General features: G+C 35.6%; 80 protein-coding genes (1 of these 80 cut by a window edge). 47 read left to right on the top strand and 33 right to left on the bottom strand.

The features are described 5' to 3' along the window. Nucleotides 1-155 precede the first annotated feature (155 nt). The 22 genes from MWU65_RS02115 (at nucleotide 156) to MWU65_RS17785 (ending at nucleotide 22066) form a co-directional block, all read left to right on the top strand. Complete coding sequence (locus tag MWU65_RS02115) at nucleotides 156-500, top strand: HEAT repeat domain-containing protein (RefSeq protein ID WP_247075374.1); 345 nt, start codon at nucleotides 156-158, stop codon at nucleotides 498-500. A 91-nt stretch (nucleotides 501-591) separates the two neighbouring features. Next, nucleotides 592-759 (top strand): hypothetical protein, encoded by a 168-nt coding sequence (locus MWU65_RS02110; RefSeq protein ID WP_247075373.1) that lies wholly within the window; start codon nucleotides 592-594, stop codon nucleotides 757-759. A gap of 2 nt (nucleotides 760-761) precedes the next feature. Further along, entirely contained in the window at nucleotides 762-1142 is a 381-nt protein-coding gene (locus MWU65_RS02105; protein WP_247075372.1) for a hypothetical protein, read from the top strand. A gap of 68 nt (nucleotides 1143-1210) precedes the next feature. Then, entirely contained in the window at nucleotides 1211-1426 is a 216-nt protein-coding gene (locus tag MWU65_RS02100) for a hypothetical protein (RefSeq protein ID WP_247075370.1), read from the top strand. A gap of 284 nt (nucleotides 1427-1710) precedes the next feature. After that, entirely contained in the window at nucleotides 1711-4266 is a 2556-nt protein-coding gene (locus MWU65_RS02095) for a hypothetical protein (RefSeq protein WP_247075368.1), read from the top strand. A gap of 4 nt (nucleotides 4267-4270) precedes the next feature. Continuing rightward, nucleotides 4271-4693 (top strand): polymer-forming cytoskeletal protein, encoded by a 423-nt coding sequence (locus MWU65_RS02090; protein WP_247075366.1) that lies wholly within the window; start codon nucleotides 4271-4273, stop codon nucleotides 4691-4693. Beyond that, nucleotides 4671-4907, top strand: coding sequence for an AtpZ/AtpI family protein (locus MWU65_RS02085; RefSeq protein WP_247075364.1), 237 nt, complete (start codon nucleotides 4671-4673; stop codon nucleotides 4905-4907). The genes MWU65_RS02090 and MWU65_RS02085 overlap by 23 nt, the downstream gene beginning before the upstream one ends. 2 nt (nucleotides 4908-4909) lie before the next feature. Next, nucleotides 4910-5299, top strand: a complete 390-nt coding sequence (locus MWU65_RS02080; RefSeq protein WP_247075363.1) for a DUF6168 family protein — start codon at nucleotides 4910-4912, stop codon at nucleotides 5297-5299. Nucleotides 5300-5417: 118 nt separating this feature from the next. Further along, nucleotides 5418-6596, top strand: a complete 1179-nt coding sequence (atpB, locus tag MWU65_RS02075) for a F0F1 ATP synthase subunit A (RefSeq protein WP_247075362.1) — start codon at nucleotides 5418-5420, stop codon at nucleotides 6594-6596. A 38-nt stretch (nucleotides 6597-6634) separates the two neighbouring features. Beyond that, nucleotides 6635-6835, top strand: a complete 201-nt coding sequence (gene atpE, locus MWU65_RS02070; RefSeq protein ID WP_092465958.1) for an ATP synthase F0 subunit C — start codon at nucleotides 6635-6637, stop codon at nucleotides 6833-6835. An 85-nt stretch (nucleotides 6836-6920) separates the two neighbouring features. Next, nucleotides 6921-7421, top strand: a complete 501-nt coding sequence (locus MWU65_RS02065; RefSeq protein ID WP_247075361.1) for a F0F1 ATP synthase subunit B — start codon at nucleotides 6921-6923, stop codon at nucleotides 7419-7421. Nucleotides 7422-7434: 13 nt separating this feature from the next. After that, entirely contained in the window at nucleotides 7435-7974 is a 540-nt protein-coding gene (atpH, locus tag MWU65_RS02060) for an ATP synthase F1 subunit delta (RefSeq protein ID WP_247075360.1), read from the top strand. Nucleotides 7975-8019: 45 nt separating this feature from the next. Beyond that, the gene (atpA, locus tag MWU65_RS02055; protein WP_247075355.1) at nucleotides 8020-9600 is read left to right on the top strand and encodes a F0F1 ATP synthase subunit alpha; all 1581 of its coding nucleotides are present in this window, start codon (nucleotides 8020-8022) and stop codon (nucleotides 9598-9600) included. A gap of 72 nt (nucleotides 9601-9672) precedes the next feature. Next, nucleotides 9673-10533, top strand: coding sequence for an ATP synthase F1 subunit gamma (gene atpG, locus MWU65_RS02050; RefSeq protein ID WP_247075353.1), 861 nt, complete (start codon nucleotides 9673-9675; stop codon nucleotides 10531-10533). A 274-nt stretch (nucleotides 10534-10807) separates the two neighbouring features. Then, entirely contained in the window at nucleotides 10808-12223 is a 1416-nt protein-coding gene (locus MWU65_RS02045; protein WP_247075351.1) for a glycogen/starch synthase, read from the top strand. Next, the gene (locus MWU65_RS02040) at nucleotides 12217-13485 is read left to right on the top strand and encodes a glucose-1-phosphate adenylyltransferase (RefSeq protein WP_247075393.1); all 1269 of its coding nucleotides are present in this window, start codon (nucleotides 12217-12219) and stop codon (nucleotides 13483-13485) included. The genes MWU65_RS02045 and MWU65_RS02040 overlap by 7 nt, the downstream gene beginning before the upstream one ends. A gap of 1 nt (nucleotide 13486) precedes the next feature. Then, complete coding sequence (gene glgB, locus MWU65_RS02035) at nucleotides 13487-15397, top strand: 1,4-alpha-glucan branching protein GlgB (protein WP_247075350.1); 1911 nt, start codon at nucleotides 13487-13489, stop codon at nucleotides 15395-15397. A gap of 147 nt (nucleotides 15398-15544) precedes the next feature. Beyond that, nucleotides 15545-17950 carry a glycoside hydrolase family 31 protein gene (locus tag MWU65_RS02030; RefSeq protein ID WP_247075349.1) on the top strand — a complete coding sequence of 802 codons (2406 nt, stop codon included), beginning with the start codon at nucleotides 15545-15547 and terminating at the stop codon, nucleotides 17948-17950. A gap of 137 nt (nucleotides 17951-18087) precedes the next feature. Continuing rightward, a complete protein-coding gene (locus MWU65_RS02025; RefSeq protein WP_247075348.1) occupies nucleotides 18088-18597 on the top strand; it encodes a hypothetical protein in 510 nt (169 codons plus the stop codon). A 51-nt stretch (nucleotides 18598-18648) separates the two neighbouring features. Then, the gene (locus MWU65_RS02020) at nucleotides 18649-20109 is read left to right on the top strand and encodes an oligosaccharide flippase family protein (RefSeq protein ID WP_247075347.1); all 1461 of its coding nucleotides are present in this window, start codon (nucleotides 18649-18651) and stop codon (nucleotides 20107-20109) included. Then, nucleotides 20106-20540, top strand: coding sequence for a dUTP diphosphatase (dut, locus tag MWU65_RS02015; protein WP_247075343.1), 435 nt, complete (start codon nucleotides 20106-20108; stop codon nucleotides 20538-20540). The genes MWU65_RS02020 and dut overlap by 4 nt, the downstream gene beginning before the upstream one ends. A gap of 467 nt (nucleotides 20541-21007) precedes the next feature. Continuing rightward, a complete protein-coding gene (locus tag MWU65_RS17785; RefSeq protein ID WP_247075342.1) occupies nucleotides 21008-22066 on the top strand; it encodes an OmpA family protein in 1059 nt (352 codons plus the stop codon). 465 nt (nucleotides 22067-22531) lie between these two features. Here MWU65_RS17785 and MWU65_RS02005 read toward each other — a convergent pair whose 3' ends face one another. Then, nucleotides 22532-23824: an aminopeptidase P N-terminal domain-containing protein gene (locus tag MWU65_RS02005; RefSeq protein ID WP_247075341.1), complete on the bottom strand. Its 1293-nt coding sequence runs from the start codon at nucleotides 23822-23824 to the stop codon at nucleotides 22532-22534. A 476-nt stretch (nucleotides 23825-24300) separates the two neighbouring features. Between MWU65_RS02005 and MWU65_RS02000 the strand changes: the two genes are divergently transcribed. From MWU65_RS02000 to MWU65_RS01985, 4 genes are all read left to right on the top strand, one after another. After that, nucleotides 24301-27144 carry a sialidase family protein gene (locus MWU65_RS02000; protein WP_247075340.1) on the top strand — a complete coding sequence of 948 codons (2844 nt, stop codon included), beginning with the start codon at nucleotides 24301-24303 and terminating at the stop codon, nucleotides 27142-27144. A gap of 2 nt (nucleotides 27145-27146) precedes the next feature. Beyond that, on the top strand, nucleotides 27147-29672 hold the full coding sequence (locus MWU65_RS01995) for a c-type cytochrome (RefSeq protein WP_247075339.1): 2526 nt from the start codon (nucleotides 27147-27149) through the stop codon (nucleotides 29670-29672). A gap of 73 nt (nucleotides 29673-29745) precedes the next feature. After that, nucleotides 29746-30492 (top strand): hypothetical protein, encoded by a 747-nt coding sequence (locus MWU65_RS01990; protein WP_247075337.1) that lies wholly within the window; start codon nucleotides 29746-29748, stop codon nucleotides 30490-30492. A gap of 111 nt (nucleotides 30493-30603) precedes the next feature. Further along, on the top strand, nucleotides 30604-31347 hold the full coding sequence (locus tag MWU65_RS01985) for a DJ-1/PfpI family protein (RefSeq protein ID WP_247075335.1): 744 nt from the start codon (nucleotides 30604-30606) through the stop codon (nucleotides 31345-31347). Between the two features lie 44 nt (nucleotides 31348-31391). Here the strand turns inward: MWU65_RS01985 and MWU65_RS01980 are convergent, their stop codons facing one another. Both MWU65_RS01980 and MWU65_RS01975 read right to left on the bottom strand, forming a co-directional pair. Next, nucleotides 31392-32369, bottom strand: a complete 978-nt coding sequence (locus MWU65_RS01980; protein WP_247075334.1) for a succinylglutamate desuccinylase/aspartoacylase family protein — start codon at nucleotides 32367-32369, stop codon at nucleotides 31392-31394. Further along, nucleotides 32347-33237, bottom strand: coding sequence for a RimK family alpha-L-glutamate ligase (locus tag MWU65_RS01975; protein WP_247075333.1), 891 nt, complete (start codon nucleotides 33235-33237; stop codon nucleotides 32347-32349). The genes MWU65_RS01980 and MWU65_RS01975 overlap by 23 nt, the downstream gene beginning before the upstream one ends. Nucleotides 33238-33402: 165 nt before the next feature. Between MWU65_RS01975 and MWU65_RS01970 the strand changes: the two genes are divergently transcribed. Genes MWU65_RS01970 through MWU65_RS01960 form a run of 3 tightly spaced genes read left to right on the top strand, consistent with a single transcriptional unit; the run spans nucleotide 33403 to nucleotide 36867 of the window. Further along, the gene (locus MWU65_RS01970; RefSeq protein WP_247075332.1) at nucleotides 33403-34080 is read left to right on the top strand and encodes a succinate dehydrogenase cytochrome b subunit; all 678 of its coding nucleotides are present in this window, start codon (nucleotides 33403-33405) and stop codon (nucleotides 34078-34080) included. Nucleotides 34081-34094: 14 nt separating this feature from the next. Beyond that, a complete protein-coding gene (locus MWU65_RS01965; RefSeq protein ID WP_247075331.1) occupies nucleotides 34095-36110 on the top strand; it encodes a fumarate reductase/succinate dehydrogenase flavoprotein subunit in 2016 nt (671 codons plus the stop codon). 10 nt (nucleotides 36111-36120) lie between these two features. Then, entirely contained in the window at nucleotides 36121-36867 is a 747-nt protein-coding gene (locus MWU65_RS01960) for a succinate dehydrogenase/fumarate reductase iron-sulfur subunit (protein ID WP_247075330.1), read from the top strand. Nucleotides 36868-36938: 71 nt separating this feature from the next. Here MWU65_RS01960 and MWU65_RS01955 read toward each other — a convergent pair whose 3' ends face one another. The 3 genes from MWU65_RS01955 to MWU65_RS01945 all read right to left on the bottom strand — a co-directional run bounded on the left by MWU65_RS01955 (nucleotide 36939) and on the right by MWU65_RS01945 (nucleotide 41574). Next, nucleotides 36939-37952, bottom strand: a complete 1014-nt coding sequence (locus MWU65_RS01955) for a phytase (RefSeq protein WP_247075325.1) — start codon at nucleotides 37950-37952, stop codon at nucleotides 36939-36941. 12 nt (nucleotides 37953-37964) lie between these two features. Then, nucleotides 37965-40805 carry a TonB-dependent receptor gene (locus MWU65_RS01950; protein WP_247075322.1) on the bottom strand — a complete coding sequence of 947 codons (2841 nt, stop codon included), beginning with the start codon at nucleotides 40803-40805 and terminating at the stop codon, nucleotides 37965-37967. 211 nt (nucleotides 40806-41016) lie between these two features. Next, nucleotides 41017-41574, bottom strand: a complete 558-nt coding sequence (locus MWU65_RS01945) for a thioredoxin family protein (RefSeq protein ID WP_247075316.1) — start codon at nucleotides 41572-41574, stop codon at nucleotides 41017-41019. A 215-nt stretch (nucleotides 41575-41789) separates the two neighbouring features. Here MWU65_RS01945 and MWU65_RS01940 point away from each other — a divergent pair, with 215 nt between their 5' ends. The 3 genes from MWU65_RS01940 to MWU65_RS01930 all read left to right on the top strand — a co-directional run bounded on the left by MWU65_RS01940 (nucleotide 41790) and on the right by MWU65_RS01930 (nucleotide 46356). Continuing rightward, entirely contained in the window at nucleotides 41790-42761 is a 972-nt protein-coding gene (locus MWU65_RS01940; RefSeq protein ID WP_247075314.1) for a sensor histidine kinase, read from the top strand. Beyond that, nucleotides 42758-43441 (top strand): LytTR family DNA-binding domain-containing protein, encoded by a 684-nt coding sequence (locus MWU65_RS01935; protein WP_247075312.1) that lies wholly within the window; start codon nucleotides 42758-42760, stop codon nucleotides 43439-43441. The genes MWU65_RS01940 and MWU65_RS01935 overlap by 4 nt, the downstream gene beginning before the upstream one ends. A gap of 167 nt (nucleotides 43442-43608) precedes the next feature. After that, nucleotides 43609-46356, top strand: a complete 2748-nt coding sequence (locus tag MWU65_RS01930) for an outer membrane beta-barrel protein (RefSeq protein WP_247075310.1) — start codon at nucleotides 43609-43611, stop codon at nucleotides 46354-46356. A gap of 367 nt (nucleotides 46357-46723) precedes the next feature. On the opposite strand, the gene MWU65_RS01925 is transcribed toward MWU65_RS01930, so the two are convergent. The 6 genes from MWU65_RS01925 to MWU65_RS01900 form a co-directional block, all read right to left on the bottom strand. Then, on the bottom strand, nucleotides 46724-47377 hold the full coding sequence (locus MWU65_RS01925) for a 3-oxoacid CoA-transferase subunit B (protein ID WP_247075309.1): 654 nt from the start codon (nucleotides 47375-47377) through the stop codon (nucleotides 46724-46726). 17 nt (nucleotides 47378-47394) lie between these two features. Then, nucleotides 47395-48096 (bottom strand): CoA transferase subunit A, encoded by a 702-nt coding sequence (locus MWU65_RS01920; protein ID WP_247075307.1) that lies wholly within the window; start codon nucleotides 48094-48096, stop codon nucleotides 47395-47397. 12 nt (nucleotides 48097-48108) lie between these two features. After that, the gene (locus MWU65_RS01915) at nucleotides 48109-50457 is read right to left on the bottom strand and encodes a transglycosylase domain-containing protein (RefSeq protein ID WP_247075305.1); all 2349 of its coding nucleotides are present in this window, start codon (nucleotides 50455-50457) and stop codon (nucleotides 48109-48111) included. A gap of 8 nt (nucleotides 50458-50465) precedes the next feature. After that, nucleotides 50466-50945 carry a gliding motility lipoprotein GldH gene (locus MWU65_RS01910; RefSeq protein ID WP_247075301.1) on the bottom strand — a complete coding sequence of 160 codons (480 nt, stop codon included), beginning with the start codon at nucleotides 50943-50945 and terminating at the stop codon, nucleotides 50466-50468. Next, nucleotides 50932-52101 carry a regulatory iron-sulfur-containing complex subunit RicT gene (ricT, locus tag MWU65_RS01905; protein WP_247075300.1) on the bottom strand — a complete coding sequence of 390 codons (1170 nt, stop codon included), beginning with the start codon at nucleotides 52099-52101 and terminating at the stop codon, nucleotides 50932-50934. The genes MWU65_RS01910 and ricT overlap by 14 nt, the downstream gene beginning before the upstream one ends. 168 nt (nucleotides 52102-52269) lie before the next feature. Then, nucleotides 52270-53301, bottom strand: a complete 1032-nt coding sequence (locus MWU65_RS01900; protein WP_247075299.1) for a rhodanese-related sulfurtransferase — start codon at nucleotides 53299-53301, stop codon at nucleotides 52270-52272. 286 nt (nucleotides 53302-53587) lie between these two features. Between MWU65_RS01900 and recA the strand changes: the two genes are divergently transcribed. From recA to MWU65_RS01880, 4 genes are all read left to right on the top strand, one after another. Then, nucleotides 53588-54595 (top strand): recombinase RecA, encoded by a 1008-nt coding sequence (gene recA / locus MWU65_RS01895; protein WP_247075298.1) that lies wholly within the window; start codon nucleotides 53588-53590, stop codon nucleotides 54593-54595. Between the two features lie 136 nt (nucleotides 54596-54731). Beyond that, nucleotides 54732-55151, top strand: a complete 420-nt coding sequence (locus MWU65_RS01890) for a hypothetical protein (protein WP_247075296.1) — start codon at nucleotides 54732-54734, stop codon at nucleotides 55149-55151. Between the two features lie 43 nt (nucleotides 55152-55194). Then, a complete protein-coding gene (locus MWU65_RS01885; RefSeq protein ID WP_247075295.1) occupies nucleotides 55195-55752 on the top strand; it encodes a sigma-70 family RNA polymerase sigma factor in 558 nt (185 codons plus the stop codon). A gap of 42 nt (nucleotides 55753-55794) precedes the next feature. Continuing rightward, on the top strand, nucleotides 55795-57264 hold the full coding sequence (locus tag MWU65_RS01880) for an outer membrane beta-barrel protein (RefSeq protein WP_247075294.1): 1470 nt from the start codon (nucleotides 55795-55797) through the stop codon (nucleotides 57262-57264). A 5-nt stretch (nucleotides 57265-57269) separates the two neighbouring features. On the opposite strand, the gene MWU65_RS01875 is transcribed toward MWU65_RS01880, so the two are convergent. Then, a complete protein-coding gene (locus MWU65_RS01875) occupies nucleotides 57270-58007 on the bottom strand; it encodes a lysophospholipid acyltransferase family protein (protein ID WP_247075391.1) in 738 nt (245 codons plus the stop codon). A 272-nt stretch (nucleotides 58008-58279) separates the two neighbouring features. On the opposite strand from MWU65_RS01875, the gene trpS reads away from it, so the two are divergent. Beyond that, a complete protein-coding gene (gene trpS, locus MWU65_RS01870) occupies nucleotides 58280-59248 on the top strand; it encodes a tryptophan--tRNA ligase (protein WP_247075293.1) in 969 nt (322 codons plus the stop codon). Between the two features lie 160 nt (nucleotides 59249-59408). Here trpS and dprA read toward each other — a convergent pair whose 3' ends face one another. Next, nucleotides 59409-60512 (bottom strand): DNA-processing protein DprA, encoded by a 1104-nt coding sequence (gene dprA, locus MWU65_RS01865; RefSeq protein WP_247075292.1) that lies wholly within the window; start codon nucleotides 60510-60512, stop codon nucleotides 59409-59411. Between the two features lie 104 nt (nucleotides 60513-60616). On the opposite strand from dprA, the gene MWU65_RS01860 reads away from it, so the two are divergent. Together MWU65_RS01860 and MWU65_RS01855 are read left to right on the top strand one after the other, a co-directional pair. Continuing rightward, on the top strand, nucleotides 60617-61564 hold the full coding sequence (locus MWU65_RS01860; protein ID WP_247075291.1) for an SPOR domain-containing protein: 948 nt from the start codon (nucleotides 60617-60619) through the stop codon (nucleotides 61562-61564). A 58-nt stretch (nucleotides 61565-61622) separates the two neighbouring features. Then, nucleotides 61623-62135: an acyl-CoA thioesterase gene (locus tag MWU65_RS01855; RefSeq protein WP_247075282.1), complete on the top strand. Its 513-nt coding sequence runs from the start codon at nucleotides 61623-61625 to the stop codon at nucleotides 62133-62135. 21 nt (nucleotides 62136-62156) lie between these two features. Here the strand turns inward: MWU65_RS01855 and corA are convergent, their stop codons facing one another. Both corA and MWU65_RS01845 read right to left on the bottom strand, forming a co-directional pair. Beyond that, on the bottom strand, nucleotides 62157-63251 hold the full coding sequence (gene corA / locus MWU65_RS01850; protein ID WP_247075280.1) for a magnesium/cobalt transporter CorA: 1095 nt from the start codon (nucleotides 63249-63251) through the stop codon (nucleotides 62157-62159). Continuing rightward, nucleotides 63206-63739 (bottom strand): GNAT family N-acetyltransferase, encoded by a 534-nt coding sequence (locus MWU65_RS01845; RefSeq protein WP_247075278.1) that lies wholly within the window; start codon nucleotides 63737-63739, stop codon nucleotides 63206-63208. Before MWU65_RS01845 ends, corA begins: the two co-directional genes overlap by 46 nt. A 525-nt stretch (nucleotides 63740-64264) precedes the next feature. On the opposite strand from MWU65_RS01845, the gene MWU65_RS01840 reads away from it, so the two are divergent. After that, on the top strand, nucleotides 64265-64561 hold the full coding sequence (locus MWU65_RS01840; protein ID WP_247075276.1) for a hypothetical protein: 297 nt from the start codon (nucleotides 64265-64267) through the stop codon (nucleotides 64559-64561). A 26-nt stretch (nucleotides 64562-64587) separates the two neighbouring features. On the opposite strand, the gene MWU65_RS01835 is transcribed toward MWU65_RS01840, so the two are convergent. Next, complete coding sequence (locus tag MWU65_RS01835; protein WP_247075275.1) at nucleotides 64588-65526, bottom strand: NAD-dependent epimerase/dehydratase family protein; 939 nt, start codon at nucleotides 65524-65526, stop codon at nucleotides 64588-64590. Between the two features lie 153 nt (nucleotides 65527-65679). On the opposite strand from MWU65_RS01835, the gene MWU65_RS01830 reads away from it, so the two are divergent. Continuing rightward, nucleotides 65680-66180 carry a hypothetical protein gene (locus MWU65_RS01830; RefSeq protein WP_247075273.1) on the top strand — a complete coding sequence of 167 codons (501 nt, stop codon included), beginning with the start codon at nucleotides 65680-65682 and terminating at the stop codon, nucleotides 66178-66180. Continuing rightward, a complete protein-coding gene (locus tag MWU65_RS01825; RefSeq protein WP_247075269.1) occupies nucleotides 66173-66664 on the top strand; it encodes a nuclear transport factor 2 family protein in 492 nt (163 codons plus the stop codon). Before MWU65_RS01830 ends, MWU65_RS01825 begins: the two co-directional genes overlap by 8 nt. Before the next feature lie 43 nt (nucleotides 66665-66707). On the opposite strand, the gene MWU65_RS01820 is transcribed toward MWU65_RS01825, so the two are convergent. After that, nucleotides 66708-67415, bottom strand: a complete 708-nt coding sequence (locus MWU65_RS01820) for a hypothetical protein (protein ID WP_247075266.1) — start codon at nucleotides 67413-67415, stop codon at nucleotides 66708-66710. Nucleotides 67416-67778: 363 nt separating this feature from the next. After that, on the bottom strand, nucleotides 67779-68990 hold the full coding sequence (gene hflX, locus MWU65_RS01815; RefSeq protein ID WP_247075264.1) for a GTPase HflX: 1212 nt from the start codon (nucleotides 68988-68990) through the stop codon (nucleotides 67779-67781). Nucleotides 68991-69067: 77 nt separating this feature from the next. Between hflX and MWU65_RS01810 the strand changes: the two genes are divergently transcribed. Next, the gene (locus MWU65_RS01810; protein WP_247075262.1) at nucleotides 69068-70042 is read left to right on the top strand and encodes an endonuclease; all 975 of its coding nucleotides are present in this window, start codon (nucleotides 69068-69070) and stop codon (nucleotides 70040-70042) included. A gap of 14 nt (nucleotides 70043-70056) precedes the next feature. On the opposite strand, the gene MWU65_RS01805 is transcribed toward MWU65_RS01810, so the two are convergent. The 5 genes from MWU65_RS01805 to hemB all read right to left on the bottom strand — a co-directional run bounded on the left by MWU65_RS01805 (nucleotide 70057) and on the right by hemB (nucleotide 74842). After that, entirely contained in the window at nucleotides 70057-70770 is a 714-nt protein-coding gene (locus tag MWU65_RS01805) for a 3'-5' exonuclease (protein WP_247075260.1), read from the bottom strand. 74 nt (nucleotides 70771-70844) lie between these two features. Then, nucleotides 70845-71318 (bottom strand): methylated-DNA--[protein]-cysteine S-methyltransferase, encoded by a 474-nt coding sequence (locus MWU65_RS01800; RefSeq protein ID WP_247075257.1) that lies wholly within the window; start codon nucleotides 71316-71318, stop codon nucleotides 70845-70847. Further along, nucleotides 71318-72451 (bottom strand): hemolysin family protein, encoded by a 1134-nt coding sequence (locus MWU65_RS01795; RefSeq protein ID WP_247075256.1) that lies wholly within the window; start codon nucleotides 72449-72451, stop codon nucleotides 71318-71320. The genes MWU65_RS01800 and MWU65_RS01795 overlap by 1 nt, the downstream gene beginning before the upstream one ends. 87 nt (nucleotides 72452-72538) lie before the next feature. Next, nucleotides 72539-73840 carry a serine hydrolase gene (locus MWU65_RS01790; protein ID WP_247075254.1) on the bottom strand — a complete coding sequence of 434 codons (1302 nt, stop codon included), beginning with the start codon at nucleotides 73838-73840 and terminating at the stop codon, nucleotides 72539-72541. A 12-nt stretch (nucleotides 73841-73852) separates the two neighbouring features. Beyond that, complete coding sequence (hemB, locus tag MWU65_RS01785) at nucleotides 73853-74842, bottom strand: porphobilinogen synthase (RefSeq protein ID WP_247075252.1); 990 nt, start codon at nucleotides 74840-74842, stop codon at nucleotides 73853-73855. 72 nt (nucleotides 74843-74914) lie between these two features. On the opposite strand from hemB, the gene MWU65_RS01780 reads away from it, so the two are divergent. The 3 genes from MWU65_RS01780 (at nucleotide 74915) to MWU65_RS01770 (ending at nucleotide 82153) form a co-directional block, all read left to right on the top strand. Further along, nucleotides 74915-77560 (top strand): DEAD/DEAH box helicase family protein, encoded by a 2646-nt coding sequence (locus tag MWU65_RS01780; protein WP_247075251.1) that lies wholly within the window; start codon nucleotides 74915-74917, stop codon nucleotides 77558-77560. Between the two features lie 103 nt (nucleotides 77561-77663). Continuing rightward, on the top strand, nucleotides 77664-78545 hold the full coding sequence (locus MWU65_RS01775; RefSeq protein WP_247075249.1) for an ABC transporter ATP-binding protein: 882 nt from the start codon (nucleotides 77664-77666) through the stop codon (nucleotides 78543-78545). Nucleotides 78546-78547: 2 nt separating this feature from the next. Further along, nucleotides 78548-82153 carry a M1 family aminopeptidase gene (locus tag MWU65_RS01770; RefSeq protein WP_247075247.1) on the top strand — a complete coding sequence of 1202 codons (3606 nt, stop codon included), beginning with the start codon at nucleotides 78548-78550 and terminating at the stop codon, nucleotides 82151-82153. A 331-nt stretch (nucleotides 82154-82484) separates the two neighbouring features. Here MWU65_RS01770 and hemF read toward each other — a convergent pair whose 3' ends face one another. Genes hemF through hemA form a run of 7 tightly spaced genes read right to left on the bottom strand, consistent with a single transcriptional unit; the run spans nucleotide 82485 to nucleotide 89173 of the window. Continuing rightward, nucleotides 82485-83390: an oxygen-dependent coproporphyrinogen oxidase gene (gene hemF, locus MWU65_RS01765; RefSeq protein ID WP_247075245.1), complete on the bottom strand. Its 906-nt coding sequence runs from the start codon at nucleotides 83388-83390 to the stop codon at nucleotides 82485-82487. Nucleotides 83391-83435: 45 nt separating this feature from the next. Then, the gene (locus MWU65_RS01760) at nucleotides 83436-84005 is read right to left on the bottom strand and encodes a GNAT family protein (RefSeq protein ID WP_247075243.1); all 570 of its coding nucleotides are present in this window, start codon (nucleotides 84003-84005) and stop codon (nucleotides 83436-83438) included. After that, complete coding sequence (locus MWU65_RS01755) at nucleotides 83995-84771, bottom strand: EI24 domain-containing protein (protein ID WP_247075238.1); 777 nt, start codon at nucleotides 84769-84771, stop codon at nucleotides 83995-83997. The genes MWU65_RS01760 and MWU65_RS01755 overlap by 11 nt, the downstream gene beginning before the upstream one ends. Nucleotides 84772-84791: 20 nt before the next feature. Further along, nucleotides 84792-85280, bottom strand: a complete 489-nt coding sequence (locus MWU65_RS01750) for a hypothetical protein (RefSeq protein WP_247075236.1) — start codon at nucleotides 85278-85280, stop codon at nucleotides 84792-84794. Further along, complete coding sequence (gene hemE / locus MWU65_RS01745) at nucleotides 85280-86308, bottom strand: uroporphyrinogen decarboxylase (protein WP_247075235.1); 1029 nt, start codon at nucleotides 86306-86308, stop codon at nucleotides 85280-85282. The genes MWU65_RS01750 and hemE overlap by 1 nt, the downstream gene beginning before the upstream one ends. Nucleotides 86309-86342: 34 nt before the next feature. Next, entirely contained in the window at nucleotides 86343-87920 is a 1578-nt protein-coding gene (gene hemC / locus MWU65_RS01740; RefSeq protein ID WP_247075233.1) for a hydroxymethylbilane synthase, read from the bottom strand. Further along, on the bottom strand, nucleotides 87917-89173 hold the full coding sequence (hemA, locus tag MWU65_RS01735) for a glutamyl-tRNA reductase (protein ID WP_247075230.1): 1257 nt from the start codon (nucleotides 89171-89173) through the stop codon (nucleotides 87917-87919). The genes hemC and hemA overlap by 4 nt, the downstream gene beginning before the upstream one ends. A gap of 205 nt (nucleotides 89174-89378) precedes the next feature. Between hemA and MWU65_RS01730 the strand changes: the two genes are divergently transcribed. Beyond that, nucleotides 89379-90269 (top strand): AraC family transcriptional regulator, encoded by an 891-nt coding sequence (locus MWU65_RS01730; RefSeq protein WP_247075228.1) that lies wholly within the window; start codon nucleotides 89379-89381, stop codon nucleotides 90267-90269. Between the two features lie 2 nt (nucleotides 90270-90271). Here MWU65_RS01730 and MWU65_RS01725 read toward each other — a convergent pair whose 3' ends face one another. Both MWU65_RS01725 and MWU65_RS01720 read right to left on the bottom strand, forming a co-directional pair. Further along, complete coding sequence (locus MWU65_RS01725) at nucleotides 90272-91117, bottom strand: N-acetylmuramoyl-L-alanine amidase-like domain-containing protein (protein ID WP_247075227.1); 846 nt, start codon at nucleotides 91115-91117, stop codon at nucleotides 90272-90274. 58 nt (nucleotides 91118-91175) lie between these two features. Next, nucleotides 91176-92347: the 3' portion of a TraB/GumN family protein gene (locus tag MWU65_RS01720; protein ID WP_247075226.1), read on the bottom strand. The gene runs 2344 nt beyond the window's last position; 1172 of the gene's 3516 nt are visible here — the last part of the coding sequence; its start codon lies off the right edge, out of view; its stop codon occupies nucleotides 91176-91178.

Below are 92347 nucleotides of genomic sequence, written 5' to 3'. Positions count from 1 at the left end.
CATATTAACTATCCATACAAGAATTTACTGATGGGAAAATATTTAGGGAATGGGTAAAGGATAAATCTTTTCAAGAACAATATGATTGGGGTGTTAAAATCTTAAAACAAGAAGGTTGAGATGCAATCTATGGAATAATTAAGTAAATTTATAAGATGAAATATTTAGCTGTAAAAGATGCAATTAATGGGTTTATTGGTTATGCTACAATCCACGGAATGACAACAGGTGAGATTCCAGATTCTAAAATCGCAAACCTATCATATAAAGGTATAGTAGAAGCCTTTGAATATATAAAAAATGAAAATGCATTTACAGAAATGAAAGCATTATTGTCACACGAAAACTTTAAAGTAAGGTCTTGGTCTGCAAGGTATCTTTTAAATGTTTATGAAAAAGAGGCGTTAAAAGTTTTAGAAGATATAGCCAATGGAGAAACAAATTCTTTTAATGCTAAAATGATCATTAAAGAATGGAAAGAAGGTAATTTAACTTTCTAGTATTTTACACCAACTCTGGAAAGTTACTGATATAACAATCACATAAACCATAACAGCCAGGTTACACCTACCTAGCTTTAAATTGTAACTTATGAAACAGCTCTTTTACCTATTTTTCTTTGTAGCAATCCCTTTTTTGTACGGTCAAGACAAAGGCACGGTTCCGAAATACGGGAAAATGATTTTTTCGGTTGAGAAAAATGTATTCAGCAATCAAAAATTAGATTCGTCCATACAACTTAAAAACCAGTTGTCGTAAACATGTTCAAAGACATGTTTAAAGAAATCACCTTAGCACAGGGGGTGGCTCATGATACCGTGGCGCTAAACAAGCATATAGAAAATAGAATTTTACCGGCACTAGACATTATGCTAGACCCGCGAAAAATTGTGCGGTCGCCACAAAAACATAGTTATACGTTTGAAGATTCCATAATTAATCACCAAATAAAACGTCATCCATTGGATGAAAACAGAGAGGTAACGGTAATTAACAGAAGTACCGGCAAGCAAAGAAATTATACCCTACAAGATTCCATTTTGGTCCTTGACGAATTTACATTCAGTGTCCCAATAAAAGATAGCAATGAAGACCTTAAAATATATGAGTACAGGGAAATTAGAAAAAACATTATGGGTTAGACTGTTTTAAGGTGGTGATCACTAAAACAGATCCTTTTTTTAAATCCCTAAACTTGTTTGAAATTGAGATGTCTTCAGAATTTAAAGAAAAATATAAGGAATTCCTAGGGCCTACTTCAACCCAAGTACTTTATGTTACGGAAGAAATTAAGTGCAAATACCATCCATTCACAAACCTATCTGAAATTCTAGATCACTATTATCCCTTAGAGATAACCGCTAATGATGGTTTTATAAATGGTGTGGAAAAAAAATGTACCGTAGAGGAGTTGTCCTTGGAGTAACTGGCTGCTTTGTATTTTACAAATGAGATGTTTAAAATACCCCTATTTTAAAAAATTGGTATCTTTATCCTAAATAATTAAGCTGGTAATAGGACCATAAAAAGTTATTTCTATTGTGCTTTTTTTATGCTCGAAAAAGTTTCCATCAGAACAGATAATGTACAAGCTTTTCGTTTCTATTTCTGTATGATAGCTGCAAATAAAAATAAATACAAAAATTAACGACCTTAAACATAATAATACCCTTGTTTTTCTGTTTTGTTTAGGTAAGAATAGATACAATTTTGAAGCTTCAAACAAAAATATTGGGAACGGTAGTATTAGGAACATTGTTTTTTAATGCTTGTTCTACTAAAAAAGACGCCCTAGTTAATAGAGAGTGGCACGCATTAAACACAAAGTTTAATGTGCTGTACAATGGTAATATTTCTTTTGAAAAAGGCAGGGAAGAACTCAATGCCAATTACAAAGATAATTATTGGGATATTCTGCCAGTTGAACGCCTAGAAGTTACAGATGATGTAAAATTAGATTCTGAAAACAACAATCCTAATTTTGTAATTGCCGAAGAAAAAGCAACCAAAGCCATACAAAAACACAGTATGGTGATAAAAGATAGGGAGCGCAATCCACAGACAGATGAAGCTTTTTTGCTGCTGGGAAAGGCGCGTTATTTTGACCAACGCTTTATTCCTGCGCTAGAAGCTTTTAATTATGTGCTTAAAAATTACGAGCAGAGTGATAAATTTAACGAAGCCCGTATTTGGAGAGAGAAAACCAATATCCGATTAGAAAACGAAGAGCTTGCCTTAAAAAATCTAAAGGATCTTTTTAAATATGATAAGCTTACGGATCAAGAGTATGCAGATGCCAGAGCAATTATGGCGCAGGCATATATCAACCTAAATGCTCCAGATACTGCTATTCAGCAATTAAAAAGAGCATCGGCCTATACTAATAAACCAGAAGAAAAAGGAAGGTTTTATTTTATCATTGGACAGTTGTACAATCAATTAAATAAGAAAGATAGTGCCAATTACGCCTTTCATAAAATTATAGACCTCAATAGAAAGTCGCCCCGTGTTTACCTTATCAATGCGCATTTGCAGAAGATCATGAATACGGAAATTACGGCAAGCAATACAGAAGAAATCATTGAATACCTTACAGATTTAGAAGAAGACCGGGAAAATCGCCCGTTTTTAGATAAAATTTATAGGCAAATTGCCCAGTTTCATTTGGAGAAAAAGAACGATAGTTTATCTATAGTCTATTTTAATAAATCCATACAAGCCACAACTAATGACGCTAGGTTGAATGCCCTCAACTATGAAAACCTAGGTGAGTTCTATTTTGATAATAACAATTACAAAGATGCAGGAGCCTATTTTGATAGTACATTAACCAACCTTGTGGATACTAGTAAAAAATACAGGGCTATTAAAAAGAAATTAGACAACTTAGAAGATGTCATCAAATATGAAGACATTGTACAGTATACAGACAGTGTCATTACCGTATACAATATGCCAAAAGCGGAGCAAATCTCCTATTTTGAGAATTATATAACAAGCCTAAAAGCAAAAGAAGAAGCTGCGGCCAAAAAAGAAAAAGAACGTCAAAATTCTGGAATTGCAGCATTTGCGGCTTCAAAAGCCGGCAAACAAAGCAAAGGCAATTTTTATTTTTACAATGTAACGAGTTTGGGCTATGGTAAAACAGACTTTAGAACGGCTTGGGGCACTCGGAAGTTAGAAGATAACTGGAGGTGGTCTAATAAGAGTATTGTAATGCCAGCGGCAATAGACGAAGGCACAGGAATTACAGATATAACAGCAACGAATACGGAGGCAGCGGAAGATCAAAAATATACGGTTGAGTTTTATACTGATAGAATTCCAACCAATGTAAGGGTTGTAGATAGCCTGAGAACAGAACGGAATTTCGCAAATTACCAACTGGGATTAATTTATAAAGAGAAGTTTAAAGAGAATATGTTGGCCGCTGCTAAACTGGAAAATGTTTTGCAGTCTAATCCTGAAGAGCGTTTACTATTGCCCTCTAAATACAATCTGTATAAAATCTATGAGGAGTCTGGAAGTAATTTGACAATTGCTATGAAGGATGATATTATTAAAAATCATAAAGGCTCTAGATATGCAGAATTACTACTAAACCCACAGGCAATTATAGAAAGCAATAATGATACGCCAGAAGGCAGGTATACACTCCTGTATAAAATGTATGAAAACCAGGAGTATTTAAAGGTTATTACGGCTGCAGAAGAAAACATAAACAGGTATACAGGTGATGAAATTGCACCTAAATTTGAAATGTTAAAGGCTATGGCCACGGGCAGAATACAAGGTTTTGAGGCATTTAAAGAAGCGTTAAACTATGTGGCCTTGAATTATCCCAACAACCCTGAAGGAAAACGTGCGCAAGAAATGGTAGCCAACCAAATTCCACAATTGGCACAAAAAGAGTTTACAAATGAAGAGGAATCCTCTAAAGGAAGTTGGAAAGTTGTTTTTCCTTTTAAAAGCACTAATGATGGCAAGGCAAAGGAGCTAATAGCTTTGTTGAATAAATCTATTGATGATTTAAAATATAGAAATAGTGTCTCTAAAGACGTATACAATTTAGAAACTCAGTTTGTAGTAGTGCATGGCTTTGCATCCAAAGATTACGCCTTAGGGTATGCTGAATTATTAAAAAACAATAAAGATTATAAGGTTCATAACGAGAATTTTGTAATTTTATCCAACAACTATAAAGTAATACAAGTTCACAAAAATATTGGTGAGTACAAAAGAATACAATTAACCCCAAAACCGTAACAAAATGTTTTCAGACAAGAGCAAACCCAGAGATGTGGTAGATATGGGCGGACAGCCTAACAGAATAGGAAAAAACACAAAAATTAAAGGAGATATTATCTCTGAAGCCGATTTTAGAATTGATGGAAAATTAGAAGGCAATGTAAAAACTTCTGGTAAAGTAGTCATTGGTAAAGAGGGCTTTATTCACGGTAAGGTAGAATGCGTTAATGCTGACATAGAAGGCGGTTTTAATGGCGAATTGTTAGTTGCAGAATTATTATCATTAAAAGCCTCTGCTGTAATTGAAGGTACCGTGTCTGTTACCAAACTTGCCGTAGAACCAGGTGCCACCTTTAATGCCTCATGTGTTATGAAGGGTAAAAATAACGTTGCTCCTAATGCACCTAAACAGCCTGTTAGTAATGGAAATACCAAAGCCTCCTAAGAAGAATAAACCAAGTCAATTAAAGAATGCAGCAATGCTGTCTGGGATTGCTTTTCAAATGGGAGCCATCATTTATTTTGCCAATAAAGGCGGATTATGGCTGGATTCCTATTTCAAAACTACCAACGAAATTTTTATGATAATTGCTACGCTTTTAGGTGTGGCAATTTCTATTTGGGTTGTTGTTTTGCAATTAAAAAAAATTAAATATTAAGAATGAAGCACAAGTTGCTAGTTTCCTTTTTGGCTACCATTACCCTAGTTACAATTGTTGTTTTTGGATTGCATGTATTGGTGTTAGATATGTTAAAGGAACCTTTGTTTGCAAATAAGATAGTGCTGTCTTATAGCTTAAATGCTATTTTAGCTACTGTAATTTTTGCTTTGGTCTATGTTTTGCAAAATCGGTATAAAAATCAATTGGGATTTTTCTTTATAGGGGGTAGTTTTTTAAAATTTTTATTCTTTTTTGTGTTTTTTTATGCTGATTTTAAGGCAGATGGAAACATAAATGCGCTAGAATTCGCATCTTTTTTTGTCCCGTATGCCATCTGTTTGGGGATAGAAACCTACTTTATGGCTAAAGTGCTTCATAAATTAGACTAAATTTAGTTTGTCTATACTTTCTGCATAGCTTTAAAATAAACGCAAAAATGCTTTTTTCTTTTTGGGATAAAAGCGTACATTTGCACCGATTTTTAGAGACCGATATTTTTAAAGCAATATGCGAAATACATTTTTCAAGAAAATTCTTATAGTAGTTGCCCTAGTATTTGGAGCCCATTCATTTGCCCAAGAAAAAGAGCATCAAAGTAACGATTCACAGATAAGTGGAGATAAGGAAGTTGCAGATTATATTTTGCACCATATTAAAGATTCTCACGATTTTCATTTTTTCTCCTATACCAATGATGCAAACGAACGTAAGCACATCGGTTTTCCGCTTCCGGTAATTCTTTGGACAAGTAATGGTGTAACCGCCTTTATGTCTTCTGAATTTCATCACAATGATGACGGCCATGTTGTTGTAGAGAAAAACGGATTAAAATTCGCTAAAATTCACAGTAAGATATATGAGTTAGAGGCAGGAGCAACTAAAGTTAGCTTTGATGAAGCCCACCACGCAACCAATGCGAGTAAAGTTTTAGATTTTTCTATTACTAAAAGTGTCTTTGGTATTTTGTTAGTGGGTCTTTTAATGTTATTTGGTTTTTCTTCATTGGCTAGACAATATAAAAACAATACCATTCCAAAGGGATTGGGTAGAGTTTTAGAGCCTTTGGTAATCTATGTTAGAGATGAGATTGCCAGACCTAATATTGGAGAAAAGAAATACAGAAAATTTACAGGCTACCTATTAACCGTATTCTTTTTTATCTGGATTTTAAATCTATTGGGTTTAACACCTTTAGGTTTTAACGTAACAGGACAAATTGCGGTAACTGCAGCTTTGGCTATTTTTACCTTAGTGATCTACACCTTTAGTGGTAATAAGGATTATTGGATGCACATGTTGTGGATGCCAGGAGTGCCTTATTTAATACGTCCAGTATTGGCAATCATAGAGCTTGCAGGTGCTTTTTTAATAAAGCCTTTCTCGCTTTTAGTTCGACTTTTTGCAAACATTTCAGCAGGGCATATTGTAGTGATGAGCCTTATTGCGATAATGGTAACCATGAAAGAATCAATGGGGGCAGTAGGCTCAACAGCATTGTCTTTTGGGTTGTCATTTTTTATAACCTTGATTGAGATTTTGGTTGCCTTTTTGCAAGCCTATATATTTACAATGCTTTCTGCTTTGTTTATTGGTATGGCTGTAGCAGAGCATGACCACGAGCATACACATGATGAGAAAGGACATGATGTTCCGGATGCAGAAGATGTACGAGGGGATTTTATTTAATTCGAGTTTTTTTAATTTAACTATATATATCAATTTTTATGGAACCAGTAACTTACAATTTAATTGGAGCAGGATTAATCGTAATCGGAGCAGGTATTGGACTAGGTCAAATCGGTGGAAAAGCAATGGAAGGTATTGCTCGTCAACCAGAAGCAACTGGTAAAATCCAAACAGCAATGATTATTATCGCTGCACTTTTAGAAGGTTTAGCATTTGGAGCTTTATTCTTAGGAAAATAAGAACCAAACAAATGTTCAAAGACACAAACCTGTAACGGTTGGTTGCAGGCTGTGTCTTTAAAAATTAAACAAAACAAAACATATAATGGAAACATTACTTAACGATTTTTCTCCAGGCCTATTTATAATGCAAACCATACTATTGTTGGTATTGATTGCTTTAATGGTGAAATTTGCATGGAAACCAATAATGAATGCTATTGAGGACCGCGAAAGTGGTATTCAAGACGCTTTATCTGCTGCTGAGAACGCAAAGAAAGAAATGCAAAATGTTACCGCAGATAGCGAACGTTTGTTGCAGGAAGCACGTTCAGAAAGAGAAGCGATGCTTAAGGAAGCACGTGAGATAAAAGATAAAATTGTAGCAGATGCAAAAGAAATCTCTAAGGTTGAAGGTGATAAGTTAATTGCTCAAGCACAGGCAACGATAGAAAGTGAAAAGAAAGCTGCAGTTGCAGATATTAAAAACCAAGTGGCTAATTTATCTGTAGAAATTGCAGAGAAGGTTATTAAAGAACAATTGTCTAACAAAGACAAGCAGTTAAAGTTGGTTGAAGATATGTTAGGAGATATTAAATTAAACTAACAATAGAAGAGCAATGAACGAGTCTAGAGCAGCCATAAGATACGCCAAAGCTATTTTAAGCCAAGCGGTTGAAAATAAAGCTACAGAAGCAGTTGATAAAGACATGCGTTCTGTAGTACAAACAATATCTGACAGTAAAGAACTTCAGGATTTATTGGGTAGTCCAGTAGTGAAAGGAGAAGTGAAAAAGTCGGCTCTATTAGCAGTTTTTTCAGGGTTTAATACGATATCAGAAGAACTTATATCGCTACTAGTTGATAATAAAAGAGTGTCACTTTTAAAAGAAGTTGCAGAAAAATTTATCATCCTTAATGAAAAATTAAAGGGACAAGGAGTTGCTTATGTTACAACTGTTGTACCTTTAACTTCTGAGTTAGAAGCAAAAATTTTGACAAAATTAAAGACAATAACTGCTGATACTATTACTATAGAAAATACTATAGACGAAAACATTATTGGTGGTTTTGTACTGAGATATGGCGATTTGCAGTTTGATGCTAGTATCGCTCATAAATTAAATGGTTTAAAAAGAGAATTTACAAACAGTCTATAGTTTCTAAGGATTTACTTAGGAACTTTGCAATATAATTAAAACAACATGGCAGGAGTAAAAGCCGCTGAAGTATCAGCAATTTTAAAGCAACAATTATCTGGATTTGACACAAGTGCATCTTTGGATGAAGTAGGGTCAGTATTACAAGTAGGTGATGGTATTGTACGCGCCTACGGATTAGCTAACGCTCAATACGGAGAATTAGTTGAATTCGAAGGTGGTTTAGAAGGTATTGTACTTAACCTAGAAGAAGATAACGTTGGTATTGTATTATTAGGAGCTTCAATAGGAGTTAAAGAAGGTTCTACTGTAAAACGTACAAACCGTATCGCATCTGTAAATGTAGGTGAAGGTATTGTTGGTCGTGTTGTAGATACATTGGGAAATCCTATTGATGGTAAAGGACCAATTGCAGGTAAAACCTATGAAATGCCATTAGAGCGTAAAGCTCCTGGGGTTATTTATAGAGAACCGGTAACGGAACCATTGCAAACAGGTATTAAGGCTATTGATGCTATGATTCCTGTAGGTAGAGGGCAACGTGAGTTGGTAATTGGTGACAGACAAACGGGTAAAACTACGGTTTGTATTGATGCCATCTTAAATCAAAAAGAATTTTATGACGCAGGTAACCCTGTGTATTGTATCTATGTTGCTGTTGGACAAAAAGCGTCAACAGTAGCTTTAATCGCTAAAACTCTTGAGGAAAAAGGAGCATTGGCTTACACTACTATAGTTGCTGCAAATGCATCAGATCCTGCTGCAATGCAAGTATATGCACCTTTTACAGGAGCATCTATTGGAGAGTATTTTAGAGATACTGGTAGACCCGCTTTAATTGTTTTTGATGATTTGTCAAAACAAGCAGTAGCTTACCGTGAGGTTTCTTTATTATTACGTCGTCCTCCAGGACGTGAGGCGTACCCAGGTGATGTTTTCTACCTACACTCTAGATTGTTAGAGCGTTCTGCAAAAGTGATCAATGATGATGATATTGCAAAGGAAATGAACGATCTTCCAGATTCGTTAAAACCAATCGTAAAAGGGGGTGGTTCTTTAACAGCCTTGCCAATTATTGAAACCCAAGCAGGTGATGTATCTGCCTATATTCCTACAAACGTAATTTCAATTACGGATGGGCAAATTTTCTTAGATGGTGATTTGTTTAACTCTGGTGTTCGTCCGGCAATTAACGTAGGTATTTCTGTATCTCGTGTGGGTGGTAACGCTCAGATTAAATCGATGAAGAAAGTATCTGGAACTTTAAAGTTAGATCAAGCGCAATATCGTGAACTAGAAGCATTTGCTAAGTTTGGTTCTGATTTGGATGCCTCTACATTAAACGTTATTGAAAAAGGAAAGCGAAATGTGGAAATCTTGAAACAAGCACAAAACGATCCGTTTACTGTGGAAGATCAAGTAGCTATCATTTATGCTGGATCTAAAAACTTATTAAAGAACGTTCCGGTTGATAAAATAAAAGAATTTGAAGCTGATTATATTGAATTCTTAAACGCTAAGCATAGAGATGTTTTAGATTCTTTAAAAGCTGGTAAATTAACGGATGAGGTAACAGATACATTATTTAATGTATGTAAAGACCTTTCAGCAAAATATAAAGCATAACACAGATTTTTAGTATTGAGTAGTGTGATCCTTAGATCCCACTACTTAATTCTCAATACTACGGACTAAAATATGGCAAACTTAAAAGAAATACGGAACAGAATAGCATCAGTATCTTCAACGATGCAGATTACAAGTGCCATGAAAATGGTATCTGCCGCTAAGTTGAAGAAAGCACAAGATGCAATTACTGCAATGCGGCCTTATTCTGATAAATTAACGGAGCTTTTACAAAGCTTAAGTGCTAATTTAGATGCGGATTCTAGTAGTAAATATGCAGAAGAACGAGAAGTTAAAAAAGTGTTGATTGTTTCCATTACATCAAACCGTGGTTTGTGTGGTGCTTTTAATTCCAACATTCTAAAGCAAAGTGTTTCTTTAGCACAAAACAACTATGCCGGAAAAGAGGTAGATTATCTTGTTATCGGCAAAAAAGCAAACGACTTTCTTGGAAAGAACAATACTGTTGTAGCAAACCATAGTGAAGTGTTTGATGACTTAACCTTTGATAATGTTGCCGCCATTGCTGAGGACCTTATGGAGCAATTTAGTAGTGGATCTTACGATAGAATTGATGTAGTCTACAATAAGTTTAAAAATGCTGCTACACAAATTGTAATGACAGAGCAATTTTTACCAATTGCCCCTATTGAAGGAGAAATTGCAACGAGCACAGATTATATCTTCGATCCTTCGGAAAGTGAGATTGTTGAACAATTAATACCAAAATCCCTAAAAACACAATTGTATAAAAGTGTTAGGGACTCTTTTGCAAGTGAACATGGCGCACGTATGACAGCCATGCACAAAGCAACAGATAATGCAACTGAGTTAAGAGATCAGCTTAAACTTAAATACAACAAGGCAAGACAAGCTTCAATTACAAATGAAATCTTAGAAATTGTTGGTGGTGCAGAAGCACTTAATAATTAAAAGAGCGTCATTCAGGTATTAATCTGAAGCGTTGATTCGCAATAGATTAGCTTTAAAATTTATATTGATTTAAAACCTCACTTTCTAGTGAGGTTTTTTTATGCACTAAAGTATTTTTATTTTTTTTCAACTTATTATCTCAATATCTTAAAATTTATGCCTAAATTTTAGGATGTATTAGCAAAGTGGGTTAAGTGAGTGCGTATTTATCATTATTTCTAAAGTTAAATTCCAAAACAAAACAAGGGTTTTTTAAATTATCTAATATCTATATATGCAAATTATTCATATAAGTGCAGAATGTTATCCAGTAGCCAAAGTTGGAGGATTGGCAGATGTTGTTGGATCCCTCCCAAAATACCAAAACAAACTTGGTTATACTAGTGCGGTAATTATGCCGTATTACAAGAATAAGTTTGTAGAGCAAAACTCCTTTAAAACCATATATGAATCTACTGTAGCTCTTGGGGTTTATAAATTAAACTTTAGCATACGAATGCTTGCCAATAACCCCCTAGATTTTGATGTCTATTTTGTAGATGTTCCAGAGCTATTGTATAAAGACTATGTATATTCTGCAAATGACACAGATCGGTTTATAGCTTTCCAAATAGCCGCCTTAGATTGGATACTAACCCTAGACAAAAAACCAGAAATTATTCATTGTCATGACCATCATACAGGGCTTATTCCTTTTATGTTACAAGAGTGCCATAACTATAAAAGTTTAAATAAAATTCCGGTTGTAACCACAATTCACAATGCCCAATATCAGGGATGGTTTTCACATGAAAAAGTAGATCTTATTCCAGAGTTTGATTTTCATAATGTAGGCCTATTAGACTGGGGAAGTTCTATAAACCCACTTGCTGCAGCTATAAAATGCGCTTGGAGCGTAACTACCGTTTCCCCGAGCTATATGGAAGAATTGCAATTAGAGGCAAATGGTTTGGAAGGTTTATTAAGTGCTGAAAGAAGTAAGAGCGTTGGCATACTAAATGGTATTGATGCCAAGGTATGGAATCCAGAAACAGATACCTATATCGTTCAAAACTATACAGAAAAAACTGTTGCGGCAGGCCGTCAGGCAAATAAGGCTTGGCTTTGTAAGGAATTTAATCTAGATATAGAAAAACCATTATTTGCATTTATAGGAAGATTAGTAGGTGAAAAAGGGGCAGACTTATTGCCAGAGGCCATATTCAAGGCGTTAAAAAGTAACGAAATAAATGTGCTCGTATTAGGCTCTGGACAGTCAGAGATAGAATCGGCACTGTTTGGATTAATAGAGCTGTATCCGGGAGCCTATAACGCCTTTATAGGATACGATGAAAAACTATCGCATATTATCTATGCGGGAGCAGATTTTCTATTAATGCCATCGCGGGTAGAGCCTTGTGGGTTAAACCAAATGTATGCCCTGCGATATGGAACTATCCCCATTGTAAGGAGTATAGGAGGTTTAAAAGATACTATTACCGATATAACGGAAGCAGACGGATTTGGAATTTGTCACCAGGAAGTTAATGTGGACGAAATGATCAATGCGATAGAGCGGGGTACAGCACTCTATAAAACCAAGACAAAATTTATAAAAATAAGAAGGTATATTATGGGAATTGACCACTCATGGGATGCCTCTGCACTTCAATATATTAATTTGTATAAAGCACTAAATAACCAATTATGAACGAGAAAGTATTATCCATTATCTTAGGTGGAGGCCAAGGCTCCAGATTGTATCCATTAACGGCAGCAAGATCTAAACCAGCGGTACCAATTGCTGGAAAATATAGATTGGTAGACATACCAATATCGAATTGTATAAATTCTAATATTAAAAGAATGTTTGTGTTAACACAGTTTAATTCAGCATCTTTAAATAAGCATATCAAAAACACCTATCACTTTAGTTTTTTTAGCGCTGCTTTTGTAGATGTTTTGGCTGCAGAACAAACCCCAGATAACGAAACTTGGTTTCAAGGAACTGCAGATGCAGTGCGTCAAAGCATGCACCATTTCTTACTGCATGATTTTGAATATGCGCTGATATTATCCGGAGATCAATTGTATCATATGAATTATAATGATATGGTACAAAAGCATATAGATAGTAAGGCCGATATTACTATAGGAACGGTTCCAGTAAAAGCCAAGGAAGCTCCTGCTTTTGGAATTTTAAAAACCGATGATGAAGATAATATTACATCCTTCATTGAAAAACCAAGCGCAGATCTGTTGCCAGAATGGACCTCTCCAGTAAGTGAAGAGATGAAATCAGAAGGCCGAAATCATTTGGGATCTATGGGGATCTATGTGTTTAATAGAGAACTGTTAATTGAACTAATGAAAGATGAGTCTACTGTAGATTTTGGTAAGGAAATAATACCACAGTCAATAGGAAAGCGTAAAGTGACAAGTTATCAGTTTGAGGGCTATTGGACAGATATTGGTAATATAGAATCATTTTTTGAAGCCAATATTGGACTTACTGATGATATCCCAAAATTTAACCTGTATGATATGAATCAAAGGGTGTATACCAATGCAAGGATTTTACCTACTTCCAAAATATCAGAGACTGAGTTTAAAAAAACTGTAATTGCTGAGGGATGTATTATTCATGCAAAAAAAATTGAATCATCTGTTATAGGTGTTCGGTCTAGAATTGGTAAGGGTTCTGTGGTGACAAACACATATATGATGGGAAATGATTACTATGAATCTTTGGAAGAAATAGAAAAGAATAAAATCGAAATTTTGGCGGGTATTGGAGAGAATTGCATCATTAATAAAGTTATAATTGACAAGAATTGTAGGGTTGGAGATAATGTAACCATAAACGGAGGAAACCATTTAGAGGATACAGAAACAGACACCTATGTTATAAAAGAAGGCATTGTAGTTATTAAAAAAGGCGCAGTAATTCCTAGCGGATACGTAATTGAATAGTATGACAAAAACAATACCTTATAGTTTGTTTACAGACTTTGATATCGATTTATTTAAAAGTGGAAAGCACTATCAACTTTATAAAAAATTAGGGTCACACCTTGTAACTGTAGACGGGCAAAAAGGCACTTATTTTGCTGTATGGGCACCATCAGCAAAAGCTGTATCTGTTATTGGCGATTTTAATTTTTGGGTAGAGGGCGATAACCAATTAGATGTGCGATGGGACAGTTCTGGTATCTGGGAAGGGTTTATTCCAGGTGTAGGACAAGGAGAAAAGTACAAATATAAAATACAGAGCAACCACAACAATATTACTACAGAAAAAGCAGATCCCTATGCTTTGAGTTGTGAACATCCACCAAACACAGCTTCCATTGTATGGGATTTAAAATACAAATGGAAAGATACGGCTTGGATGAAAAATAGAAAGGATGTAAATGCTTTAGATAAGCCGTATTCTGTATATGAAGTACATTTGGGTTCATGGAGACGCAATGCCGAAGAAGATAGGCCATTAACCTATCTAGAGCTGGCAGATGAACTGGTAAATTATTTAAAAGAAACTCAATTTACACACGTAGAATTTATGCCCATTATGGAGTATCCCTATGATCCTTCTTGGGGGTATCAGGTAACGGGTTATTTTGCACCAACATCTAGATTTGGCAAGCCAGAAGATTTTATGTTGCTTGTAGATACATTACACCAAAATAATATTGGAGTCCTTCTAGATTGGGTGCCTTCGCATTTTCCTGAAGATGCGCACGGCCTTGGTTTCTTTGATGGTACTTGCGTATACGAACATCCAGACCGAAAAAAAGGGTATCATAACGACTGGAAAAGCCTGATATTTAATTACGGGCGCAATGAAGTAAAATCCTTTTTAATAAGTAATGCTTTATTTTGGTTAGAGCAATACCATGCAGATGGTTTAAGGGTAGATGCTGTTGCTTCCATGTTGTATTTGGATTATTCCAGAGAAGATGGGGAGTGGGACCCTAACATCTATGGAGGAAATGAGAATTTAGAAGCAATAGCCTTTATTAAAGAATTAAATGAAGCCGTCTATAAAAATTTCCCTGACGTACAAACCATTGCAGAAGAATCTACCAATTTTCCAATGGTTTCTAAGCCCATTTATTCCGGAGGCTTAGGCTTTGGAATGAAATGGATGATGGGATGGATGCATGATACCTTAGAATATTTTAAAAAAGAAAGTATCTATAGAAAACACCATCAAAACGATTTAACCTTTAGCATGACTTATGCATTTACGGAGAACTTTATGCTCCCCTTTTCGCATGATGAGGTGGTGTACGGTAAAAAATCCATTCGTGGAAGAATGACAGGTGATGAATGGCAGCAATTTGCCAACCTAAGACTGCTGTATGGTTATATGTTTACGCACCCAGGAACAAATTTAATGTTCATGGGGAGCGAATTTGGACAAAGTGAGGAATGGAATTTTCAAGGGAGCCTAGATTGGCATTTGTTAGCCTATGATTTTCACAAAGGAATTAAAGATTTGGTAACAGATTTAAATATCCTTTACAGGAACAACCCGGCATTGTATGAAAAACAGTTTAGCAATGAAGGCTTCGAATGGATTGATTATGGTGATGCAGAAAATTCTGTTATTTCCTTTATTAGAAAAGGAAACAATTCAGAAGAGGACCTAGTGGTTGTTTGCAACATGACACCCGTAGTGCGAGAAAAATATCAAATTGGAATTCCAAGGAAAGGTTCTTTAAAACCAATTTTTAATACAGACAATAAAAAATACAACGGTAGTGGCATTGTAAGTAACAGAAAAGTAAGTGTTAAGAAGGCAAAATGGCAAAATATGCCTTTCTCAGCAGTCATCACTTTACCTTCATTAGCCGTTATGGTGTATAAACTAGAACAATAGACGCTATAGAATTCACAATGAAAGCAGACCAATTTTCCATTTAAACAATTAAAATCAACGTTAATCGTATAGATACTAAATCTTTGCAAGATAATTTTTAATGTTGCCGGAAAGCTGTTCATTTGTACTGACAAATAAAAACTAACTATGATTACCAATACAGAACTAGAATATAAAGGAAACCTTTTTCCTGGAAAGATAATTACCTATGAAAAGAATGTAGACACTTTAGTATTTGAGGCAGATAACGGAATTTTGTTACAGCTAACTGTACTCAGAGATAGTGTATTACGTTTCAGGTATTCTACGGCCCATAATTTAGATCAGGATTTTTCGTATGCCATTACAAAATATGCGAGTAGGGGATACAATCATCTAACAATACAGGAAGAAGATGACCGGTATATCATTACTACTGCCAAACTGATTTGTAATATCTATAAGGCAGATATGAGAAAATCTATCTATGATGCAGCAGATAAGACGCTTATTAGTGAAGATGAATTGGGGTTTCATTGGGAAGAAAGTTACGAGTTTGGAGGTGATGTAGTAAAAATGAGTAAGGTTTGTGAAGACGGAGAAAGCTTTTATGGTTTAGGCGATAAGCCAGTTCATCTTAACTTAAAAGGAAAACGTTTTGAAAATTGGGTAACAGATTCCTATGCCTATGGTAAAGGAACAGACCCCATTTATAAGACCATTCCTTTTTATACAGCCCTTCACAATGGAAAGTCGTACGGAATATTTTTTGATAATACCTTTAGATCATTTTTCGATTTTTCACACGAGAGAAGAAATGTAACAAGTTTTTGGGCTCAAGGTGGTGAAATGAATTACTACTTTATTTACGGTCCAAAAATGACAGACGTTGTGGCTAATTATACAGACCTTACAGGTAAACCACACCAATTACCTCCGCTTTGGGCCTTAGGGTACCACCAATGTAAATGGAGCTATTACCCAGAATCTAAAGTAAAGGAGGTAACTAATAAATTTAGGGAACTTAAAATACCATGTGATGCCATTTATTTGGATATCGATTATATGGAAGGTTTTCGATGTTTTACCTGGAATAAAAAGTATTTCCCAGATCCGAAACGAATGGTGAAGGAGTTAGAAGACGATGGTTTTAAAACAGTTGTTATCATAGATCCAGGAATTAAGATTGATATGGAATATGATGTCTTTAAGGAAGGTTTAGAGAACGATTATTTTTGTAAGCGTGCAGACGGGCCTTATATGAAAGGGAAAGTATGGCCTGGAGAGTGTTATTTTCCAGATTTCACCAACCCCAAGGTAAGAGAATGGTGGTCTGGTCTTTTTAAAGAATTAATAGAAGAAATAGGCGTTAGAGGTGTTTGGAATGATATGAATGAGCCAGCCGTTATGGAAGTTCCTAACAAATCATTCCCCAACGATGTGCGTCATGATTATGATGGAAACCCATGTAGCCATAGAAAAGCGCATAACATATACGGAATGCAAATGGCAAGGGCTACATACCAAGGGCTAAAGAAGTACGCTTATCCGCAGCGGCCTTTTGTAATAACCCGTTCAGCCTACTCAGGTACACAAAGATATACGTCTACCTGGACAGGTGATAATATTGCTTCTTGGGAGCATTTATGGATTGCAAACATTCAAGCACAACGCATGTGTATGTCTGGATTTTCCTTTGCAGGGTCAGACATTGGTGGATTTGCAGAACAACCTAACGGTGAATTATACGCAAGGTGGATTCAATTAGGTGTTTTTCACCCGTTTTGTAGAACCCACTCATCAGGAGATCACGGTGAGCAAGAACCTTGGACCTTTGGCGATGAAATTACAGATGTTGTACGAAAGTTTATAGAAATAAGGTACCAACTTTTGCCGTATTTGTACAGTACATTTTGGCAATATGCTAATGAGGGAACTCCAATGCTAAAATCATTAGTACTTTTTGATCAAGAAGATGTTCAAACACACTTTAGAACAGATGAATTTCTCTTTGGAGATCATATTTTAGCATGTCCAATTATAGAGCCTAATGCCAAAGGGCGTAGAATGTATGTGCCTAGAGGGAATTGGTACAATTACTGGAATGATGAGGTGGTAGTTGGTGGCAAGGAACGTTGGGTAGATGCAGATTTAGATAGTATGCCATTATTTGTAAAAGAAGGTGCTATTATACCAAAATATCCTGTGCAGCAGTATGTAGGGGAGTTGGTTATTGAACAACTTACTTTAGATACGTATTATAAAGTAGGAAGTGAAAAATCTATGGTATATGAAGATGCAAATGACGGCTATGACTATATCAAAGGACGGTATAGCTTGCGTAATTTTAAATTAACAGGGAAAGAGAACCAACTTATTATTCAACAACACAAGTCTGGTAAGTTTATTACAACCTATGATACGTTTAAAATTAAATTACATGGATTGCCATTTACCATTGCAAAAATTGAAGTAGATAATGAAGAAATTCTATTTGCAGATTTAGAATTAAATGAAGGCAATACCTTTGTAGTGAGCAAGGATTTTAATGAGCTCCATATCATTGGTGAATAAATAGTATGGTTACGAATATAAATCTCACTACTTGGTAGTGAGATTTTTTGCTTTATAGAAAGTCAGTATTTTATTCACGTTTATACGTGGCATCAATTTTGTCATTGTATCTTTATAGACATAGAAAACATAAACAAATGAAAAATACGATATATAGTTTTTTGGTAGTAACCGTGCTCGTAACTAGTTGTTCTTCTCAGAAAAATTTGGTAAACAGTGCCCCTTTTCAAATAGGAGAAGGGTATTCTCAAGAATGGATTGGCGGAAAAGAAGCAACTGGTAGCGGATTATTAGTGAAAATTCCTGTTTCGGAAATTGAAGGATATACGCTAAACACACTTTTTTTTAGGGGACAACAGGCCTATGTTAAAATAGAGACAGAAGAAGGGCAAAAGTTTGTTGTAGCCAAGTTTGATAAAGAAAGGAAAGTTGCGCCTCACGATATAGTAGCCCATGCAGACCCTAGAGAAGAATTTGGAAATAAACCAATTAAAAATGAGGCGAAGGAAGAATTAGAATTTCCATTTACCTTGGCAGACGATGAAGCGGTATTGAGTTATATTCAAAAAAGTACCATCAATTATGTGAAAGTAAAGGGAGTTAAAGACAAACCTGCTTTAATCTATTCTTCTAAACCAAGAGAATGACTTTGTTTACTAGAGGATTAATACCTACTTTTAAACACTAATTAAACAGCATTGAATCCGTTAAAAAAACTCTTTAAACAAACTTTTGTTTACGGCTTGGCAACTGTATTGCCTAGGATGCTAACATTTCTGTTACTTCCGCTGTATACCTACGTTTTTAAGACAGAAGGATATGGAGAGTTTTCAATTATCTACGCCTATATCGCAATCTTCAATGTTTTTTTAGCCTATGGTATGGAAACTGCATTTTTTAGATTTTATACCAATGCAAAGGATAAAAACACCGTTATTTCAACTTCATTGTTGTCTATTTTGGGAAGCAGCCTGCTTTTTTTGGTGCTTGCCTATAGTTTCAGGAACAGCATAGCAAGTGTTATTAGCATTGATGTTGCCTATGTAAAATACGCCATATGGATCTTAACTTTAGATGCGTTGGTGATTGTGCCATTTTCCTGGCTTAGAGCTACGGAAAAGCCCATGAAATACGCGGTGGTTAAGTTAATTAATGTGGCCATTAATACGGGTATTACTGCAATTTTCTTATATGTTATCCCAGAAATATTGGTAAAAAGTCCAGATTCCATTTTAAAAAGCATTTACATACCCAATTTTGAGTTTTCCTACCTCCTTATAGCTAATCTTTTGGCTAGTTTGGTAACCCTATTTTTATTAATTCCGTTGTATTTTAAAACGAAATATATATTTGATGTAGTGCTTTGGCGGCAAATGATGAAATATGCCACACCTATTTTGGTGGCGGGTATAGCTTTTTCTATCAATGAAGTTTTTGATCGTATTTTATTAGAAAATTTACTGCCGGAAGACATCGCTAAAAGTGAAATAGGAAAGTATTCTGCCTGTTATAAGCTCGCCTTGTTTATGACCCTGTTTGCCACAGCATTTCGCATGGGAGTAGAGCCATTCTTTTTTAGTCATTCTACATCAGAAAATCCACAGAAAACCTATGCGCAAATAACCAATTATTTTGTGATTATAGGGAGTGTTATTTTCTTAGCGGTCATTGTATTTATAGATGTTATTAAAGAAATATTTATTACTAAAGAGGCGTATTGGGAAGCCATGCCTATAGTGCCTATTGTGCTGTTGGCTGCTTTCTTTCTAGGGATCTATCACAACCTTTCAGTTTGGTATAAGGTTACGGATAAGACAAGGTATGGCGCATTTATTTCGTTAATTGGGGCAGGGTTAACTATAGTAATTAACTTTTTATTCATTCCGAAAATTGGGTATGTTGCCTCTGCTTTAGCCACCTTAGCTGCCTATGGCTCTATGATGGTGCTGTCCTATTACTTTGGAAAAAAGAATTATCCAATTCCGTACAACATGCGTAAAATAGCATTTTATTTTTCCATCTCGGTACTGTTGTCTATCATTTCCTTTTATGTTTTTGATCGGAATTTGTGGATCGGTTGCATCTTACTATTTTTGTTTTTAGGGTTGGTTTATAAAATGGAAAACGAAGTATTAAAAAAAATAATCAGTAAAAAATGACAATTAAATTACTAAATAAATCGGCACATCCCACTCCAAAATACGAAACGCTTGCTTCTGCAGGGATGGATCTTAGAGCTAATATATCTACACCTATTACCTTAGAGCCTTTGCAAAGAGCTATTATCACTACCGGACTTTTTATAGAATTACCGGTAGGCTATGAAGCACAGGTACGTCCTAGAAGCGGATTGGCCGCTAAAAAGGGAATAACAGTCTTAAATGCTCCAGGTACCGTAGATGCGGATTATAGAGGGGAAATAGGTGTTATATTGGTTAACCTATCTCAGGACAATTTTACGGTTGAAGACGGAGAACGTATTGCGCAATTGGTCATTGCAAAACACGAAAGGGCAGAATGGGTTGAAGTAGATAAATTATCAGAAACCTCACGAGGTGAAGGTGGTTTTGGAAGTACCGGGACCAAATAATAGAAACTGCTAGCGGTTGAATCGGATTCTCAGGGAGCAATTGTTTTTGACGATGCCTTGCTTGGCAAAGGGTGTATTTGTATGTTTAATGATTAGGTGATTTGTATTGGAGATTACCGTGTTTTGGAAGTAGAGATTCTTGCCTTTTGCCTCTTAACAGACTACAAAAAAACAACAGACAGATGGTGTGTTGTAAGAAAAAACCTACTGTATATCATTGATTTACAATTATTTACGTAAATAAAGATGCTTATGTCCTTTTGATTTTAGGCCCTTTCGACTTACTTTTTTAGACGTTCACAGACAACAACCTATTGTTTCACAACATAGCGCTGTAAAAATTGCAATAAACATAAAGGTTCAAGGTTACTATAAAACGGGAGTACCAACTTAAAACCAATAGCCTTATGTCTCACTTCTTTCTTTATTTTCGTCGATATCTTTGCTTTGTTGCAGGATTCACTTTCGTGTTTTTAGGAAAACTCAATGCTCAAAATTTAATCCAAAATCCAAGTTTTGAATCGTCGCAAAAATGCTCTAACAAAGTAGGTAATTTTAATGAAGATGTTACAGATTGGTTCAATCCATCCCAAGGAACTTCCGATTATTTTAATGATTGTAGTGAAGAAATGCATACCTCACAAAATTTTATTGGTAGGCAAACGGTGCATGACGGAAAGGCCTTTGCCGGTTTTTATATGTACGGTCCTGATAATTATCGGGAATATATTACCGCATCAATTTTGGAGCCTTTAGAACAGGGAAAGCGCTATAAAATTTCATTTATGGTTAGTTTGGCAGAGAAATCTGGACTCTCAGTAGACCAGTTTGAAATTCTTTTTACAGAAAACAATCCAAAATGGGAAACCAACAAAAACATAGAAATTGAAAATTTAAAAGAAGAAAATCATTTAAATTTTGTGCGTTCTAGTAATCCTGTTTTTTATTCCAATAAAACAGAATGGATTCGTGTTTCTGCAGATTTTGTAGCCAATGGAACGGAGAAGTTTATGACTTTAGGTAATTTTAAAAGGAACCTGGCTACCAAAACAGAGGAAACAGGTCAGCATCAGAGAAAGGCAGCCTATTATTATTTTGATATGGTGTCGCTTACAAAAGATACCTATCAGTTTAATTTAGATGAAATCTATGTTGTAAAGGACTTCTTGTTTACTCCTGATAGTTTTGAGATTCATAAGGGGTCAAAAAGTCAACTAAAAGCACTTTTAACCCACCTTAAGCGTAACCCAGAGTTAAACCTTACCATTTATGGGCATTCTGACGGGAAAGGAAATAAGAATTACAATAAAGAACTTTCTGAAAAAAGAGCAAAAGCGGTAGGAGAGTTTTTGTTAGATAACGGTTTAGGTTTTGATCGAATTTCTTGGAGGGGTTATGGAGATAAAATTCCACTAACAACAAACCATACTAAAACAAAAAATTTGCAAAATAAACGACTTGAGTTTGTAGTTTCTAAAGGAAAACAAAATGGGTATGCAAATAGTATGTTTGAAGATCAAGAATAACAATATAGTAGAAATTGTAAAAAAAGGCTGAGGTGAACTAATTCATCTTAGCTTTTTCCATTACACAAAGCATCCGATTTGAATTTAAAATGCTTATAATTATTTATAAAATTCTCATAAGATTATAAATTAATTGCCTTACCTTTAAACAACATACCAATAGTTATTTTTATTCGTTTGTCAACTTTTTTAAGTTTACATATTATTAAACAATTAGTGTATATAATTTGTGTAATTATCACAAAACATTTTAGTTACATAATTTTATATGAACATTATAGTGAAAGAAGTAAGGAAGTATTCACTAATTATTTTATTGCATTTCTGAATGGTTTAAAAAGTTGAATATTTACTTATGGCTCAAAGATTACCAACAAATGAAGAAGTGAATAGAATACAAAAACCACCCTTAAAATACTCATTGGTATTTTAAGGGTGGCTTATTATAAAGACATTTATTTGGTCTTAAGACTGCATTAAAGCTTCAATCTCATCGGCTTCAATAGGTATGTTTGCCATTAAATTAAATGGTGCTCCTTTGGCTTGAATAACAACATCATCTTCTAGTCGGATGCCCATATTTTCTTCAGGAATATAAATACCAGGCTCAACGGTAAAAACCATATTGGCTTTCATTGGAGCCTTTAGGTCTCCATAATCGTGCGTGTTTAGTCCAATATGATGACTAGTACCATGCATGAAATACTTTTTATAGGCTGGCCAGTTTTTATCTTCATTTTGCACATCTGCCTTGTCCAGTAAACCAAGACCTAGCAGTTCGCTGGTCATTAGATGGCCAACTTCTTTGTGGAATTCTGCCCAGAAAGTACCAGGAACCAACATATTGGTGGCTTCATTTTTTACGCGTAAAACAGCATTGTACACTTCTTTTTGACGTTTTGTAAACCTTCCGTTTACAGGAATAGTACGGGTTAAGTCACTAGAATAATTGGCGTATTCTGCAGCAACATCCATCAACAGCATATCGCCATCCTTACATTGTTGGTTGTTTTCTACATAATGCAAGACATTGGCATTGTTTCCAGAGGCTATTATGGGTGTATACGCAAAACCTTTTGAGCGGTTACGTATAAATTCGTGCAATAATTCGGCTTCAATTTCATATTCCCATACCCCGGGTTTTACAAAGCTTAACAAACGTCTAAAACCTTTTTCGGTAATATTACAGGCGTTTTGTAGCAAGGCTATTTCTTCAGGTTCTTTTACACCTCTAATGGCATGTAGAATAGGGTTGCTTTTTGCCCATGAATGCGCAGGGTAATCTGCCTTGCATTTTTTTATAAAGCGATCTTCCCTAGTTTCAGTTTCAACCGCTTGGCGGTAATGCTCATTGGTGTTAAAATATACGGTATCGGTTTCTGTCATCAAATCAAAAAAGACTTTGTCAAAATCCGTCAACCAATATACAGTAGCAATCCCTGAGACTGCTGTTGCGCGCTCTTTGGTAAGTTTTTCACCTTCCCAAACGGCAATATGAGCATTTGTTTCACGTACAAATAACACTTCTCTATGTTTTGGATCTAGAGCATCGGGAAAAAGTAACAGTATCGTTTCTTCTTGGTCTGCTCCAGTAAGGTAAAAAATATCCCGATGCTGCTCAAAGGGCATAGTGCTATCTGCACCAATAGGATAAACATCATTAGAATTAAAAACAGCAATACTTTTTGGCTTCATAAGTGCCATAAATTTTTCGCGATTTTTTATAAATAATTTGGAATCAATAGGGTTGTATTTCATGTCTTAGAATTTCGTTTTTAATTATAGGTGTCTAACCTCGTAGTACAAAATTGAGGTATTACTAAAAGCTTTTGTCAAAAGTAAGGAATTTCAATTTTGGCACATACAAAAAGAAGTTAAAAAGGTACTTTCAAATTCCTAGAACAGCTCTAAATAAAAACTTGTCCCTTTTTATTTTATGGTCTACAAGACACCACGGTCAAAACCACCAGTTAAGGCATCGGCCAACTCCTAATCTATCAAAATTATGCGGCCAAATCTGTCTATAGCATCAGATTTAAGCAGCATCACTAAAGGGAAATACACTGTTATTTTTTTGACTAAAAAAGGAATTTAATTGGATTTAGGGTTGATATGAAATATAATTTTGTTGTAATACGCTTTATTTTATAACTTCACTTTTTTAAAAAAATAATGAAGATACCTGTCCATACTTGATTTGTACGGAACTTTTCATAGAAACCAAACACCTTAGAATGAAAAAATTTTTAGTGTTCTCTTTTTTACTTACGTCTGTAATGATTTGGGGGCAACAGCCAGAAGCAACATCAAAAAATCTGGTTAAAGAGGCTTTAAAAGCAAAAAAAGAAATGGAAGCTTCTTCCATCGTTAAAAATATTCCTTTTACAAATATTGGCCCTACAGTAATGAGTGGTCGTGTGGCAGATTTGGATGTTAACCCAAGCGATCCTTCAGAATTTTATGTGGGTTATGCATCGGGCGGGTTGTGGTATACCAACAATAATGGCATCACTTTTACTCCAGTTATGGATAATGCACCAACTCAAAATATTGGTGATATTGCAGTGAACTGGAACAACGGAACCTTATGGGTGGGTACAGGAGAAAATAATTCTTCTCGGTCATCTTATGCTGGAATTGGAATTCTAAAATCTACAGATAAAGGAAAAACCTGGGAAAATATGGGATTGATGGATGCTCACCATATTGGTAGAATCCTAATAAATCCTTCCAATCCAGATGAGGTTGTGGTAGGTTCCATTGGTCATTTGTACTCTCCTAACGAGGAGCGTGGAATTTACAAGACTACAGATGGTGGCAAAACATGGAAGCAAACCCTATTTATAAACAAGGATACGGGTGTTATTGATATTGCCATAGCACCTAACAATTTTAAGGTCATGTATGCTGCCTCTTGGGAAAGAGAGCGTAAGGCTTGGAATTTTGTGGGAAGTGGTACCAACTCTGCTATTTATAAGAGTATAGATGGGGGGGAAACATGGAAGAACATCTCGGGTAACGGATTTCCTGTTGGTAGCGGTGTTGGTAGAATTGGACTGGCTGTTTTTGATGAAAATACGGTTTATGCCTTGCATGATAGTCAGTTTGAGTTTCCAGAAGAAAAAAATAAAGAAAAGAAAGGCGCTACCGATATGGCCTTTTACAATGAAATCTTTAACAATAGTACAGGTGAAGAATTTGTAGACCTCGATGATAAAGAAATAGACACCTATTTAAAATCGTATGGTTTTCATGAAAAGTATAGAGCTTTAAATATTAAAAACTTTATACAATCTAAGGCGTTAACACCTGGGGAAATACCTGGTTTTTTGCAAAGTAATCAGGCGATTCCTGCCTATGCCGTAACTGGTGCAGAGGTCTATTTGTCTATAAATGGAGGTACAACTTGGACGAAAAAAAACAAAGAAAAAATAAGTTTTTATTCGTCTTATGGTTATTACTTTGGTGAAATAAGGGTAGATCCACAAGATAAAAATGGTATTTATATTTTAGGCATTTCCTTGCTGAAATCTAAAGATGGGGGAGAAACTTATTCGTCTATTAGCCAAGAAAATGTACATGCAGATCATCAGGCATTTTGGGTAAACCCCAACCGCTCTGGGCATTTAATTAATGGCAATGACGGTGGATTAAACATGAGTTATGATGACGGTGAGAGTTGGTCTAAATTAAATTATGCGCCCGTAGGTCAGTTTTATTATGTTTTCGCTGACAATCAAAAACCGTACAATGTATATGGCGGTTTACAAGATAATGGGGTGTGGTATGGTCCAAACAATGCCAGAATAGACAAACGATGGGAACAAACAGGTCAAAATCCATACAAGTCCATTATGGGTGGAGATGGGATGCAAGTACAAGTAGATACTAGAGACCATAATATTGTTTATACAGGGTCTCAATTTGGAAGTTATTACCGTATAAATTTAGCAGACGGAAAACGTACAAGCATTACACCTAAAAGCAAAGAGAAAGAAGAAACTTTTCGTTATAACTGGCAAACACCAATTTTACTATCACCTCACAACCAAGATATTTTATATTTTGGAAGTAATATATTACATCGTTCTTTTAATCAAGGAGACGATTGGGAGGCTATCTCTGACGACTTAACCTTAGGAGGAAAAAAAGGGAACGTTGCGTATGGCACCCTCACAACCATTAGTGAAAGTCCATTTCAATTTGGTTTAATCTATGTGGGCTCAGATGATGGGTTAATTCAGCTCACAAAAAATGGAGGAGCATCTTGGCAAAATATTTCAGCGAGCTTACCTAAAAATATGTGGGTTAGTAGAGTTGTAGCATCAGCCCATAAAAAAGAAAGAGTCTATGCAACCTTAAACGGATACCGCTGGGATAATTTCACTGCTCAGGTGTATGTGTCTGATAATTATGGAGTAAGTTGGAAAAATATTGGTACTACTATTCCTGGAGCAGCCGTAAATGTCATTAAGGAAGACCCGGAAAATCCAAATGTTCTCTATGTAGGCTCAGATAACGGACTGTATGTTACTTTTAATAGCGGAGAAACCTGGAACTCTTTTATAAACGGAATCCCTAGTGTGGCAATACATGATTTAGTTATACAAGCAGAAGCCAAAGAAATGATCGTCGCAACCCATGGCAGAAGTCTATACAAGGCCAACATTGCCCTAATACAGCAGATGACACCAACGGTTTTAGAAAAGAAGTTGCACCTCTTTAAGGTTGAAGATCTTCAACATTCTGAACGATGGGGAACAGCTAGATATGGAAGGCCAAATACGCCAGGAATAGACATTCACTTTTATGCTGCCAAGGCAGGAGACTTTTCCGCTAAAATCTTAACTATGAATAATACAGAGGTTAGCGCTGTAGGGGTTACAGGAGAAAAAGGATTTAACGTACTTTCGTATGATGTCGCTTTTTCTAAAAAAGGCAAATCGAGCTACTTACAGAAAAACAAAGTAAAATTGGTTACGGCTAATGATGGTAAAACCTATTTGCCAAAAGGAAAATATAAAATACAGCTATCTGGAAACGGTAACTCTGAAGAAATTGAATTTGAAATAAACTAAGAATGTATAAAATTTTAATAGTAGTAACATTAGTCGTATTAAGTAGTTGTTCAGAACCCTTGGTGAGTGACCCTTCCATACAGGTGAAAGACGGATTTGTTGTTGAAAAACTCTATAGCCCAACTGCTAAAGAAAACGGCTCATGGGTGTCCATAACTAAGGATGACAAGGGTAGATTGATAACCTCAGACCAATATGGAAGCTTGTATTATGTAGATGCACCAAAAATTGGATCTAAAGACTCCGTTGTCGTGACCCCTTTTCCACTAGAAATGGGCAATGCACACGGACTGTTGTGGGCGTATAATAGTTTGTACGTTATGAAAAATGCCAATAATGGTAAAGAAAGTGGCTTGTATCGTATTACCGATAGCAATAATGATGGTGAATTGGATAAAATATCCTTTTTACATCAATTTATAGGGCAGGGAGAACACGGACCTCATGGCATTGTGTTGGGTCCTGATGGCTTGTTGTACATGTCTGGTGGTAACCATACCTCACTACCTGAAACTTTTAACTCCGTTCAGAAACCCATATGGGATGAAGACCAGTTATTGGGTTTAATAAAAGATCCTCGTGGGCATGCTAATAACGTAAAAGCACCGGGTGGTTGGGTGGCTAGAGCGGAGAAAGATGGAAGTAATTTTACCGTGATTGCAACGGGATTTAGAAATGCATACGACTTGGTTTTTAATGCCGAAGGGGAGTTATTTACGTTCGATTCTGATATGGAATGGGATATGGGTTCGCCTTGGTATAGGCCAATTAGAGTGTGTCATATTACACAGGGGTCAGAATTTGGATGGCGTACAGGTTCAGGAAAATGGCCCAGTTACTACCCAGATAATGTAGGTAGTGTAGTAGATATAGGTCAAGGCTCACCAACAGGTATGGTTTCCGGAAATGATTTAAACTTTCCAGAACCTTATAAGAGCGGAATGTTTGTGTTCGACTGGAGTTTTGGGACCATGTATTTCGTAAGTATGAAAGAAGAAGGGGCAAGTTATACCGGAACCTCTGAAGAATTTTTATCAGGGGCACCCCTACCGTTAACAGACGGTGTAGCGGGTGACGATGGGGCACTATATTTTGTTACCGGAGGACGAAGGCTAGAATCTGGATTGTATAGAGTGTCTCATAGAGATGCTTCTGCCTCTACAAAGGTAGCTGGTACTATTTCTGAGGCACAAGAAAGGCGTAAGAAACTAGAATCTTATGCTATAGGAGAAAAAGCAGATATGGATTTTCTTTGGAAATCCTTAGGAGATCAAGATAGTCGCATTAGCTATGCAGCTCGTGTTTCCTTGGAATATCAAGATGAGCAATTAGTAGTAGATAGATTTGCAGCCGAAAAAAATGTGGATATTTTAATCCAAACGGGCATTGCATTGGCAAGAACAGGGGAACAAGACAATAAGGCTATTGTTTTAGATAAGCTGATGACACTGTCGTTTGATACCATGAATACCCAGCAACAGATAAATTACATACGTGCAATAGATCTGCTGTTTATTCGTGGCGATTTTGATGCTCAAAGTAAAAAAGTAGTTTCTGAGAAATTGGGAGAAAGTTACCCTTCAAAAGACAATACCATAAATAGAGAATTGGTGCAATTGTTGGTGTATGTTGATGATCCCATGGTTGTAGATAAAACCCTTGGCTTGATCACCAATTTAAATACGACAAACAAAGCACCTGTTCTTAATAGTGAGGTAACCGGAAGAAGTGACCAGTATGGTAAAACGGTAGAGCAGATGAAGAAAAACACGCCGCCTTCTGAGCTTATGCATTATGTAAATGCCCTAAGTAAAGCAAAGGCCGGATGGAATGCTAGTAATAGGGAAGTGTATTTTAAAAAGTTTGCTACGCTCTTTGCTGCCAATGGCGGTGAAAGTTATGGTGGGTTTTTATTGAAAATGAGAGAAGCTGCTTTGGTCAATGTTCCTAAAGCAATACAAGATGAATTAATAGCCTTGTCTGGCGAGGAACTGGCGCAGGTAAATGCTTCAGATTTAAGTAATTTACCAAAACCCAAAGGACCTGGAAAGAATTGGAAAGTAGCAGAAGTACTAGCTATTGATGGTATTGGGGAGACTGGAAACCTTGAAAATGGCCAAAAAATGTACCAATCGGTTTTATGTGCTACTTGTCACACTGTAAATAACGAAGGTGGAAGCATTGGACCCAACTTAACACAGGTGGCAACCCGTTTTTCAGTGAAAGATATTGCAACAGCAATTATCAATCCAGATGCTGTGGTCTCGGATCAATATGAGGCGGTAGAAATAACCCTAAATAACGATAGGCAACATTGGGGAAGAATTGTATCTGAAAATGAAAACGAAGTGTTTTTAAACACAAACCCCCTCTCTGCAAAACAACAACTAAAAATTGCCAAAAAGGACATAAAAGACCAAAAGGTATCTCAACGATCTATCATGATGCCAAGCCTTATCAACAGGTTAAATGAAGCTGAGGTGAAAGATTTGTTTTACTTTTTAGCACAGCAGGCAAAATCAAAATAGATGAGTCTAAGTGTAACTGAGTTCCAATACAATTAGGATGTTTTTGTGGTCTATGAGAAATAAAGCCATTTTTATGAAACAAACCACAGTCATCCTAATTGTATATTTTACACTTTTGTCATTCCAAGGGAACGCACAATTAACCGTTGATGGCTATACAAATTATGAACTTTCTGGTTTTAATGTATTGGTGCAAAACACAGCCTTAGCTGCACATGCAGACCGTGCCAAGGAGGCCATTGGGCTTTTAGAAATGAAATTAATTGAGATTGCGCAGCTACCAATGGAAGCAGTGAAGATAGATGCCTTAAAAGCAGTACCAATTTTTATGGATTGGAATACTACCGCTGGAGCAGCTCAATATCACCCTAGTAAATCCTGGTTGGTTGCGAATGGCTATATTCCTGAAAAAGCAAAAGGTGTCGAAATTTCAAACATTGAAAATTTTATCAATTGGACAAAGCAGAATCAACCCTATATGGTTTTGCACGAATTGGCACATGCGTATCAGCATAGGGTGTTAAAAAACAATAGTACTTTGATTACTAATGCATACAAGAATGCGGTATCTGCTAATTTATACACCAATATTTTGTATCATAAAGGAGGAGGGGAACAGCGTGTAAAAGCATCGGCCTATGCCCTAACCAACGAAAAAGAATATTTCGCAGAGCTTACAGAAGCCTATTTTGGGATAAACGATTATTTTCCATTCCATAAAATGGAGTTAAGGAAGTATGATACTATTGGTTTTAAAGCGGTTGTTGCCATATGGGGCAATCATACCAATGCTAAACCTCTTCAAAAAAAGAAACAGTGAAGGCTCTAATTAATATATCAATTTCTTTATATCGGTATAATTAAACGGGATATCTTTGAATAGGTGTATCACAATTATTCTTGTATTTTACAACATTTTAAAAGGAGATAAATGAAAACATATAGCGTGCTAGCGATCCTGATTTTTGCAATACTATTCAGTAGTTGTAATTCTGAAAAATCCAATGCTAAAGTGATTAACCACACTAAAAAGAAGACTGCCACCTCAACAAAATATATAAAGCCTTTTAACCCCCAATTGCCAACCGTTGGACTTTTAATGTATGATGGAGTTTTGCAAAGTGAAGTTATAGCAACCTCAGACGTTTTTGCAAAACCAAATGTAGACGGGAAACAACTCTTTAATGTTATTACCATTGCAGAAACTGAAAATCCGATTACAACGGAAGAGGGAATTAGAATTTTACCAGATTATACATTTAATAACTGCCCACAGTTAAAAGTATTGTGTGTTCCTAGTGCGTATGATATGTACGCACAAATTCACAATGATAAAATTGTAAGTTTTATAAAAGAGAAAAATAAAGAAACTAAATACACTGTGAGTAATTGTGCTGGAGCACAACTAATAGGAAAATCTGGAATTGCAGATGGCCATAAAATTGTTACATGGATTGGTGGTGGAGTGCAATTGCAAAAAGACTATCCAAATTTAAAAGTACAGAATGATAGTTTGGTGACTTTTGTTGAAGACGGAAAATTCAGTTCTTCCAACGGAAATTTAGCGAGTTATATTTCTGCATTGCATTTGTTGGAGAAAATGACCAGTACTGAACATAGAAATTTTATTGAAAGTTATTTGTATCTGGATCGACTTAAAAATTGGAGTGAATAAGGGAAGATGGCAACAAGCTTGTAAAAAAGTGATCTTCCGACAACTTAAGGTTTTTCGGTCTGTGCACCCAAATGAAACAGGGCTTCACCTTGGTTTACAATCGCTTGATGGTTCACGCAAAAAACATATCCATTAAAAGGTGCTTTTACTTCTTTAATACGGCTAGAAAATGCATCCGTTACAACCCCTAATGTAGCACCCTTTTCAACTGCGCTTCCATTTTTTATTTTGGGTAAAAACATGCCGGCAGTTGGGGCACGCAACCATTTCCTATTGGTGATATAGATTGTTTCTGCTTTGGGTATGGGCATAGTGCTATCCGCTAACATCTTAAAATGGGCTAGAATATTTAAGACGCCTTGTACGCCTTGTTCTATTGCATACTCATTAAAACGCATACTTTCTCCACCTTCATAAACAATAGTGGGTATGCCTTTACTGTAGGCCGATTTTCGAAAGGATTTTGCAATTAAATTTGACGAAAAGGTGAAGGGTGCATTAAAAATAGTTGCCAATGCTGCACTTTCCTTGTCGGTAGCAGTATAGCGAGCCTGAGGATAGTTAGACCTTCTAGCGCCACCGGTATGTAAATCGACCGCAAAATCTATTTGCGGAAAAATTTCTTTTGTAAAATGATAGGCTATTCTGCTTGCCATTGAGCCCGATTTAGATCCAGGGAAGCTTCTGTTTACATCTTTTCCATCTGGTAAATCTCTTGAGAAATGAATAAACCCTAAAATATTTAGGATAGGAACGGCTATAACAGCGCCTTTGGTAACCTTAAAATGTTTTTCGGCTAGCATTCTCCGAACTATCTCAATGCCGTTAACCTCGTCGCCATGTAAACCCGCTTGAACAAGAATTGTTGGTCCCGGTTTTTTGGAATTGAATACATAGACTGGTATATCTATAAGCGTGCCCGTAGGTAAGCGGTCTATTTGAATGTGAACAAGCTTTTCCTTGCCTGGTAAAATGGCTTCGTTCCCGAGATGTATGCTCTTATTTTTTTCTTCTAAATGCATTTTTTTCTACGTATGCTATAATTTGTTGTGCAATATTTACGCCAGTGGCCTTTTCTATTCCTTCTAATCCTGGCGAGGCATTTACCTCCAGTAGCAGGGGTCCGTTCTTAGAACGTATCAAATCTACACCAGCAACTCCTAATTCTAAATATTTAACAGCTTTAAGTGCAATTTTACATTCTTTTTCAGTGGGCACTATTGCTGTGGTGCTGCCACCCCTATGAACATTAGCTCTAAATTCGCCTGCCTCGCTAGAACGTTTCATACTGCCTACAATTTTGTTGCCCACCACAAAGATTCGGATATCTTCTCCATTAGATTCTTGAATGTATTTTTGAAGTAAGATGCTTGTATCCATCTTATAAAATGTATCGATAATAGATTTTGCCGATTTTTTAGTTTCTGCTAATATAACACCCAGCCCTTGGGTGCCTTCCTGTAGTTTAATGATAACAGGAGGGCCACCTAAAAGTGCTATTTGTGTTTCTATATTGTCTGGATTAATAGAAAAAAGGGTTTCTGGAATAGGTATTCCCTTTAAATCCAATAACTGAAGTGTTCTTACCTTATTCCGGGCTCTTATGATGCCAATAGATTTCGCAGTGCTAAAAATACCGTTCAATTCAAATTGTTTAACAATAGAAGCGCCGTGTTTTGTGACGTTAGATCCTATTCTAGGTATAATTGCATCAAATTCGTTCGTAACATCTTCTTCCCTTAGGTAAATTTTTGGTGGGCCAGAACCCAATTTCACAGAACATTTAGTATGGTCTATTAGTTCTATATAATGACCTCTTTTTACAGCTTCTTCGGCAATTCTCTTGGTAGAATAAACTCCCATACTCACTGATAGCAGGCCAATATCCATTTTAGGTGTCTTTTTAAGTTAGTTTGTAATATCCTTCAAAAATAACAATTAGGGTGTTCCCCTAAAAATGATTCTTTAAAATTAGTCTAAATACGGTACATTATACTAGCAAAGTTTGTTGTTAACTGGTAGGTGTCGTAAATTTGTAATCAAAACTAACAACAAATGAGCGGATTTTTTAAATCTTCGATTGGCAGAAAGTATGCGATGGCCCTTTCTGCATTATTTTTAATGTTCTTTCTTTTGCAACATTTTGCCATCAATATTTTATCAGTTTTCAGTCCAAATGCTTTTAATGAAGCATCTCACTTTATGGGAACATTTTGGGCAGTGCAGTATTTATTACAACCCGTGTTGATTTTTGGGGTAATCTACCATTTTATAATGGGTTTTATTTTAGAAATAAAAAACAGAAATGCAAGGGTTGTTAAATACGCGAAAAACAATGGAGCTGCAAATTCTAGCTGGATGAGTAGAAATATGATCTATAGCGGTTTGGCGATATTGGCTTTCTTAGTTCTTCATTTTATTGATTTTTGGTTGCCAGAAATAAATACAAAATATATTCAAGGCGATATGTCTGGGTTATTAGCGGATGGTGAAAGTTTTCGTTACTACGAAGAACTAACGCATAAATTTGTTGACCCATTAAGAGTAGGCGCCTATGTATTGGCGTTTGTGTTTTTATCATTACACCTTATGCACGGATTTAGTTCTGCGTTTCAATCTTCTGGGGTTAGCTCTATGAGAAAACAAAAGCTGCAAGCTTTTGGTAAGGGGTATGCTATACTGATTCCTTTAGGATTTATTTTTATAGCCCTATTTCATTATTTTAATCATTAATAATATAGTATCATATGTCTGTATTAGATTCTAAAGTACCAAAAGGAACACTTAAAGATAAGTGGACCGATTATAAAAACCATATCGATTTAGTAAACCCTGCGAACAAACGTAATATAGATGTTATTGTTGTTGGTACTGGTTTGGCTGGTGGTTCTGCCGCTGCGACTTTAGCGGAATTAGGGTATAATGTAAAAGCATTTTGCTACCAAGATTCTCCGCGTAGAGCACACTCTATTGCTGCGCAAGGAGGTATAAACGCTGCAAAAAACTACCAAGGTGATGGAGATTCTACCTATCGTTTGTTTTACGATACTGTAAAGGGTGGTGATTACCGTTCTCGGGAGGCTAACGTATATCGTTTGGCTGAAGTTTCGGCCAATATTATAGATCAATGTGTGGCTCAAGGTGTTCCTTTTGCCCGTGATTACGGCGGATTATTAGATAACCGTTCTTTTGGTGGTGTATTGGTCTCTCGTACCTTTTATGCCAAAGGACAAACAGGACAACAATTATTATTGGGTGCCTATTCTGCTATGAACAGACAAATTGCACGTGGTAAAATTACGATGCACAATCGTCATGAGATGTTAGATGTTGTTAAAGTAGATGGAAAAGCCCGTGGTATTATTGCCCGTAACCTTATAACAGGAGAAATTGAACGTCATTCAGCGCATGCCGTAGTAATTGCTTCTGGTGGGTATGGTAATGTTTATTTCTTATCTACCAATGCAATGGGTTCTAATGCAACGGCCGCTTGGAAAATACATAAAAAAGGAGCCTTCTTTGCAAATCCTTGTTATACTCAAATTCACCCAACCTGTATTCCACGTTCTGGAGATTATCAGTCAAAATTAACATTGATGTCAGAATCCCTACGTAACGATGGTCGTATTTGGGTGCCTAAAAATATGGAAGATGTAATGGCGATTCGTGAAGGCAAGAAAAAGCCAACGGATTTGTCGGAAGAGGAAAGAGATTACTATTTAGAAAGAAGATATCCTGCCTTTGGAAACTTGGTACCACGTGATGTTGCTTCTAGGGCAGCGAAAGAACGTTGTGATGCTGGTTACGGTGTTAATGCAACGGGTGAGGCTGTCTATTTAGATTTTAAATCTGCCATAGAACGTTATGGTGTTGAGCAAGCAAAGATTCATAATATAGCGAATGCTTCTGCTGAAAAAATATACGAATTAGGGGCGGCTATTGTGAAAGCAAAATACGGTAACCTTTTTCAAATGTATGAGAAAATTGTAGACCAAGATCCGTACAAAACACCCATGATGATATATCCTGCAGTACACTATACAATGGGTGGTGTTTGGGTAGATTATAACCTAATGACCACCGTAGATGGTTTGTACTGTATTGGTGAGGCTAACTTCTCTGATCACGGGGCAAATAGACTAGGGGCTTCTGCATTAATGCAAGGTTTAGCTGATGGCTATTTTGTATTGCCATATACTATTGGGAATTACTTATCAAATGAAATTAGAACCGGAAAAATCCCAACAGATACTCCGGAATTCGATGCTGTTGAAAAAGAAGTAACAGATAAGATAGATTTCTTTGTAAATAATAAAGGGTCACACTCGGTTGATTATTACCATAAAAAATTAGGTAAGATCATGTGGGATAAATGTGGAATGTCTCGGAACGCAGCCGGATTAAAAGAGGCTATGGTTGAAATCAAAGCACTGCGTGAAGACTTTTACAAAAACGTTAGTGTTCCTGGTACTGCAAATGAATTAAATAGCGAACTTGAAAAAGCAGGTCGTGTTGCAGATTTCTTAGAGTTGGGAGAACTTTTTGCTAAAGATGCACTAGAAAGAGAAGAGTCTTGTGGAGGTCACTTTAGAGAAGAATCTGTTGAGTTAGATGGAGAGCAAGAAGGAGAAGCTAAACGTAATGATAAGGATTTTGCTTATGTTTCTGCTTGGGAATATACAGGAGAACCTAGCAATGCTATTTTACATAAAGAGCAGTTAGAGTTTAAAGAAATTGAATTAAAACAACGGTCATACAAATAACAAAGGCATTATGAATTTAACACTTAAAATTTGGCGTCAAAAGGATGCTCAGTCGAAGGGTAAAATGGTCGATTATAAAGTGACTGAGATATCAGAACACATGTCTTTCTTAGAAATGATGGATGTTTTAAATGAACAGTTAATCAATACTGGCGAAGAGCCAGTAGCTTTTGATCATGATTGTCGTGAAGGTATATGCGGAATGTGCTCTATGTTTATCAATGGTGAGGCTCACGGTCCAGATAGGGGCGTAACTACTTGCCAATTGCACATGCGTATGTTTAAAGATGGTGACACCATTACTATAGAACCATTTAGAGCAAAGGCATTTCCTGTACTTAAAGATTTAGTTGTAGACCGTAGTTCTTTTGATCGTATACAACATGCGGGTGGTTATATTTCTGTGAATACTTCGGGTAATACACAAGATGCAAATGCGATCCCTATTTCTAAACACGCGGCAGATGAAGCAATGGATTCTGCAACTTGTATTGGTTGTGGAGCTTGTGTAGCAAGTTGTAAAAATTCCTCAGCGATGCTGTTTGTGGGTGCTAAAGTATCTCAATATGCATTATTGCCACAAGGGCAGGTTGAAGCGACAGACCGTGTTAAAAATATGGTTGCACAAATGGATTTGGAAGGTTTTGGGAATTGTACCAATACCGGTGCTTGTGAAGTAGAATGTCCTAAAGGAATTTCTTTAGAAAACATTGCACGTATGAACCGCGAATTCTTAAGCGCAAACCTAAAGAGCTAATCTCTAAAAATATAGATAAAAAGCCCAAACGTTATATAACGTTTGGGCTTTTTTAGTAGAATTGCAGTAAGTTATTTTGCAATTTTAAGCGAATCTAGTGCATGAAAAAAGAAATCTTGCTCATCATTCATAGAAACAAACAAACCGTTAGGATATTTGCTCCCTAGGGCTTCAGTGGTAACATCACAACCATCGGTCTCTAAAGTGCCTAGGTTTAATTTTTTTACAAAACTATTAGTACTTCTTGAAAAGAAATTAAAACTATGATCTTGTTGATCAGATACAATTAGAAATCCTCGATCTCCTTGGTAAGTAGCAATGGCTATACCTTCTATATCTCTTTTAAAATGTTCCCCTCCAAAAATTGAAATTTCAGCATTCCCCTTTTTAGGGCTTGCATGATACTTTCTAATACCAACGCTTTCATCACTATAATAGACAAACCCTAATGCGTCATCCACAACAATGGCTTCTATTTCTTTTTCGCCACTAAATTTTCCAAATTTTCGAATCAAATTAGAATGTACACCTAGCGAGTCCGACACAAAAGCATATTGATATAAATAACCATCGGACGGACCTGATTTTCTGCTTACAATGGCAGAAATATTTCCGTTTTCAGGATTTTTATAAATAGAAACGCCCATAGGCCGTTTCATTTCAACATTATTTTCATCTTCAAAAACCTGAAAACCTCCCTTATCTAATGGTTTCATATCCGGGATGGAGTAAACTCGTATTTGGTGTTTTTCTCTTTCCGTAAACACCAAAATATCGGTAGTTGTAGAATCGTTTAAAACAAAACCATATTCGACATCTACGTTGTTTGGATAACTTACCTTGGTTAAACTTTTTTCTAAGATGATTTTTCCATCTAGATCAAAGGCGTAAACACCACCATTAACTTCATCTTTATCTGTCCCAAAAATTATGCTTTCTTCAGGGTTTTTCTTATTTATCCAAATGGCAGGGTCGTCTGTATCATGTGGTGTTTTTTCGGTAACCAGAGTTGGTTTTATTTCTTCTAAATTTGATTTACATGCAACTATTGTTACCAGTAAAAATACAGTATAAATGTACTTCATTATTCTTCAGTTTTATTTTTTGAATATATCGTATTTAACACCAAAGGTTAAGCGTGTTTTATAGTATTCCATTTGCATTGTTCTGTTGCTTACACCTTGAAAATAGCGCAATGGCTGATTTGTGATATTGTTAACGTCTAAATAGAAACTTAGGTTTTTATTGAGGTTAACGCTTGCATTAAAGTCCAAGAAAAATTGTTTGTCGTAATACCTGTCCTCAAAAGCACGACCTCCAATTTCATCTACATAGGAGTCTGAAAAGTTACCAGACAAACGGAAACTCATTTTCTTGTTAGCATACCCCAATGAAGCGTTAAACATATTTGGCGCCGTATTTGGCAAGTCCAAATCGGTACGCTCCTCACCATCTTCATTACGTATTCCATTTGCGTTAGATGTTAAATACGTATAGTTAAGATAAATGCTGAAATTTTTGGCAAAACCAGGTAAAAAGTCCAATTGACGTTGTAAGGCAAATTCCACACCGAGAATTGAAGCGTCATCACCATTAAATGGCTGGTAAACTTCGTAATCATTTTCATCTTCATATTGATAAACGTACGTAAAGTCTTGAATGCTTTTTTGGAAGACACCAGCTGATAGTATACCAACAGATTTAAAATAGTGCTCTCCCATAAGGTCAAAATTCATTGAAGTAGCAGGTTTTAAGTCGGAATTACCCAAAATAATTTCTTCATCCTCATTGTTCACTTCCCTAAAAGGAACCAAATCCACATAGTTTGGTCTAGCAATGGTATTTGTCCATGCAAAACGTAAAACGGTGTTATCATTAACATTGTACTTAAAATGAATACCAGGCAAAACATTTGTATACGTGTTTTCTGCCATTACCTCATTGGTCCCGGCGTAATCCCCATCTTCATCGAAAATAATTTCGTTACCGGTACTGTTAATCTTGGTATGTTCTAATCGGATACCAACCAAAACACTTAAATTTTCCGTGATGTTTTGGTTGGTCATTGCATAACCTGCATATACGTTTTCATCCACGTCAAAATTGGCCGTTAAGTACTCTTCAGGTATATCTTCTGCTTCAAAAAGATTGGAGTCGGCTAGGTTTAAGCTTCCTAAAAACTCCGGATTGGCAAAACTGCCAATAGCATATTGTTTTCCTGCTCCAAAACTTGTATCAGAATAACTACGAGTAGGGATCCCTCCAAGAAATTCAAATTCTGAACCTTCAGGGCTGTATTCCACGAAATTATTTTTACGGTTTTTGTTTTTTAATCTTCCACGAGCACCAAACTTTACATTTCCGTCTTCGTTATCAAATAAATTAAGTGGCAATTGAAAGTTTACAAAAGCATTCATATCTTTTTCTTCCGTATATTGATTTTCTTCAGTTAACTCACTTATCTCAAAATTGTTATAGGCCGAGTCATTGGCATCTAAAGCTGTAAATAGTGGCTTGTTATCATTGTTTGTGAATGCAACGCCATATTCGCTTTCATATTCCAAATAGCGTTCGTTAAGTCGTTCTTCTGACGCCTTAGAAAAAGAAGCCATCCAATTTATTTGCAAATTGTTGGCCAAGTGGTTACCGCCTAAACTATAGTTTTGCATTCGTTGGTCTTCCAAACGTGTGTTTTGACTTCTACTGTTGTCAATTCCTCCTTTGCTTTGTCTTTTTGCTTCAACAGGAAAAGATGTTAGGTTTCCATTGGCATCAACAGTGAAATCTCCTGGGGCTATGTCTTCACCATCTAAAATTTCATTTTCTAAACGGAACCTATTTTCACGATCGTCTCTCCAGTTGTAGATGGATTTTAAATAAATGCTGTTGTTTTCATCCAAGTTGTAATCCAAATTAGCAGAAAAACTCCTCCGTACACGTTGCACCAAGTACTCTCTAATTTCGAATACTTTTGCATATGGATTTACAGCAACTTCTTCCAAATTATCTTCGTCATCATTGGCGTTGTATTCAAATTTATCTTCCCATTCAGCTTCAACATTATCACTACCAAAGTCGTTATCATTTATGGATGCTGAAACCACCCAACCGAACTTGTTGTCTTTGGAGCGGTCACCTACTAAAAAGGATCCGTTTAATATTCTTTTGTTTGTGATAAAGTTTAACCCAGAACCTGCTGTGGCCGATAAACGAAACCCTTGCGGAGATGTCCTAGTAATTAAGTTAACAGAACCTCCCAATGCATCTGCTTCCATATCTGGGGTAACCGCTTTGTTAACCTCAATGGTCTGAATCATATCAGCCGGAATTAAATCCATTTGTACGTTTCTGTTGTCACCTTCGGCAGAAGGAATTCTGCTACCGTTTAAAGTAACTGAGTTTAGTTGAGGAGACAAACCACGAACAATAATGTTACGGGCTTCGCCCTGGTCTACCTGCATAGTTATACCGGGAATACGTTTTACAGCATCTCCAATATTGGCATCTGGAAATTTACCTATTTGATCTGTAGAAACAATATTGGATATGTTCTGTTTGTTTTTTTGAGTATTTAAAGCTCTCGCCTGGCTACCTAGAGCAAATCCATATACCTCCACCTCATTTAGTTTGGTGCTTTTTGAGGCAAGGATTATGTTAGCCGTTGTTGTTTTTGAAGCTGTCACAATAACTTCTTGTTCAAAGTCCGCATAGCCTAAGTACTGGAATACTAGTGTGTAAGTGCCTTCGGGTACATCTACTATGGTAAACTTTCCGTTAAAGTCAGTTATAGCACCTTTTTTTAGTTGTTCTATTACAATTGTGGCTCCAGGAACTGTGATTCCATTGTCATCTGTAATAACACCTTGGATGTTTCCAGATTGCGCTAAAGTGTTTACTGTGAATGATATCAATAGTAAAACAGCAAAATAATATTTCATAAATTAGTGGTTGTTTTTAGTTACCGCAAATCAATGAATTATTATTTTTTTATAGTTTAAGGTAGTTTGAAGGTTACATTAAGAAATACAAGGGAAAAGAGAAATATTACATTTAGAAAATAAGTAATTAACTTTATGGTAAAGGTAAATAGCTGCATATAGGATCATATATAATATTCTGTTAAGCTGTTCATATTCTAAGAAGGACAGTCTATTTTAGAGGAAAATTTGGTACATATTCTCCACCTTGAATAATGACCGCTAGATCCTTTTCTAAACTCACCACGGGCGATTCAATAATCCTGTTTATTTCTTTGTTATCCTTGTAAATGATAAAGGTGGGCACACGTATTATATGTAGTCCCTTTTCTTCCCCGTTTGGGCTTTTTTTGTAGTTGTCTTTGGAATTGTCTACAGCAACTAATGAAAAGTGAGACATTGGATAGTTCACTGTTTCTAAAATTTTGTAAAAACGAGGAATTTCTCTTTTACTATCACCACACCAAGTCCCAATAAAGGCGACAATTTTGTAGTCTTTAAGGTGGGTTTTTAGAGTGTTTAAAATGGTGGTGTCTATCTCATAAGCATTGTATTTGGGGGTAAACCAAGGGGCAAAAGTGGGATTGGTGAGCCCCACCTTATTAATTTTTCCTACCAAAATTTCTCTGTTGTTGTAATCCTTAATTACCCTATTAACTATTTGTGCTGATCCAAGAAGAGGGCTAATAAATACGAGTGAGGCAAGAATAAGTTGTGTGTGATTTTTCATGTTATTCCGTTTTTTTTGAATGGAACTTAACGGTCTAAACCCATTATTTAAAATTAGTTTTACCAACGACAAGCTTAATTATGCAAACCACTTTGGAGACCTTCTACAACGTTTTCGCTACGGAAATGTGTTGTTGATACCTTCAAAGCTTTTGTTTGTATATAAAAATTGAAAATGGAATGTATTATTAGTATTTTACTTGTTAAATAGTTTCAATGAAAATTTTGGGCAAGCACTTTTCTAAGATATTAATACACCTACTTTTTTGGGCTTTGTTTGTATTTATATCACTTTTTGTATTTTCCGATTTTTATTGGAAAGAAAATCCCTTTGTACAGTATTTGTTTATTTTGTTAGTGATTGTCTATGCCAACCATCTGTTTTTGTTGCCTTTTTTTATAAAAAAACGGTGGTACCTCATTTATGCCATAGCTATTACAACAATTGCTGTTTTGGCAACCGAACTGTATTGCAATTATTTTGCCCAATGCGGGTGTAGTGTAGTAAAATGTTTGTCAGATTATTTATGGCAAACGCTAGTTCCTATTATTTTCTTTTCATTTGTTTGGATGTTGTTTCGGTATATTGAGAAACACGAAGAAATGGAGCACATTAAAATGGAAAATACAGAAATGGAACTACAGTACTTAAGATCACAAATAAATCCGCATGTATTGTTTAATAACCTAAATACAGTCTATGCCTTTTCATTGGAGAAGCCTAAGGAAACCCCAGAAATGATTTTAATGCTTTCTAACAACCTAAAACATGTATTGTACGGCAGTAATACAACTATGGTTTCTCTGCAGAAGGAAATGGATTATATTGATAACTATATCGCGTTTCAAAAAATTAGGACCGCGAAAGTTAAAGAAATCGATTATCTGACGGACATAGATAGTTATTGCTATAAAATAGCACCTCTTTTATTAATTACTCTAATAGAGAATGCATTTAAGCATAGTGCTGCTAACAGCAAGGTTACAATAGAAATAAGGGTTGTTAAAGGCGTTTTATGGTGTTGCTGTACCAATGTAATAAAAACCATTAAAATTGAAAGCGAGGCCAATCCTATCGGATTAATAAACATACGGAAGCGACTGCATTTAATTTACAAAGACAAACATAGGTTAGAGATTGTTAAGAGTGATATGTATAGCGTAAAATTAAGGATAGAATTAATATGAGGTGTATTATTCTAGAAGATGAAATTCCTGCCCAAATGGTGTTGCAAAATTATATTGCAAAACTACAGGGATATGACCTTTTAGCATCTTTTCAAACTGCCTTGGAGGCAAACTGTTTTTTAAGGCAGAACAGTGTTGACGTCCTATTTCTAGATATTAATCTGCCTGATATTTCGGGAATGGATTTTATAAAAACGCTGTACAATCCTCCCAAAATAATAATGACAACTGCCTATCCAAATTATGCGGCAGAAAGCTTTGAAGAAACTGCTATTAAAGATTATTTGGTCAAACCCTTCTCTTTTGAGCGGTTTTTAAAGGCTCTAAATAAATTAGAAGATGTACCTGCAATAAATACAAGTGCAGCTATTGAACCTTCTGTATTTATAAATGTTGACAAAACACAACACCGCGTCTATTTTAAGGATATTCTATATCTGCAATCCGATCGTAATTATATAACAATAGTAACAAAAAGCACAAAACTTACCTATATAGGATCCTTAAAGGATTGGTTGCTTATCTTACCAAATGCGTCCTTTCTTCAAATCCATAAATCCTTCCTTGTTAATTTTCATGCAATTCATAAACTTGTGGGAAACACTGCCTTTGTTGGCAACGAAAAACTCCCGATAGGGAGGGTGTACAAAAACAATCTTTTAACGATTTTAAACGCCTAAGCGCATCTAAAAAAGAAGAATCTCTAGGTTTTATGATGCTATTAAAATAATATAACATTTTACTGCTAAAATGTTTTTAAACCTTTTCAGTTTTCTTGGGTCTAACTTCTTTACAATGGATTTTTGAGTTAACCACTTAAAAACAAACTTCATTTTAACTTAGAATTATGCTTAAAAAATCAATTTTTGTGCTGTTTTTAGTGGCTTCCACAACCCTCTTTTCTCAAAAGTTCTCCTTAGATGGGGTTGTAAAGGATGAAGATGCCAATACTCTAGAAGGCGCAACTGTTTTTGTGTTGAATATTCAAGATTCAATTGCTATAGCTTATGCGATTACAAATAAAAACGGATTATTTTCACTAAAAGTAAATGCGGAAGATCAACCCAAAGTAATTTTTAAAATTGCCTATTTAGGCTATAAAACCTATAGCCAAGATCTAAATGTTCCTAAAGCGAACGAATTAAATATGGGAACTGTTACCCTTTCGGAGCAATCAGAAGAATTAGAGGAAATTGCCTTAGTGGGGAAAGCACCCCCAATTTTAATAAAAAAAGACACTATAGAATATAACGCAGATAGCTTTAAGACGTTGCCAAACGCCAAGGTGGAAGATTTATTAAAGAAATTACCAGGAATAGAAATTGATGACGACGGAGTAATTACCTCTAATGGAGTTGTCGTTGAAGCTGTTAATGTAGACGGGATGCGTTTTTTTGGCGAGAAAACTGGAGATATTGCCCTTAAGAATTTACCAAGCAATGTTGTAGATAAAATACAGGTAACAGATTATAAGTCTAATCTGCAAAAGTTTACTGGAGAAGAATCTGACTCCGGGACAAAAGAATTAAATATTAAAATTAAAAAAGGAAAAAACCATGCTTTTTTTGGTGATTTAAGAGGGGGTTATAGTTTGGATGATAAGTACCTGGCAAGTGCCAATTTATTTAAGCTTATCGATGGAAAACAAATTGGATTAATTTCTGGGGCGAATAATATAAATATGTCCAGAGGCTTTAATTCGTTACCAGACACCGAATCTAGTAATGGGTATATTGAATCTAATTATATTGGTACAAATTATACCAAAGGGAAATGGAATGAAAATAGAGTCAATGGAAATTATAGATACAGTTCGCAAAGTAGGGAATTTGATCAAAAGAGTAGACGAGAAAACTATTTACCTAACTTAAATTATATTACAAATTCTGAAAGTAGTAGTATAAATGATTCTGACAGCCACAGAGGGGGTGCAGATCTTAAATTTATAATAAAGCCAAAGTCTAGAAATAAGGTAGAAATATCTAATGAGGTCGACTTTAGTGTTTCTAATAATGATTCTTATTCTCAAAGTGAAACGCAATCTACCTATGATAATGGAGATTTAGTGAGTGATTATACTTCTAATAATGCTACCAGTAGTTCTAACTATCAAATAAATAATAAATTTAGAGTTACTCCTGTATTAGGGAGTAGTAGGGATTATTTTAACATGAGTTTAGATACTGATTTCAGTAAGGGTATGAATGATGGTCAAAAATATTCAGAAAACGTATTACACAATAAAAACACCACTATTGTACAAGACCAATTAAGCGATACGGATGATGTAGATACCGGTATTTCGTTAAATACGGTTTGGAGCAAACAGCTTTCAGAAAACTTTAGGTTAATTCCAAGTTATAACGTGCGGATAAATCATAGTAAGAATACTAAAAATGTTTATGATTTTAACGACACCAATGCGTTGTATGATGATTTTAACGAAGATATTAGCTCCAATAATACCTATATAACATCAACACTTACGCCTTCGCTTAGATTGAGGTATGAGCTAGGTAATTTTCGTTATGAGGCAGAAGGGGCCTATACAAATACCTATAGAAATTATAATGATAAATTAATTGAAGCTAGAAACTTTAAAACAGATTTTAAATATTTAACCTATTCGGGAAGAATTAGATATAGAGATGAAAAGGGGTATAAAAATATTAATTTAAACTATAGACAGAATGTTGGTCTACCCTCTATTTCTCAATTACAGCCCGTGCCAGACGTTAGTAATCAGCTAAATATTCGCACAGGTAATCCAAACTTAAAACCATCATTGAACCACAGGATTGATTTTCAATATCAGAATAATATCGCCTTTAATAATATTAGTATTAATGGGGGGCTTGGAGCTCAATTTATGGATGATAAAATTATTAATTCTACCATAACAGATGAAGATTTAATTAAAACGACAACCTATGATAATATAGATGGGGATTATTCATTAAATGGAAATGTGAATTTTGCCAAATCGTATTATAGTAATAAGAATAGAATAAATTTTAATTTAAGTTTCAATGGAAATTTCGACAATGATATAACGATTCAAAACGGTTTGCAGTTTATTACGCAGAAAACGAATCTGAGACCAAGAGTTGGTTTTAAATATTCGTTTGATGACAAAATAGATTTTGGTACTAGTTATAGTTACTCATTGGTGAAAAACGCTTATGATACCGATGTTTATGACGATTTGGATTACTTTGTACAGAACGTACAATTTGATTCTTCCATATATTTTTTCAAAAACATATTTTTCTCCAACAAGGTATCTTATAGGTATAATAGTAGGGTTGGCGATGATTTTGATGGGGACGTGGTTTTTTGGAATGCTTCATTAGGTGCCCAACTATGGAATAAAAAGGCTACCATAACGCTTGTTGGTTATGACATGCTAGGCAAAAACAATGGGTACAGAAGAACAGTTGCGGAAACCTATGTTGAGGATGCCGAAAGCCGAATTTTGGAACAATACTTTATGCTGACATTTGACTATAAATTTGGACGTTTTGCAGGGCAGAATATGAAATCTGGCTTCAATCCTGAAAGAGGAGGAGGTAATCGTAGTAGAAGAGGAAGGTAGTAATTAACGTTGAAGAGTTGCTAGAACTTCTAGGTAGATGACACAAAATTAAAGGAGCCCTATTGTTTAATAGGGCTCCTTTAATTTTTTACATTAAACTTATTTATGAAAACATAAATAGCTTTTTAGTTAAGGTAATAACACCAAAAAGAAAGTTCTTTTTATAAATTACTTTTTCAGATGTTTGATAGATTTGGGTGTTCATAATTGAAGGTTGTTAAAGTTAAATTTGGGGTTGAACTTTTTGTCTATCGTAAAGCTAAGGACAAATGCTTTAAGATTTTAATTAATGTTGTGAACCGTTAGAAAAATGTTGTAAAAAAAGGAGTCTGTTGTTTGTGATCGATGAAACGTAAGTAATATACGATTAAATGCTCATTTCTGGAATCTCACCACGAACGATTAAGGTGCCTTTAGTAGCCTTTTTTATTTCCTCTACGGAAACTCCCGGTGCCCGTTCCAAAAGTAAAAAACCATCCTTTGTTACTTCCAAAACCGCTAGATTGGTTACAATTTTTTTAACACAGCTAACTCCTGTTAGAGGTAAAGTACATTTGTCTAAGATTTTAGACTCGCCAGCTCTATTGGTATGCATCATAGCTACTATAATGTTTTCAGCCGAGGCAACCAGGTCCATTGCGCCTCCCATTCCTTTTACCATTTTACCTGGAATTTTCCAATTGGCAATATCACCGGTTTCTGAAACTTCCATAGCACCGAGAATAGTAAGGTCTACGTGTTTGCCTCGAATCATTCCAAAACTGAGGACAGAATCAAAAAAGGAGGCCCCGGGTAAGGTGGTTATGGTCTGTTTGCCAGCATTTATAATATCAGCATCTTCTTCGCCCTCAAAAGGAAAAGGGCCCATTCCTAGTACGCCGTTTTCACTTTGGAACTCCACATGAATAGCAGTGTTTACAAAATTAGCTACCAAGGTAGGTATGCCTATGCCAAGGTTAACATAATAACCGTCTTGGATCTCCTTAGCAATTCTTTTCGCTATTCCGTTTTTATCGAGCATGGGTTATAATTTGATACTTATTCTTTAGTCCTAACAGTGCGTTGTTCTATTCTTTTTTCATAATCCTTACCTTGGAAAATACGTTGTACAAAAATTCCAGGAATATGAATCTCATTGGGGTTTAAGCTACCAGCGGGCAATAATTCTTCAACTTCTGCAACGGTTATTTTTGCTGCACCGCTCATAGCGGCATTAAAGTTACGGGCAGTGCCTTTAAAAATTAAGTTACCAGCTTCATCTCCTTTCCAAGCTTTAACAAATGCAAAATCTGCCTGAGCAGCTTCTTCCAAGACATACATTTTTCCATTAAACTCTCGGGTTTCTTTTCCTTCAGCTACCTCTGTGCCGTAACCTGCTGGTGTGTAAAAAGCTGGAAAACCACATTGGGCTGCTCTACATTTCTCTGCTAGTGTGCCTTGAGGCGTTAATTCCACCTCTAATTCGCCACTGAGCATTTGTCGTTCAAACTCATCATTTTCACCAACATAAGAAGACACCATCTTCTTTATTTGCTTTTTTTGCAAAAGAAGGCCAAGACCAAAATCGTCTACACCCGCATTGTTAGAAATACAAGTAATCCCTTTTACATTTAGTTGTACCAATTCGGCGATTGCATTTTCGGGGATACCACAAAGGCCAAAACCTCCCACCATAAAAGTCATATTGTCTTTTACACCTTGTAACGCTTCCTTAACATCTGCAACCGTTTTTCGAATCATTTTAAATAGGTTTTAAAAATCTAGATCGTCCAAATCATCTTCAGGAGTACCTTGATCTAGCATATCTTGTTTCACTTTTTCACAATCTACGTTAATAGACATATCTTCTGGCTTGTCAAAAGCCGCTTCAGAAATGCCTAAATCTTTATTCGCATAATTAGACTTCATATAAAGGCCCCAAATAGGAAGGGCCATAGCAGCACCTTGACCGTACGTAATAGTTTTAAAGTGTGTGGCTCTATCTTCACCACCAACCCAAACACCAGTTACGAGGTTGGGTACCATTCCCATAAACCATCCATCACTTTGGTTTTGTGTAGTTCCAGTTTTGCCTGCAATAGGATTTTCAAGTTCATAGGGGTAACCGGTCATAATTTCTTTGTAATCGGTTCTGTTAACCCCAAAGTTATGTCTTAGACGAGCTCCTGAGGCTCCTCCATGGGTAACACCTTCCATTAGGTTAACCATAGCATAGGCAACGTCTTTACTCATTACATCTCTTGTTTCTGGAACATATTCGTAAAGTACGGTTCCATTTTTGTCTTCAATCCGTGTCACCATAACTGGTTTCACATAGACCCCTTGATTTACAAAAGCGCCATAAGCACCAACCATTTCATATACACTTACATCTTGTGTGCCCAAGGCTAGTGATGGTACTGGAAGAATATCTCCTGTGATGCCCAACTTACTAGCTATAGCAGCTACGGGGGCCGGGCCTACTTCATCTATTAATTTGGCAGTAATAGAGTTAACAGAGTGTGCTAATGCGTATTTTAAGGTCATCATTTCTCCAGAATACTTGCCATTTGAGTTTTTAGGACACCAAGCTTCCATATTTCCGTGTTTCCCTGCAGCGATACAATGCTGCGTATCAATTAAAGAATCGCAAGGAGTTCTGCGAAGTTGATCTATGGCAGCAGCATAAACAAACGGTTTAAAAGTAGAACCCGCCTGATTTCTTCCTCTATATACATTATCATATTGAAAATGGGTATAATTTATACCGCCTACCCAGGCTTTAACATGGCCTGTTTGTGGTTCCATAGACATCATTGCTGTTCTTAAAATAGCTTTGTGATAGCGTATAGAATCTATCGGAGACATAATGGTGTCTTTCCCTTTGGTTTCGCTTTTCCAATCAAAAATTGTCATTTGAGTGGGTTTCATAAAAGAAGCTCTAATGACTTTTTCTGACTTGCCTTGCTTTTTCATTTCTCGCCAACGATCTGAATTTTTCATTGCCCGATCCATGATTCTATCAATCTCTTCTTTATCTAAATCCAAAAAAGGAGCGGTCTTATTGCGTTCTGCTGTGTTTTGAACAAAAAATTCTGCTTGCAATTTTGTCATGTGCTGCTCCACGGCATCTTCGGCATTTTTTTGCATCCTAGAATCTATAGTTGTATAGATTTTTAAGCCATCTAAAAATAAATTCCATTTATCGCGTTCTCCATCTAAAGCAGGTTTTGGGTTTTTCTTTGCCCAATCGTTCATAAACCCTTGTAAATACATTCTAAAATAGGTGGCCAAGCCTTCCCTGTGGTTTTCTGGAGAAAATTGTAAACTTAAGGGGATCTCATACAAAGAATCCTTTTCTTTTTGGGTGATATAACCGTATTTGGCCATTTGTGCCAATACCACATTCCTACGGTTTAATGTCCCTTCAGGATTTCTATGTGGTGTAGGGTTGTATAAAGACGAGTTTTTAAACATACCTACCAACATTGCAGATTCCTTAACATCTAATGCCCTAGGCTCTTTTCCAAAATAAATTCGGGATGCTGATCGTATTCCATCTGCATTGTTTCCAAAATCATAGATATTAAAATACATCGCAATGATTTCTTCCTTGGTGTATTGGCGCTCTAGACGAGTTGCAATAACCCATTCTTTGATTTTTTGAGTGTACCTTTCCCATCCTCTGGCTGCAGGACCCGTAAACAACTGTTTTGCCAATTGTTGTGATATGGTACTGGCGCCCCCTTTACTGCCCAGATAGATAAAGGCTCGTAATGTTCCGCGGGCATCGATACCCGAATGTTCAAAATGACGAACATCTTCTGTGGCAACAAGAGCATCGACAAGATGTGTAGGTAATTCCTCAAAGGCAACGTCTGTTCTGTTGTCGTCTAAATAATATTTTCCTAATAATTCACCATCAGAAGATATAATCTGACTTGCCAAATTGGTTTGCGGATTTTCCAGACGTTCAAAATCAGGTAAATCTCCAAAAACGCCCCATGAGGCCAATAAAAATATCAATATTCCGGCAAATACACCGGTTGCAAACAAAATCCAAAACCATTTGATTAGTTTAAAAAAGGATTTATTTTCTTTTTTCTTTACAGCTTTTGCCATTGGGATTCTTAATTTTTTTCTATTTGAAATCCAACATCAGTGATGCCTTCTAAGTTTATAACCCCATCTACGCTGCCATTTTTACGCATGGCTTGTGATAGTTGTAAGGTATATACGCCGCTTTCGGGAAAAACGATGTTTTCTTTGTACCAAAGTTTATTTTCTTTAATACTACCATTCCCCTTTCCCAACCATTTTCCATCGGGCATAGCCATTTCGTATTCCAAGGTGTCTTTAATGGTTGTTCCGTTAGGGAAACTTAGCTCTGATATTAAAAACAAGTTGCTGTACGGAAAGGTATTATCGTTTCTTAGATTGATAAAAATGTTGTGCCTGTTTAAAGTGTCGGGCGCAGAGAAAGAAAAATTTATAACGTTATCCTTGCTCCAAACACCGTTTTTAGTGGCTTTGTATTTAGACTCTACTATCGTAGAATTACAAGCACTTAACAGCACAACTAAACATAGGGCTAAACTATTTTTTAGCATTTTTAACGGGTCTTTTGGTATTCCTTTTTTTATTTTTTGTATTCTTTCGTTTGTTGTTCTTGGGTTTGTCAAATCGAGTTAAACTGTCTTGACCAACAACATTTTCAAAAACCATTGGTTTGTCTTCTATTATATTATCAACAGCATACTCTTCCAGACTGGCAATACTCTCTTTCTTTTTATTACGAGAAATAAGAATGTTTACCTGTTCTTTAGTAAGCATGTGCCAATTAGCGGCATCGTCTTTATAGGAAAACCAAAGCATTTGTTTAAAAATATCAATCTTCTGGCAAAAAGCCAATCCCTTCTCTGTAAAAATTCGAGTGTCCTGTGAAGGAAAGTCTTGAAGCGCGTCTAAATAAACATCTAGTTCATAATTTAAACAGCATTTTAATTTTCCACACTGGCCCGCTAACTTCTGCGGATTTAAGGATAATTGTTGGTAACGTGCTGCTGATGTACTCACGGATCTAAAATCTGTCAACCAGGTAGAACAACACAATTCCCTTCCGCAAGATCCAATACCTCCAAGGCGCTGTGCTTCTTGCCGGTATCCAATTTGACGCATTTCTATACGGATAGAAAATGCCCTTCCCATATCCTTGATAAGTTGCCTAAAATCTACCCGATCTTCGGCCGTATAATAAAAAGTAGCTTTAGAACCATCTCCTTGGAATTCTACATCTGAAATTTTCATTTGAAGTTTCAGAACAATGGCCATTTCTCGCGATCGTTTTTTAATTTCTTCCTCGCGATCCCTGCATTTTTGCCATGTATCTATGTCTTTCTGAGCCGCTTTTCTGTAGAGTTTAAGAACTTCTTCATCATCAACCCCAACTTTTTTCTTTTTCATTTGAACTTTTACAAGTTCTCCTGTTAGTGTTACCATACCCACATCATGACCAGATTTGGCCTCTGTTACAACGATATCACCAATAGAAAGCGAGATTTTGTCACTGTTTTTGAAAAATTCTTTTCTACTATTTTTAAAACGGACTTCCACACAATTAAACGGTTCGCTACCATTGGGCAACGACATATTGGAAAGCCAATCAAATACTGTTAATTTATTACAGCCATCCGTTCCGCAAGTACCATTGTTCTTGCATCCCTTAGGTTGGCCGTCTTTACCAGTTGAACAACTGCTACAACCCATATTTTATATATTGATTTGATAAAAAAACAAAGCGAGCTTTTATCAAAAAAGGTTCATATTAATTTACTTAACCGTAAAGATACTATTTTTATGTTGATTGTAGAAAGTAAACGGTTAGGCTGATTAATTTTTAAAAAAATCAAATAAAATGGAGCTAAAAAATGGAGCTTATTTTTTAAATTTCAGCACTTCAGATCGGCCTTTTTTAAAGATTTTATTGCTTACGGTTTTACCGCGCCTCAATTTTTTTTGTTCTTCAAAAGGTAGGGCATGTATTTCTTTACATGCTGTTGAACAACAATTATCCATAGCTTCAGCACAACTGTTGCATTGAATAAAAAGGAGGTGACAAGCTTCATTAGCACAATTTACATGCTCATCACAAGCTTCGCCACATTGGTGACAATTAGAAATAACATCGTCGGTAATTCGCTCGCCTCGCCTATGGTCAAATACAAAATTTTTGCCAATAAATTTATTTTCTAGGTTTTGTGTGTTTACCTGTCTTGTGTATTCTATAATTCCACCTTCTAGTTGGTATACATTTTTAAAACCCTTGTGCTTGTAATAGGCACTGGCTTTTTCACAACGGATTCCCCCCGTGCAATACATGACTAATTTTTTGTCATCCTTATGGTCCTTTAGGTCATTTTCAATAATATCTAAAGAGTCTCTAAACGTGTCTACGTCTGGGGTAATGGCATTTTTAAAATGACCAATTTCACTTTCGTAATGGTTACGCATATCTACCAAAACGGTAGTTGGATCTTCAATAAGCTCATTAAATTTTTCTGCTGTTACATGTATGCCCTTATTCGTAACATCAAAAGCGTTGTCGTTTAAACCATCGGCAACAATTTTATGACGCACCTTAACCTTTAGTTTTAAAAAAGACATATTGTCTTGTTCAATGGCAATGTTTAATCGCACATTTTTTAAAAAGGAAATACTGTCGAGGTGTTTTTTAAAGGCCTTAAAGTTTTCTGCTGGCACGGACAATTGTGCATTAATACCTTCTTTAGCCACATAAATGCGGCCTAAGACTTCTAATGTGTCCCAATTAATAAATAAATGATCTCTAAAAATAGAGGTGTTGCCTATATGCGCGTATTGATAGAAAGAAATAGTAAGGCGTTCCTTGCCAGCTTCCTCTATGAGGGCTGCTCTTTCTTTTGCGCTTAATGTATTGTACAGTTGCATGCTATACTAATGGTATTAAGTTAAAGAATAGCTGCAAAATTAAGTAATATGTTACTTATGACCAACAAAAAAGGGCCTTAACAATTAAGAAGACCCCTTTACATTTTTTTTCCCTGCTTAACCAACAAAGCGGAAAAATAAACCAACCCCAAAATTGCGGAAATATGGGGTCCCTCCATTTAAGGAGGTGAACACTAAGGTATAGATGCAGGTTTTGCAAAAAGGTTGCGTCGGCATTGTATTTTGACAAAAGAAATGGTAATTTAGCGGTACAAATATTATTAAAATGAGCAGCGAAAAAGAAGCAAAATTAAAAGCGTTAAAATTAACTTTAGACAAGCTAGATAAGACTTACGGTAAAGGAGCTGTAATGAAAATGGGAGATAAAGTTATAGAAGATGTGGCCGTTATCCCATCGGGTTCCCTAGGTTTAGATATAGCTTTAGGCGTAGGTGGTTATCCACGTGGAAGGGTGATAGAAATTTATGGTCCAGAATCATCGGGTAAGACAACCTTAACTTTACATGCTATTGCTGAGGCTCAAAAAGCAGGTGGAATTGCTGCTTTTATTGATGCGGAACATGCTTTTGATCGGTTTTATGCTGAAAAATTAGGAGTAGATATTGATAATTTAATTATTTCTCAGCCAGATCACGGAGAACAGGGGTTAGAAATAGCGGATAATTTAATTAGATCAGGAGCAATTGATATTATAGTTATTGATTCCGTGGCAGCTTTAACTCCAAAAAGTGAGATTGAAGGTGAAATGGGGGATTCTAAAATGGGATTGCATGCGCGTTTAATGTCGCAAGCCCTACGGAAACTAACAGGGTCTATTAGTAAGACCAATTGTACGGTAATATTTATTAACCAATTGCGTGAAAAAATTGGGGTGATGTTTGGTAATCCAGAAACAACAACAGGTGGTAATGCCTTAAAGTTTTACGCATCTGTACGTTTGGATATAAGAAGGTCTACACAAATTAAAAATACAGATGGAGGTGTTTTAGGAAACAAAACCCGTGTTAAAGTTGTAAAAAATAAAGTAGCTCCGCCATTTAGAACAACCGAGTTTGATATTATGTATGGGGAAGGGATTTCTAAAATAGGGGAAATATTAGACCTTGGGGTTGAATATGAAATAATTAAAAAGAGCGGTTCTTGGTTTAGTTATGGTGATACTAAATTAGGACAGGGAAGAGATGCTGTGAAGAGTTTGTTGCAAGATAACCCTGAATTAACTGAAGAATTGGATAAAAAAATTAGGGATGCGATAAGTACACTATTAGGCTAATTCTTTTTAAAACACATCGCTTTAGCGAATTAGAACGAGCAATTTCTTCAAAATCCCGATTTTTTCGGGATTTTGTCGTTTTCTACGCAACCCTCATTAGCTATTTACATCTTAGTAAAAAATAATTTTAATTACTATGAAAAGAGTTTTAAGCATTTTATTGCTTTTTGCAGCTGGCCTATCTTTTACGGCTTGCTCGTTAAATGATGATGGCACTAATTTTAAATACGTAAATTTAAAAGTTGTGAGTGCGGAGGTTCCTCAATCCTTTGAATTGGGACAGCGTTATGATATAAAAGTTACCTACTTAAGTCCTAACTCATGTACTTATTTTGAAGGTTTTGATATTCACAAGCATGAAATTACTGAAAGAGAAATATACCCTATTGGAGCAGAACTAGTAGATCGAGATAATTGTGAAGAAAGTGCAGCTGAGGTAGAGGTTACTTTAAAATTTGAAGTAATTTACGAGGATGATTATTTATTTAAGTTTTGGACTGGACAAAATGCTGATGGAGAAGATGAATATCTAGAGGTTGCAGTACCGGTTAATTAAATAAAAAAGATGGGGAGTGAACATTATATAAACCAACATATAATTGGATCTAAATGAAATTATACATAAATGTGTTAAAGGCAGTAGGGTGGCTCAAGGGCAGCTCTACTGCAAGTATTCGCCTGTGCTTTATGGTATTTGTTTAAAATACAGTAAAAGTAAGGCCGAAGCAGAAGACAATTTGCACGATAGCTTCATGACTATTTTCACTAAAATTGAACAATTTCAGTTTAAAGGTTCTTTTGAAGGTTGGATAAAACGAATCACCGTAAATACCATCATGCAAAAATTTAGAAAAGAGGAGTATGTGCCTCTGGTTACTGAAGATATTGAAGAAGTTACAGAAGTTGAAATTGAAAATGAAACTGTTGCTTTAGGAATCTTACTAAATTATATACAAGAATTGCCAGATAAATATAGAACTACCTTTAATTTATATGTGTTGGATGGTTATACGCATAAAGAAATAGGGGAGCTGTTAGGAACAACGGCTGGGACATCTAAGTCTAACCTAGCAAGGGCTAGGCAAATATTAAAAGAGAAAATTGATAAGTCAAAACTAAAAATAGTGGTAGGTATACTGCTTTTTTATAGGCAGTAAATATAGCTGTGGCTTAAGGAAGAAATAGAAGAAGCGAAGAGCATGGGGAAGAAAAACATAGACAAGTTGTTTCAAGAGAAGTTTCAAGACTTCAGTCAGCTTCCAGACCAAAAAGTTTGGGAAAGACTAGAAACATCTTTGGATGAGAAGAAAAAGGACCGAAAGTTAATACCTATTTGGTGGAAACTGGGTGGGGTAGCAGCTGTATTGGCAATCGTATTTTTTGCAGTGAACCCATTTGAAAAAACCACGGATATTCCTTCAGTTACTGATACTGAGGGTGTCACTCCTAAAATCAAGGTAGTTCCTGTAACAGAGCTAGACCTCCAAAATAAGGATGGCCGTTTCGATAAAGGAGAGGGAGCACTCACGGATACGGATGCTAATAAAAGTGATGGGGAGGATGCCGTTAAACCGCCTTCTAGTGAAGATGTCAATTCCGAACGAATTCAAACGAAACAAAAAACCGCAACTGGGATTGTTTCCAGCCAAAATAAGGGCAAAAATTTAAATACAGCAGAGTTATTGGTGCAAGGTAGTAAATCTACCCAAGAAGAAACTGCAATTGCCTCTGGTTCTACTGTAATTGAGGAGGGTGCAAACCAAGCCAATTCTACAGTGAAAAAGGAATCAAAATTTTTAAATAACAATTTGGCTAACTCTAATAAAAAAGCTCTGGAAGACCACAAAGAAGAGGCTTTAGCAACTGCAGATACAGTGCATAAAAAGTCTATTTACGACGAAATAGAAGCATCCAAGGAAGCAGATGCAATAGCTACAAATAGATCAAATAAATGGTCGGTTGGAGCAAGCGTTGCGCCTGTTTATTTTAACTCTTTAAATAACGGTTCTCCTATTGATGAGAATTTTATTTCCAATTCCAAAACGGGAAATGTAAATTTGAGCTATGGTGTATCAGTGGCATACAATGTGGGTAAAAAGCTTAGTATTCGTTCTGGTTTGCATAAGGTAGATTACGGGTATAATACCAACGATGTTGTTTTTAAATCTGTTTTTAATCCGGAAACCAATAGTATAATAAACTCAATAGATTACGACTCTAATTCAGAAAGTGTAGTTGTAGAAAACAAAAAGTCATCCTCTTTAAGCGATCCAGGTAGTACAGAATTTTCAGCAAAAAGTACATCTAGAGAAGGGAAAATGGTGCAGCAATTTGGTTATATAGAAATGCCATTAGAAGTTAATTACGCACTAACTGATGGTAAATTTGGTGTCAATTTAATAGGTGGAGTTAGTTCGTTGTTTTTATTGGATAATTCCATCTCTTTGGAAGCAGATAATTTAAAAACAGAATTAGGTGAGTCTAATAATATTAACAGTCTTAATTTTAGCACCAATGTAGGTGTTGGACTTAACTACAAGTTTACGCCCAAGGTGCAACTAAATATAGAGCCTATGTTTAAGTACCAATTAAATACCTTCTCTAACACTTCTGGTGATTTTCAGCCGTTTACAATGGGAGTGTATAGCGGACTTAGTTTTAAGTTTTAATGCATTCAATGCGCCTGTAACTCCTTTAAAATAACCGCACGCACATCTTCTCGGAGGGAGGCTTTGTGGTTTTCATCCAAATCTTTGGTTTCAAAAAACGAATGAATTGTTACTCTTAGTAATCCTGGCCCTCCGCGATAAAACGTAAATGGAAACCTTTTTTTACAATCTAAAAATGTTAGTGGCACTACAGGAATTTTATGGTTTATAGCCATTCTAAATGCACCATCTTTAAATTCATCCAAGACCACATGTTCTTCTGGAACACCGCCTTCTGGAAAAATACAAATACTTAGCCCTTGTTTTAAACGTCTTTGTGCACGCATATAAACGGCAGTTCTGCTTTTGGTGTCATTCCTATCGACCATAATACACACACGCTTGTAGAAAAAACCAAAGACAGGTATTTTTACCAATTCTTTTTTGCCTACAAATACAAAAGGATTTCTACTAGAACGAAGCATCAACATAATATCAAACATACTGGTATGATTCGCTACAAGCATGTAGCTTTTTCCTTTGCGTAACTTTTGATCCCTCTTTATACGTTGTGGACAACCCATACCTAGCAATATGGGTCTGGCCCAAAAGTTACGCGCTACCCAAAAGAAATACGGATACCATTTTTCTTTAACACTAAGTAAAAGTAGAAGTGGAAAAAAGATGATTATAGGTACCGCTACAAGGATGTAAAACCAAATACGGTATACTAAATGTCCAATATTCTTAAAAAAAGTAAGCATAACGCCAAAAATAGGAATTATAAAAGAGAGCAACAGAAAAAGTTTAACTTATAAATAATGGTAGCTTTTATGTTCTGTTGTTGTCCTCTCCTAGGATACAAACCTTTACATCTGAAAGTTTTTTATGGAAATGTTTTTTTGTTGTTTCGTTTTTTATATTTCTATTGATTTCAGTTTTAACCAGTACATACTGCCAAACACCTACGCTATTTAACGCTTGCCTATTCTTCTATTTAGATTACCTTTGTTTTTTTGATTGATTTTAGATACCAATGGCAAGAATTTTAACAGGAATACAGAGTACAGGAACCCCTCATATGGGGAATATTTTAGGAGCAATTATACCGGCTATTGCAATGGCAAATAACCCTGAGAATGAGTCCTTTCTTTTTATTGCGGATATGCATTCGCTTACACAAATAAAAAATGGGGAAGAGTTACGCCACAATACCTATGCGGTTGCAGCTACTTGGCTTGCCTTTGGATTGGATATAGAAAAAACTATTTTTTACAGACAGAGTGATGTTCCACAAACTACGGAATTGTCTTGGTATTTAAGCTGTTTTTTTCCGTACCAAAGATTAACCTTAGCCCACTCTTTTAAAGATAAGGCAGATCGCTTAGATGATGTAAACGCAGGTTTATTTTCGTATCCTATGCTTATGGCAGCGGATATTTTACTGTATGATGCTGAGATTGTACCCGTAGGTAAAGATCAGATGCAGCATATAGAAATGACCAGAGACGTTGCTTCTAGATTTCATGCGCAATTGGGCGAAACATTTGTTATGCCACAAGGGAAGGTGCAAGAAGAAACCATGTATGTTCCAGGTACGGATGGTGCTAAAATGAGTAAGAGCAAAGGAAATCTTATTAATTTGTTTCAACCAGATAAGAAGCTGCGGAAACAAATTATGGGGATTCAAACAGATAGTACTCCCATGGAAGACCCAAAGGAGCCTGAGGGTGATAATGTGTTTGAACTTTACAAAATAGTTGCTTCAACAGATCAAATTGAAGAAATGCGTGCCAATTACAAGGCAGGTAATTACGGGTATGGACATGCAAAGCAAGCCCTGTATGAAGTTATTCTTGAAAAGTTTGGGGAAGCACGGAAAAAGTACGATTATTATATAAATAACACGGAGGAGATAGATGCTGCTTTGGCTATAGGTGCTGCTAAAGCGCAGAAAGAGGCAGACAAGGTGTTAGCGCGTGTACGTGCTAAAATTGGCTATTAAATCGGTGTAAAAGACTAGTTGGTTTGTGTGGAAACTGATTTTAATTTTTTTAAAAAATTAAAATCAGTTTTTTTATGCTTTTTCATCTGTAAACGGCAATTTTTTGGTTGGTTTGGGATAAATTTGCACCAACAACAAACCGCATAGTTTGTGGAAGATCTTAAATAGCTTCGTACAATTTTCCAGGTAAGGGGCGTATGGCGCCTTTCATTTCCATATGCAATAAGGTTGATGATGTTTTAAAGATGGGAAGCTTGCAAGAAAGTGCAATAGTATCTAACAACTGCTTGCCTTCTACTTGCAAAAAATCGTAAATTTGTTGTTCAATTTCGGTGAATTCTATAAACAATTGCTTTTGGGTTGCTTGTGGTAATTTTTGGGTTGTTTGCCAGTCTAAAAGATAAATTAAATCGGCTGCGGAAGTCAACATGTGTGCCTTTTGTTGTTTTATCAAATTATTACATCCAATACTGTATTTATCTTGAGCCCTTCCGGGAACAGCAAAAACATCTCTGTTGTAGCTATTGGCAATATCTGCTGTGACCAAACTTCCCCCTTTTTCGGCCGATTCTATGACGACCGTAGCCTCACTTAAACCCGCAATAATCCTATTCCTTTTTAGAAAATTTTCGCGTTCTGGCGTACTGCTACTCCAGAACTCCGTAAAAAAACCTCCATTTTTTTCTACATCCACAATGTATTTGCTATGGGTCTTAGGGTATATTTGATTCAGGCCATGTGCCAAACAGCCTATCGTTTGAAGGCCGTGTTTTATGGCTTCCTTTTGGATACAGATATCTACCCCGTAAGCAAAACCGCTAACAATTATAGGATTTAAAGGGGCTATATCTTCTATGAATTTTTCACAAAAGGCCGTTCCGTAACTCGTAATTTTTCGTGTTCCTACAACACTTATTATTTTTCGTCCTTCGAGGTTTATATTCCCGCGCTTAAACAATAGAATAGGCGCATCAATTGCGTGTTTTAAATAATTGGGGTATCCCGGGTCCATAAAATAGACCGTTTCAATATTGTGATTTACAATAAATTCATATTCTGCTTGAGCAGCCTCTAAATGTGCCCCATCGTACAAGTTTTTTAGTTTTAGGAAGCCAATCCCATCAATTTTAAGCAACTGTGCTCTTTTAAGTTCAAAAATTGCAGCTGAACTACCACAATGTGCAATTAGTTTTTTAGCAGTTACACTACCAATATTTGGAATGTTTTGTAACCTAAGCGTTGCAATGATTTCAGTTGTAGTCATTTATAAGGTGCAAGTAGTTGTTTACAAAATACAACAAATAAAATGTTAATAAAAAGTTCGCCTAAAGGTTTTACACTCCCTGATTTTTTTCAATATTTGTATCAATGCGAACAGAACAATATATAGAAGAGTTATTATATAGATACAATTGTGTAATACTGCCAGGTTTTGGTGCTTTTTTAACCCAAAAAATATCGGCTGAACTTCAAAAAAATAGCAATACTTTTTCTCCTCCTTCTAAACTAGTTTCTTTTAATCAGCAACTTCAATCTAACGATGGTTTGCTGGTTAATTATATGGCTACAGCAGAAAAGTATTCTTATGAAGAAGCATTAGCTGCTATAATTACAGAAACGCAGCATTGGAGTAGAATGCTAAGCCTTGGTCAGCGCGTTAAATTTGCGAACATTGGGGAATTGTTTTTAAACGCAGAACAAAAAATTCAATTTACACCAGTAAGTCAAATTAATTATTTAACCACATCATTTGGGTTGTCACCGGTGGTGTCTACACCAATCCTTAGAGAGGTGTTAAAAGAAGAGATTGTAGCCTTAGAGGAAGAGATTCCTTTTATTATTACACCTGAGCAAAGAAAAAAATCTGTTTTCAGACCATTTTTAAAATATGCAGCCGTAGCATTGTTAGCTGTTTCTACGGGTTTAACAGGATTGCGTTATTATAATGCTACAAAAAACAATGAACAAATAGTACGTCAAGAAGTGCAAGAACAAGTGTCTAAGCATATACAAGAAGCCACTTTTTTTTATACGTCCCCTTTAGAGTTGCCTTCACTTTCTTTGGAAATTATAGCCAAGAAGGAACAAAGTATACATTATATTATAGCTGGTGCATTTAGAGTACAGGAAAATGCGACAAAAAAAATAGACGAACTAAAGGAAAGAGGGTATAATGCTTCTTATGTTGGAGTTAATAAATACGGTCTTCATCAAGTGTCTTATGATAGCTTTACAGATGTAAAAGAAGGGCTAAAATACTTAAAAGAAATAAAAAGTACAGAGTCTTCAGACGCTTGGATGCTATCTCCTAAATAATCTATTTTCTTGTTTTAATAACTTAAGAAGGGGCGTATCTTTGCCCAAAATTTAAGTTATGGACTTTAGAACCCCTAAAAGTAGTAGAACGGTTATGACAGATTTGGTACTCCCTAGTGAGACCAATCCTCTAAATAATTTGTTTGGTGGTGAGTTGTTGGCGCGTATGGATAGAGCAGCTAGCATTGCTGCGCGTAGGCATAGCAGACGTATCGTGGTTACCGCTTCTGTAAATCATGTTGCCTTTAACAGATCGGTGCCCGTAGGAAGTGTTGTAACTGTACAGGCATCTGTTTCTAGAGCTTTTAAGACATCCATGGAAATATTTATTGATGTTTGGATGGAAGATAGGTTTAGTGGTGAGAAAACCAAGGCTAATGAAGCTATATACACTTTTGTAGCTGTAGACGATACGGGGAAACCAACAGAGGTTCCAGAATTAAAACCAGAGACCAAATTAGAAATAGAACGTTTTGAGGCTGCTTTGCGCAGAAAACAATTGAGCTTACTGTTAGCTGGTAAAATTAAACCCAATGAAGCTACAGAGCTTAAGGCTTTGTTTGATGAATAACTACAATACTGTTCTGCCGGTTTAAAGCCACTTTTTTTTCTTAAAATAAAATAGCATAACAATAACTATAATTACAAAAACTCCCCACATTATAAAGTAGCTGTATTTATAATGAAGTTCTGGAACAACATCAAAATTTGTCCCATAAATTCCTGCAATAAAGGTTAGTGGAATAAATATGACAGAGAAGACGGTTAAGAACTTCATGATGTCATTTAGTTTAGAACTGATTGTGGTGTGGTAAATGTTTAATTGATCTGAAAGAATTTCTCGCAGGTTGTCTGTAGATTCAACGGCATGGTTTATATTGTCTATGAGTTCTTTATAATGAACTTCTGTTTTCTTTTTAATTAGATTCGTTTCTGTTTTGGTAAGCGAAAATATCATCTCCTTGGCTGGATTTATATTTTTTCGAAGAAAATTTAATTCCTTTTTAAAGGTGTTTATTTCTTCAACAATACTTTGATCTGGGTTCGAAATTAGCTTGTCTTCAATAGATTCTATTTTTTCTGCAAACTCGCTTATGATATAAATGTAGTTGTCTACTACAATGTCTAACAATGCAAAAGCTAGATAATCTGTTCCAGAATTCCTAATTCGCGGTTTCTGCGTTCTAATACGCTCTCGGACAGGTTCAAAAACATCGCCTTTAGACTCCTGAAAAGTAATTAACATGCTGTTTGTGAGTATCAAGCTTAAATTTTCTACAACAACCTGATTATTTGGATGTTCCAATCTCATCATTTTCAAAGAAATAAAAATTGAGCCATCAAAATCTTGAAATTTTGGGCGTGAAGCTGTATCCATTACATTTGCTAAGAGTAAGGTGTCTAAATTAAAATTAGCGGCAATTTTTTCAATAATAGCTTCATTGTGTAACCCGTCTATATTTAGCCAAGTAACAGAATTTTTGTCGTTGTAATGAATGGCTTCTTCTACTTTTTCTATGGTGCTTTCTTGTAGATTGGAAGCGTCAAAATCTATAAGGCGTAAGAGTACGTGATCTATTTTTTGTTCACCTCTAAAAAAGATGGCATCTGGAGGTAAGCCAATTTCTTTTTTACTTTTTTTTATATATTTTGCAATCCTTTGTGGCTTTCTTTTGTAAGTTCCCAATGCTCAAATTTTTGTTGTATGGTGAATGTGTCTGTATTCGTTGTAAGGTGTTGAAACCCTATTTTTTCCAATACTCTTATGGAGTACTCGTTATCTTTCATTGCTCTGCCAACGATACGCTGGATTTTGTATTTTTCAAAACCAATCATCAAACAGGCTCTGGCAGATTCAGTGGCATATCCTTTGTTCCAGTACCGTTTAAAAAACCGAAAGCCTAGGTCAATTTCGGTTAAACTTTTGGTGTATTTTAAACCGCACCATCCCAAAAAGTCATGATTTTTTCTCGCGATTACAGCCCATCGGCCATATCCGTATTTTTTATAATGATCATAGTTTTCAAGAAATTGCATTGCACTTTCAATTGTTTCAAAGGGTTTGTCTCCCGTGTATTTTAACACTTCCGGGTCTAGATTTAAATGGTAAAAATACTCGGCGTCTGTCCTTTTTAATTCCCGCAAATAAAGTCGGTCGGTTGCAACTATTTCCATTGTATCTTTTTATGAAACCTTTAAATTTAGTTCTTTTTGAATTATCAGAAAAAAGTTGTAGCCTTTATTGATGAAATAAATAAAGTTTAAGGTTAATTTTCCTGACCTTTATCCAAAATGATTTTAATTGCCAATCTAGGTTTACCTATAGGTTGGTGCTTTTCTTTGATCAGCGGGCATTATGTTTTTAATTTTTTCTTAAGTTGTTTAGGTGATAAAGGCCAAAAGAATAGGTAACATTGAAATGTTATGTGTATAATAGTATATAATTGTAGTGCAATTTGTACTGCATTTTTTCTTTTTATATGCCTTCCTATGATCCATAAAATCCATTGCAAGGAAATCTTTTTAGAAGATGTTGGAAGCTACTGGCGACAAGGTTTCGAAGGCCTATTGGAATTAGTTTGACCCCTAAAAAAAGATCTGGTTTTGAATTGAGATTCTTATTTTTTTGCCATTCAATGAAAAAGACCTAATTTTAGTAGTAAGCGTAATTATGCGTCACAATGCTCTAAATGTTTTGATATGGATAATCTTAAACGGGTAATTGTCGATTTTAAAAAGCTGGCCCCAGATGTATTAAAGTTACTTGTAGAACGGTATCCTGCCGGTTATGGAGACCGGGATATTATTAGTTTTAAGAATTCAAAACGAGAAACTATTGAAGCAGTTGAAGTCATAACAAAGGACACCAAATACTTGGTAAAAATCAGTGCGAAATTAGAGTATACAATGGCTAATTACGATGAAGATGATTACGAAGACTTTAATGATGATGATCCTGAAGCCATACCAGACATAGACTTAGAGGAGGCTGACTAAGTCGTACAAAAACAAGAACGAGTTGCTTAAGATAAATTCTTAAGCATTGTTTTGGTAGTCTTTTCCAAGTCAAATTCAGCTTTCCAACCCCAATCTTCTGTTGCTTTTGAAGCATCGATGCTCTGTGGCCAGGAATCTGCTATTTCTTGTCTAAAATCCACTTGGTAGTCAATTTTAAACTCAGGAATATGCTTTTGAATGCTGGCTGCAATTTCAGTTGGTGTAAAGCTCATTGCTGCCAAATTATAGGAAGAACGCTCTTTTATACTTGCCGCATCTTTTTCCATAATATCCATTGTGGCTCTTATAGCGTCATCCATAAACATCATGGGTAATTTGGTATTTTCATTTAAGAAACAAGTATACGCCTTGTCTTCTAAGGCTTTGTGGTAAATTTCTACTGCGTAATCTGTAGTGCCACCTCCGGGTTGTGTTTTCCAACTAATTAATCCAGGATAACGTAGACTACGGACATCTACACCGTATTTGTTATGATAATAAGAACACCAACGTTCTCCAGATTGCTTGCTAATCCCATACACAGTACTTGGCTCCATAATGGTGTTTTGCGGTGTGTTCTCTTTGGGTGTATTTGGCCCAAAAACGGCAATACTAGAAGGCCAAAATATTTTACTTATTTTTTTATCTTTGGCTAAGTTTAGAATATTGAAAAGTGATCCCATATTTAAGTCCCATGCGCGCATAGGAAACTTTTCTGCTGTAGCGCTTAGCATAGCAGCCATCAAGTAAATTTCATCTATCTCATAATGCATAACTACATTTTCTATGGCCTTGTAGTCTGTCGCGTCTAAAAGCTCAAAAGGTCCTGAACTCATTAAATCTTCACCGCCTTCCCGGATATCACTGGCAACAACATTGTCGTTTCCATAAGTTTCGCGTAAAGCCAAGGTAAGCTCTGTACCAATTTGCCCGCAGGCACCAATAATTAAAATCGATTTTTGCAAAATAAAGGGTGTTCTAGAAATTCGGGGCAAAGATAGTTTTTATCAACTAATTTCATAGCCTATTGAGCACTTGCTATTAAAAAATTTATAATTTAATAGGGATTAGAAAGGGAAGGAACTTTTTATCTTGCACTTTTTTTATACATTCGTCTTATGAACAGATTTTTACTTTTTTTCGTGCTTATTTTTGCTTTTATTTCTTGCAATGAATCAAAGAAAGAAGGGGTGAAGGAAGAACTCGAAAATGAGATTACTTTTAATGCTACCAAACTTCCAAAAAAATTAGAATTGGATTCCAAAGCAATCGTTATTTTAGAAGGGTGGCCAGAATATAAAGCCCTGAATACGGGAATTGACGGAATGTATAAAGCAGAGAATAATGAAGACCTACGATTAACACTAGATCAAATCATTGAGGCCCAAAAGCAATTAGAAAAGGCGGTCTATCCGGTTGAATTTAATAAACCACATATAAAGAGTAGGCAGATTGTTATTAAAACCTTTGCTTTAAAAACAAAGGCCGCTATAGAATATAATACCGACATCTTGGAGCCAGCTATTGAAATGATAACGGCTTTTAACAATTATAGAAACCAGTTTAACATCATCGTGAACAATACTTTAGACACTAATTTAATTCTCCAAAATGAATAAGATTTTCATGTATTTTTTGTTTGTGGCAAGTACATTACAACTCACTGCCCAGAAAGACGAGATTGCCAAATCTCTAGATGCTTGGCATAGGGCAGCAGCAACTGCCAATTTTGATGACTATTTTGGTTTAATGACTGCAGATGCGGTTTTTATAGGTACTGATGCTACAGAAAACTGGCAAAACAAAGCTTTTAGGACATTTTCAAAACCTTATTTTGACAAGGGGAAGGCCTGGAGTTTTACGGCCATAGAGCGAAATATTTATATAGACAAGTCTAAAAAAATAGCTTGGTTTGATGAATTATTAGATACTCAAATGGAAGTTTGTCGTGGTTCTGGGGTGCTAAAAAAGGTAAAGGGAGAATGGAAAATAGCTCATTATGTCCTTTCTATTGCAATTCCAAATGAAAATGTAAGTGAGGTGGTAGCACTAAAAAAGGAAAAGGACAAGGAAATTAAAATTAGGCTTAAAAATAAGCAATAGAAAAGTGGGCAGCTGCCCACTTTTTTATTGGATTAAAAGTAATTTATTTTTTTTCCTCAACTGTTGTTGTTTCCTGCGTTTTTCTGGCTTCAATAGCTTGTTTGCTTAATCCCGCTAAATTAAAATTGGGAGCCATTGCTAGTGCTTCATCAATAAAAGCAAGGGCAGCATCTGGATTTGCTTGGTCCGTATTGTACTGTACCAAGCCTTTTAAATGTAAAAATGCAGCTTTAATAGGTACTTCATAAGGTTGTTGTCTTTCATAAAAAGCATACATCATTTCGGGGGTAGCGTTCGCTAAACCATAGGCTATATTGCTGCTAGCACCTTCTTTATCGCCAGATTGTATTTTTAAATCTGCCAATTCATAGGCTATAAATGTATTGGGCGTTCTTTTGTACAATATTTCAAATTGGGTGATGGCTCGCTTTGTTTGTCCCAAGGCTTTTAAAGACATAGCCCTTACTTGCACGGCAAGATCTGAATCTGAATCATTAGTATCTATTCCAATAGTTCGCATGGCTTGCATGTGTTGGTTGCCATTGGCGTATAAAAAAGCAAGTGTGTCTTTGCGAGAACTGCTTGGTTCTAAAACGTTTAAATGCGTAATGGCATTAATGATGCCCTGGGTATCACCTTGTAATTTCATTTCCTTGTAATAAGCTTCGTAATGCTTTAACAAGTCGCTCTTTGTTTGGGCACTTACACCAAGTGTAAAAATAAGGGTCAATGCAATAATTATCTGTTTCATTCTCATTATTTTAGTGGGCCAAAATTATAAAAATAAATTTAGTAAGTAGTTACCTAAAGGCAATAAACGTGTTGTATAGCAAAAAACGCCCTCTGAAGAGGACGTTTTGGGTAAATAGATAATAAGATTTGGGATCTTTTTAACTTCTTTTATGAAAAGCCAGATTTAGGGAAAAAGGCGTTTTATAATATTTTGCTGTAATTTTAGAATTGTTATTTCTTAACTACAGTGTAAAAATAGAAAGGAATGGTAAAATGCCACAATTTATGTTGTGAATGAACTCTATTTTGTTGTAAAAAAAAATAAAGGTCAATTTATCCGATGAAGTACATAATAAAAATGGAAAGGATTAAAAATTTAGTCCTAATATTCATCCAAATGTTCAGGGTATAAAAAATTGTTATACGGAAAACGGGTAATATGAATATCCCGTACTTCATCGTAAACTCTTTTTCTAAAAGTATCAAGGTTTTCATTATTTAAAGCGGATATAAACAAGGCGCGATCTCCAACTTTCTGCATCCAGGTTTTTTTCCACTCTTCTAGTGTAAAATGAATTTTGGTTTTTTCTGTCACCAAGTCATCATCATCAATAGTTTCGTGGGTAAATTGATCTATTTTATTAAAAACAATAATTGTTTTTTTATCATCACTCTTTATTTCTTCTAGAATCTTATGAACTGAAGCAATATGATCTTCAAAATTTGGATGAGATATATCTACAATATGTAGCAGTAGATCTGCTTCACGCACCTCATCTAATGTACTTTTAAAACTCTCAACTAATTGTGTTGGCAGCTTTCGTATAAACCCAACAGTATCACTCAATAGAAATGGTAAGTTTCCTAAAACTACTTTTCTAACGGTTGTATCTAAGGTTGCAAACAATTTGTTTTCTGCGAAAACCTCACTTTTACTTACAACATTCATTAAGGTAGACTTGCCAACATTGGTATACCCAACTAAAGCAACTCTAACCAATGAACCCCGGTTACCACGCTGGGTTTCCATTTGTCGGTCTATTTTACTCAGTTTCTTTTTAAGTAAAAAGATGCGATCACGTACAATACGTCTATCGGTTTCTATTTCTGTTTCTCCAGGACCACGCATACCAATACCACCCTTTTGTCTTTCTAAGTGTGTCCATAAGCCAGTTAGCCTTGGTAATAAATATTCGTATTGTGCTAATTCTACCTGGGTACGAGAATAGCTAGTTTGTGCCCGCTGGGCAAAAATGTCTAGGATTAAGGTGGTGCGATCAACAATCTTACATTTTAAATGCTTTTCAATGTTCCGTTGTTGCCCCGGAGTTAGTTCGTCATCAAAAATTACAGATCCTATATCGTTTTCCTCAACATATTGAGCAACCTCATCCATTTTACCACTACCTATATAGGTCTTTGGGTTTGGAGTGTCTATTTTTTGAACAAATCGCTTGTAGACTTCTCCACCTGCTGTGTAGGTTAAAAATTCTAATTCATCTAAATATTCGGTAACTTTTTGCTCGGTCTGACTCTTACTTATTACTCCTATAAGTACAGCTTTTTCATATTCTACGTCTTTCTTCTCTAGCATAAAACTTTTTTATAATGCAAATCTAATCAATACTTGCGAAGCTATTTTTGTATTTTAGCACCAAATATTAAAAAGAGATGCTTTTTTCGTTTTTTAAGACAAAAATTAGAACAAGTTTATTTACAATTGCGTTTTACAATTTAGAAAATCTGTTTGATACCATAGATGGTGAAGACACTTTGGATGGAGAATTTACTCCAAAAGGAGAAAAGAGATGGACCACAAGTAGATACAATAAAAAACTGTATAAAATAGGAAATACCATTTCCCAAATAGGGAAAAGCACCTCTGAAATTTCCCCTGTTCTTATTGGGGTGGCAGAAGTAGAAAATAAAACGGTTTTAAACGATTTATTAAATACGAGCCCTATCGCAGATATTAATTATGGATATGAACATTACGACTCTCCGGATGAACGGGGAATTGATACGGCCTTAATTTATCACAAAGATTTTTTTACGGTTATAGCCTCTGAGCCCATTCCTTTGTTAATTCAGAACTTAAATGGAGACAGAGATGCTACCCGAGATATCCTTTATGTTCATGGAAGGTTAAATGGTGAAGAAGTACACGTTTTTGTAAACCATTGGCCATCCAAGCGAGAAGGAAATGGAGAGACCGATTATAAGCGGATAGAGGCGGCCGCCACAATAAAGCGGTTTATGTCTAAAATTGAAGCTGAAGTAGTAAGCCCCAATTATATTATTATGGGCGACTTTAATGATGGACCAAAAGCTGAAAGCATTGCATCCCTATTAGAAACCAAAGTGTTGTTTAATCCTATGGAAAATTTGATAACACCAAAAAGAGGGAGTGCCAATTATAAAAGAAAATGGAGCTTGTTTGACCAAATCATTATTTCTCATAATTTTTTAAATTATGAAAAGGGCACCCATAGTTTTACGGAAGCCAATGTTTTTGATGAACATTTTTTAACCGAGTTTAAAGGGAAGTACAAAGGAAACCCTTTTAGAACCTATGTGGGTAAAAAATATATTGGCGGTTACAGTGACCATTTCCCAGTGTTTTTACAATTAAAATACAATAAGTAAATTTAATTTAAAGGCTACACCCGCTTAATTTCATCCTTATGTAGCAAGTCTTCATTGCGCAAGCGTAAAAATACTTGAGCAATGGCAATGACGTCTAATTCGCAATATTTTACAATTCTGTCTATATCATTTTCAATATAAAAAACATCACGTACCATACTACCGTCTATATCTTCTTTTGGCGAGGGTACCCCCAGTACGTTGGCCATTAGTTTTAGTGAGGTATAGTGCTTGTAGTCTCCAAATTTCCACAACTCCATAGTATCTAAATGCGGCACTTCCCACGGTTTTTTACCAAAGAGGTTTAGCTTAACGGGTAAATCTATTTTATTTATTAGCATACGACGCGCCATATAAGGAAAATCGAATTCCTTACCATTGTGTGCACACAGCACATATTTCGGAGAGCTAAAATGTGTTGTTAATAAATTATTAAATTCTTTTAATAAGGAAGCTTCTTCGCCAAAAAAGGTGGTTACTCTAAAACTGCGCTTCTCTCCATTGTTATTAAAATACCCGACAGAAATACAGACGATTTTTCCAAATTCGGCCCAAATTCCAGCTCGGTCATAAAATTCTTCAGGAGTAAACTCTTCTTGGCGTTTGTAGGCTGTTTTCTGTGCCCAAAGTTCTTTTTTCTCTTCCGTTAATTCATTAAAATCCCTGTTTTCCGGTACTGTTTCTATATCTAAAAACAGTATATGTTCTATGTTTATTTTTGATAGCATAGGCCGTATTTAATATATAAATATCAGATAAAATAGTTAAAACATCAAACAAACGATGGTTTAAGTTGCTACTTTTAAAATAGGGATTGTTGTTTTGCAGGGCTTTCGTGTTCCAATAGCCATTTTTTACGATGCAAGCCACCTGCATAGCCGGTTAAAGACCCATCACTGCCAATAACGCGGTGACAGGGAACAATGATCCATAGTGGGTTTTTAGCATTTGCAGCGGCCACTGCTCTAATTGCTTTGGGATCTCCAAGTAGTTTTGCAAGTTCTAGGTAGGCACAGGTTTTTCCGTAAGGAATTTGTAAAAGTGCATCCCAAACGGTTTTTTGAAATGCAGTACCTGATGGATTTAAAACCAAATCGAAGGTTTCTCTTTTTCCTTCAAAATATTCTTGAAGCTGATAAACCACATCTTCCAATATTTCGGGAATTACGGTTGTTAGCTCTTCAGTATCATCCAAAACAGTAACTGTGGCAAGTCCGTCAGAATCACCTTCTATTTTGGCAATGCCCAAAGGGGTCTTTATATAGGCGACTTCCATTAATTGATGTCTTGTTCAGAATCACCTTCTTCTCCTATTAGACCCATTTTTTTGGCTCTATTTTCCCAGTTTTTACGAGCCAATAGCTGTAAGTCTTCTGTATGGTCACTTTCATCCATGATTTCCATACCCAATAGAGTTTCTATAACATCTTCCATAGTAACCATACCACTTACAGAACCATATTCATCGACTACCAAGGCTATATGTCCTCTCTTTTTTATAAAAATCTCAAACAATTTTGTAATTGGAGTATTCCGTTCCGTAGCTAAAATTTCTCTTTTTATAGTTGATAATTGACTTTCACCGTTTTTATTAATAACCTCTTCTAAAATGGTGTCTTTTAGTACAAATCCTGTAATATTATCTAAGCTGCCACTATAAACAGGAATTCTAGAAAATCTCATTTTTGGGTTTGCTGAATAAAAATCGTTAATAGTAGCAGTTTCTGCCGCAGTTTTCATGACACTGCGTGGTGTCATTATATGTTTGGCTAAAATTTCATCGAATTCTAATAGGTTGCGAATAATTTTAGATTCGGATTCTTGAAAAACTCCTTCTTCATGGGCAATGTCTGCCATTGTGGTAAAATCTTCCCTACTCAATACACTGCCATGGTGCTCTTTGCTGCCCACCAATTTTGTAAATAATTGTAACAACCACAAAAGTCCGGTCCATTTTAAGGCTAAAACCATAATATTTAGGGTTTTCGCGGTAAATTTGGCCAATTGTTTCCAATACGTTGCCCCTATGGTTTTTGGTATTATTTCTGAGGCCACTAGGATTAAAATGGTCATAATGGTAGAAACTACCCCAACCATTAGGTCTTCAGTAAACGAAATACCAAGAATACTTTTTGTTTCAGTACCGTACATTTCCGCATAGGCTACTTTAGCTTGTACACCAACCAAAATTGCACCAACGGTATGTGCAATAGTATTTAAAGTTAAAATAGCAATTAATGGCTTGTCTACATCTTTTTTTAGAATTTCTAAATCTAGAGCAAAACTTTTACCTTCCTTCTTTTTTACATTAATAAATGTTGGTGAAATAGTTAATAAAACTGCTTCTAGGATAGAACACAGAAAGGAAAAGAAAATTGAAACAAATGCGTAAAACAATAATATGCCCATAGTCCGTAATTAGAATACAAAAGTAACAAAAAGTTGGCAGTCTGTCGGTATCTAGTTGTGACAGATAACTTTAATAAAACGTATTTTTTATTTTTTAGTGGCCGTGTAAAAAACCTGTTGTAGTGCCGGCCTAATATTTAGGGTATATAAATTTCTGTTTGTTCTTGTAGGATATACCCGATTGGACATAAAAATAAAAATTAATTTATGCTCTGGATCGGCCCAAGTAAAGGTACCTGTAAAACCAGCATGACCAAAACTTGCTGCACTTACTTCTGGTGCTGGGTATGCTTTTGATAGGGGCAAAGTATCGTTTCCAAGAGTTGGTTTGTCAAAGCCCAAACCACGCCGATTGTCATTCTCTGGGTATTGCACCCTTGTAAATTCTTTTACTGTAGCTTCTGAAAAATAGCGCTTGCCGTTAAAGGTGCCATTATTTAAGTACAATTGCATCATCTTAGCCATATCCATAGCAGTAGCAAATAAACCTGCATTACCAGAAATTCCGCCTAAAAGTGCTGCATTTTCATCATGAACATAATTGTGCGTCAATTCTTTTCTAAAAAGGGTATCTACCTCTGTTGAGACAATGGCATTGGTAAAGTTTTTGGTTTTAGGTAGAAATCCTAAGGTTGTAGTACCTAAAGGCTGATAAAAATTCTGGTCCAAATAAGTAGCATAATTCTCACCCGTAAGCTGTTTAATTATTTCTGGATACAATAAGAATGTAAGACCAGAATACCTGTATTTTTTTTCTTCCGATACTTTTGACCTATTTATTTGCCGGAAGACCTTGTGCTTAAACCTATTTTTTACATACAAGTCTTTATAAGCTTGATTAGAAAATCGATTACTTTGATGATCTTTAATAAATCTAGATTTTGGATTTCCATTTTTCTTTATAACTTCATTTAGGAAAACAATGTAGGGTTGCAAACCTGCTTGATGCGCTAATATTTCTCTAACAGTGAGGTTGTTTTTGTTTTTTTTGTGTTTCCAAGGTTTCCAGTAGTTGCTAAATGGTGCGTCTAAATTTAGTTTGTCTTCGTCATAAAGCTTCATTAACGCTGGTAAGGCTGCTGTAATTTTGGTCACCGAAGCCAGATCATACACATCATTCAACTTTACTTTCTGTAGGCTATCATAGGTATGAAAACCATAGGCCTCATGGAATATAATTTTAGAATCCTTAGCTACCAAAAGCTGAGCGCCTGGGAATGCATGGTTTGCTATACCATGAATCATAATAGAATCAACTTTTTGATAAACCGTAACAGAATCTAAACCAGCCCCTAAAAGCCTTCCTTTTGTTAGATCTTGTCCAAATGAAAACAGCATACTAAAAAAAAGTATTAGAAACACAGATTTAGTATGCTGTTGTAATTTCATTTGAATGTAAAATTAACCTAAAATACGAATTACATCTTTAGCAAAATAACTGGCAATAATATTTGCACCTGCTCTTTTAATGGCTGTAAGTTGTTCCATAACCACAGCATCATGGTCTACCCAACCTTTTTCAGCCGCCGCTTTAACCATTGCATATTCTCCACTAACCTGATACACCGCAACAGGCACATCCACTTCATTTTTAATTTCCCGAACAATATCTAAATAGCACAATCCTGGTTTTACCATTACAATATCTGCACCTTCATCGATATCCAATTCCGTTTCTCGAATTGCTTCAAAACGGTTGGCATAATCCATTTGATATGTTTTTTTATCCTTAGGAACATTCTTTATATCTACTGGAGCAGAATCTAAAGCATCTCTAAATGGGCCATAGAAGGCAGAGGCATATTTAGCACTATAACTCATTATACCTGTATTGTAAAAGCCATCATCTTCTAATGCTTCTCTAATGCTTAAAATGCGACCGTCCATCATGTCGCTTGGTGCAACAAAATCTGCTCCAGCTTCTGCGTGAGACACACTCATTTCAGTAAGCACTTCAACAGATTCATCGTTTAAAACTATTCCGTCTTCTATAATTCCATCGTGACCATAAGAAGAATATGGATCCAAAGCAACATCGGTCATTACCAACATCCCCGGACACGCATTTTTTACCGTTTTAACAGCACGTTGCATTAATCCGTTAGGGTTTACGGCTTCGGTACCTTTATTGTCTTTTAGATGATCTTCTACTTTAGCAAAAAGCAAAACAGACTTTAAGCCCATTTTCCAAAGTTCCTTTACCTCTTTCTCTAACAGGTCTAAACTGTACCTAAAATAATTGGGCATGGACGGTATTTCATCTTTAATACCTTTGCCTTCTACCACGAAAAGGGGTACCAAAAAATCATCAGGAGACACTATGGTTTCACGAACCAAAGCACGGATGGCTTCATTACTACGTAATCTTCTATTTCTAATAATGGGATACATAATTATTGTTTACTTTAGTAGTGTCAAAGTTACTTAATATCAACTAAAAATCAAGAAACCAAGAGTTTTCATTTGAATACAATTTCTAACATTTTAAATTTCAAGTTTACTTGGCGTAATTATCAACAAAAATTTTTAGATAATTTTGATACTCATATAAGTGACAAACACTTACATGTTGTTGCCCCTCCTGGTTCTGGAAAAACCATTCTAGGATTAGAAATCCTGAAAAGAGTTAACCAAGCTACCTTGGTTTTATCACCTTCACTAACCATTAGAAACCAATGGAAAGATAGAATGTTAACTTTTTTTTTAGAAGATGATTCTTTTGTGAATTACTCTACGAATATAAAAAAACCGAAACAAATTACCTTTGCTACCTACCAAGCTTTATACGCCTTACATAAAGATTTTAATAAAGAAGATAATTCAAAAACTTTAATAGGTTTTATTCAGCAAAATGGCATAAAAACTGTAGTTTTAGATGAGGCTCATCACTTGAAAAATGAATGGTGGAAATGCTTGTTTGAAATTAAAAAAGCAGCCGACATTACCATTATTTCGCTTACAGCTACACCTCCTTATGATAGCGAATCTAATGAGGTTAAAAAGTATTTTGATTTATGTGGGCCAATAGATGATGAAATTGTTGTTCCTGATTTAATTAAGAATGGTGATTTATGTCCACATCAGGATTATGTCTATTTTTCTAAGCCTGAAGAAGCACAAATAAAGTATATTATTCACTATCGTGAAAACATATTAAATTTTATAAATAATCTTGTTGCAGACCAAGAGTTTGTTTTTATGCTGCAAGAACATTCGTTTTATAAAAATACAGAAGTAGCATTAGAAAATATTTATAGTAAACCACTGTACTATTCATCCATAATAGTATTTTTAAATGCCGCTCAAATAGCGATTCCAAAAGAAAAAATAACCCTTTTAGGTTTTAAGGATAATAAAATTAAGTTTCCCTTATTAAATTACGATTGGTTGACAATTTTACTGCAAGAATTGTTGGTTGTAGAACGAGAACAATTCCCGCTTTTTGAAGAAAAACTGCTTGCTATTGAAAAAGACTTACGCAAAATAGGTGCTTTTGAAAAAAAGCGAGTCGATTTTATTGGCATAGAACACTTGTACAGAACCCTAGCGAATAGCCCTAGTAAATTAAAGGGTATAAACACCATAATTAGAGCTGAAGGCAATAGCCTAGGCGATACTTTAAGAGCAGTTATTTTAACCGATTTTATTAGGCAAGAGTTTTTGTCTTTTACGGGCAATAACACCAAAGAGTTAAACAAATTAGGCGTTGTTTCAATTTTTCAATATTTACGAACGCAAAGCAACCACAAAGAGCAGTTAGCTGTGCTTACGGGGTCTATTGTTATTCTCCACAAAAAGGCGATTATCAATCTAAAAAAGATAGTAAATGATTCGGAGTTTACGGCAAAACCTTTAGAAGTAGACACCGACTTTGTAGTAATCACAGCATTTGTAAAGGGCAAAAATACTGTAGTTGCTGCCGTAACAGAACTTTTTGAAAATGGAACTATCAAAGTTCTGGTAGGCACTAAAGCCTTACTTGGCGAAGGGTGGGATGCTCCTGCTATGAATACATTAGTTTTAGCAACTTATGTTGGCTCTTTTGTGTCGTCTAATCAAATGAGAGGTAGAGCAATTCGGACTCAGGCAGGAAACAAAAATAAAACAGCTAATATTTGGCATTTGGCGTGTATAGACCCAACAGATAGTACTGGCGGTAAGGATTTAGAACAATTAATACGTAGGTTTTCGGCATTTAAAGGTGTTTCACTAAAAGGAGAACCTTACATTTTAAATGGAATTGATAGGTTGGATTTACCTGAAATTTACAAACCAGAAATAAATTTAGATACCCTTAATAAGGAAACTTTTTCGATAGCGAAGCAAAGAAATACAATCGCGAAAAGGTGGGAACAAGCCATTAGCAAAGGAGCTGTTTTTATTCGAGAATTAAAAGTCTTATACAGTGATGATGTACCTTATCCTCAACAGAAAAAATTACGAAGTGTAAATGCTGCCAAATATCTTTTGTTAGAAATTGTTGTTGGGATTTTTGCACTTGTACCAGAGTTTATTCTTAAAAATTTAGGGGTTTTGCTAAGCAAAGGATTAGTACAAATGATATCCTTATTTTTTGGTGTAATTTTTTTAGGTTTTGTTCCTAAAGCTTACAAGGCCTTAAAGCTATATTTTTTGTTTGGAAATATGGAACGTAAAACAAAAGACATTGCAAATGCTGTGCTAAAATCTCTGGTGGGATCAAATAAAATTGCGACTCCTAGTGCTAAAATTAGGATAGTAACTGAAAGGCAGCCAAACGGAGTCTTTGAGTGCTATATTATTGGGGCTACAACGAACGAGAGTTCTTTATTTATTTCTATTTTAGAAGAAATTATAGCACCAGTAGAAAATCCTAAGTATTTAATAGATAATAGTTCTTGGTTAAAAAGAAAATGGAATTTAAGAACATTCTATGTTGTACCTGCTATTTTTTCTAAACAAAAAGAAGAAGCTAAAAAATTTCACTTCCATTGGAAAGAATATGTGGGTAACTCATCTCTAATTTATACGAGAACAAGACATGGTAGAAAATTGCTCGTTAAGGCTAAGATGGCACATATTTTTTATCAATTTAAAGAAGCGTCTAAACAAACTATTACCTGGAGATAAGTATTCAATGTAAGATATATGTAAATTAAGTATTTAAACTTGTAACAATGAAACTATTCTAGGTACTAATTAACCAATAGCTATAAATTTAAAGAACAGATATATGCTTTCTATCAAAAACCTTAACAAAACCTATCCAAACGGAACACAGGCCTTATCCAATGTAAATCTAGAAATTAACAAAGGAATGTTTGGGCTTTTGGGGCCAAATGGAGCTGGTAAATCTACACTAATGCGTACAATTGCAACCTTGCAATTAGCCGATAGTGGAAGTATAGCGTTTAACGGTATTGATGTATTTTCACAGCCTGAGGAATTGCGTCAAGTATTGGGGTATTTGCCTCAAGATTTTGGAGTTTACCCTAAGGTTTCTGCTGAAATGATGTTAAATCATATCGCAAAAATTAAAGGAATCCAGCATAGTGGTGAACGTAAATCTTATGTGGCAGATTTACTAAACAAAGTAAATTTATACAAGTTCCGCAAAAGAAACTTGGGTGATTATTCTGGTGGTATGCGCCAACGGTTTGGCATTGCGCAAGCCTTAATTGGCAATCCTAAGCTAATAATTGTAGATGAACCAACAGCAGGTTTAGATCCACTGGAGCGTAATCGATTTCATAATTTATTGAGTGAATTAGGAGAAGATGCTGTAGTTATATTATCTACGCATGTTGTAGACGATGTTATTAACCTGTGTACCAATATGGCTGTTTTTAATGACGGACAAGTGCTGGTTCAAGGTCATCCTTTAGAACTCTCCAATTCTCTAAACGGTAAAGTCTTTAGAAAAAGCATACAAAAAGAAGAAATTGCTGCCTATGAAGAAAGTCACACGGTTTTATCTTCGTACTTGCGTAGCGGCAATCTACACGTTAATGTTTATGCGGATACCCATCCGGGCGAAGGTTTTGAAGTTATCAACAATACGTTAGAAGATTTTTATTTCTATAGCATCAATCAAAAAATGGCGCAAACGGTGTAATTATGAAAGAAATATTTTTATTTGAGCTCAAGTATAGGTTGCGCAGACCAATAACCTATGTCTACCTGTTTTTACTATTTATTATTCCCTTGTTACTGGCTGTTTTTCAGGATTCTGGTACCGCACAGTTTACCAATAGCCCTAACGCCATTGCTGGTGTTTTAGGGGGGTTAAGTATCATTGGATTGTTTTTTTATGCTGCGATTATGGGAGTTCCGGTATATAGAGATGAGGAACACAAAACAGCACAAACGTACTTTACATACCCAATATCGGAGAAGAGTTATTTGATGGGTCGGTTTTTTGGAAGTTTTACTATTGTAACATTAATGAATATTGGTGCTGTACTTGGTGCCATGATGGGTTTTACCATTGGAGCCTTATTAAATAGGCCAGATTACGGTACTTATACGGGGTTCGATTTTACAGCTTACCTATTGCCATTTCTGTTTTATCTCACCTTTAACTCATTATTTATTGGCGTCTTGTTTTTTAGTTTAATGACTTTCTTTAAAAGAATGTCTATTTTGTATTTGGGTGGAATTCTTATTTTTATTCTCAGCAGTGTAGCAGGTAATTTACTGGGAAATTTAGACAGTCAATGGCTAAGTGTTTATGTAGACCCATTTGGGTCTGAAGCTTATAAATACATTAAGAAATACTGGTCTATTAATGAAGTTAATACCTTGTATTTGCCAATGTACGGAGAGTTTTTATTAAATCGTATCCTATGGTTTTCAATTAGTATTGCCATTTTTTTATTCACTCTTTTTAAGTTTACTTATCCTAATTTTTTAATTCCGAAGCGGGCTAAAAAAATTAAGGATGATGCCACCGTTCCACAACCAACACTTGCCATAGCAACTATTAAACAAGTTTATAGTAAAAAAGCAAATTGGGGTAATTTATGGTCATTGAGTAAAATTGAATTTTTATCTATAGTAAAGGAAAATGCCTTTATTATTCTTATTATAATTGGAACGATTTTTTCAATTTTTATTGCGACGCAATCTACGCAAACCTACGGTACGCCATCCTTACCCTTAACTAGATTTATGGTACAGGAACTAAGTGCTGGTTTGCTCGTTTTTTCTATCATTATCCTTGTTATTTATGCGGGTGAAGCAGTTCATAGGACCAGAAATAATAAAACTTTTGAGTTTTATGATGCATTGCCAGTTACCAATGCAACCTTGTATGTCTCTAAAATTATTGCCTTGGTTGGTGTAGCGGCATTACTTACCCTAGTAACCATTTTAGTAGGGATGCTCTATCAAACCTATAATGGCTATTTTAACTATGAGTTGGGCATGTACCTTACCTTTAATTTTGCCAATATATTCCCAGCCTATATTACAACAGTATTGCTTGCCTTTTTTATACACGTATTGGCCAATAATAAATTTTTAGGTCACTTTTTGGTTATTCTAATTTCCTTAGGTCTGCCTTTACTCATCACCTTAATTTTCAAAATAAATAATCCCTTGTTTATTTATGGAAGTGTTCCAGCTAGCTTTTTAAGTGATTTAAATGGGTTTGGACATTATTTAAGTGGGGGGTTTTGGTTAAATCTATACTGGATCCTCTTCAGTTGCATATTAGCCATCATTGGCTATGTTTTCTGGAATAGAGGGTTTTATTCTTCGTTTAAAGAAAGACTCCGGTTGGCGGTGAGTCGTTTTAAGGCAAAAACTATTGGGGCAACGGTAGTCTTTTTAGTTTTATTTATGGCGGTAGGTGCCTACAGTTATTACAATTTAAAAGTGCTCAACAGTATTGAAAGTTCAGATCACGGTAACAAAATTGCTGCTGATGCAGAAAAAAAATATGCTAAATATTTAAACAAGCCACACCTGCAAATAGTTGCTCTTAAGGCCAAAGTGGATATTTACCCGAAAGAAAGAGATGTGTATGCTGAGGGTGATTTTACGGCTGTAAATAACTTTGATACACCTATAGACACTCTTTTGTTGGAAGTAAAGTTTGGGGTTGCAGACACCAAAATAACCAAAGTTGTGTACAATGGTAATGAACTACAACCCTTTTTAAAAGACAGTATTTATAGGTTGTTTATGTACAAATTACCTGAACCATTACAACCTAAGGATACTGCAGATTTGGTAATTCATACGAGGGCTATAACCCAAGGTTTTTCTAACGGATTAGAGACTAGCGTTCTTAATAATGGCACTTTTTTTAGAGATGATATTTTCCCTTCTTTTCATTATGAAATTGCGTTAACAGACAATGGTACACGTAAAAAATATGGGCTAGATGAAATGGATTATCTATTGTCGCCTAGGACAGACAGTCTAGCGTTACGTAAAAACTTGTTTAATGAGGATGCTAACTATTTATCGTTTGAAGCTACTGTGAGTACTGCTAAAGGGCAGACAGCCATTGCTCCAGGCAAACTTATAAAGCAGTGGGATGAAGGAGAACGAAGCTATTTTACCTATCAGTTAGGAGATAAGACCGACTATTTCTTCAACTTTGCCTCCGCTGCATATGATATAGAAAGAGATACGTGGACAGCGCCTAGCGGGAAAAAAGTAAATATTGAAATTTACCATTCCCCCAAACACAAACGAAATCTAGAACATTTTATACATGGGATAAAGGTTTCTTTGGATTACAATTCTAAAAACTTTTTTGAATATCCATATACGGTATTACGTATAGTTGAGTTTCCTGCGTACTCGGTTTTTGCACAATCATTTGCAACAACAATTCCCTATTCTGAAGATTTTGGTTTTGTAGCCGATTTTTCTAAGGCAGAAGATTTTAATTATGCCTTTCGTGTAACCGCGCACGAGGTGGCACACCAATGGTGGGGACATATAGTTACTCCAAGTAAAACCTCTGGTGCTAATATTATTTCCGAAACCTTGGCAGAGTATGTGTCATTGATGACCATGAAAAAAGAGTATGGCGAAAACGGAATACAATCATTTTTAAAAAATTCATTGGACTCTTATTTAAGCAGTCGCCAATTTAGCTTTAAACCAGAGCGCTCCTTATTAAATGTAGAAACCGGTCAACATATATGGTACCAGAAAGGCTCTATGGTAATGTACGAGCTGCAAGATGTTATTGGGGAAGACAAAATTAACAACGCCTTAAAGCAATTCTTAAACGAGTATAAATATTTTAATAAAGGGGTTTATGCTACTTCTGAAAATTTATTTGATGCCATTTATGGTATTACCCCAGATTCTTTAAAGTATAAGGTTACTGATGGATTTAAAGAAATTGTCTTGTATGAGAACAAGGTAAACGAAGCAAAAACTAAAAAATTGGGTAATGGAAAATGGGAAACCACCTTTACGGTGAATTCTGCTAAAATTTATTATGATGATCAAGGAAAAGAGAGAGAAACAGATACCAAGAAGAATTTGGTTGATGTTGGACTTTTTGGTGCCGATATTAAAAATGAAGATAATGTAACCATTAAGAATCCATATTACTTTGAACTAAAATGGTTGGCTCCAGGTGACAATACCTTTACCGTTATAACGGATAAAAAACCTGAAAAAGCAGGAATAGATCCCTACAATAAGTTGATAGACCGTAAGTCTGATGATAATTTAAAATCCGTTCTAGAATAACAGCTAAAACAGTATAGATTGCTTATAAAAAACGCTCCAGATGGGGCGTTTTTTATAAGTCAATTAATTTTATTTATAATACTAGGTAGTTGGTTGGGGTTTGTTCTGCATTCAAACCCTATAAAAAACTGACGTGTTAACCGATAAATGAAACTGAATAACGCAATAGTTATCATTGGCCTACGAAAAACTGAAAAAAGAATATACTAAGTGGTTTGTTTCTGTTGTTTTAACAAGAGAATTGTCCTAAGCAGCTAAGAGTAATAATAGGAATGTTAAAAGGTGTTTTTTTCAATACTATTGTATGGGTGATAGGTTTTATTTTCTAGTGCTAAAGAATCCATTCTTTTGGCTCCTTTAAAACTTGTAGTAATTTATCTTCCGGACTTTCTGGTTCTGGGTTATGGTCATATACCCATTGTACGTGGGGTGGAAGGCTCATTAAAATACTTTCTATTCTACCATTGGTTTTAAGACCAAATAGGGTGCCTTTGTCGTGTACCAAGTTAAACTCTACATATCGCCCTCTTCTAATTTCCTGCCAGTCCTTTTGGTCCTTGTTATAGACCAAATCTTTTCTTTTTTCTACAATAGGCACATAACTCTTTAAAAAACTATTCCCGACTTCGGTTACAAAACTATACCAATCTTGCAAAGACAGTTCATCTGTTGCTTTACAATAGTCAAAAAACAAACCGCCAATGCCGCGAGCTTCATTTCTGTGGGTGTTCCAAAAGTATTCATCGCAGCGTGCTTTGTATTTGGGATAAAACTCAAGATTATGGGTGTCGCACGCAGTTTTACAAACCGTATGGAAATGAGTTGCGTCTTCATCAAACAAATAATAGGGGGTTAAATCTTGTCCGCCTCCAAACCACTGGTCTACAATGTTTCCTTCTTTGTCATACATTTCAAAATAACGCCAATTGGCGTGTACCGTTGGCACCATTGGGTTTTTAGGGTGTAATACAAGACTTAATCCGCAAGCAAAAAAATTGGCATCTTTAACGCCAAAATACTTTTGCATACTCTCGGGAAGCTCGCCGTGAACTGCAGAAATATTTACACCACCTTTTTCAAAAACAGCTCCATGCTCTATAACCCTTGTTCTGCCGCCTCCGCCTTCTGGACGCTTCCAAAGGTCTTGTTTAAAGGTAGCAACGCCATCTATGGCTTCTAATTTGGCTGTAATAGTGTCTTGTAATTCTTCTATGTACTTGTAAAATTTGTTTTTCATAACTTAAACATCTCGCCCAAATCTAAAAGTGATTATTAATTCACTTCAATTTTTGTGTAGGGCATTCTCATTACTATTTGTCTCTTTGTATAATCTATACAACTCCATATCCACTGGTTTTTCACCAGAAGGAGTAAATTCATTTTTCAATGTTTTTTGCCATCTAAAGTCATTCTGTTCAGCTACAGCAACACTTGCTTTATTTGTTTTATGCGTAATAATTATTAACGATTTTAGTCCTAAGTTGGTAAAAACATAACTACTTAATTCTTTAACTGCTTTTGCAATTAGACCCTTCCCCTTAAATTCATATCCAATACAGTACGCAAATTCTGCTTCTTTAGTCTCCCAATCAAAGTTTTTAATATAAATAAGACCCGCCAATACATTAGTTTCCTTTTTTTTTAGTAAAAAAAGGAGCACTTCAGTTTCCCGATATTGTTTTTCTTTTTTAACGGCAAATATATGAGATAAATCAGGTGTGAGATTTTGTGCAAGAGTCTGTGGTAAATATCGTTTTAATCGATCTTCATTAGTAACCATAAAATTACACAAGGCCCAGGCATCTTTTTCCTCAATTGGGGCTAAGTAAAACGATTGGAGTTCAAGAATCATTTTGCATATCTTTTTGGTTTGCAAGGAGTTTGTCTGCCTGTATCAAATTTACTGTTTTTGTAGAAGCAGCCGTAACAGATAATGGTAAAACCAGAATAATACCCAAAATTGGAATAAGTAAAAATAGCATAAAAACAATACCGTTTCCTATTGCAACACCTCTGTGTTTCTGCACAAACTGTATGCTTTCTTTGTATTTAAAATGGCGCTCTAAGGTGTAATCCATATTACCGAAACCTGCATAATAGGCTTGAACTAGAAACAGGAGTACAGTAGAAAGCATGCCTATTATTGGAATAAAACCAATAAGAACAATAGGTATGGTTAGTAGGAGCTCTTTCGATAAATTTCTGAGGTTTATGCGAATGCCGCGCCAAAGTTGTTCGCTAAATGAAGTGTCTCTGTGCTGGTGATTGTCTATACCTGTTAAATAGGTCTCTATTTTTTCTGAAACTGGACTCATAAATGGTGCCGATAGTGCCATTATAATGTGTTTATATAAAACCAAACCAATGGCAATAATGAAGGTGGCACCAATAAAATTAGAAATTGAACTAAAGGTTTCTTTACCCCATTCCCAAAGCCATATTTGCGATATAATGGATCCAATAGTATCAGATAACCCATAGGCTAATAAACCAATGGAAACTGCGGTAATAATGCTAATTAAAATAGGGATAAAAAAGTATTTCCAAAGCTTTAGTTTAGAAATTAGCGAAAAACTACCAGCGTATGCTCTTATGCCTTTTAGGATGTTCTGTATCACTTTTTAGTCTTTAGAATAGATTAATCTACAATATAAACCATATTGGAAGGATAGCTTTTTATATCTTCCGTTTTGATTATTTTTTCTGCAACCTTGCTTTTGTTCCAAATAAAATGAACCATTTCAGATTCAGCTTTCTCGACAAAGTTTAAAAAATACAATCTCCCAACAGCATTGTTTTGAAGATCCATTTGCTCATCTAACAAATTATTTTGGGTGACCCTTTCGTATAAATCGGTCACTTTTTGGGCCCAAAAAACACTTTTCTGCTTGTTTTTGGTTCGTTTTAACGACTGTTTGCAGATTAAGGCATTCCATAATGAATGCCTAAAAGCATTACCTTTATTACTTTTTCCATGGTTATTTCCATAGAAAGAAGTGCATAGTTCAAAAGTGCGTTTTGTAGCACTAAGTGTTGGGATAATTAGTAGTGGATGCTGAGCAAGCAACAAAGACAGTTTGTAAAACTGCTTTATATTTAAATTGCGTATTCGCGTCCAGATTTTCACTAATTAGCTTTGTATTCTTTCACTGCGTCTATAAACGCCTTGGCATTTTCTAGTGGTATATTAGGTAAAATACCATGCCCTAAGTTTACGATATATTTGTCTTTGCCAAACTCATTAATCATCTGGTGCACCATTTTTTTAATAGCTGCAGGAGGTGATAGTAACCTAGAGGGGTCAAAATTACCTTGTAAGGTGATATTTCCTCCGGTTAAATAGCGAGCATTCCGTGCAGAACATGTCCAGTCTATTCCCAAAGCAGCAGCCCCAGATTTAGACATATCGCCTAAGGCAAACCAGCAGCCCTTGCCAAAAGCAATCACTGGAGTTTCATCCTTTAAAGCATCTATTATTTGCTGTATGTATTGCCATGAAAACTCTTGATAATCTGTTGGGGATAACATTCCTCCCCATGAATCGAAAACCTGAACGGCGTTGACACCAGCTTTTACTTTTTCTTTTAAATACGCAATGGTTGTATCCGTAATTTTCTGTAACAATTGATGTGCTGCAACCGGATTTGTAAAACAAAATTCCTTGGCTTTGTCAAATGTTTTACTCCCTTGTCCTTGCACACAGTAACATAAAATGGTCCATGGCGATCCAGCAAAGCCAATTAATGGCACATCATCGTTTAATTTTTCCTTGGTCATTTTAATGGCATCCATTACATAGCCTAAGCTGCTCTGTATGTCTGGTACAACAACAGATTCTAAGTCTTTAGAAGTACGAATAGGGTTTGGTAAATAGGGCCCAAAATTAGGCTTCATTTCTACCTCAATATTCATGGCTTGGGGAATTACCAAAATGTCAGAAAACAAAATAGCGGCATCCATTCCAAACCTTCGTATGGGTTGTATGGTAATCTCAGAAGCTAATTCTGGTGTTTGACAACGTGTAAAGAAATCGTACTTTTTTCTGATTTCTATAAACTCAGGCAAATACCGACCTGCTTGGCGCATCATCCAAACTGGTGGTCTGTCTACTGTTTCTCCTTTTAGTGCTCTTAAAAATAAATCGTTTTTTATCATAACTGGGTTTTAGCCGTTGGCTTTTGGCCTTTAGCTATTTATAATGTTCATTTACTAAATCGATTACATTTTCTACTGTTGGTATTTTAGCAATTCTAACATCTGAAAAATGGTTCTTAGCTTCAACGGCAGTCGTGTCTCCAATACAAAAGGCAATGGCTTTTGATTCATTTTTTTGCAAAAAACTCTGCACTCCAGATGGACTAAAAAATAGAACGGCTTCTACGCTATCAGCTACTTTTAGTGTATCAAACTTGGTTTGATAGGCTTCTATCTCGTTTACCTTTATCTTGTTTTTTTCTAAAATTGCGGGCAAATCATCTAGCCTTAAATTACTGCAAAAATAAGTAACCTCAGTACCTTCAATATGGTCTACAAGGTAATGGGCTAATTCTTTTGCGCTTTTTTCAAAATGCGTAACAGGGCCGATATTATTTTTTATAAATCGTCTTGTTTTACGACCCACACAATAAATGTTTTTAAACTGTAATTCAACTGCAGCATAATTTGTTATTAAAGACTCTACAGCGTTTTTACTCGTAATGATTACATTTTCTATCTCATTTTTAAAATAACGAGCTGGTATTCTATTGGGGTTTACCTTGATGAAGTCATTGCTATCTACGACAATTTCTTTTGTAAAAAGTCCGCGTTGATCTTTGGTAAGCAATTTGGTAGAATAGACCTTGGTTTTTTGTTTTTCATTCCCTAAACTTTCCATCACGTATTTTCCGCCACGCTCTAAAACGTATTCGGCAGCCGTAATGGCCAAATCAGTATGTTCGCCTAGCTTAACAATTCGCTCAACTTCAATTTTTTTGGTACCATCGGGACTTAATAATATTCCTCTGAAGATAATTTGTTCACTTTTGATATAGGCTAATGCGCCAATGGGAGCAGAACAACCCCCTTCTAACTTATTTAGAAAAGTACGCTCTATCGTTGTACAAATTTCAGTTTCTTCGTGGTTAATTTGAGCACAAAGAGCCAAAATGTCTTCGTCAATTTCTCGTGCCGTGATCATAATTGCACCTTGGCCAGGAGCAGGAATCATCCAATCTAAATTTACGGCTTCTTCTGGCCTAAGATCTAGCCTTCCAATACCCGCTGCTGCAAAAATAGCACCGTTCCATACAGGGCTATCTTCTAGTTTTTTCAATCGAGAAATTACGTTACCTCTTATGTCTTCTACGGTATGTGTTGGGTAGCGGTTTAGCCATTGTGCTTTGCGGCGCAAGCTACTAGTTGCTACAACACCATCACGAGCTCCTAAAAACTCTTCATTGTTTTTGTATACTAAGGTATCTTTAACATTACCTCGTTCTAAAACAGCTGCTTGTACAATGCCTTCAGGTAATTCTGTAGGTACATCTTTTAACGAATGTACGGCGATATCAATATCCCCATTGAGCATTGCAATATCAAGTGTTTTAGTAAATATACCTGTAATACCAAGCTCGTAAAGTGGCTTGTCTAAAACAATATCTCCTGTTGATTTTACCGGAACAATTTTGGTCTTGTATCCTAATGCTTCTAGTTCTGTTTTTGCTCTATTTGCTTGCCACAATGCAAGTTCACTGTCTCTTGTGCCAATGCGAATTATTTTGCTCATTTTGTTTCCACTTCTAATTGAAAGACTTTTTGTATGAGATCCAAACTATTGTTAGCATCCGTGTTTTCATCCTTTAAGTGGTTTGCAAACTGCTTTGTAATCTTCTGAATTATACGGTCTGATATGATATCTGCTTGTTCAGGATCAAAGTTGGACGCCTTTTTGCTATGAAAATCCAACTCTTCTTCCTTCATTGTTTTTAATTTTTTCTTTAAGGCTTTAATAACAGGAGCAAATTTTCTGGTTTCTAACCATTTTATAAAATCTGCCTTAATCTCGTCATTGATAGCTTCCGCTTGCGGAATAAATTGTTTTCTTTTTTCTAAGGTTTCATCCGTCATTTGCGATAAATGGTCCAGATGAACTACAGAAACATTATCCAAATCTGCTACAGACTCCGCAACATTTTTTGGAATGGAAAGATCCAGAATTAAGAGCGGTTTTTTAGTGTGGATCAATTCTTTAGAAATGGTTGGTAAGGCTGCGCTAGTGGCAACGATTAACACATCTGTATTTCTAATTTCGGTTTGTAAATCGCCATAGTCTTTAACTACCAAATTGAATTTTCCAGCAATTTTTTCTGCTTTGTCTTTGGTTCTATTGATTAAGGTAATGTGAGAGTTTTGCGTATGCTTGATTAAATTTTCACAGGTATTTCTACCTATTTTCCCAGTTCCAAAAAGTAAGATGTTCTTTTCTGAAATATTAGGGACATTTTTGATGATATACTGTACTGATGCAAAAGCTACCGAAGTGGCACCACTAGATATTTCTGTTTCATTTTTTATACGTTTGCTAGCTTGAATAACCGCATTGCACAAACGTTCAATAAAGGGGTTGGCTAGGTTGTGTTTTTTAGATCGATTAAAACTTTGGCGCAACTGACTAATAATTTCAAAATCGCCTAGAATTTGACTATCTAAGCCAGTACCTACTTTAAACAAATGGCTAATAGCATCATTGTTTTTATACACATAGGCCACTTTTTGAAATTCCTCAACAGTTCCTTGAGCGTTATCGCACAATAGTTTTATAAGCTGAAATGGGTGTTTTGCAAAACCGTGTAGTTCTGTTCTGTTACAAGTTGAGGTCACCAACAAGCCATCTATGTCTTCTGCAACAGCCTCCACAAGTAGTTTCTGCATCGCATTTTCATTCAAACTAAATTTACCTCGTACTACGGCATTTGCCTTTTCATAATTAAGGCCTATGGTGTAAAAAGAGCTGTGTTTAGAAATATGATAATTCTTCATTCGGAATTTTTCAATCGGTTACAAAAATAAATTTCACATTGCAATAAAAGTAACGCTAGAGGAACAATAAATGTCGTTTCGCGTTTTTTGACCTTTACAAGGGTGTTAAATGGCTCTAAATAGCTATATTTGCTGGTATATATGTGATATTGTTTTTTCTATTTAGAACCTTTCTAAATAGAAAGTAACCCTAACTATTTTACCAATGGAAACAAAAAATACCGCTCAAGGTTCTTTTGAGGAAGTGCTTATAGAAGAAGGTTTTTATGTGCTTAAAATTCAAAACAATAGTATTGATAATCAGAAAGTTGAACGAGAAATAGACAGTTCTTTTATACAGTTTCACTACTGTTTAAAAGGGAATGGTAAGTTTATTTTTAATGAAGGTACTTATGCCTTAGAGGTTTCTGAAGAAAACTCTTTGTTATTGTACAACACTCAAAAAGATTTGCCTTTAAACCTGGAGATTAGCCCAAATTCTTGGATGGTATCTGTTGTGATGACCATACATAAATTTCATTCCTTGTTTTCTAAGGAGGCAGATTACATCCCTTTTTTAAGTTCCGACTTTAAGGATAAAAAGTACTACTCTCAAGAAAGTATGCCTCCAGCCACTGCAATTGTATTGAGTCAAATTATAAACTACAATTTACACTCCTCTATAAAAGCGTTGTATATAAAAGGCAAGGTGTATGAATTAATAGCCTTGTATTTTAATAAAAGCGAAGATGCCGATGTAGAGCAATGTCCTTTTTTGGTGGATGAAGATAATGTTAAACGAATCCGAAAAGCCAAAGAAATTATTATTGCCCGGATGACAGAACCGCCAAGTTTGGCAGAATTATCTGAAGAAATTGGGTTGTCTTTAAAAAAGTTAAAAGAAGGGTTTAGACAAATTTATGGCGACTCTGTGTACAGTTTTCTTTTTGAACATAAAATGGATTATGCACGTAAAATGCTTGAAAGCGGACAGCATAATGTCAATGAGGTCGGGCTAAAGGTTGGCTACAGTACGGCTAGCCACTTTATTGCTGCCTTTAAAAAGAAATACGGCACAACCCCTAAAAAGTATGTGATGTCGTTAACCAATGGCTAGCGCTACAACGGCCTTGCTACTATGATCCCAATATTGCTTTTGATGTTTTTAAGGTAGTCTGCAAGCGGCAATTTGGTGATTTCTACTTCCATAGATCCTGTGGAGGCATGTAGTAAGTGAATACGGCCGTCTTTTTCCCGGATGGCAATACCAGTATGGGTAACATCTAGCCCGTTAATTGAGGTGGCAAGCGCAATAATATCACCTGTTTGTAGTAAATGTTCATTGCCTACAAGATCTTCTTGTGCTAAAACGCAAAATTCATTTTCTTTAAGTTCGGCTTCGGTTTTTAAAATAGTGGTGTAGTTGTCATCATCGGTTAAAAAAGGATACAAATTCCGATGAGTCCCCATAAAATTGATATCTTTCTGAACCGTTCTTCCTCCAATGTTATGGGTAATGTTTTTAACCAATCCTTTGGACTCATTATTGGAAATCCACTCCGTGAAATAATGCAACCGAGATCCGTAGCCATTTAATTTACCATCCCTGTATCGTATTTTTTCTAAGGTATTGGTGAACGAATAAAAATCGGTGCTATCTGCCCTATCAATAAGTGCAAAAGCAAGTACATTTTCTATAAATGTAGTGCAATCTAAACCGTGAAGGTTTACCACCAAAGCTTCTTTTTCACCAACTTCTAGTGTTTTTGCAACATAGGGAATTCCCACAAATGTTTTCCCGATGGCTGTGAGCTTGTCGCCAAATTTTGCAGTCGTATTTAGCCTGTTAATTTCGGTGACCTTTTTAGAGAAGGCTGCTGCATCTTTAGGCGAACAACTAATGTTTTGTCCAACTGAAATAGTGAAACTTAGGAAGCTTAGAATAAGTACAATAATTCTTGTCATACCCAAATGTAATTAAATTTCACAACACGGTTCTTAAGATTTAGGTGGAATCAAAAAATTAATAACCATAATACCCAAATCTATTGTTGTACATTTCTGGCCGATAAACTGCAGCTCTCTTCCTGTCTTTTAAAAGAAATTCCTCAGTAACCATTGCTGTCATTTCGGCATCAGAATCGATATCTTCGATGGTACGACCCTTGTTTTCGTAAAATGGCTTAGCCCCTAATTTTTTTGTAGTATCATAAACTAAAAGATACATTTTTGAGGTGGGGTTGTATGATTTTTCTTCCGTGTATTTATAGAAATATCCCCTATAGTTTTTGCCTTTGTATTCTATATCTTTTTGGGCTACAAACTCAACACTATACTCATTGGTATTAAATGTATTTTTAATATGTATTGCAGACTCTGACAAGGATTTTTGGTTGCTGTATTCTTTTGGAAATAGGGCAAGTTTGTTTAGGGTGTTAAGTTTGTCAAAAAGTAATTTTCTACTCCTTGGGTTGGCCGCCAAAGAGTCTATAATACCGTTTGGTATTATTCCATTTGATTTCGCCAATAATGCGGCATAGGTGCTTTTTATCATTGGATCCTTGCTGAGTAAAAGCTTATTAAAAAACCATTGTACCTCGGTTTCTTTTCGGAAAGGAAATAACAAAACAACATAATCTTCTAATGTGTTTTTAACTGTATTTTTTGCATGGACATAGCTATTTGCCCTTGTGAATTTAGCATCTTGCCCCAAATGCCGTTTTAATTGAATTTTAGCATCATTTAGAATTTGATTTTTATACTTTTTATAGCTTTTAACTTTTAGCAAACCCTTAAATTTTAGGTTGGCCAACAGGGAAAAAATAGGTTCCTTGTATTCTGCTATGGCGCTGTAATCTAAAATTTTTGGGAAGAGCTGTTTCGCTAAGGGTAGACTATCCAGATAGGGTTTGAATATTTTATTAATTTCTGTTTTGTTAGATACTAGGGGAAGGTCCTTAGACATTAAATGGAGTAGTATACTCACCGATGCTTTATCTGCTTTACTGGAAACCGCTTGTAAGATTTTAGTTTGTGCTGCAGAATTATTGTAAGATTCTTCATAATAGGCATTAAAAAACGCTTCAACCTTTGGGTTTTTTATGCTGCCCATTTGCTGAATAAGATAGGCCTGTATATTTTTCTGATTGTCCTTAAAGTTAAAATTGGCGATATAGTGCTGCAAAGAATCTAAGT

It is taken from the genome of Cellulophaga sp. F20128, from assembly GCF_023015805.1.
Taxonomy (GTDB): Bacteria; Bacteroidota; Bacteroidia; order Flavobacteriales; family Flavobacteriaceae; genus Cellulophaga.
This window is presented reverse-complemented; position numbering and strand designations above follow the sequence as displayed.

Coding starts and splice junctions, on each gene's coding strand:
- MWU65_RS01825 (WP_247075269.1), top strand. CDS start 66,173: ATGAATAAGATTTTCATGTATTTTTTGTTTGTGGCAAGTACATTACAA.
- MWU65_RS02115 (WP_247075374.1), top strand. CDS start 156: ATGAAATATTTAGCTGTAAAAGATGCAATTAATGGGTTTATTGGTTAT.
- MWU65_RS01795 (WP_247075256.1), bottom strand. CDS start 72,451: ATGGGCATATTATTGTTTTACGCATTTGTTTCAATTTTCTTTTCCTTT.
- MWU65_RS01920 (WP_247075307.1), bottom strand. CDS start 48,096: ATGATTCGAAAAACGGTTGCAGATGTTAAGGAAGCGTTACAAGGTGTA.
- MWU65_RS01945 (WP_247075316.1), bottom strand. CDS start 41,574: ATGAAAAATCACACACAACTTATTCTTGCCTCACTCGTATTTATTAGC.
- MWU65_RS02000 (WP_247075340.1), top strand. CDS start 24,301: ATGAAAAAATTTTTAGTGTTCTCTTTTTTACTTACGTCTGTAATGATT.
- MWU65_RS01875 (WP_247075391.1), bottom strand. CDS start 58,007: ATGCTTACTTTTTTTAAGAATATTGGACATTTAGTATACCGTATTTGG.
- MWU65_RS01900 (WP_247075299.1), bottom strand. CDS start 53,301: ATGCAACTGTACAATACATTAAGCGCAAAAGAAAGAGCAGCCCTCATA.
- MWU65_RS02005 (WP_247075341.1), bottom strand. CDS start 23,824: ATGAAATACAACCCTATTGATTCCAAATTATTTATAAAAAATCGCGAA.
- hemE (WP_247075235.1), bottom strand. CDS start 86,308: ATGATAAAAAACGATTTATTTTTAAGAGCACTAAAAGGAGAAACAGTA.
- MWU65_RS01950 (WP_247075322.1), bottom strand. CDS start 40,805: ATGAAATATTATTTTGCTGTTTTACTATTGATATCATTCACAGTAAAC.
- MWU65_RS02065 (WP_247075361.1), top strand. CDS start 6,921: ATGGAAACATTACTTAACGATTTTTCTCCAGGCCTATTTATAATGCAA.
- MWU65_RS01975 (WP_247075333.1), bottom strand. CDS start 33,237: ATGGATATTGGCCTGCTATCAGTGAGTATGGGAGTTTATTCTACCAAG.
- atpG (WP_247075353.1), top strand. CDS start 9,673: ATGGCAAACTTAAAAGAAATACGGAACAGAATAGCATCAGTATCTTCA.
- ricT (WP_247075300.1), bottom strand. CDS start 52,101: ATGGGTTGTAGCAGTTGTTCAACTGGTAAAGACGGCCAACCTAAGGGA.
- recA (WP_247075298.1), top strand. CDS start 53,588: ATGAGCAGCGAAAAAGAAGCAAAATTAAAAGCGTTAAAATTAACTTTA.
- atpA (WP_247075355.1), top strand. CDS start 8,020: ATGGCAGGAGTAAAAGCCGCTGAAGTATCAGCAATTTTAAAGCAACAA.
- dprA (WP_247075292.1), bottom strand. CDS start 60,512: ATGACTACAACTGAAATCATTGCAACGCTTAGGTTACAAAACATTCCA.
- hflX (WP_247075264.1), bottom strand. CDS start 68,990: ATGCTAGAGAAGAAAGACGTAGAATATGAAAAAGCTGTACTTATAGGA.
- MWU65_RS01760 (WP_247075243.1), bottom strand. CDS start 84,005: ATGATTCTTGAACTCCAATCGTTTTACTTAGCCCCAATTGAGGAAAAA.
- MWU65_RS01995 (WP_247075339.1), top strand. CDS start 27,147: ATGTATAAAATTTTAATAGTAGTAACATTAGTCGTATTAAGTAGTTGT.
- MWU65_RS01930 (WP_247075310.1), top strand. CDS start 43,609: ATGCTTAAAAAATCAATTTTTGTGCTGTTTTTAGTGGCTTCCACAACC.
- hemF (WP_247075245.1), bottom strand. CDS start 83,390: ATGAAAAACAAATTTTACAAGTACATAGAAGAATTACAAGACACTATT.
- MWU65_RS02030 (WP_247075349.1), top strand. CDS start 15,545: ATGATTACCAATACAGAACTAGAATATAAAGGAAACCTTTTTCCTGGA.
- MWU65_RS01940 (WP_247075314.1), top strand. CDS start 41,790: ATGAAAATTTTGGGCAAGCACTTTTCTAAGATATTAATACACCTACTT.
- MWU65_RS01830 (WP_247075273.1), top strand. CDS start 65,680: ATGAACAGATTTTTACTTTTTTTCGTGCTTATTTTTGCTTTTATTTCT.
- MWU65_RS01960 (WP_247075330.1), top strand. CDS start 36,121: ATGAATTTAACACTTAAAATTTGGCGTCAAAAGGATGCTCAGTCGAAG.
- MWU65_RS01855 (WP_247075282.1), top strand. CDS start 61,623: ATGGACTTTAGAACCCCTAAAAGTAGTAGAACGGTTATGACAGATTTG.
- hemC (WP_247075233.1), bottom strand. CDS start 87,920: ATGAGCAAAATAATTCGCATTGGCACAAGAGACAGTGAACTTGCATTG.
- atpB (WP_247075362.1), top strand. CDS start 5,418: ATGCGAAATACATTTTTCAAGAAAATTCTTATAGTAGTTGCCCTAGTA.
- MWU65_RS01725 (WP_247075227.1), bottom strand. CDS start 91,117: ATGACAAGAATTATTGTACTTATTCTAAGCTTCCTAAGTTTCACTATT.
- MWU65_RS02090 (WP_247075366.1), top strand. CDS start 4,271: ATGTTTTCAGACAAGAGCAAACCCAGAGATGTGGTAGATATGGGCGGA.
- MWU65_RS01820 (WP_247075266.1), bottom strand. CDS start 67,415: ATGAAACAGATAATTATTGCATTGACCCTTATTTTTACACTTGGTGTA.
- MWU65_RS01840 (WP_247075276.1), top strand. CDS start 64,265: ATGGATAATCTTAAACGGGTAATTGTCGATTTTAAAAAGCTGGCCCCA.
- MWU65_RS02110 (WP_247075373.1), top strand. CDS start 592: ATGAAACAGCTCTTTTACCTATTTTTCTTTGTAGCAATCCCTTTTTTG.
- hemA (WP_247075230.1), bottom strand. CDS start 89,173: ATGAAGAATTATCATATTTCTAAACACAGCTCTTTTTACACCATAGGC.
- atpH (WP_247075360.1), top strand. CDS start 7,435: ATGAACGAGTCTAGAGCAGCCATAAGATACGCCAAAGCTATTTTAAGC.
- glgB (WP_247075350.1), top strand. CDS start 13,487: ATGACAAAAACAATACCTTATAGTTTGTTTACAGACTTTGATATCGAT.
- MWU65_RS01775 (WP_247075249.1), top strand. CDS start 77,664: ATGCTTTCTATCAAAAACCTTAACAAAACCTATCCAAACGGAACACAG.
- MWU65_RS02025 (WP_247075348.1), top strand. CDS start 18,088: ATGAAAAATACGATATATAGTTTTTTGGTAGTAACCGTGCTCGTAACT.
- MWU65_RS01790 (WP_247075254.1), bottom strand. CDS start 73,840: ATGAAATTACAACAGCATACTAAATCTGTGTTTCTAATACTTTTTTTT.
- MWU65_RS01925 (WP_247075309.1), bottom strand. CDS start 47,377: ATGCTCGATAAAAACGGAATAGCGAAAAGAATTGCTAAGGAGATCCAA.
- MWU65_RS01805 (WP_247075260.1), bottom strand. CDS start 70,770: ATGCTATCAAAAATAAACATAGAACATATACTGTTTTTAGATATAGAA.
- atpE (WP_092465958.1), top strand. CDS start 6,635: ATGGAACCAGTAACTTACAATTTAATTGGAGCAGGATTAATCGTAATC.
- MWU65_RS01935 (WP_247075312.1), top strand. CDS start 42,758: ATGAGGTGTATTATTCTAGAAGATGAAATTCCTGCCCAAATGGTGTTG.
- MWU65_RS01990 (WP_247075337.1), top strand. CDS start 29,746: ATGAAACAAACCACAGTCATCCTAATTGTATATTTTACACTTTTGTCA.
- MWU65_RS02085 (WP_247075364.1), top strand. CDS start 4,671: ATGGAAATACCAAAGCCTCCTAAGAAGAATAAACCAAGTCAATTAAAG.
- MWU65_RS01730 (WP_247075228.1), top strand. CDS start 89,379: ATGGAAACAAAAAATACCGCTCAAGGTTCTTTTGAGGAAGTGCTTATA.
- MWU65_RS01800 (WP_247075257.1), bottom strand. CDS start 71,318: ATGGAAGTCGCCTATATAAAGACCCCTTTGGGCATTGCCAAAATAGAA.
- MWU65_RS01965 (WP_247075331.1), top strand. CDS start 34,095: ATGTCTGTATTAGATTCTAAAGTACCAAAAGGAACACTTAAAGATAAG.
- MWU65_RS01915 (WP_247075305.1), bottom strand. CDS start 50,457: ATGGCAAAAGCTGTAAAGAAAAAAGAAAATAAATCCTTTTTTAAACTA.
- MWU65_RS01955 (WP_247075325.1), bottom strand. CDS start 37,952: ATGAAGTACATTTATACTGTATTTTTACTGGTAACAATAGTTGCATGT.
- MWU65_RS01890 (WP_247075296.1), top strand. CDS start 54,732: ATGAAAAGAGTTTTAAGCATTTTATTGCTTTTTGCAGCTGGCCTATCT.
- hemB (WP_247075252.1), bottom strand. CDS start 74,842: ATGTATCCCATTATTAGAAATAGAAGATTACGTAGTAATGAAGCCATC.
- MWU65_RS01770 (WP_247075247.1), top strand. CDS start 78,548: ATGAAAGAAATATTTTTATTTGAGCTCAAGTATAGGTTGCGCAGACCA.
- MWU65_RS01970 (WP_247075332.1), top strand. CDS start 33,403: ATGAGCGGATTTTTTAAATCTTCGATTGGCAGAAAGTATGCGATGGCC.
- trpS (WP_247075293.1), top strand. CDS start 58,280: ATGGCAAGAATTTTAACAGGAATACAGAGTACAGGAACCCCTCATATG.
- MWU65_RS02080 (WP_247075363.1), top strand. CDS start 4,910: ATGAAGCACAAGTTGCTAGTTTCCTTTTTGGCTACCATTACCCTAGTT.
- dut (WP_247075343.1), top strand. CDS start 20,106: ATGACAATTAAATTACTAAATAAATCGGCACATCCCACTCCAAAATAC.
- MWU65_RS01810 (WP_247075262.1), top strand. CDS start 69,068: ATGCTTTTTTCGTTTTTTAAGACAAAAATTAGAACAAGTTTATTTACA.
- MWU65_RS01985 (WP_247075335.1), top strand. CDS start 30,604: ATGAAAACATATAGCGTGCTAGCGATCCTGATTTTTGCAATACTATTC.
- MWU65_RS01880 (WP_247075294.1), top strand. CDS start 55,795: ATGGGGAAGAAAAACATAGACAAGTTGTTTCAAGAGAAGTTTCAAGAC.
- MWU65_RS01860 (WP_247075291.1), top strand. CDS start 60,617: ATGCGAACAGAACAATATATAGAAGAGTTATTATATAGATACAATTGT.
- MWU65_RS01980 (WP_247075334.1), bottom strand. CDS start 32,369: ATGCATTTAGAAGAAAAAAATAAGAGCATACATCTCGGGAACGAAGCC.
- MWU65_RS01910 (WP_247075301.1), bottom strand. CDS start 50,945: ATGCTAAAAAATAGTTTAGCCCTATGTTTAGTTGTGCTGTTAAGTGCT.
- MWU65_RS02105 (WP_247075372.1), top strand. CDS start 762: ATGTTCAAAGACATGTTTAAAGAAATCACCTTAGCACAGGGGGTGGCT.
- MWU65_RS02045 (WP_247075351.1), top strand. CDS start 10,808: ATGCAAATTATTCATATAAGTGCAGAATGTTATCCAGTAGCCAAAGTT.
- MWU65_RS01845 (WP_247075278.1), bottom strand. CDS start 63,739: ATGGAAATAGTTGCAACCGACCGACTTTATTTGCGGGAATTAAAAAGG.
- MWU65_RS02100 (WP_247075370.1), top strand. CDS start 1,211: ATGTCTTCAGAATTTAAAGAAAAATATAAGGAATTCCTAGGGCCTACT.